This is a genomic window from Stenotrophomonas maltophilia, assembly GCF_006970445.1.
Classification (GTDB): Bacteria; Pseudomonadota; Gammaproteobacteria; order Xanthomonadales; family Xanthomonadaceae; genus Stenotrophomonas; species Stenotrophomonas maltophilia_AU.
Window position 1 is genome coordinate 1,334,554 of record NZ_CP033877.1, and the last position, 114,032, is coordinate 1,448,585.

At 67.1% G+C, this 114,032-nt stretch carries 100 protein-coding genes (2 of these 100 only partly in view); 35 read left to right on the plus strand and 65 right to left on the minus strand.

Going from position 1 to position 114,032, the window contains the following annotated elements:
- Window positions 1-1,148, minus strand: partial view of a TolC family protein gene (locus EGM71_RS06090; RefSeq protein WP_188488463.1) — the 5' portion only. It extends 259 nt beyond the left edge of the window; only the first 1,148 of its 1,407 coding nucleotides appear in the window; the start codon lies at window positions 1,146-1,148; its stop codon lies beyond the left edge, outside the window.
- Window positions 1,149-1,226: 78 nt separating this feature from the next.
- Complete coding sequence (locus tag EGM71_RS06095; RefSeq protein WP_188488465.1) at window positions 1,227-2,120, minus strand: LysR family transcriptional regulator ArgP; 894 nt, start codon at window positions 2,118-2,120, stop codon at window positions 1,227-1,229.
- 106 nt (window positions 2,121-2,226) lie between these two features.
- On the opposite strand from EGM71_RS06095, the gene EGM71_RS06100 reads away from it, so the two are divergent.
- On the plus strand, window positions 2,227-2,841 hold the full coding sequence (locus tag EGM71_RS06100) for a LysE/ArgO family amino acid transporter (RefSeq protein WP_188488467.1): 615 nt from the start codon (window positions 2,227-2,229) through the stop codon (window positions 2,839-2,841).
- On the opposite strand, the gene map is transcribed toward EGM71_RS06100, so the two are convergent.
- From map to EGM71_RS06175, 15 genes are all read right to left on the minus strand, one after another.
- Window positions 2,838-3,620, minus strand: a complete 783-nt coding sequence (gene map / locus EGM71_RS06105) for a type I methionyl aminopeptidase (RefSeq protein WP_188489761.1) — start codon at window positions 3,618-3,620, stop codon at window positions 2,838-2,840. The genes EGM71_RS06100 and map overlap by 4 nt on opposite strands.
- Before the next feature lie 10 nt (window positions 3,621-3,630).
- On the minus strand, window positions 3,631-3,843 hold the full coding sequence (locus tag EGM71_RS06110; RefSeq protein ID WP_106467454.1) for a ParD-like family protein: 213 nt from the start codon (window positions 3,841-3,843) through the stop codon (window positions 3,631-3,633).
- Window positions 3,844-3,911: 68 nt separating this feature from the next.
- Complete coding sequence (locus EGM71_RS06115) at window positions 3,912-4,271, minus strand: bleomycin resistance protein (protein WP_188488469.1); 360 nt, start codon at window positions 4,269-4,271, stop codon at window positions 3,912-3,914.
- A gap of 113 nt (window positions 4,272-4,384) precedes the next feature.
- Entirely contained in the window at window positions 4,385-5,269 is an 885-nt protein-coding gene (locus tag EGM71_RS06120; RefSeq protein ID WP_188488471.1) for a hypothetical protein, read from the minus strand.
- Window positions 5,270-5,272: 3 nt separating this feature from the next.
- The gene (locus tag EGM71_RS06125) at window positions 5,273-6,337 is read right to left on the minus strand and encodes a GNAT family N-acetyltransferase (RefSeq protein WP_188488472.1); all 1,065 of its coding nucleotides are present in this window, start codon (window positions 6,335-6,337) and stop codon (window positions 5,273-5,275) included.
- A 28-nt stretch (window positions 6,338-6,365) separates the two neighbouring features.
- Window positions 6,366-7,766, minus strand: a complete 1,401-nt coding sequence (locus EGM71_RS06130) for an aspartate aminotransferase family protein (RefSeq protein WP_014036434.1) — start codon at window positions 7,764-7,766, stop codon at window positions 6,366-6,368.
- Window positions 7,767-7,830: 64 nt separating this feature from the next.
- Window positions 7,831-8,547 carry an MtnX-like HAD-IB family phosphatase gene (locus tag EGM71_RS06135; RefSeq protein WP_188488474.1) on the minus strand — a complete coding sequence of 239 codons (717 nt, stop codon included), beginning with the start codon at window positions 8,545-8,547 and terminating at the stop codon, window positions 7,831-7,833.
- 168 nt (window positions 8,548-8,715) lie between these two features.
- Entirely contained in the window at window positions 8,716-9,924 is a 1,209-nt protein-coding gene (locus tag EGM71_RS06140) for a DegT/DnrJ/EryC1/StrS family aminotransferase (protein WP_188488476.1), read from the minus strand.
- Between the two features lie 10 nt (window positions 9,925-9,934).
- On the minus strand, window positions 9,935-10,333 hold the full coding sequence (locus EGM71_RS06145) for a DMT family transporter (RefSeq protein ID WP_100439214.1): 399 nt from the start codon (window positions 10,331-10,333) through the stop codon (window positions 9,935-9,937).
- Window positions 10,330-10,689 (minus strand): EamA family transporter, encoded by a 360-nt coding sequence (locus tag EGM71_RS06150; RefSeq protein WP_006425769.1) that lies wholly within the window; start codon window positions 10,687-10,689, stop codon window positions 10,330-10,332. The genes EGM71_RS06145 and EGM71_RS06150 overlap by 4 nt, the downstream gene beginning before the upstream one ends.
- Window position 10,690: 1 nt before the next feature.
- Window positions 10,691-11,527, minus strand: a complete 837-nt coding sequence (locus EGM71_RS06155; RefSeq protein ID WP_100471695.1) for an alpha/beta hydrolase — start codon at window positions 11,525-11,527, stop codon at window positions 10,691-10,693.
- A gap of 80 nt (window positions 11,528-11,607) precedes the next feature.
- Window positions 11,608-12,987, minus strand: a complete 1,380-nt coding sequence (locus tag EGM71_RS06160) for a sensor histidine kinase (RefSeq protein ID WP_188488478.1) — start codon at window positions 12,985-12,987, stop codon at window positions 11,608-11,610.
- Window positions 12,984-13,667, minus strand: a complete 684-nt coding sequence (locus EGM71_RS06165) for a response regulator (protein WP_008265770.1) — start codon at window positions 13,665-13,667, stop codon at window positions 12,984-12,986. Before EGM71_RS06165 ends, EGM71_RS06160 begins: the two co-directional genes overlap by 4 nt.
- A 131-nt stretch (window positions 13,668-13,798) precedes the next feature.
- Window positions 13,799-14,926: a metallophosphoesterase gene (locus tag EGM71_RS06170; RefSeq protein WP_188488480.1), complete on the minus strand. Its 1,128-nt coding sequence runs from the start codon at window positions 14,924-14,926 to the stop codon at window positions 13,799-13,801.
- 73 nt (window positions 14,927-14,999) lie between these two features.
- Window positions 15,000-15,449, minus strand: a complete 450-nt coding sequence (locus EGM71_RS06175) for a winged helix-turn-helix transcriptional regulator (RefSeq protein WP_188488482.1) — start codon at window positions 15,447-15,449, stop codon at window positions 15,000-15,002.
- Window positions 15,450-15,526: 77 nt separating this feature from the next.
- Here EGM71_RS06175 and EGM71_RS06180 point away from each other — a divergent pair, with 77 nt between their 5' ends.
- On the plus strand, window positions 15,527-16,744 hold the full coding sequence (locus EGM71_RS06180) for an MFS transporter (RefSeq protein WP_188488484.1): 1,218 nt from the start codon (window positions 15,527-15,529) through the stop codon (window positions 16,742-16,744).
- A 95-nt stretch (window positions 16,745-16,839) separates the two neighbouring features.
- On the opposite strand, the gene EGM71_RS06185 is transcribed toward EGM71_RS06180, so the two are convergent.
- Entirely contained in the window at window positions 16,840-18,255 is a 1,416-nt protein-coding gene (locus EGM71_RS06185; RefSeq protein WP_188488485.1) for a GGDEF domain-containing protein, read from the minus strand.
- 286 nt (window positions 18,256-18,541) lie between these two features.
- Between EGM71_RS06185 and EGM71_RS06190 the strand changes: the two genes are divergently transcribed.
- Together EGM71_RS06190 and EGM71_RS06195 are read left to right on the plus strand one after the other, a co-directional pair.
- Window positions 18,542-20,791 (plus strand): TonB-dependent siderophore receptor, encoded by a 2,250-nt coding sequence (locus EGM71_RS06190; protein ID WP_188488488.1) that lies wholly within the window; start codon window positions 18,542-18,544, stop codon window positions 20,789-20,791.
- A 180-nt stretch (window positions 20,792-20,971) separates the two neighbouring features.
- Window positions 20,972-21,952 (plus strand): cation diffusion facilitator family transporter, encoded by a 981-nt coding sequence (locus tag EGM71_RS06195; RefSeq protein WP_188488490.1) that lies wholly within the window; start codon window positions 20,972-20,974, stop codon window positions 21,950-21,952.
- A 38-nt stretch (window positions 21,953-21,990) separates the two neighbouring features.
- Here EGM71_RS06195 and nfi read toward each other — a convergent pair whose 3' ends face one another.
- Entirely contained in the window at window positions 21,991-22,665 is a 675-nt protein-coding gene (gene nfi / locus EGM71_RS06200; RefSeq protein WP_188488492.1) for a deoxyribonuclease V, read from the minus strand.
- 94 nt (window positions 22,666-22,759) lie between these two features.
- On the opposite strand from nfi, the gene gpmA reads away from it, so the two are divergent.
- Window positions 22,760-23,509, plus strand: a complete 750-nt coding sequence (gene gpmA, locus EGM71_RS06205; RefSeq protein WP_019337589.1) for a 2,3-diphosphoglycerate-dependent phosphoglycerate mutase — start codon at window positions 22,760-22,762, stop codon at window positions 23,507-23,509.
- Window positions 23,510-23,604: 95 nt separating this feature from the next.
- Here gpmA and EGM71_RS06210 read toward each other — a convergent pair whose 3' ends face one another.
- The gene (locus EGM71_RS06210; protein ID WP_188488494.1) at window positions 23,605-25,062 is read right to left on the minus strand and encodes an ATP-dependent nuclease; all 1,458 of its coding nucleotides are present in this window, start codon (window positions 25,060-25,062) and stop codon (window positions 23,605-23,607) included.
- A gap of 176 nt (window positions 25,063-25,238) precedes the next feature.
- On the opposite strand from EGM71_RS06210, the gene EGM71_RS06215 reads away from it, so the two are divergent.
- On the plus strand, window positions 25,239-27,332 hold the full coding sequence (locus EGM71_RS06215) for a M13 family metallopeptidase (RefSeq protein WP_188488495.1): 2,094 nt from the start codon (window positions 25,239-25,241) through the stop codon (window positions 27,330-27,332).
- 95 nt (window positions 27,333-27,427) lie between these two features.
- Here the strand turns inward: EGM71_RS06215 and EGM71_RS06220 are convergent, their stop codons facing one another.
- The 4 genes from EGM71_RS06220 to EGM71_RS06235 all read right to left on the minus strand — a co-directional run bounded on the left by EGM71_RS06220 (window position 27,428) and on the right by EGM71_RS06235 (window position 33,203).
- On the minus strand, window positions 27,428-28,045 hold the full coding sequence (locus EGM71_RS06220) for an HD-GYP domain-containing protein (protein WP_126928349.1): 618 nt from the start codon (window positions 28,043-28,045) through the stop codon (window positions 27,428-27,430).
- A 45-nt stretch (window positions 28,046-28,090) separates the two neighbouring features.
- On the minus strand, window positions 28,091-31,555 hold the full coding sequence (mfd, locus tag EGM71_RS06225; RefSeq protein WP_188488497.1) for a transcription-repair coupling factor: 3,465 nt from the start codon (window positions 31,553-31,555) through the stop codon (window positions 28,091-28,093).
- Window positions 31,556-31,704: 149 nt separating this feature from the next.
- Entirely contained in the window at window positions 31,705-32,250 is a 546-nt protein-coding gene (locus EGM71_RS06230; protein ID WP_004150340.1) for a GNAT family N-acetyltransferase, read from the minus strand.
- Between the two features lie 95 nt (window positions 32,251-32,345).
- Window positions 32,346-33,203: a 23S rRNA (adenine(2030)-N(6))-methyltransferase RlmJ gene (locus tag EGM71_RS06235; RefSeq protein WP_188488499.1), complete on the minus strand. Its 858-nt coding sequence runs from the start codon at window positions 33,201-33,203 to the stop codon at window positions 32,346-32,348.
- A 35-nt stretch (window positions 33,204-33,238) separates the two neighbouring features.
- On the opposite strand from EGM71_RS06235, the gene creB reads away from it, so the two are divergent.
- The 7 genes from creB to EGM71_RS06270 all read left to right on the plus strand — a co-directional run bounded on the left by creB (window position 33,239) and on the right by EGM71_RS06270 (window position 41,054).
- Window positions 33,239-33,964 carry a two-component system response regulator CreB gene (gene creB, locus EGM71_RS06240; RefSeq protein WP_135967690.1) on the plus strand — a complete coding sequence of 242 codons (726 nt, stop codon included), beginning with the start codon at window positions 33,239-33,241 and terminating at the stop codon, window positions 33,962-33,964.
- Between the two features lie 3 nt (window positions 33,965-33,967).
- Complete coding sequence (gene creC, locus EGM71_RS06245) at window positions 33,968-35,428, plus strand: two-component system sensor histidine kinase CreC (protein WP_188488501.1); 1,461 nt, start codon at window positions 33,968-33,970, stop codon at window positions 35,426-35,428.
- An 81-nt stretch (window positions 35,429-35,509) separates the two neighbouring features.
- Entirely contained in the window at window positions 35,510-36,829 is a 1,320-nt protein-coding gene (gene creD, locus EGM71_RS06250) for a cell envelope integrity protein CreD (RefSeq protein ID WP_049446333.1), read from the plus strand.
- A 10-nt stretch (window positions 36,830-36,839) separates the two neighbouring features.
- Window positions 36,840-37,250, plus strand: a complete 411-nt coding sequence (locus EGM71_RS06255) for a hypothetical protein (RefSeq protein ID WP_188488504.1) — start codon at window positions 36,840-36,842, stop codon at window positions 37,248-37,250.
- A gap of 127 nt (window positions 37,251-37,377) precedes the next feature.
- A complete protein-coding gene (locus EGM71_RS06260) occupies window positions 37,378-38,970 on the plus strand; it encodes a M20/M25/M40 family metallo-hydrolase (protein ID WP_188488506.1) in 1,593 nt (530 codons plus the stop codon).
- 154 nt (window positions 38,971-39,124) lie between these two features.
- The gene (gene gltX / locus EGM71_RS06265) at window positions 39,125-40,528 is read left to right on the plus strand and encodes a glutamate--tRNA ligase (protein ID WP_188488508.1); all 1,404 of its coding nucleotides are present in this window, start codon (window positions 39,125-39,127) and stop codon (window positions 40,526-40,528) included.
- Between the two features lie 34 nt (window positions 40,529-40,562).
- Complete coding sequence (locus EGM71_RS06270) at window positions 40,563-41,054, plus strand: Fur family transcriptional regulator (RefSeq protein WP_188488510.1); 492 nt, start codon at window positions 40,563-40,565, stop codon at window positions 41,052-41,054.
- Window positions 41,055-41,165: 111 nt separating this feature from the next.
- Here EGM71_RS06270 and EGM71_RS06275 read toward each other — a convergent pair whose 3' ends face one another.
- From EGM71_RS06275 to EGM71_RS06290, 4 genes are all read right to left on the minus strand, one after another.
- Window positions 41,166-42,320 carry an HlyD family secretion protein gene (locus EGM71_RS06275; protein WP_188488511.1) on the minus strand — a complete coding sequence of 385 codons (1,155 nt, stop codon included), beginning with the start codon at window positions 42,318-42,320 and terminating at the stop codon, window positions 41,166-41,168.
- 8 nt (window positions 42,321-42,328) lie between these two features.
- On the minus strand, window positions 42,329-44,002 hold the full coding sequence (locus EGM71_RS06280; RefSeq protein ID WP_188488513.1) for an MFS transporter: 1,674 nt from the start codon (window positions 44,000-44,002) through the stop codon (window positions 42,329-42,331).
- On the minus strand, window positions 44,002-44,568 hold the full coding sequence (locus EGM71_RS06285; RefSeq protein ID WP_188488515.1) for a TetR/AcrR family transcriptional regulator: 567 nt from the start codon (window positions 44,566-44,568) through the stop codon (window positions 44,002-44,004). Before EGM71_RS06285 ends, EGM71_RS06280 begins: the two co-directional genes overlap by 1 nt.
- Window positions 44,569-44,826: 258 nt before the next feature.
- On the minus strand, window positions 44,827-47,034 hold the full coding sequence (locus EGM71_RS06290) for a TonB-dependent receptor (protein ID WP_188488517.1): 2,208 nt from the start codon (window positions 47,032-47,034) through the stop codon (window positions 44,827-44,829).
- A 135-nt stretch (window positions 47,035-47,169) separates the two neighbouring features.
- On the opposite strand from EGM71_RS06290, the gene EGM71_RS06295 reads away from it, so the two are divergent.
- Together EGM71_RS06295 and EGM71_RS06300 are read left to right on the plus strand one after the other, a co-directional pair.
- On the plus strand, window positions 47,170-47,583 hold the full coding sequence (locus tag EGM71_RS06295) for a MerC domain-containing protein (protein WP_008264835.1): 414 nt from the start codon (window positions 47,170-47,172) through the stop codon (window positions 47,581-47,583).
- A 110-nt stretch (window positions 47,584-47,693) separates the two neighbouring features.
- Window positions 47,694-47,873 carry a 30S ribosomal protein THX gene (locus tag EGM71_RS06300; protein ID WP_004150462.1) on the plus strand — a complete coding sequence of 60 codons (180 nt, stop codon included), beginning with the start codon at window positions 47,694-47,696 and terminating at the stop codon, window positions 47,871-47,873.
- Window positions 47,874-47,992: 119 nt separating this feature from the next.
- Here EGM71_RS06300 and EGM71_RS06305 read toward each other — a convergent pair whose 3' ends face one another.
- From EGM71_RS06305 to EGM71_RS06315, 3 genes are all read right to left on the minus strand, one after another.
- Window positions 47,993-49,243 carry an ectonucleotide pyrophosphatase/phosphodiesterase gene (locus EGM71_RS06305; protein WP_188488519.1) on the minus strand — a complete coding sequence of 417 codons (1,251 nt, stop codon included), beginning with the start codon at window positions 49,241-49,243 and terminating at the stop codon, window positions 47,993-47,995.
- A gap of 450 nt (window positions 49,244-49,693) precedes the next feature.
- Window positions 49,694-50,185, minus strand: a complete 492-nt coding sequence (locus EGM71_RS06310; RefSeq protein WP_188488521.1) for a methylated-DNA--[protein]-cysteine S-methyltransferase — start codon at window positions 50,183-50,185, stop codon at window positions 49,694-49,696.
- Window positions 50,182-51,660, minus strand: a complete 1,479-nt coding sequence (locus EGM71_RS06315) for a DNA-3-methyladenine glycosylase 2 family protein (RefSeq protein WP_188488523.1) — start codon at window positions 51,658-51,660, stop codon at window positions 50,182-50,184. Before EGM71_RS06315 ends, EGM71_RS06310 begins: the two co-directional genes overlap by 4 nt.
- Before the next feature lie 448 nt (window positions 51,661-52,108).
- Between EGM71_RS06315 and EGM71_RS06320 the strand changes: the two genes are divergently transcribed.
- The 4 genes from EGM71_RS06320 to ubiM all read left to right on the plus strand — a co-directional run bounded on the left by EGM71_RS06320 (window position 52,109) and on the right by ubiM (window position 55,536).
- On the plus strand, window positions 52,109-53,272 hold the full coding sequence (locus tag EGM71_RS06320) for a hypothetical protein (RefSeq protein ID WP_188488525.1): 1,164 nt from the start codon (window positions 52,109-52,111) through the stop codon (window positions 53,270-53,272).
- A gap of 58 nt (window positions 53,273-53,330) precedes the next feature.
- On the plus strand, window positions 53,331-53,876 hold the full coding sequence (locus tag EGM71_RS06325) for a DUF4019 domain-containing protein (protein WP_188488527.1): 546 nt from the start codon (window positions 53,331-53,333) through the stop codon (window positions 53,874-53,876).
- Between the two features lie 11 nt (window positions 53,877-53,887).
- Complete coding sequence (locus EGM71_RS06330; protein WP_188488529.1) at window positions 53,888-54,277, plus strand: MAPEG family protein; 390 nt, start codon at window positions 53,888-53,890, stop codon at window positions 54,275-54,277.
- An 80-nt stretch (window positions 54,278-54,357) separates the two neighbouring features.
- Window positions 54,358-55,536 carry a 5-demethoxyubiquinol-8 5-hydroxylase UbiM gene (ubiM, locus tag EGM71_RS06335; RefSeq protein WP_188488531.1) on the plus strand — a complete coding sequence of 393 codons (1,179 nt, stop codon included), beginning with the start codon at window positions 54,358-54,360 and terminating at the stop codon, window positions 55,534-55,536.
- Between the two features lie 11 nt (window positions 55,537-55,547).
- Here the strand turns inward: ubiM and EGM71_RS06340 are convergent, their stop codons facing one another.
- A complete protein-coding gene (locus EGM71_RS06340; protein WP_012479588.1) occupies window positions 55,548-55,769 on the minus strand; it encodes an RNA-binding S4 domain-containing protein in 222 nt (73 codons plus the stop codon).
- Between the two features lie 266 nt (window positions 55,770-56,035).
- Between EGM71_RS06340 and EGM71_RS06345 the strand changes: the two genes are divergently transcribed.
- From EGM71_RS06345 to EGM71_RS06370, 6 genes are all read left to right on the plus strand, one after another.
- Window positions 56,036-57,982, plus strand: a complete 1,947-nt coding sequence (locus EGM71_RS06345; RefSeq protein ID WP_188488533.1) for a DEAD/DEAH box helicase — start codon at window positions 56,036-56,038, stop codon at window positions 57,980-57,982.
- Window positions 57,983-58,200: 218 nt separating this feature from the next.
- Window positions 58,201-60,624 carry a putative bifunctional diguanylate cyclase/phosphodiesterase gene (locus EGM71_RS06350; protein ID WP_188488535.1) on the plus strand — a complete coding sequence of 808 codons (2,424 nt, stop codon included), beginning with the start codon at window positions 58,201-58,203 and terminating at the stop codon, window positions 60,622-60,624.
- Window positions 60,625-60,733: 109 nt separating this feature from the next.
- Window positions 60,734-62,398: a sensor domain-containing diguanylate cyclase gene (locus EGM71_RS06355; protein WP_188488537.1), complete on the plus strand. Its 1,665-nt coding sequence runs from the start codon at window positions 60,734-60,736 to the stop codon at window positions 62,396-62,398.
- Between the two features lie 34 nt (window positions 62,399-62,432).
- The gene (locus EGM71_RS06360) at window positions 62,433-63,155 is read left to right on the plus strand and encodes a pseudouridine synthase (protein ID WP_005408708.1); all 723 of its coding nucleotides are present in this window, start codon (window positions 62,433-62,435) and stop codon (window positions 63,153-63,155) included.
- Window positions 63,156-63,299: 144 nt separating this feature from the next.
- Entirely contained in the window at window positions 63,300-64,370 is a 1,071-nt protein-coding gene (locus tag EGM71_RS06365) for a sensor domain-containing diguanylate cyclase (protein WP_188488539.1), read from the plus strand.
- Between the two features lie 116 nt (window positions 64,371-64,486).
- Window positions 64,487-65,647 carry an AAA family ATPase gene (locus EGM71_RS06370; RefSeq protein ID WP_188489763.1) on the plus strand — a complete coding sequence of 387 codons (1,161 nt, stop codon included), beginning with the start codon at window positions 64,487-64,489 and terminating at the stop codon, window positions 65,645-65,647.
- 45 nt (window positions 65,648-65,692) lie between these two features.
- On the opposite strand, the gene EGM71_RS06375 is transcribed toward EGM71_RS06370, so the two are convergent.
- From EGM71_RS06375 to EGM71_RS06385, 3 genes are read right to left on the minus strand one after another with little or no spacing between them, the layout of a single operon-like run.
- Window positions 65,693-66,640 (minus strand): DMT family transporter, encoded by a 948-nt coding sequence (locus tag EGM71_RS06375; RefSeq protein ID WP_188488541.1) that lies wholly within the window; start codon window positions 66,638-66,640, stop codon window positions 65,693-65,695.
- 34 nt (window positions 66,641-66,674) lie between these two features.
- A complete protein-coding gene (locus EGM71_RS06380) occupies window positions 66,675-67,505 on the minus strand; it encodes a DUF72 domain-containing protein (protein WP_188488543.1) in 831 nt (276 codons plus the stop codon).
- Window positions 67,502-67,945, minus strand: coding sequence for a VOC family protein (locus EGM71_RS06385; protein WP_188488544.1), 444 nt, complete (start codon window positions 67,943-67,945; stop codon window positions 67,502-67,504). Before EGM71_RS06385 ends, EGM71_RS06380 begins: the two co-directional genes overlap by 4 nt.
- A 110-nt stretch (window positions 67,946-68,055) precedes the next feature.
- Here EGM71_RS06385 and EGM71_RS06390 point away from each other — a divergent pair, with 110 nt between their 5' ends.
- From EGM71_RS06390 to agp, 3 genes are all read left to right on the plus strand, one after another.
- On the plus strand, window positions 68,056-69,615 hold the full coding sequence (locus tag EGM71_RS06390; protein WP_188488546.1) for a serine hydrolase: 1,560 nt from the start codon (window positions 68,056-68,058) through the stop codon (window positions 69,613-69,615).
- Window positions 69,616-69,814: 199 nt separating this feature from the next.
- Window positions 69,815-71,647, plus strand: coding sequence for a multidrug efflux ABC transporter SmrA (smrA, locus tag EGM71_RS06395; RefSeq protein ID WP_188488548.1), 1,833 nt, complete (start codon window positions 69,815-69,817; stop codon window positions 71,645-71,647).
- Window positions 71,644-72,855 carry a bifunctional glucose-1-phosphatase/inositol phosphatase gene (gene agp, locus EGM71_RS06400; RefSeq protein ID WP_188488550.1) on the plus strand — a complete coding sequence of 404 codons (1,212 nt, stop codon included), beginning with the start codon at window positions 71,644-71,646 and terminating at the stop codon, window positions 72,853-72,855. Before smrA ends, agp begins: the two co-directional genes overlap by 4 nt.
- 9 nt (window positions 72,856-72,864) lie before the next feature.
- Here the strand turns inward: agp and EGM71_RS06405 are convergent, their stop codons facing one another.
- Together EGM71_RS06405 and EGM71_RS06410 are read right to left on the minus strand one after the other, a co-directional pair.
- Complete coding sequence (locus EGM71_RS06405; protein WP_188488552.1) at window positions 72,865-73,863, minus strand: polysaccharide lyase; 999 nt, start codon at window positions 73,861-73,863, stop codon at window positions 72,865-72,867.
- 144 nt (window positions 73,864-74,007) lie between these two features.
- Window positions 74,008-75,816 carry a DUF885 domain-containing protein gene (locus tag EGM71_RS06410; RefSeq protein ID WP_188488554.1) on the minus strand — a complete coding sequence of 603 codons (1,809 nt, stop codon included), beginning with the start codon at window positions 75,814-75,816 and terminating at the stop codon, window positions 74,008-74,010.
- 112 nt (window positions 75,817-75,928) lie between these two features.
- On the opposite strand from EGM71_RS06410, the gene EGM71_RS06415 reads away from it, so the two are divergent.
- Together EGM71_RS06415 and EGM71_RS06420 are read left to right on the plus strand one after the other, a co-directional pair.
- Complete coding sequence (locus EGM71_RS06415; RefSeq protein ID WP_188488556.1) at window positions 75,929-76,285, plus strand: GFA family protein; 357 nt, start codon at window positions 75,929-75,931, stop codon at window positions 76,283-76,285.
- Window positions 76,286-76,317: 32 nt separating this feature from the next.
- The gene (locus EGM71_RS06420) at window positions 76,318-77,097 is read left to right on the plus strand and encodes a DUF4349 domain-containing protein (protein WP_188489765.1); all 780 of its coding nucleotides are present in this window, start codon (window positions 76,318-76,320) and stop codon (window positions 77,095-77,097) included.
- A gap of 31 nt (window positions 77,098-77,128) precedes the next feature.
- On the opposite strand, the gene EGM71_RS06425 is transcribed toward EGM71_RS06420, so the two are convergent.
- Together EGM71_RS06425 and EGM71_RS06430 are read right to left on the minus strand one after the other, a co-directional pair.
- Complete coding sequence (locus EGM71_RS06425) at window positions 77,129-77,422, minus strand: hypothetical protein (RefSeq protein WP_005415831.1); 294 nt, start codon at window positions 77,420-77,422, stop codon at window positions 77,129-77,131.
- Between the two features lie 68 nt (window positions 77,423-77,490).
- Entirely contained in the window at window positions 77,491-78,435 is a 945-nt protein-coding gene (locus EGM71_RS06430; RefSeq protein ID WP_188488558.1) for a LysR substrate-binding domain-containing protein, read from the minus strand.
- Between the two features lie 115 nt (window positions 78,436-78,550).
- Here EGM71_RS06430 and EGM71_RS06435 point away from each other — a divergent pair, with 115 nt between their 5' ends.
- Window positions 78,551-79,423, plus strand: coding sequence for a DMT family transporter (locus EGM71_RS06435; protein ID WP_188488560.1), 873 nt, complete (start codon window positions 78,551-78,553; stop codon window positions 79,421-79,423).
- Window positions 79,424-80,065: 642 nt separating this feature from the next.
- Here EGM71_RS06435 and EGM71_RS06440 read toward each other — a convergent pair.
- Window positions 80,066-80,968, minus strand: a complete 903-nt coding sequence (locus tag EGM71_RS06440; RefSeq protein ID WP_188488562.1) for a peptidylprolyl isomerase — start codon at window positions 80,966-80,968, stop codon at window positions 80,066-80,068.
- 136 nt (window positions 80,969-81,104) lie between these two features.
- Here EGM71_RS06440 and EGM71_RS06445 point away from each other — a divergent pair, with 136 nt between their 5' ends.
- Together EGM71_RS06445 and EGM71_RS06450 are read left to right on the plus strand one after the other, a co-directional pair.
- A complete protein-coding gene (locus tag EGM71_RS06445; RefSeq protein WP_010486360.1) occupies window positions 81,105-81,470 on the plus strand; it encodes a PadR family transcriptional regulator in 366 nt (121 codons plus the stop codon).
- Window positions 81,467-82,456: a sensor domain-containing protein gene (locus EGM71_RS06450; protein ID WP_188488564.1), complete on the plus strand. Its 990-nt coding sequence runs from the start codon at window positions 81,467-81,469 to the stop codon at window positions 82,454-82,456. The genes EGM71_RS06445 and EGM71_RS06450 overlap by 4 nt, the downstream gene beginning before the upstream one ends.
- 199 nt (window positions 82,457-82,655) lie before the next feature.
- Here the strand turns inward: EGM71_RS06450 and EGM71_RS06455 are convergent, their stop codons facing one another.
- Together EGM71_RS06455 and EGM71_RS06460 are read right to left on the minus strand one after the other, a co-directional pair.
- On the minus strand, window positions 82,656-83,963 hold the full coding sequence (locus tag EGM71_RS06455; RefSeq protein ID WP_188488565.1) for a polyhydroxyalkanoate depolymerase: 1,308 nt from the start codon (window positions 83,961-83,963) through the stop codon (window positions 82,656-82,658).
- 93 nt (window positions 83,964-84,056) lie between these two features.
- Window positions 84,057-84,647: a class I SAM-dependent DNA methyltransferase gene (locus tag EGM71_RS06460; protein ID WP_188488567.1), complete on the minus strand. Its 591-nt coding sequence runs from the start codon at window positions 84,645-84,647 to the stop codon at window positions 84,057-84,059.
- Window positions 84,648-84,796: 149 nt separating this feature from the next.
- On the opposite strand from EGM71_RS06460, the gene EGM71_RS06465 reads away from it, so the two are divergent.
- Complete coding sequence (locus EGM71_RS06465) at window positions 84,797-85,252, plus strand: CopD family protein (RefSeq protein ID WP_188488569.1); 456 nt, start codon at window positions 84,797-84,799, stop codon at window positions 85,250-85,252.
- Between the two features lie 325 nt (window positions 85,253-85,577).
- On the opposite strand, the gene EGM71_RS06470 is transcribed toward EGM71_RS06465, so the two are convergent.
- The 8 genes from EGM71_RS06470 to lpxD form a co-directional block, all read right to left on the minus strand.
- Entirely contained in the window at window positions 85,578-86,537 is a 960-nt protein-coding gene (locus EGM71_RS06470; RefSeq protein WP_188488571.1) for an acetyl-CoA carboxylase carboxyltransferase subunit alpha, read from the minus strand.
- Window positions 86,538-86,650: 113 nt separating this feature from the next.
- Window positions 86,651-87,517, minus strand: coding sequence for a hypothetical protein (locus EGM71_RS06475; protein WP_188488573.1), 867 nt, complete (start codon window positions 87,515-87,517; stop codon window positions 86,651-86,653).
- Between the two features lie 57 nt (window positions 87,518-87,574).
- Complete coding sequence (gene dnaE, locus EGM71_RS06480; protein WP_188488575.1) at window positions 87,575-91,165, minus strand: DNA polymerase III subunit alpha; 3,591 nt, start codon at window positions 91,163-91,165, stop codon at window positions 87,575-87,577.
- Window positions 91,166-91,402: 237 nt separating this feature from the next.
- Window positions 91,403-92,062: a ribonuclease HII gene (locus tag EGM71_RS06485; protein WP_188488577.1), complete on the minus strand. Its 660-nt coding sequence runs from the start codon at window positions 92,060-92,062 to the stop codon at window positions 91,403-91,405.
- On the minus strand, window positions 92,059-93,261 hold the full coding sequence (gene lpxB / locus EGM71_RS06490) for a lipid-A-disaccharide synthase (protein WP_223224575.1): 1,203 nt from the start codon (window positions 93,259-93,261) through the stop codon (window positions 92,059-92,061). The genes EGM71_RS06485 and lpxB overlap by 4 nt, the downstream gene beginning before the upstream one ends.
- Before the next feature lie 53 nt (window positions 93,262-93,314).
- The gene (gene lpxA, locus EGM71_RS06495; protein WP_188488581.1) at window positions 93,315-94,106 is read right to left on the minus strand and encodes an acyl-ACP--UDP-N-acetylglucosamine O-acyltransferase; all 792 of its coding nucleotides are present in this window, start codon (window positions 94,104-94,106) and stop codon (window positions 93,315-93,317) included.
- Window positions 94,107-94,122: 16 nt separating this feature from the next.
- Window positions 94,123-94,581, minus strand: a complete 459-nt coding sequence (gene fabZ, locus EGM71_RS06500) for a 3-hydroxyacyl-ACP dehydratase FabZ (protein ID WP_049399547.1) — start codon at window positions 94,579-94,581, stop codon at window positions 94,123-94,125.
- Window positions 94,578-95,600: a UDP-3-O-(3-hydroxymyristoyl)glucosamine N-acyltransferase gene (gene lpxD, locus EGM71_RS06505; RefSeq protein WP_188488583.1), complete on the minus strand. Its 1,023-nt coding sequence runs from the start codon at window positions 95,598-95,600 to the stop codon at window positions 94,578-94,580. Before lpxD ends, fabZ begins: the two co-directional genes overlap by 4 nt.
- Window positions 95,601-96,140: 540 nt before the next feature.
- Here lpxD and EGM71_RS06510 point away from each other — a divergent pair.
- Window positions 96,141-96,686, plus strand: coding sequence for a hypothetical protein (locus EGM71_RS06510; protein ID WP_188488584.1), 546 nt, complete (start codon window positions 96,141-96,143; stop codon window positions 96,684-96,686).
- Window positions 96,687-96,910: 224 nt separating this feature from the next.
- On the opposite strand, the gene bamA is transcribed toward EGM71_RS06510, so the two are convergent.
- The 15 genes from bamA to EGM71_RS06585 form a co-directional block, all read right to left on the minus strand.
- The gene (bamA, locus tag EGM71_RS06515; protein ID WP_049446256.1) at window positions 96,911-99,274 is read right to left on the minus strand and encodes an outer membrane protein assembly factor BamA; all 2,364 of its coding nucleotides are present in this window, start codon (window positions 99,272-99,274) and stop codon (window positions 96,911-96,913) included.
- A 74-nt stretch (window positions 99,275-99,348) separates the two neighbouring features.
- Window positions 99,349-100,707, minus strand: coding sequence for an RIP metalloprotease RseP (gene rseP / locus EGM71_RS06520; RefSeq protein ID WP_049446253.1), 1,359 nt, complete (start codon window positions 100,705-100,707; stop codon window positions 99,349-99,351).
- Between the two features lie 55 nt (window positions 100,708-100,762).
- Window positions 100,763-101,953: a 1-deoxy-D-xylulose-5-phosphate reductoisomerase gene (locus EGM71_RS06525; protein ID WP_188488587.1), complete on the minus strand. Its 1,191-nt coding sequence runs from the start codon at window positions 101,951-101,953 to the stop codon at window positions 100,763-100,765.
- Window positions 101,954-101,955: 2 nt separating this feature from the next.
- Complete coding sequence (locus EGM71_RS06530; RefSeq protein WP_188488589.1) at window positions 101,956-102,792, minus strand: phosphatidate cytidylyltransferase; 837 nt, start codon at window positions 102,790-102,792, stop codon at window positions 101,956-101,958.
- Entirely contained in the window at window positions 102,789-103,556 is a 768-nt protein-coding gene (gene uppS / locus EGM71_RS06535) for a polyprenyl diphosphate synthase (RefSeq protein WP_188488591.1), read from the minus strand. Before uppS ends, EGM71_RS06530 begins: the two co-directional genes overlap by 4 nt.
- A 5-nt stretch (window positions 103,557-103,561) precedes the next feature.
- Window positions 103,562-104,116 carry a ribosome recycling factor gene (gene frr / locus EGM71_RS06540; protein ID WP_004151064.1) on the minus strand — a complete coding sequence of 185 codons (555 nt, stop codon included), beginning with the start codon at window positions 104,114-104,116 and terminating at the stop codon, window positions 103,562-103,564.
- A gap of 96 nt (window positions 104,117-104,212) precedes the next feature.
- Window positions 104,213-104,941, minus strand: coding sequence for a UMP kinase (pyrH, locus tag EGM71_RS06545; RefSeq protein WP_005415854.1), 729 nt, complete (start codon window positions 104,939-104,941; stop codon window positions 104,213-104,215).
- Window positions 104,942-105,062: 121 nt separating this feature from the next.
- Window positions 105,063-106,601, minus strand: coding sequence for a GGDEF domain-containing protein (locus EGM71_RS06550; protein ID WP_188488593.1), 1,539 nt, complete (start codon window positions 106,599-106,601; stop codon window positions 105,063-105,065).
- A gap of 259 nt (window positions 106,602-106,860) precedes the next feature.
- A complete protein-coding gene (gene tsf / locus EGM71_RS06555; protein ID WP_049446244.1) occupies window positions 106,861-107,736 on the minus strand; it encodes a translation elongation factor Ts in 876 nt (291 codons plus the stop codon).
- 126 nt (window positions 107,737-107,862) lie between these two features.
- A complete protein-coding gene (gene rpsB / locus EGM71_RS06560) occupies window positions 107,863-108,669 on the minus strand; it encodes a 30S ribosomal protein S2 (protein ID WP_005408748.1) in 807 nt (268 codons plus the stop codon).
- Window positions 108,670-108,889: 220 nt separating this feature from the next.
- Entirely contained in the window at window positions 108,890-109,588 is a 699-nt protein-coding gene (locus EGM71_RS06565) for a fimbrial biogenesis chaperone (protein WP_188488595.1), read from the minus strand.
- The gene (locus EGM71_RS06570; RefSeq protein ID WP_188489767.1) at window positions 109,588-109,806 is read right to left on the minus strand and encodes a hypothetical protein; all 219 of its coding nucleotides are present in this window, start codon (window positions 109,804-109,806) and stop codon (window positions 109,588-109,590) included. Before EGM71_RS06570 ends, EGM71_RS06565 begins: the two co-directional genes overlap by 1 nt.
- A gap of 188 nt (window positions 109,807-109,994) precedes the next feature.
- On the minus strand, window positions 109,995-111,032 hold the full coding sequence (locus EGM71_RS06575) for a Csu type fimbrial protein (RefSeq protein WP_188488597.1): 1,038 nt from the start codon (window positions 111,030-111,032) through the stop codon (window positions 109,995-109,997).
- Window positions 111,029-113,398 (minus strand): fimbria/pilus outer membrane usher protein, encoded by a 2,370-nt coding sequence (locus tag EGM71_RS06580; RefSeq protein WP_188488599.1) that lies wholly within the window; start codon window positions 113,396-113,398, stop codon window positions 111,029-111,031. The genes EGM71_RS06575 and EGM71_RS06580 overlap by 4 nt, the downstream gene beginning before the upstream one ends.
- A 7-nt stretch (window positions 113,399-113,405) precedes the next feature.
- A protein-coding gene (locus tag EGM71_RS06585) for a fimbrial biogenesis chaperone (RefSeq protein WP_188488601.1) crosses the window boundary here: on the minus strand, window positions 113,406-114,032 show its 3' portion. It continues 123 nt past the right edge of the window; only the last 627 of its 750 coding nucleotides appear in the window; its start codon lies off the right edge, out of view; its stop codon occupies window positions 113,406-113,408.

Here is a 114,032-nt window from a genome sequence, read left to right on the forward strand (position 1 = left end):
TGGCGCGCGGTTTCCAGCTCATTCCAGGCCTTGCGCACGCCCAGTGCGACCTGGTTCTCGGCCTCGCGCAGGCCGGCTTCGGCCTGGTCCTGCTGCGCACGCGCGGCGCTGATCTGCGCCGGCCGTGAGTTCGGCGACAGGAAGGTGTACTTCAGGCCGATGCCGAACGCCCAGTCCGGATCGGTCAGCATCTCGTCGCGGCGGCGGAAGTCGTACTGGCCGAAGGCGAAGATCTGTGGCTTCAGCTTGGCTTGCTGCACGCGCACGCCCTGTTCGGCCTGCGCCACCATCGCCCGCAGGCGTGCGATCTGCGGCTGGCGCGCCTGCGCCGTGCGCTCGAAGCTGGCCACCGGTTCCAGCGGCACGCGCTGCACGAACAGCGGCGACACCGGCTGCACCTCGCCACCACTGCGCAGCAACGTGGCCAGTGCGGCTTTCAGCGTAGCCAGGTCGTTCACTGTCTTCTGGTATTCGCGCTCGGCCTTGTCGCGGGCCACGGTGGCCTGCAGGCGCTGCGCGCGGGTGGCGAAGCCCTCGCGTTCCAGCTTCTCTGCGTCGGACAGGTGGCGGTTGAGGCCATCGCGCACATCGCGGCGCACGTCCACCGCCTGCTCGGCCAGGCGCTGGCCAAAATAGGCCTGGGCCAGCTGCACGGTCAGCGATTGGCGCTGTGCTTCGCGCTCGGCACTGGCCTGTTCGTGGGCGGCGCTGGCGGCACGTTGCGCGGCAGGAATCACGCCGCCGGTGTAGAGCGGCAGCACCGTAGTCACCACCGGGCGGGTACGCCAGTCGCGTTCGGTGAACGACAACGGCGAGTCGATGCCATAGGCCTCGGCCACCGGTGCCAGCGAACCCAGTGGCAGGGTGAGGGTCTTCTGGAACTGCAGGCGGCGCACTTCGCCGGTGATCTCCGGCAGGCGCAGCAGGCGGGTGGCGTCCTGCAGGTCCTGCTTGTTGCGCACCGCTGCATCCGCGGCGGCCAGTGCATCGGAGACCTGCTCCAGCCGCTGCCGTGCCTGTTCCCAGTCCAATGCGGGTGCATCGGTGAGGGTCTGCGCCTGCGCAGCCAGTGGCAGGCAGGTCGTCAGCGCCAGCGCCAGCGCGGCCTTCGCGCAGTGCATCCTTGTACGTCGGCCGATCACGCCCATGCCGTCCCAATGGTGAAGAAGTGCGCAAACGGTAGTGCGCGCGGCGTGAAGCCGGGGTCTGCGGTCATCGGTTTGTCCTCAACGAAGGGTGCCGCTGGCCGCCGTGCGCAGCGCCTGGGTGATGTGCTGCAGCGTGCTTGAGCGCACGGCGGCATGCTGCCAGTACAGCGGCACGTCGAGCCAGCGGCGGGGTTCCAGTACCACCACGCGGCCGGCGTGCACGGCGGGCGCGACCAGGGTTTCCGGGGCCATGCCCCAGCCGAGTCCGCACGCGGCGGCTTCGACGAAACCGGTGGAGGAGGGCAGGTAGTGTAGCGGCGGCTGCAGCCGCGCGCGGGTCAGGCGCCGCACGAAGCGCCATTGCAGTTCATCTTTGCGGTTGAACACCAGCATCGGCGCGCGCGCCAGGGCCGCGGCCTGCATGCCATCGCTGAAGTACTGGCGGGCGAAGCCGGGCGAAGCGATGGCGTGGTAGCGCATCGCGCCGAGCGGGTGCACGTTGCAGCCCTTCACCGGTTGGCTTTCGGCGGTGACCGCGCCGAGCACGCTGCCATCGCGCAGCAGCTGCAGGGTGTGGTCCTGGTCGTCCATGCGCAGGTCGAACAGATAGCCATGGCGCTGGTGCAGGTCGGCGATGGCCGGCACGAACCAGGTATCAAGCGAGTCGTCGTTGACCGCCAGGGGGATCGGTGTGCGCGCAGCGTCGCTGCCACGCTCGGGTAGCAGCTCGGCCAATGCCTCGGCCTCCAGTGCCTGCATCGGTCGTACCCGGCGCAGCAGCGCTTCACCCGCGGCGGTCGGTCGGCACGGTGCCTGGCGCACCACCAGGACCTGCCCGAGCCTGTCCTCCAGGGCCTTGATCCGCTGCGACAGTGCTGATGGGCTGATCGACAGGCGGCGTGCCGCAGCCTCGAAGCTGCCTTCCTCCAGCACCGCGGCAAACGCGGCCAGTTGCGGGTGTACCAGGTCCATGCCGGTGCCTCTTCAGTTTTCCTGCACAGGATAAAGAAAAATCAGTTTGTCTAAACATGGCCGTTGGCCGCACCCTGCGCGTCCCCCCGCTGCCTGGCCTGTCCTGATGTGGATTGCCGCTACCGCCGCCGGCCTGTTCGCAGGTGCGGGCCTGATCATCGCCATCGGCGCGCAGAATGCCTTCGTGCTGCGCCAGGGCCTGCAGCAGCGTCATGTGGGGAAGGTCGTGCTGGCCTGCGCCGGTGCGGACATCGCGCTGATACTGGCCGGTGTCGGCGGCATGGGCGCGCTGGTGCTGCAGTGGCCGTTGCTGCTGCAGGTGCTGCGCTTCGGTGGAGCGGCCTTCCTGCTCTGGTATGGCCTGCTGGCGGGACTGCGCGCGTGGCGCGGTGGCAGTGCGCTGGCCGCCGCCGAGGCGCAGGGCGGCAGTGGGCGCCAGGTACTGCTGACCTGCCTGGCGTTCACCTTGCTCAACCCGCACGTCTATCTGGATACGGTGGTGCTGCTGGGCAGCCTGTCCACGCGCTACCCGGGCGATCTGCGCTGGGCCTTCGCCGCCGGTGCCTGCGTTGCCAGCGTGGCCTGGTTCTGCACGCTGGGCTATGGCGCGCGCCTGTTGCAGCCGGTGTTCCGCAGGCAGAGCGCCTGGCGGATGCTGGACGCCGGCGTGGCGATCTTCATGTCCTGCCTCGCCATACTGCTGCTGTTGCGCCCGCTCTAGGCCGCGTCCACCGCGCACTGCGGCGTCTCGCCGGGGCGCAGGGTCAGTACGCGCACGCCATTGCGGGTAACTGCCACGGTGTGTTCGAACTGCGCCGACAGCTTGCCATCGCGCGTGTAGACCGGCCATTCGTCCGGCTGCTGGCGGATGGCCGGCTTGCCCTGGTTGAGCATCGGCTCGATGGTGAACACCATGCCTTCCTCCAGCACCATGCCGGTGTTGGGATGGCCGTAGTGCAGGATCTGCGGTTCCTCGTGCATTTCCTGGCCGATGCCATGGCCGCAGTATTCCTTCACCACGCTGTAGCCGTGGCTGCGCGCGTGGCGGGCGATGGCGTGGCCGATATCGCCCAGGCGTGCGCCGGGGCGCACCGCGGCGATGCCTTTCCACATCGCCTGGTAGGTGGTCTGCACCAGCCTGCGCGCGGCGTAGTCGACCTCGCCCACCAGGTAGGTGGTGCTGGAGTCGGCGATGTAGCCGTTCTTCTCCAGGGTGATGTCGAGGTTGACGATCTGACCGTCGTGCAGCACGTCGGTGGTGCTGGGCACGCCGTGGCAGATGACGCTGTCGACCGAGGTGTTGAGCACATACGGGAAGCCGTACTGGCCCTTGCTGGCCGGCCGCGCCTGCAGCTCGTCAACGATCATGCGTTCGACGAAATCGTTGATCTCCATGGTGCTGCGGCCCTGCAGCGGCAGCCGGTCGAGCGCGGCGAACACCTGCGCCAGCAGGCGGCCCGATTCGGCCATCAGCGCGATCTCGTCAGGGCGCTTGATGATCGCCATCTGCTCAGACCTGTCCCGGTGCCAGCAGCGGCGGCTGCACGCCGGCCGCCCGCAGTTCGCTGGCAACGATGTCCTGGAAGCTCAGCGTGGGGTTCAGCTCGCACAGCATGCCGACCCGGATCCAGAAGTTGGCCTGGGCGTTGATCGAGCGGCTGGAGACGGTGCAGGCACGGCGCAGCTGGTCGTGCAGGGTGTCATCGATGTTGACGATGCCCATGGGCGGTCCTGGCAGAGTGGATATACGAAGCATATATGTTCCGTATATCCGCCTCAAGTCCGCATTGTTCAGTCCACGTGGGTGGCGAAGCGCAGCCGGTTGCCGTCGGGGTCGCGCAGCAGCATCTCGCGGCTGCCCCATTCGGTGTCATGCGGGGGCTGCTCGATGGGCACGTTGGCCGCACTGAAGGCGCGGTGCAGGGCGTCGACGTCCTCGACGATGAAGTACACCGCGCCGCCGACCTCACAATCGCCGCTGTGTTCGGTGAGAAAGATCGTCTGGCCGTCGCGGGTGAGCTGGACGAACAGCGGAAAGCCGGGTTCGAAGCGGTGTTCCCAGTCGACCACGAATCCCAACCCCTGCACGTAGAACGGCAGGGTGGTGTCGGCGTGACGCATGCGCAGTTGCGGGATGACGGTCTGGGGCATGGCGAGGGCTCCGGGCGGGAGTCCAGTGTAGTGCCGGCCGCTGGCCGGCATTGGTCTGGTAGATGCCAACGTTGGTTGGCATTGCCGGCCAGCGGCCGGCACGACCGACGTGGTCAGCAGGCCGTCGGTACGGCGGCAATCGCGGCCAGCAGTTCGCGGTTCACCTGCTGGTGCCGTGCCTGCCAGACGGGAAGGTCCTCGGCGCTGATGTCGGGCTGGCCATCCAGCGACGACAACCAGCGCTTGAAGCGGCTCTGGTAGTTGGCCAGCGACACTTCGCCGGTGATGTCACTGCCGACCAGGCCACCGGCGCGCAGTGCTTCGATCACCACCAGTGCGTGTTCCAGCTGGAAGCGGCCCTGGTCCCAGTTGCTGCGGGCGACGTCCTCGGCGAACACATCCTTGTCGATCGACAGGTAGGTCGGTTGCGGCGACTTGGCCTGCTCGGCGGCGAACGCGGCGACCAGTGCCTCCGGGTGCTCGAACCGTCGGAATGCACGGCCCATGCCGAGGCGGTGGCCCCAGCCCACGTCCACATCCATGCACCAGTAGGTCAACCGCCCGCCCATCAGCGGGCGCCAATGGTTTTCCCAGGCGTGGCCCAGGCCGATATCGCTCGAGGTGATGCCCAGCACGTGGATGTGCGAGATCTGTGGCAGCTTGCTGGCGGCGTTCACCCACGAACCGCAGTGCATGCCGAACGGGAAACGCATGTTGTCCGGATGGTTGTCCAGCACCACCAGCTGGAAGGGCCGCTGCGGGCGCATGCGACGCAGCAGAGGCAGGCTGAGATGATGGAAATCACCGCTGCCGAGCATCACCGTGCCGAGCTGGGCCGGCAGCGGTGCCAGCACTTCAGCGGCGAAACGGTCGAGGGTGGCATTGCTGCAGGCGAAGCGCAGTGGATCGTGCCATTGCGGCAGGGCCAGGGTCTGCGCCTGGGGCAGCGGCAGCACGCCCCCGTCCAGGTCCAGGATCAGCGGGGAACGCAGCGGCATCGTTCAACCGCCTCCATCAGGCTCGCCCTGCAGATGCGGGGCCAGCCTGCGCAGGGCGGCGCGCAGCAGCGGGGAGCGTGCGTGGATCGCGTGCCGGGTGGAGGTGAAGCGGGCGCCCAGCTCGGCCTTGATCCGCGAGTCGGTCCAGCCGGCCACATAGTGGCTCAGGCCGTGCTGCAGCGCGTACTCAAGGTTGTGCATCCAGCTGACCGCGTACAGGTTGTGCTCGCGCGACTGCGGGTAAGCCAGGCCGATGTACTTGTCCACCAGCTTGCCGGCATGCACGTAGCACAGGTTCCAGCCGATCAGCTGGCCCTGGTGGCGGTACAGGAACATCCGTCCCTGGCCCTGGCTGTCGGCCAGCAGGTACTGGAAATAGGGCAGGTCGAGCTGGTCGAAATGCACCGCGCTCTGCGCGAACACGCCCAGGTACAGCGCGTACAGTTCGGCCTGCAGCTGCGGGTCGGCCAGGGCCGGATCACCGGTGGCGATGCAGTCGATCTGCAGGTCATCACGCGAGCGCAGCTTGCGCCGGATGTTCTTGCGGCGCGAGGACGACAGGCGGCCGAGATAGCCGTCGAGCGAATCGAAATCGATCGCCACCCAGGCCAGCGGCATGCCTTCCAGTTCGACGAAGCCGCGTGCCAGCAGCGCCTGCAGGAAGGCGCCGCTGTGTGCGTTGGCGGCGTCGTCCAGCAACGGTGAATCGATCGCCAGGTCCTTGACCACCAGCAGGCGCGTATCGCCGATCGCGTGACGCGTCACGTCCTCGGCCAAAGCCTCCGGCGCCACGTGCGCCGGCAACGGGGTGTACTCGGTGCTGGTGGCACCGACGAAGCGGGTCTTCCAGGTGATCCATGGCCGCCACAGGCGCGACAGCGGCAGGCCGAGCAGCTTGCCGCGCAGCCCGTCATCCATCGTCGTGGTCAGGTCCAGTGGCGCACGGAAGGTCGGCAGGCCGCTGGGAAGGCGGCCAGCCTCGAATCCGAGCGGCGGGTGGGCCAGGAAGCCCTCCAGCAGCGCAGCCGGTTCCAGCGCGGTGCTGGATGCGCGTGACGTCATCTCCATCGGCACGGGAACCGGCAGCGCATCGACCTCAGCCCTTGGCCTTGGTCAGCGCCTGGTCGAGCAGGGTGATCGCCAGGTCGATCTCTTCGTAGCTGATGTCCAGCGACGGCGCGAAGGTGATCACGTTCTTGTACCAGCCACCCACGTCGAGCACGAGGCCCATGCGCTTGCCGTCGTGCAGGAGGTCACCGGCCAGGCCGATGTCGACCATGCGGTCCAGCAGTTCCTTGTTCGGGGTGTAGCCGTCGGTCTGGCAGATCTCGGCGCGCAGGGCCAGGCCCAGGCCGTCGACGTCGCCGATTTCCGGGTGACGCTTCTGCAGGCCACGCAGGCCGTCGAGGAAGTACGCGCCCTTCTCCGGCACGGTGCGCTCGTAGTCCATTTCCTTGCCCAGCTTCAGCACTTCCAGGCCCAGGCGGGTGCCCAGCGGGTTGGAGTTGAAGGTGGAGTGGGTGGAGCCCGGCGGGAACACGGTCGGGTTGATCAGTTCTTCGCGCGCCCACAGGCCCGACAGCGGGTTCAGGCCGTTGGTCAGCGCCTTGCCGAACACCAGCACGTCCGGGGTCACGCCGAAGTGCTCGATCGACCACAGCTTGCCGGTGCGCCAGAAGCCCATCTGGATTTCATCGACGACCATCAGGATGCCGTACTTGTCCAGCACGCGCTTGAGGCCGGTGAAGAAGTTGCGCGGCGGGATGACGTAGCCGCCGGTGCCCTGGATCGGTTCGACGTAGAACGCGGCGTACTCGGCCTGGCCGACCTTGGGATCCCACACGCCGTTGTATTCGCTTTCGAACAGGCGCTCGAACTGCCACACGCAGTGGTCGGAGTACTCATCCGGGGTCATGCCCTTCGGGCGACGGAAGGGGTACGGGAACGGGATGAACATCGCGCGCTCGCCGAAGTGGCCGTAGCGGCGGCGGTAGCGGTAGCTGGAGGTGATCGACGATGCACCCAGGGTACGCCCGTGGTAGCCGCCCTCGAAGGCGAACATCAGGCTCTTGCCGCCGCGCGCGTTGCGCACGATCTTCAGCGAGTCTTCAATGGCCTGCGCACCGCCGACGTTGAAGTGCACGCGGCCATCGAGGCCGAACTTCTCGTGCATGTCCACGGCAATGGTCTTGGCCAGCTGCACGCGGGTCGGGTGTAGGTACTGGCTGGCGACCTGCGGCAGGGTGTCGATCTGGTCCTTCAGCGCGTCGTTCAGGCGCTTGTTGCTGTAGCCGAAGTTGCAGGCCGAGTACCACATCTGCAGATCGAGGTAGGGCACGCCCGCGCCGTCGAACATGTAGCTGCCTTCGCCGCGCTGGAAGATCTTCGGCGGGTCGACGTAGTGGACGGTGTCGCCGAAGGAGCTGTAGCGGGCTTCGTCGGCCAGCAGCTGCGCGTCGGAGGCAGCCGAATCGGCGTTCTTGTCAAAAATGTTCATGCAGTTCGGTTCCGTGAAGGACGTTCGAAAGGGGCAACGGGGGAGCGTGCTTGGAGGGGAGTGCTCAGGCGGTGGCCAGCAGCAGGGGCAGTGCGGCAGGCTGCGGGCTGGCGTCGAGGCGACGTGGCTGCAGCAGGCTGCCATCGAGCAAGCGCGGCAACAGTGCGATTGCATCGTGGAAGGTATCGATGGCGGCATGCTCGATGCCGGCCTTGGCGCAATGGGTGATCAGGCGCCGTTTGGCGAACACGAAGTCGGCATCTTCGGAGACGCAGAAGTCCGAACTGCCGTCGCCGATCATCAGCACGCGTGGTGCTTCGTTGGCACGCGCCTGCGCGGCGCAGGTGCACTTGCAGGTGCCGCTGCGGCAGCCTTCGGCCTGGTAGGGCGATTCCAGTTCCCAATGGTCTTCGCACCAGCGCAGGTGGTTGGCCACCACCGGCAGTCGCGACAGGCCGTGGTTGGCGAGGATGCGGTGGATCGCATAGTCCAGGCCGTCGCTGACGATGCGCAGCGGCACGCCCAGCTGTTCGGCGCGGCTGACAAAGGCGGCGAAGCCCGGATCAATCTGCACCTGGTCCAGGTGCGCGTCGAGCGTGGCCGGGTCCAGCTTCAGCAGCCGTACCTGGCCCTGCATGCATTCACGCGAGCCGATCTTTCCCGCCTTCCACTGGTCTTCCAGTTCCTGCCAGCCCGGCTGGCCGTACTTCTCCAGCAGCGAGTCGATGACATCTTCGAGGCTGATGGTGCCGTCGAAGTCACACAGGATGCTCCAGTGCATGGGCAGGTCCGTCGATGAGAAAGGCGTCCGGCACGGTGCCGGGGCAGGCTCAATGTAGGCAGGCAGCCTTTCTCGTTCCTTTCCTGTTGAAAGCCTGCACCGCAGGCTGGGGAAAGTGTTCAGGAAACGAGCTTCCTGAATGGGTTAAATGGCCCGAAAACCGCGGTTTCAGGGCTGCGCGGCGGCCAGTGTCCGCAGGATCTGCGCGGTCTCTTCACGGGTCTGCCAGGCGCTGTTGCCGAGGGTGAGCATGCGTGCCGCGAAGTCGCGCGCATTGGGCATGTCGTCCTGCGGCACGATGCCACGCAGGTAGGCGTAGTCGGGCAGGGCATGGATGAACATGCGGCTGGCGCCGAGGCCGCGCGGCCACAGTTCGTCCAGTGCGGCATCGCGGGCGCGCTGGCTGGGCAGCAGCAGCATCAGCATCGGCCAGGTGCCGCCGGTGCCGGCCAGGCCATCGACCACCTCCACTGCCGGCAGCTGTGCCAGCTGCACACGCAGCTGCAACGCGCGCAGGCGCCCGGCCTGCAGGAATGCGGGCAGCCGCCGTGCGGCATGGGCGCCGATGTTCTGCCGCCACTGGCTGACCCGGTGCTGCGGTATGTCCAGCGGGAAAATGTCACCGACCGCGTCTTCCAGATCACCGCGCTGCAGTGCGCTGCGCAGCGGATTGCCGTACACCAGCGACAGCAGCGAGGGGCGATAGCAGGCGGCGAGGCCCAGCAGCTGCACACTGCGAAGCAGCTCCCAGCGCAGGCTGAAACGCACCTGTTCGGCGGCATGTTCGGACAGCGCGGCGCGCAGTTCGTCATTGCGGCTGACCAGCAGGCCGCCTTCGTGCAGGCTCAGCCCCTTGCCGGCGGCCAGGCTGAAGAATCCGATGTCGCCACGCAGGCCGACACTGCTGTTGCCGACCCGTGCGCCCAGCGCCTGTGCGGCATCTTCGATGACCCACGCGCCGGCGTTGCGGGCGACCTCGCAGGCCAGTTCGACATCGGCGATGCGCCCACCGAGGTGGGTCGGCAGGATGGCCAACGTGCGCGCATCGGCCAGGCGCCTGAGCTGGGTCGGGTCGAAGTCGAAATGGCCACGCCGGGTATCGCACAGCTGCACGCGCAGGCCGAGGCTGTGCACCGCGATCGGCACCAGCGGACAGGTGTAGGCCGGCATGATCACGGTATCGCGCTTGGGCGCGCGCTTGCGCAGGGTGCGCAGCGCGATCAGCAGCGCGTGGGTGCCGGAACAGGTCAGCTGCAGCGGTGGCGTACCCAGTTGGTTGGCCAGGATTTCGCGCAGGTCGCCGCCACCGGGAAGGAAGTCGCTGGCCTGCATCGGCAGGCCAGCCGTCGGCGGCAGTTCGCGCGCGAACAGGCTCATCGCAGTCCGCTCACGAGGTGCTTTCGGCGGGGCTGTGCGGGTCGTCCGCTTCAGCGCGGCCAAGGCACACGATGCCGGCCACGATCAGTACCGCACCGACAAGGTGGTGCAGGGTGAGCGGCTCTTTCAGCAGCCAGGCCGACAGCAGCAGCACACTGATCACTTCCAGGTGCGAGGCCGCGAACGCCGGGCCGATCGGCGCATGGCGCAGCAGGCTCATCCAGGTGAAGAACGCACCGACGTAGCCGAGGATCGCGCCGTACACCCACGGCTGTGACAGCACGCGCAGCAGCCACGCGGTGTTGGCCTCGACCGGCAGTGCTGCATCGCCAGCGTACTTGAAGCACAGCTGGGCCAGCGTATCGAAGGCCATCAGCAGGGGGAAGCCGATCACATACAGGCGCCTCATGAGCCAGCCCCCACCACCGCCACGCCCGCCGTGACCAGCAGCATGCCGGTCACCCGCAATGGCGTGAGCTTTTCGCGGAACAGGAAGCGGCCGGCGATCATCAACGCAACGATGTTGATCGAGCCCAGCAGCACGCCCTTGGACAGCGGCACCAGTGACAGGAACGCGATCCAGGCGACGAACTCAAGCACGTAACAGGCGATGCCGATCCACAGCCAGGGGCGGCTGAGCATGTGTTTCCAGCGTTGCAGTCCTTCGCCATCCTGCGGGTCGCTGGCGGCGGCCTTGAAGGCGAGCTGGCCACCGGTATCGAGCACGACATTGGCCAGCCACAGCAGCGTGGCGAGTGCCCCCATCTCAGGCCACCGCCTTGAGGACGCCGCTGCGTTCACCGATCTCGGTGAAGAAGCGCGCGCTGCGGCGGATCACGTCGCGGCGTTCGCGGTCGATGGTGATCATGTGGTAGCTGTCTTCCAGCACCACCAGTTCCTTCGGGCCGCTGACCCGCGACATCACCAGTTCGGCATTGCCCATGCTCGCCACGTCGTCTTCGCGGGCGTGCATCACCAGGCACGGCGCGGTGACCTGGTGCAGGTGGCGGCGGGTCCAGTTGCTCAGGGCGCGCATCTCGGCCAGCGCGTGCCAGGGGTTGCCCGGAAGGCCGGCAGCCGCGCTGTCGCCGGACAGCATGGCGGCGCTGACCTGCGCGCGCAGGCGCTCGTCACGCAGGCCGTACGGCGGTTCTTCCATGAACATGCGGTCGCGGCCGATGTTGAAGCGCTTGAACCACGGCAGCAGGAACGAGAAGCGGGCCACGGCGGGAATGTTCCAGCCGTCGTAGCGGAAGGTGGCGCCATACACGCCGACGCCGGACACCCACTCGGGGCGGCGTGCGGCCAGGGCCAGCGACAGCACCGCGCCCATCGACAGGCCACCGACGAACAGCTGGTCGACCTTGCCGCGCAGGCTTGCCGCCGCATCCTCCACGCCTTGGTACCACTGTTCCCAGGTGGTCGCCAGCAGGTCATCCACGGTGCCGCAATGGCCGGGCAACTGCACGCCGTGTACGGTGAAACCGGCGTTGTTCAGGCCCTTGCCCAGCATGCGCATTTCCGCCGGGGTGCCGGTCAGGCCGTGGACCAGCAGCACGCCCTGCGGGCCACCGGGGAGGAAGAAGTCGTGCGATTCGGTCACCTGGCGGCTCCGGGACGGCAGTGGGGATGGTCAGGATCGCAAGCGCGATTTTCGCCAGCCTTTCAGCACCCCGGTCCGGGTCAGGGGGCCTTCAGCAGCGGCAGCGTGATGGCGACCTTCAGACCCCCGCCGGCGCGGTTGAGGAAGGTCAGGCGGCCGCCAGAATGCTCCACCGCTTCGTGGGCGATGGCCAGGCCCAGGCCGGTGCCACTGGCGGTGGTGCCGGGGGCGCGGAAGAAGCGCTCGCCCAGCCGCGGCATCACATCCTCGGGTACGCCGGGTCCGTTGTCCTCCACGTACAGTTCGACGTCATTGTCATCCAGCGCGTGCACGCCGACCGTGACGGTCGCATCGCGGCCGGCATAGCGCAGCGCATTGTCGATCAGGTTGTCCAGCGCTTCCTGCAGCTGGGCGCTGTTGCCGAGCACGCGCAGCGGATGGGGGCTGCCGCGGTAGCCCAGATCGATGCCATCGCGGATCGCTTCGGGCACGCGCATGCCCACCCATTGCGGTACCAGTCCGCACAGATCCAGCGCTTCCACGGTATCGGGCACGGTCTGGGCCCGGCTCAGCGCCAGCAGCTGGGTGCTGACCCGCGCGGTGCGCTGGTTGAGCCGGCGGATGTGCTGCAGCGCCTCGCGTACCGTGTCCGGGTCACCATGGGCCAGTGCCTGGTCCACGTGCAGGGCCATGCCGGCCAATGGTGAGCGCAGCTGGTGCGCGGCATCGGCGATGAAGCGGTTCTGCAGCGTGATCATTTCCGCCTGGCGCGCAAACAGATCGTCGATGGTGCTGATCAGTGGCTGGATCTCCTCCGGCACGTCGGCGTCGGAGATCGGCGCCAGTTCGCCACGGCGCTGCGCCAGGCGGGTCCTCAGCGGCGTGAGGATGCGCAGGCCGTAGGTCACGCCGAACCAGACCAGCGCAGCGGTGCCCAGCGCCAGCATGGTCATCAGCGGGATGATGATCATCAGGATCTCGCGCGCACGCTGGCGGCGGTCGGCCATGCTTTCGGCCACGGTCACCGCCAGCTGGTCCTGCGGGTCGTTCATCGCCTGCGTGCAGACGGTGGCCATGCGCACCTGCTGGCCGTTGAGGTTGCCGTCGTACAGCGCCGGATGCACGCCGGTGCAGTCCTGCGAAGGGGCATACGGGCTGAAGTCCGCGTTGCCGCTGAGGGTGCCCTTGCGGCTGCTGTCGACGTTGAAATAGCGATGGCCGTCGGGGTCGTACTCGATCAGGAAACGCGCCTGCGGAGACAGATCACTGGTCACCGGCATGGTGCTCAGCATCTGCGCGAACGAGTGCGTGTCGTCGATCAGGTTGCGGTCGTGGATGCGGTTGGAATAGTCCAGCGCAACGTAATAGGCCAGGATCGTATTGAAGGTGAGCAGGCCCAGCATCGGCAACGCCAGGAAGGCGAGCAGGCGCCGGCGCAGGCTGGGAGGACCACTGATCACGGGGCGCTGTCGTCCTGCGCGTCTTCCAGCATGTAGCCCAGCCCGCGCACGGTGCGGATGCCCATGCCGCCGGGTTGCAGCTTGCGGCGCAGGCGGTGCAGGGCGATGTCCAGGCCGTTGTCGGTCAGGTCCTGGCCCCAGTCGCACAGCGCTTCCACCAGCTGCGCGCGTGACACGATGCGCTCGGCGCGTACCGCCAGCGCCGACAGCAGGCCGAACTCGCGCGCGGTCAGTTCCAGCGACTGGTCGTCGATCCACACTCGGTGCCCGGCCAGGTCCAGGCGCAGGCGGCCGATGCGCAGGTCCGGGTTGCCATTGCTGGTGACCCGGCGCAGCTGTGCACGCACGCGGGCTTCGAATTCGTCCAGTGCGAACGGCTTGACCAGGTAGTCGTCGGCGCCGAGGTCGAGCACGCGCACGCGCTCGGCCAGGCCGTCGCGGGCGGTCACCACCAGCACCGCCAGGCCATCGCCACGCTGGCGCAGGCGCTGCAGCACGTCGCGGCCATCCAGTTGCGGCAGCCCCAGATCCAGCACCAGCAATGCGTACTGGGTCGAGCCCAGTGCTGCATCGGCGTGCGCACCGTTGTCGACGTGGTCGACCACGTGCCCCTGCCGGCGCAGCGAGGCGCACAGGCCGGAGGCAATGTCCGGGTCGTCTTCAGCAATCAGAACGCGCATGCGCGGGGCTCCTGTAACGGTCAGGCCCACCGGATGGACGGGGTGGGCCTCTCGGCTGCCGAGGGTAGCCGCAAACCGGGTGAAGGTGGAGCGCGCCGGCACCTCCCGGCACCGCCGCGCTGTCCCGCCATTCAGTCCTGCAGGCCCGGCTCACCCAGCGCCAGCGGCACCCGCGAGCCATCCAGCAGGCCACGGCTGAGCTTGCCATCCTCGATGAACAGCAGTTCGCCGTTCTCGCCGTTCTTGATGCTGCTGTCGATGGCGATCACGCGGTCGCCGTGGAAGCTGCTGACGTGTGGCATCGAGGTATGGCCGACCACGATGCGCTTGAGCTGCAGGCGGTCGAGCACGGTCTGCACACCCGCGGTGTCGAGGCGGCCATCGAAGTAGCCGCGGTACCAGATCGGGCTGGTCTTGCCGTCATACAGCGGTGCGGTGGCCGGGTCGGCCTTCACTTCGGCCTTGGGCAGGCCCAGCGAGGCCTGGTAGGCCGCGTTGGTGCGTGCCGGGTCCAGCGCCAGCTGCACCGCCTCGGGCGAGATGCCACCGTGCAGGAACAGGGTATCGCCGATCTTCAGCAGCACCGGGCGGGTGCGCAGCCACTGCCCGATCACCGAGTCGGCGCCATACAGTTGCGGGTAGCTGCGGCCCAGCAACTGGGCGCTGCGCAGGTACTTCGGGTTGACGTAGCGCAGGTCGTCGTACAGCACCATGGTTTCGTGGTTGCCGAGCACGAAGTGCACTGCGCCACCGGCGGCGGCCGCTTGCTGCTGCAGGCCGTACAGCAGCCAGAACGCCTCGGTCACCTGCGGGCCGCGGTCGAATACATCGCCAGCGATGACCAGCGTGTCCTTGCCCAGTGCCCAGCGATCCTGGGCATCGATGACCTGATGGGCACGCAGCAGGCGCACCAGCAGCCCGTACTGGCCATGGATGTCGGACAGCGCGACGATGCGCGGTGTGGCCGGCAGCACGGAGACCGAGGCCGCATTCGGCGCGGCCACGTGCACGGTGTGTTCGTAGCCGCAGCGCGGTGCGACATCGGTCCCTGCTGCCCCGGTGACAAGCGTGTGCGATTCGACCTTGTCGGCGCAGATCCACTTGGCCTGCAACTGCGTGCCCTCGCGGAACACATACGGGCCATCGGCCTGCACGTGCCCGGCGGGCGCGGCAACCTCGCGGGCCTGCGCGGGCAGGGCGGCACAGGCCAGCAGCGGCAGCAGCAGGGCGGTCATCAGGGAAGGGCGATAGCGCGACATCGGCGGTGTCCGGCGGCGGAAACATCCGATGCTAACCGGCGCGACCGGGTCGCGGTGTGCGCGAATGGGCGGGTCAGGCGCCGTGCCCGTCGTCCCTGAGCTTGCGCACACGTGTCGCGGCGGCCTGCAGGGGCCGACCTTCGCGCCCGCGCGGCTGCATGTACGGCAGCGGTCGCCGCGTGCTGGATTCGATCAGCTGCGAATGGGCCTCGCCCGCGTCGAAGCGATGGCGTTCTCCCCACTGGCGCAGCGCGACCAGCAGCGGGAACAGTTCCTGGCCGGCATGGGTGAGCACGTATTCCTGGTAGGCCGAGCCATCGGAGGCCGGTTGCAGCTGCAGGATGCCGGCCTCGACCAGCCTGCGCAGGCGATCACTGAGGATGTTGCGGGCGGCGCCCAGGCTGCGCTGGAAGTCGCCAAAGCGGGTGATGCCATCGAAGGCATCGCGGATGACCAGCAACGCCCAGCGGTCGCCGAGCAGATCGGCGCTGCGGGCGACGGGGCAGGGACTGTTGGCGTGCATGTTGGGGACTCCGGATGTGGTTGCAGTTTAAAACCAATGGCGATAGCCTGCATCAAGTTTCAAATTGAAACCACATCATGAGTGCTCCATTGATTTCCCGCCCATTGCTGATCCTGCTCGCGATCGCGGCCGGCACCAGCGTTGCCAACGTCTATTACGCGCAACCGCTGCTGGATCGGCTGGCACAGGCCTTCGCACTGGACCGTGCGGTGGCGGGCGCAGTGTTGGCGGCAACCCAGGCCGGCAGCGTGCTGGCCTTGCTTGGCCTGCTGCCGTTGGCCGATCGCGGTGACCGGCGACGTCTGCTGCGGCTGCAGTTGGCGGCACTGGTGGTGGCCCTGCTGTGGCTGGCGGCAGCACGCACGGCCAGTTGGCTGTTGTCGGGCATGCTGCTGGCCGGGCTGTTGGGCACCGCGCTGACCCAGGGCTTGATCGCCTACACGGCAGCGATGGCTCCGGCCGCGCAGCGCGGGCGCGTGGTAGGGGTGGTGCAGGGCGGGGTGTTCATCGGGCTGCTGCTGGCGCGGGTGCTGTCCGGCGCTGTGGCGGCCATCGCTGGCTGGCAAGCGGTCTATCTGCTGTCGGCAGCGGTGATGGCGGCCCTGGCCGTACTGCTGTGGCGGCGCCTGCCGGCCGTGCCGGTACCGGCGGTGCCGCCCCGGTGGGGGGGACTGCTGGGGTCGATGCTGGGCATGCTGCGCGAGGATCGAACGCTGCGCGAGCGCGGGCCGCTGGCGTTGCTGCTGTTTGCCGGGCTCAACGTGTTCTGGGCGGCGGCACCCTTGCCGCTGTCGGCCCCGCCGCTGCACTGGTCCACAGCGGGCATCGGCGCGCTGGGCCTGGCGGGGGTGGCGGGTGCATTGATGGCGGCGCGGGTCGGGCACTGGATGGACCGCGGTTTCGCCGATCGGGTCAGTCTTGGCGCGTTGCTGCTGATGCTGGTCGCGTGGTGGCCGCTGCTGGGCCTGCCGCAGTCGCTGTCGTTGCTGCTGCTGGGTGTGATCGTGCTCGATCTGGGTGGGCAGGCGCTGCATGTATCGAACCAGGCGCTGCTGCTGCGCGCGCCGGGTGAGCAGCATGGACGCCTGGTGGCCCTGTACATGCTGTTCTATGCCGTGGGGAGTGGTGCCGGTGCGACGGCCGGACCCTGGGTGCAGGCCCGGCATGGCTGGCCTGCCGTGTGCCTGCTGGGCGCCGGCATCGCGGTGCTCGCGCTGCTGTGGTGGGCGGCGTGGCGGAGGGCGGCGGTGAAAGCAGCAGCTGGGCGTCGTATCGGTCGAGCCGGCTGTCGGTAGAGTCGACTGTCAGTCGACCGCTCTTCGCCCAGTGTGCGAAAAATCCCGCGCTGCGCGCGACAGTCGACCAGCGGTCGACTCTACCTGTCCTGCCGTCATCGCTGCAGTGCACGCCGCCCCGGGGCTTCCTGCAGGTCCGCGCTGGCCACCACCACGCGGTTGCGGCCGCTGCGCTTGGCCTCGTACATCGCCGCGTCGGCACGTGCCATCAGCCGCTCGTAGTCCGGGTGGCCGTCATGGCCGGCCACGCCGATGCTGGCGGTGAGTGACAGCACCTGGCCATTGGCCAGTGCCACCGGCGAGTGTGCGATCTGCCGGCGCAGGCTTTCGGCGATCACCGCGGCCTGTGATTCGCTGGCCGCCACCAGCACCACCACGAACTCCTCGCCGCCATAGCGGAACAGGTAGTCACTGCCGCGGGTCAGCTGGCCGAGCAGGCCGGCGACGTGCTGCAACGCGCGGTCGCCGGCATCGTGGCCGTGGCCGTCGTTGATCGCCTTGAAGTGATCCAGGTCGAGCAGCAGCAGCGAGAACGGCGTGCGGTTGCGCGTGGCCAGCTCGATCTCCCGGCGCAGCACGGTAGGCAGGAAGCGGCGATTGAGCAGGTTGGTCAGGGCATCGCTACCGGCATCCAGCTCACCAATGCGCTCGAACAGCAGCGTCATCAGGGTGCGGATGGCGGCCAGGTCCTCGCGGATGGCCGGCAGCACCGCCAGTCGCTGTGCAGGGGCATCGTGGCTTGCCTGTTGCAGGCTACTGTCGATGCGGGCCATCAGCTGGCCGACCTGCTGGGTCTCGCTGCTCTCGCCGAAGCTCGGGATGCCCTTGTGGGTGAACCACAGGCCGAACTCCGATGTCGCCAGGCTGGCGCTGTCGCTGGCCTGCACATGACCGGCCAACGCGTAGAGCAGGGCGTTCTCCCAGTCCAGCAGCAGTGCGCGCTGGCGCTCGCGTTCGGTGCCGACGTTCTGCACCAGCGAGAACAGCCGGTACGCAGCATCGGCACGGGTGGAGCGCTCGCGGGCATGGGTGTAGGCCAGGGTCATGCCTTCCATTGCGATGTCCATGATCGCGCTGAGGCAGTCGATGGCGGCGAACGCGGTTGCACTGTCGGGCGCGTCGTCGCGCAGGCGCACGAACAGTTCGTGCTTGAGCACGCGCGCGCCGCGGGTGACCAGGTCGACCGGAATGCCGACCCGGGCATGCACATCGCCGATCACCCGCTGCGAGGCAACGGTGCCGGCAATACCGTCGGCATCGGTGGTCAGCAGCTGCACCAGCCAGCGCTGCATGGCCGGCTGCAGGCGCTGCTTGACCTGGTCATGGGACAGGAAGCGGCGTGCACGCCCGTCCTGCAGCAGTACTTCGTAGAAGCGTTGGGCCAGCGCCGGCGGAGCATCGGCGGCGGCGGCGTGCAGCAGCGCGGTGGCGGCAGGGCCGGCCTGTTGCAGGCAGTGCTGCCAGGCCTCGGCCAGCGGCTGGCTGGCATCGTCCAGTTGGGGTGGTTCCACGTCGATCTCTGACTGCGTACGGCAAACCACGGGTATCGGCCGCGGTGGCGTACGGTTGATGGCGGGTAAGCCGGCCAGTTTAAGCGCGATGCAGGGTTGCACGGTGCGCAAAGCACATCGGCGCCACTGCGGCAATGAGTGAACGCATTTGAGAATCACTCGCATTGATGGGAGAATGCGCGCACGGATCGGGCCGCAGGCGACTGCAGCGACGCTCCGCCTCCCCCTCGTCGTTGCCTCAAGCCCTTTGCCAGAGGCCCCGTTGCCCTGCCAGAAGGTCCAGATCATGTCTCCTGCCGTTGTCCTTTCGCCGCGCCCGCTGGCGCTTGCCGTTGCCGCCCTGCTGGCGGGCAGCGCCCTGACCGCCCAGGCTGAAACCGACGCCACCGATATCGACACGGTGCATGTCACCGCCTCGCAGATTGCGCGCCAGGCGTTGGGTACCTCGACCATCACCGCCGAGGACATCGCCAAGCGCCCGCCGGCCAACGACATCGCCGAACTGCTGCGCACCATGCCGGGCGTCAACCTCACCGGCAACAGCGCCTCGGGCCAGTACGGCAACAACCGCCAGATCGACCTGCGTGGCATGGGCCCGGAAAACACCCTGATCCTGGTCGACGGCAAGCGCATCGGTGCGCGTGATGCAGTGCGCATGGGCCGCAGCGGTGAGCGCAATACCCGCGGTGACACCAACTGGGTGCCAGCGGAAATGATCGAGCGCATCGAAGTGCTGCGCGGCCCGGCGGCGGCGCGCTATGGCTCCGGTGCGTCCGGCGGCGTGGTCAACATCATCACCAAGCGCCCGACCGGCGACCTGACCGGTGCGGTCGACCTGTATGGCCTGGTGCCCGAGCACAGCGCCGAAGGTGGCAGCGAGCGTGTCGGCCTGCAGCTGAGTGGGCCGATGACCGACACCCTGTCGTTCCGCCTGTACGGCAACCTCAACAAGACCGACGCCGACTCACTGGACCTCAACCGCCAGTACGCGACCAACCCGAACGCGGTGCCGCCGGCTGGCCGCGAGGGCGTCAAGAACCGCGACGTCAACGCGCTGCTGCGCTGGGACGTGACCGCCAACCAGGTGGTGGAGTTCGAAGCCGGCACCAGCCGCCAGGGCAACATCTACGCCGGTGATCGCGCGGTCAGCACCACCGGTACCTCGACCGGTGTCGACCTGGCGGCACTGGCCGAAGGCGAAGCAGAAACCAACCGCATGTACCGCAACACCGGCGCGATCACCCATCGCGGCCGTTGGGGCGACGTGACCTCGCGGGTGACCGCCGCAGTGGAAGCGGTGAACAACTCGCGCATCAACGAAGGCCTGGCCGGTGGCCCGGAAGGCAGCTTCAACGGCACCGACTGGTCGACCTCGCGCCTGCGCAACTACCAGCTGGATGGCGAAGTGAGTTTCCCGACCACGCTGGGCGGCGCCGAGAACATCTGGACGCTGGGCTTTGAATACCTCGACAGCCGCCTGACCGACCCGTACTCGATGAGCCAGTCCAGCAGCAGCGGCGGTGGCATCCCGGGGCTGTCGGCCGATCGCGGGCGCGGCAAGGCCGATGCGCAGACCACCGCCGTATTCGTGGAAGACAACATCTACCTGGGTGAGCGCTGGATTGTCACCCCGGGCCTGCGTTTCGACCATCACAGCCAGTTCGGCAACAACACCAGCCCCAGCCTCAATGCGCAGTTCCGGATCAACAGCGACTGGGTGGTGAAGGGCGGCATCGCGCGTGCGTTCAAGGCGCCGAACCTGTACCAGTCGAACCCGGACTATCTGTACTACACCCGTGGCAATGGTTGCCCGAATGCACTGCCGAGCCTGGGCGCTGGTTGCTACATGCGTGGCAACGCAGACCTGAAGGCGGAAACCAGCCTGAACAAGGAACTGGGCATCGAGTGGGCACCGCAGAGCGGCTGGCAGGCGTCGTTGACCTACTTCCACAACGACTACAAGGACAAGATCCAGGCTGGCTACACCCAGATCGGGCTGACCGCCGACACCAAGGGCCGCATCTTCCGCTGGGAGAACGCGCCGAAGGCGATCGTGCAGGGGCTTGAGGGCAACCTGGTGATTCCGCTGCTGGGCGAGCAGGGCAACCGCCTGAAGTGGAGCAACAACTTCACCTACATGGTGGAGAACGAGAACAAGAGCACCGGCCAGCCGCTGTCGGTGATCCCGAAGTACACGATCAACACGATGCTGGACTGGCAGGCCACCGACAAGCTGTCGGTGCTGCTGACCGGCACCTTCTATGGCAAGCAGAAGCCGGCCACTGCCAACATCAACAACGATCCGCGCTGCACCGGCAGCTGCGATGCGTCGATCGCACTGCAGGACCGCGGTGCCTACAACATCTGGGGCGTGAGCGCGGGCTACAAGGTGACCGAGACGGTCAGCTTCGGCTTCGGCGTGAACAACCTGGCCGACAAGCGCCTGTTCCGCGAGGCCAACAGCAGCGATGCCGGTGCAGCGACCTACAACGAACCGGGTCGCGCCTACTGGGCCAGCCTGCGTTTCGGGTTCTGACCGCACGCGGACGTCGGTCCGCTGCGTTCGTCAGGCATGGCCTGGCGCTACCGGCCACGCTCCGGTAGCGCCGGGCCATGCCCGGTGAGGGACCGCGTGGCCTGCAATGTTATAAACACCGTAATAGTCTCCCCCGCCAGCACGGCGTAGCCTGCACCGCATCGCAAAGGAGCTGTTGCCATGGGCCACGACCACGATCACCTGCCATCCGAGATCCGCCACGAGAAACCCCTGTGGTGGGCGCTCGGCCTGACCTCCACCTTCCTCGTTGTCGAGGTGGTGGGCGCGTTCTGGACCAACAGCCTGGCGCTGCTGTCAGACGCCGCGCACATGGCCACCGATGCACTGGCATTGATGATCGCGCTGGTCGCGGTGCGGCTGAGCCGGCGCCCGCCGGACGCGCGCCGTACCTACGGCTATGCACGCCTGGAAGCGTTGGGCGCGATGATCAACGGCGCCATGCTGTTCGTGGTTGCCGCCTACATCCTGTGGGAGGCGATCGGGCGCTTCCGCGAGCCGCAGGAGATCGCCTCCTCCGGCATGCTGGTGATCGCCGCCGCGGGCCTGGTCATCAACCTGATCTCGATGCGCCTGCTGCAGGCGGGCAGCGGCGAGAGCCTCAACGTGAAGGGCGCCTACCTGGAAGTGTGGGCGGACATGCTCGGCTCGGTGGCGGTGATCGCCGGTGCGTTGCTGATCCAGTTCACCGGCTGGAAGCCGATCGATCCGATCCTGGCCGTGTTGATCGGCCTGTGGGTGCTGCCGCGCACCTATGTGCTGATGCGTGAGGCGATCAACGTGCTGCTGGAAGGCGTGCCCAAGGGCATGGACGTGGCCAAGGTACGCGACAGCCTGTCCGGGCACGCTGCGGTGCTGGACGTGCATGACCTGCATGTGTGGGCGCTGGCCTCCAGTACCCCGGCGCTGACCGCGCACATCGTGATGCGCGACGGCACCGACGCCGATGCGCTGCGCCGCGAACTGGGCGGGCGCCTGCACGATGACTTCGGCATCGAGCACGTGACGCTGCAGATCGAAGCCGACCACTGCGGCGAAGCCTGTGGTGAACCGACGCCGGTGAAGAGCGGCGAGCACGAGGGCCATGAAGGCCACGACCATGGCGAGGACGCGCAGGGCCATCGCGGTCACGTGCATCGTTGATTGAAATTGAGGGCCGTGCCGGGTGGTGCCCGGCGTGGCTATTCGTCCCGCCGCGAGGCCAGCCGATCCGCCAGCCGGGTCGGTTCCGGCAGCCGGTAGCCGCGCAGGGTGCGCTGCACCCAGTCCAGCGCGGTATCGGCACTGACCCGATGGCCGCCGGCCACGAACAGTGGCTTGCAGCGCACCTTGCTGCGCAGCACCCAACCCAATTGCTCATCGCCATCCAGCAGTGGCGTATGTGCACCGGCTTCGGCGCCCGGTTCGACGAACCGGCCCACCAGTTTCGACTTGGCGACACCGATGCTCGGCAGGTCGGTGACCACGCCGAGATGCGCGGCCACGCCCAGCCGGCGCGGGTGGCTGATGCCATGGCCATCGACGAACACCAGGTCCGGCGTGCGTGGCAGCAGTGCCAGCGCGGCCAGCAATGCCGGCAGTTCGCGGAAGCTGAGCAGGCCGGGGATGTAGGGCATCACCGTGGAGATGCGCGCGATCTCCTGCGCCACGGGCTGCAGCGTCTCTGCGTCCAGCAGTACCGCCGCGGCGCGGGTGATGGCGCCGTTGTCCTCGAAGCCGACATCCAGCCCGGCCAGCCAGCGCACGTTGCGTGGCAGGCGGTCCTGGCGCTCCACGCGGCCGGCCAGCTGCAGCTGCTGCGCGCGTGCCGCAGCGACGCTGCCTTCCCAGCGCCCGGGGTCGATCACCGTATTCATTGGTCACAGCATCGCATGCGCGGTGCCACGGCCCGGTGAGCGGCCCCCGGGGCTACAATGGCAGCCTGCCTTTCCTCGCGTTGGAGACCCTGCAGTGACCCGTAAACTCGTACTGTTGCGCCATGGCCAGAGCCAGTGGAACCTGGACAACCGCTTCACCGGCTGGGTCGATGTCGACCTGACCGAGCAGGGGCGCCGGGAAGCGGCCGCCGCCGGTCGCCTGATGCGCGAGGAAGGCCTGCAGTTCGACGTCGCCCACACCTCCGTGCTCAAGCGTGCCATCCACACCCTGCAGGGTGCGCTGGCCGAGCTGGAGCAGGACTGGCTGCCGGTGAACAAGTCCTGGCGCCTCAACGAGCGCCACTACGGCGGCCTGCAGGGCCTGGACAAGGCCGAGACCGCTGCCAAGCACGGCGAGGACCAGGTCAAGGTGTGGCGCCGTTCGTACGACATCCCGCCGCCGGCCATGGACCTGGAGGATCCGGGCCACCCGATCCATGACCGCCGCTACGCTGGCCTGGACCGCAACGCGCTGCCGGGCACCGAATCGCTGGCCACCACGCTGGACCGCGTGCTGCCGTACTGGCACGACGCCATCGCGCCGCAGCTGAAGGACGGCAAGACCGTGCTGGTCACCGCCCACGGCAATTCGCTGCGCGCGCTGTACAAGTACCTCAACAACGTCTCGCGCGAGGAAATCCTCGAGCTGAACATCCCGACCGGCATCCCGCTGCTGTTCGAGCTGAACGATGATCTGACCGTGCAGTCGTTCCGCTACCTGGGCGACCCGGAAGCGGCGCGCAAGGCCGCTGAAGCCGTGGCCAACCAGGGCAAGGCGAAGTAAAGAAGCAGAAGGCCGGCGCAAGCCGGCCTTTCTATAGGTTATGTTCTTTTGCTTGCGTGCCTATGGTTGGTTGTAATATCGGCCTGCAATTCGAGTTATTGATTTACAATTTTTTCAATATTATCGCCGAACTTGTCGAATGATACTGATTGCATCAAGTCGTCCGATAATTTTTGCACGAACATAAGTTCTTCAATGCCTCTTTGTTCGAGATTCTTTCTTAGTCTGAAATAGAATTTTTTGTCAGGCTGTTCTACTTTTTTTCCGCTATAGTGCGTGTTGTGCTCCGCAATTAGCGAATCCAATGATTCGAGTTGGAAGTATTTGTCGTTTACCGTCCTCTTGAGAATTGGATCCTTTCCTTCGTATATGGCGCTATACAAGAGCTTTTCAATACTTTTGATTGGGAGGAAGAGCTTTCGTAGGTCAGGATGATTTTTGGATGCTTCATTCTCTACATCGCCATCCAATATGCTGAATACCTGTCTGCCGACTCCTAGTACATTCCCCCGCAGTAGGTCTTGCTGCAAGGTTAGAACATTTTTCCATCCGCCAGCAGGGACTACGTGAATCAGCTTGCTGGCAGAAAGGCCGCGATTCTCAATTACTTTTTCGACCAGAGTCTTTGCGAGAATGTCTTCAACCAATAGGAGGAAGTCAAATCCATCATGCCTGTAGACGTCGCGAATCACGTAGCTCGGAAAACCTGGATTCACTACGTCAACTATGCCGAGATTGTTTTCGATCTTGTAGATGTTCTTTGGCTTTATTTTTCTTATCACTTCGGGCGAGTGGGACGTCAGAATGACAGTAAGATTGGCCGACGTGTGGACCAGCTCCTCCATTAGGTCAATAAAGCGGCTTACTGCGATTGGATGTAGAGCAACCTCAATTTCGTCGATGAGCACAAGGATTGGTTTGTCTGGTGTAAGTGATCGTCTTACGATCGCGTTGTATACGAAGTGGAGGAGCGAAATTAGCAGGCACTCGCCTGAGCTCATTCTATATTGACTAATCAATTTTCCGTTTACGGAATTGAAATACGGTGTGCTTGCGAATCCGAGCTTCGCCGAAATGTTTTTGTTCTTTATTCTCTTTAAGTTCGGGTACTTGTCTTTTGATCCACTTAAAATGAAGCTAAGCTTTTCTTTGATGTAGTCGTCTGCGTCAACTATTTCCTCATCCTTGATGTTGCCGTCACGAAGGTGCGAGTCAACGGTTCGAGAGTCGTTGAATCTGGTGCCGTAGAAGAGGCTCCCCTCGTACATTCCATTTACGGATACATTTTTCTTGGGGACTTGCCATTTCGCCGATCCTAGCCAATTATCAGTCTCGTTATCTAGTGAAATTTGAACTCGGGACGATTGATCATAATCCTCATCTCCGAGTGATTCGAGCGATCGTTTGATGGATTGTGATAGCGCAAGGAGGATTGTGCTTTTTCCTGATCCGTTGCTTCCAACGATCAGGTTAAGGCTTTTCTCAAGAGGGAGTTCGAGTTTCGCGTATTTTATGTTTTTTACATTTTCGATAGTGATTGAAAGTTCTTTCACTTGTGCATTCCTTGCGCTCTCGGTTGGTATGTTCGGCAGGAACTGAGACTATCCGGAATTCCTTCCGTAAGGAAGTTGCAAAATCTAGGGTGCTTTTCAGCCCCTGTGACCTTTGGCCGGTCCCCCGCACCGCCGCGTCCGCTACGCTAGACGATTCGCCGTCGGAGAGAGACTCCATGAACGTCCGCAACCTGGTCCCGCTGGGCCTGACCATCGCCATCGCTGCCTCGCTGGCCGCCTGTGGCAAGAATGAAACCGCGCCGGCGGCCAGTGCCGACGCCAAGCCGGCCTTCGACCTGTCGCAGATCAAGACGCCGCTGATCTCGCTCAACAGCGCCGATCTGGATCCGGCCATTTCGGCCTGTACCGACCTCAATGGCTTCGTCAACAGCAAGTGGCTGAAGGCCAACCCGGTGCCGGGCGACCAGACCACCTGGGGCAGCTTCGAGATCCTGCGCGAGCGCTCGCTGGAAGTGCAGCACACGCTGGTGCAGCAGGCCGCGGCCAGCCAGGCCAAGGCCGGCTCGGTGGAAGCCAAGATCGGTGACATCTGGAAGACCGGCAACGATGAAGCAAAGATCGAAGCCGCAGGCCTCGCTCCGCTGCAGCCGCAGCTGGACAAGATCACCGCGCTGAACGACACCGCCGCCATCACCCAGTACCTGCGCGACAGCCAGGCCGAGGGCAAGGGCGTGCTGTTCTCGCTGTTCGCCAATGCCGACTACAAGGATTCGGCCAACGTCATCGCCTATGTCGGCCAGGGCGGTCTCGGCCTGCCGGAGAAGGGCTACTACTTCGACGACGCGCAGGCCAAGATCCGCGACGCCTACGTGGCCTACATCGCACAGGTGCTGACCCTGTCCGGCGTGGACGCGGCGCAGGCCGCCGAGCAGGCCAAGGCCGTGATGGCCTTCGAAACCCGCCTGGCCAAGGCGTCGATGTCGCGCATCGAGATGCGTGACCCGGCCAAGCGCTACAACCCGCTCAGCGCGGCTGACGCCGACAAGCTGACCCCGAACTTCAGCTGGAGCGCGCTGTTCGACACCCTGAAGGTGCCGGCCGCGCAGAAGTTCTCGCTGGCCCAGCCGGGCTTCTTCAGTGAAATGGACAAGATGCTGGCCGATACCATGCCCAGCACCTGGCAGGCCTACCTGCGCTTCCACACCATCGACGACGCCTCGCCGTACCTGAGCAGCCAGTTCGAGAAGGCCAACTTCGATTTCTACGGCACCACCCTGCGTGGCCAGAAGGAAATGCAGCCGCGCTGGAAGCGTGTGCTGGAATCGGTAAACGGCGGCATGGGCGAAGCGCTGGGCCAGCTGTACGTCGACGCCGTGTTCCCGGCTGAGTCGAAGGTGGCCATGCAGCACCTGGTGGAAAACCTGTCGCAGGCGCTGAAGGCGCGCCTGGAGCAGCTGCCGTGGATGGGCGAAGAAACCAAGAAGAAGGCCCTGGAGAAGTGGGCCAGCTTCACCCCGAAAATCGGTTACCCGGACAAGTGGCGTGACTGGGCGGGCCTGCAGACCAACGGCGACAGCTACCTGGGCAACATGCAGGCGGCGCGTGCGTTCAACTACCGCTACATGCTGGACAAGATCGGCAAGCCGGTGGACAAGACCGAGTGGGGCATGACCCCGCAGACCGTCAACGCGTACTACAACGCGACCAAGAACGAGATCGTGTTCCCGGCGGCGATCCTGCAGGCGCCGTTCTTCGACGCCAAGGCCGATCCTGCGCTGAACTACGGCGGTATCGGTGCGGTCATCGGCCACGAGATGATGCACGGCTACGACGACTCGGGCAGCCAGTTCGCCGCCAACGGCAACTTCGACAACTGGTGGACCGACGGCGACCGCAAGGCCTTCACCGAACGCACCGACAAGCTGGTCGCGCAGTTCGACGGCTACGAGTCGGTGCCGGGCGTGTTCGTGAAGGGCAAGCTGACCCTGGGCGAGAACATCGGTGACCTGGGCGGCCTGACCGTGGCTTACGACGCGCTGCAGATGGCGCTGAAGGAAGACCCGAAGGCCAATGTCGAGGTGGATGGCCACAGCCAGGACCAGCGCTTCTTCATGAACTGGGCCACGGTGTGGCGCCGCAACTTCACCGACGGCGAGCTGCGCGTGCGCCTGAACACCGACCCGCACGCCCCGGCGAACTTCCGTGCCAACGGCGCGCCGTCGAACATGCCCTCGTTCGCGGCCGCGTTCCAGTGCAAGGCCGGCGACGCGATGGTGCGTGCCGACGACAAGCGCGTGGTGATCTGGTAATCGATCATCCGTGATGCGTGATGCGAAAGGCCCGGCGAAAGCCGGGCCTTTTGTTTTGCGCGGCCGGTAGTACCGGGCCATGCCTGGTGGACATCTCAGGCCAGCTCGGGCTCCCGCGCCAGCATGCGATGGAAGCGTTGCAGCACGTAGGGATCCACCAGCCCGCCGGACTGCGCTTCGATGATCCGCAATGCGGTTTCATGCTCCATCGCGTCGCGATACGGGCGCACGCTGGTCATCGCGTCGTAGGCATCGGCGATGGTGACGATGCGCGCGCCCAGCGGGATGGATTCGCCGCGCAGCCCATCGGGATAGCCGCTGCCATCGAAGGCTTCATGATGGGCGCGGATCAGTCGCGCCACGGGCGCGGCGTCGCTGCGGCCGGTGGCAAGGAAGATGTGCTCACCGCGGACCGGATGCTCGCGCATGATCGCGCGCTCCTCATCGGTATGCCGGCGCGGCGCCAGCAGCACATCGTCGGGAATACCGATCTTGCCGATGTCGTGGAAGCGCGCGGCCAGGCCGATCTGCGCACAGGCCTCGTGATCGAGATCGCAGTGCGCGGCCAGGCGCTGCGCGAACAGGCCGACGCGGTCGCAGTGGTGGCGGGTGTAGGCGTCGCGCATCTGCAGCGACATCGAGAGGGCATCGATCAGGCAGGCCTGCGCGTGCAGCAGGTCGGGGGCGGGTACGGCGTCAGGAAACATGGTCATCCGCCCGCACCGGGTGGGGACCGGTGCGGGGTGTTCGGGGGGCGATCAACCCGGGGCGAGGGTGGTCAGAAGGGCGCGGGCCGCGTTGAAGCGGTCTTCCGGCAACGGCAGCGGGTGCTTGATGCGCAGCTTGTCGGGCCCTTCCATGGCGTACAGGTTCGGTTGCTTCTGGATCAACTGGATCACCGCCATCGGGTCGATGTTCGGCTTGGACTCGAACACGATGCGGCCACCGTTCTCGCCCAGGTCGAGCTTGCGGATGCCCAGCGTGTTGGCTTTCAGCTTCAGCTCGGCAATGGCGAACAGGTGCTTGGCCGCGTCCGGCAGCAGGCCGAAGCGGTCGATCATCTCCACCTGCAGTTCGCGCAGTGCATCGCTGTCGCGCGCGCTGGAAATGCGCTTGTACAGGGTCAGGCGGGTGTGCACGTCCGGCAGGTAGTCTTCCGGAATCAGCGCCGGCACATGCAGCTCGACTTCGGCACCACGCACTTCCTCGCCGGCATCCAGGTCGGGCAGCTTGCCCTGCTTGATGCTGCGCACCGCGCGCTCCAGTAGCTCGGTGTACAGGCTGAAGCCGACCTCGGCCATCTGTCCGCTCTGGTCCTCGCCGAGCAGTTCACCGGCACCGCGGATCTCCAGGTCGTGCGTGGCCAGGGTGAAGCCGGCGCCCAGTTCGTCCATCGAGGCGATCGCTTCCAGGCGCTTTTCCGCATCCGGAGTGATCGAGCGGCGGTCGGGGGCCACCAGGTACGCGTAGGCGCGGTGGTGCGAGCGGCCGACGCGGCCGCGCAGCTGGTGCAGCTGGGCCAGGCCGAAGCGGTCGGCGCGGTTGATGATGATGGTGTTGGCGTTGGGGATGTCGATGCCCGACTCGATGATCGTGGTCGACAGCAGTACGTTGAAGCGCTGCTTCTGGAAATCCAGCATCACCTTTTCCAGCTCGCGCTCGGGCATCTGCCCGTGGGCGACGCCGATGCGTGCCTCGGGCACCAGCTCGGACAGCTCGCGCTGCATGCGGCCGATGCTTTCCACGTCGTTGTGCAGGAAGTACAGCTGGCCACCACGCGCCAGCTCGCGCTGGAAGGCTTCGCGCAGCAGCGCGTTGTCCCACTGGGTGATGAAGGTCTGCACCGCCAGCCGGTTCGGCGGCGGCGTGGCGATGATCGACAGGTCGCGCAGGCCGGCCATGGCCATGTTGAGCGTGCGCGGAATCGGCGTGGCGGTCAGCGTCAGCAGGTGCACGTTGGCGCGCAGTGCCTTCAGGGCCTCCTTCTGGCGCACGCCGAAACGCTGCTCCTCGTCGACGATGACCATGCCCAGGTCCTTGAACTTCACGTCCGGCTGCAGCAGGCGATGGGTGCCGACGATGACGTCGATGGTACCGGCGGCCACCTTCTCCAGTTCGGCCTTGATTTCCTTGGCGGTCTTGAAGCGCGACAGCACTTCGACCTTCATCGGATAGTCGGCGAAGCGGTCGCGGAAGTTGCGGTAATGCTGCTCGGCCAACAGCGTGGTCGGCACCAGCACGGCCACCTGCTTGCCGGCACTGGCAGCGGCGAATGCCGCACGTACGGCGACCTCGGTCTTGCCGAAGCCGACGTCGCCGCAGACCACGCGGTCCATCGGCTGGCTGCTGGCCAGGTCGCGCAGGGTGGCATCGATCGCGGCCAACTGGTCCGGGGTTTCCTCGAACGGGAAGCCGGCCGCGAACGGCTCGTACATCGCGCGGTCGACCTGCAGTGCCAGGCCGGCACGTGCCTGGCGGCGGGCCTGGATCTCCAGCAGTTCGGCAGCCACGTCGCGCACCTTCTCCGCGGCCTTGCGCTTGGCCTTGCTCCACTGCTCGCCACCGAGCGAATGCAGCGGCGCGGTTTCCGCCGAAGCACCGGAGTAGCGGCTGATCAGGTGCAGCTGGGCGACCGGCACATACAGGCGGTCGCCCTTGGCGTACTCGATTTCCAGGAATTCGCCGGGCATGCCGCCGACGTCCATCGCGATCAGGCCACGGTAGCGGCCGACGCCATGGTCCTCGTGCACGATCGGCGCGCCCTCGGTCAGCTCGCCAAGGTCGCGGATGATCGCTTCCGGTTCGCGGCCGGCACGGCGCGTGCGGCGGGTGCTGCCGGCGCGTTCGGGGAACAGCTGGCGCTCGGTCAGCACCGCGATGCGCGGGTCGTCCAGTGCGAAGCCATCTTCCAGCGGCGCCACCGCGATCGCGAAGCGCGCATCGCCGGCGAGGAAGCTGGGCAGGTCGGCCACTACCGGTGGCTTCAGCTCGGCGGCCTGCAGCACTTCCAGCAGGGCCTCGCGACGCCCAGGCGAATCGGCGGCAATCAGTACCCGGCCCGGATAGTGGCCGAGGAAGGATTTCAGCGCGTCGCCAGCGGGGGCCTCGCGTGCGGCCACCGGCAGCGGCGGCAGCGGCTGGTCACCCAACGCATGGGCATCGGCGATGCGCGCGTGGTCAGCCGACCACACCTCGATGCGCGGGGCATCGTTCAGGCGCTCGCGCAGCAGCTCCGGCGACAGGTACAGCGCCGACGGCGGCAGCAGCGGCCGTTCCACGTCGTGGCGGCGCTGTTCATAGCGCTCGCCGGTCTGCGCCCAGAACGCCTCGGCGGCTTCGCCGGCACCGGCACAGACCACCGGCAGGCTGCCGTCGGGCAGGTAGTCGAACAGGGTTGCGGTGCGTTCGAAGAACAGCGGCAGGTAGTACTCGACGCCGGCCGGGGCCAGCCCGGACTTCAGGTCCTGGTACAGCGAACTGCGCCGGGTATCGACATCGAATCGCTCGCGCAGCGTGGCCAGCACGCGGGCGATGCTGGCTTCATCCATCGGCACTTCGCGACCGGGCAGCATGTGCACCGCCTCGACCTTGTCCAGCGAGCGCTGGCTTTCCGGGTCGAAGGCACGGATCGAGTCGATGTCCTCGTCCAGCAGCTCCACCCGCAGCGGCTCGTCGGCACCCATCGGGTACACGTCCAGCAGGCCGCCGCGCACGGCGAAGTCACCCGGGTCCATCACCTGCGGCACGTTGCGGTAGCCGGCGCTTTCCAGGCGGCGCTTCTCGGCTTCCAGGTCCAGGCGCTGCCCGACCTTCAGGTCGAAGCTGCCACCGATCACATAGCTGCGCGGGGCCAGCTGCTGCAGCAGGGTCTGCACCGGCACGATCACCAGGCCACGCTTCAGCGCGGGCAGGCGGTGCAGGGCGGCCAGGCGCTGCGAGATGATGTCCGGATGCGGGCTGAAGCGGTCGTAGGGCAGGGTTTCCCAGTCCGGGAAGGCGACCACCGGCAGTGACGGGTCGCTGCCCAGCAGGGTCTGCAGGTCGGCTTCGAGCTGGTTGGCGCCGTGGTTGTCACGGGCGATCACCAGCAGGGGCGCGTCATGCGCACGCGCGGCCTGGGCCAGGTACCAGGCCAGGGCGGTCGGCGAGGCGGGGGCGCGCCACCAGGCGCGGAGCTGGCCGGCGCGCGGCAGCGGCGGGGCGGGGTATGAGGTACGCGACATGGACCCCGGATTTTAGCAGAAGCCCGATCGAAGCCCGGTGGGTCTTGAACGCCGCTGGCCGGCGGCCTCATGCGCCGTTGGGGTAACGCAATGCCGGCCCGCGGCCGGCACTACCGGAAGGCGTCGCCGGGCGGGGCCCGGCGCATCCGTCAGTTGTCCAGTTCCAGCACCATCCGCACCAGGCCTTCGGCGCCGGTCGGGTGCGGCACCGGCTTGAAGCCCAGCGAGGCGGCCAGCTGCTTCATCGGCTCGTTCTCGGCGGCAACGTCGCCGTACAGGCGGTCCAGGTACTTGCCGCGTCCCCACTTCACCAGCTTGCGCATCAGCTGCCGGCCCAGGCCCTGGCCAATGAGGAAGCGGCTGATCAGGATCGCGTACTCGGCTTCACGGGTGCCGGGGATGATCGAGGCCCGGGCGACCGCGCCGACCACCGCTTCGCCAGCGGGCAGGGATTCGGCTGCGACCAGGGTAATCTCGGTCTTCGGATTCGGGTGGGTCAGGCGCTGGGTGGTTTCCGGCGACAGCTCGGTCACCGCCTGCAGGAAACGATCACGGATTTCTTCCGGCCCGAACAGGCTGAACGCTGCTTGCAGCGGCGCGCCATCTTCCGGGCGGATGGGGCGGATCAGCAGCTCGTGGCCGCTGGGAGCCTTGAAGATCTCATGCCAGGGCGGCATGCGGTTGCGAGTGGCCATACCGGGTGATTCCTTGGTGGTCCATCGATTGTGGCATCACCGGGGCTGCATTCCGTGAACGAAAGGCTCACGGCGGTACAGCCTCGTGAAGGCCGTTATTCGGGCGCTTTGAGCCAATCCAGGCGGGTGCTGGCGCCGGGTTCGCCCAGGTGCTGGCGCAGCGCCGGCAGGGCCGGGCCGACCACCCGGTCGAACTGCCAGGGCGGGTTGAGCAGCAGCATGCCGCTGCCATTAAGGCGCAGCGGCGAGTCGTCCGGGCGCACCAGGAACTCGATCGTCATCGCCGATTTCACCGGCAGGGCAGTGGCCTTGCGCAGGAAATGCAGGATGGTGCGGCGCTGCTTGATCGGGAACCAGACGGCACAGGTGGCCTGCGGCCAGCGTGCCAGGGTCTCGGCCAGGGCGGCCAGTACGGCCTGGTACTCGGCGTCCTGCGCCTCGTACGGCGGGTCGATCAGCACCAGGCCACGACCGATCTTGCTACCGTTGAACTTCGGCGGCAGCAGCGAACGCAGCAGGGCATAGCCATCGCCGGGGCGCACATCGACGCGGCTGTCATTGGCGAACAGGGCCTTCAGCGTGGCCGTTTCGGCTTCCTGCAGCTCACAGACCGCCATGCGGTCCTGCGCGCGCATCGCCTGTGCGCTCAGCAGCGGCGAGCCCGGGTAGTTGGTCATCGCGCCGACCGGGTTGTCGGCCTGTACCGCCTTCAGGTAGCGCTCGACCACCTCCGGCAGCTTGGGCTGGGCCATCAGCCGCATGATCCCGGATTCGGCCTCCAGGGTCTTGCGGCTCTCTTCGCTGGCCAGCAGGTAGCGGCCAGCGCCGCCGTGGGTATCGAGCACGAAGAACGGGCTGTCCTTGCGCTTGAAGCTGTCGATCAGGGCCAGCTGCACGATGTGTTTGAGCACGTCGGCGTGGTTGCCGGCATGGAAGGCGTGGCGATAGTTCATGGGCGGCAGTGTACGGGGCGGCGGCCGCAGCGGCTATGCTGCGCGCCATGACAGCTCCCGTTGCCCATGTCCTGGTGGTCGAGGACGAAGCCGCCATCGCCGAAACCGTGCTCTATGCGCTGCGCAGCGAAGGCTATGCCGCCAGCCACTGCCTGCTGGGCGGCGAGGCCCTGCAGCGGCTGCAGGCCGGGGATATCGACGTGGTGGTGCTGGACGTGGGCCTGCCCGACCTGGGCGGTTTCGAGGTCTGCCGGCGGCTGCGCGCGCAGCCCGGGCCGGCGGCGCAGCTGCCGGTGATCTTCCTGACCGCCCGCAACGATGAAGTGGACCGCGTGCTGGGCCTGGAACTGGGCGCCGACGATTACATGACCAAGCCGTTCTCGCCGCGCGAGCTGGTGGCGCGGGTGCGTGCGCGCCTGCGCCGTGCGGCACCGGCCGTGGCCGCACCCCGCGCGGACGCAGGCTGGCAGGAACATGGCGCCTTCGCCATCGACCGCGAAGGCCGGCGCATCCGCTTCCGCGGCCACGCGCTGGACCTGACCCGCTACGAGTACGCGTTGCTGGAAGCATTGCTGCAGCGGCCGGGGGCCATTCTCAGCCGCGCCCAGCTGATGGATCGCGGCTGGGACAGCAGCGCCGACAGTGCCGACCGCACCGTCGACACCCATGTAAAGACGTTGCGCGCCAAGCTGCGCGCGGCCGGTGCCAGCGACGACCCGATCCGCACCCACCGTGGCCTTGGCTACGCGCTGGAGGTCTAGCCGATGCGCCTGGTACTGAAGCTGTTCCTCGGCTTCTTCCTGATCACCGGTATCGCCGCGTTCTTCGTGATGCGCGTGTTCGTCAACGAGGTGAAGCCCGGTGTGCGCCAGGCGATGGAATCGACCCTGGTCGACGCCGCCAACGTGCTGGCCGAGATGGCGGCCGCCGACGTCAAGGACGGCACCATCCGCAGCGGCAGCTTCACCCGCAACCTGGCCAAGGCGCGGCAGCGCGACCTGAAGGCCATGGTCTGGCGTTTTCCCAAGCGCTCGCTCGATTACCGGGTGACCATCACCGATGCCAGGGGCATCGTCATCTACGACTCGCTGGGTCGCGACCTGGGGCGTGACAACTCGCGCTGGAATGATGTCTACCGCACCCTGCGCGGCGAGTACGGCGCGCGCTCCAGCCCCGAGACTGGCGGCGAAGAGGGCGACACGGTGATGCATGTGGCGGCCCCGGTATACGACCCGGCCGACGGGCGCACCCTGATCGGCGTGCTCAGCCTGGCCCAGCCCAACCGCAGCATCGATCCGTTCATTGCTGCCAGCCAGCGCGCCATCATCGAGCGCGGCGCGTGGTTGATCGGGTTGTCGGCGCTGGTCGGCGTGCTGGTGACGATGTGGCTCACCACCGGCCTCGGCCAGCTCAGCCGCTATGCACGCGCGGTCACCGCCGGCGAACCGGTGCCACCGCCTCGGCGGCGACGCGACGAGATCGGCGATCTCGGCCAGGCACTGGAAACGATGCGCCGCAAACTGGAGGGCAAGGCCTACGTCGAGCAGTACGTGCAGTCGCTGACGCATGAGATGAAAAGCCCGCTGGCGGCGATCCGCGGTGCTGCCGAGCTGCTGCAGGAGCCGCTGCCCGAGGCAGACCGCGTGCATTTCGCGCGCAGCATCGTCGACCAGCAGGAGCGGCTGACCGAGACCATCGACAAGCTGCTGGCGCTGGCCGAAGTGGAACAGCACGGCTGGCTGCAGACCCGCGATCCGATCGCGCTGCCAACGTTGCTGGCCGATGCGGCGGCGGCCGCGCAGGTGCGCGCGCAGGCGGCCGGTGTGCAGGTCCGCATCGGCAACGTGACCGACCTGCGCGTGCAGGGGGATGCCTATCTGCTGCGGCAGGCGCTGCACAACCTGATCGACAACGCCATTGCCTTCTCACCGGCCGGCGCGGACATCGCGCTGCAGGCCGAGGTGGACGGGCAGGGCGTGCGCCTGCAGGTGGCCGACCGCGGTACCGGTATTCCCGACTATGCGCGCGAACGGGTGTTCGAACGCTTCTATTCGCTGGCCCGCCCCGGCAGCGGGCGGCGCAGTTCCGGCCTGGGCCTGCCGTTCGTGCAGGAAGTGGCACGCCTGCATGACGGCCGCGCCAGTCTCGACCCCCGCGACGGCGGTGGCACCGTGGCCAGCCTGTGGTTGCCATTGGGTGTAGTGGGCCAGCGCCCGCGCCGCTGACTTCACACTCACTTCAAATTCGCCACAAACCCTGCTCACCGCAGCGGTCCATCCTGCAGCCCTCTCCAACGAGGATGGACCATGAAATCCCTGAAGATGCTGCTGAGGTTCGCCATTGTCGGCGGGCTGATCCTGTTGTTGCTGGTGCCGCTGATGATGATCCGCGGGGTCATCACCGAGCGCAGCCAGTACCGCGACGAGGCCTTTGCGCGAGTGGCCGACAGCCGTGCCGGCACGCAGCAGCTGGTGGGCCCGGTGCGGGTGGTGCCGTGGGTGGAACGCAAGCAGGTCGAGGTGGTTGACGCCCAGGGCAGCAAGAAGATCGAGGAGCAGGTCACCGAGGGCCACTGGCTGCAGATGCCGGCGTCGCTGGAGGTGGGCGGCGAGATGCTGCCGAGCCAGCGCGAAGTCGGCCTGTTCAAGGTGCCGGTGTACAGCTGGAACGGCCAGCTGAAGGCCACCTTCGCAGCAGACGACTATCCATCGAAGAGCGGCCGCAGCTACGGCGAGCCCTATGTAGCGCTGGGTGTTTCCGATGTGCGTGGCCTGGTCGGCACGCCGAACCTGCGCGTGGACGGCAAGCAGCTGCGGTTGCTGCCTGGCGTTGGTGCGGCCAGCGAAATCGGCCGTGGCCTGCATGCGCCGGTGAGCGGTCTTGCCTCGGATCAGGGCCTCTCCCTGGCTGCCAGCACCATCGAACTGGAGCTGCGCCTGGACGGCAGCCGCATGCTGTCGGTGGTGCCAGTGGGCGATGACACCCGCATCGCGCTGCGTTCGAGCTGGCCGCACCCGTCGTTCAGCGGCGCCTTCCTGCCCAACGAGCGGCGCGTCGATGCACAGGGCTTCGATGCACGCTGGGCCGTGTCCTCGCTGGCCTCCGACGCACAGCGCCAGCTGCGCAACGAGGGGCCGATCGATTCGCAGGCGGTGACGGTGTCGCTGGTCGATCCGGTCGATACCTATACCCAGGCCGACCGCGCCTCGAAGTATGGCGTGCTGTTCGTGCTGCTGACCTTCGTCGGCTTCATTTTGTTCGAGCTGATCAAGTCGCTGCGCATCCACCCGCTGCAGTACCTGATGGTCGGCCTGGCGCTGGCGATCTTCTTCCTGCTGCTGATCAGCCTGTCCGAGCACATCGCGTTCTGGAAGGCCTACCTGGTCTCGGCCGTGGCCTGCATCGGCCTGCAGGCGGTGTACCTGGCCAACGTGCTGGGCCATTGGAAGCGCGGCCTCGGCTTCGCCGCGCTGCTGACCGTGCTGTACGGCGCGCTGTATGGCCTGCTGGTGTCGGAGAACAACGCGCTGCTGATGGGGTCGCTGCTGCTGTTCGTGATCCTGGCGCTGGCGATGTGGGTGACCCGCCGGGTCGACTGGTACGCGCTCGGCGCGGACCTGAAGTAAGGAGCACGCCATGGGCTGGCGCCAGGGATTGCGGCAACGGGCACGGCAGGGCATTCCGGCCCTGCTGGAAGTGGATGCACTGCTGCAGGCACATGGCGTGCTGGCGGCCCTGCCGGGGGCACGGATCGCCCCCGGCCTGGTCCGCTTCCAGCTGGCGGCGGTGACCTGCGAGGGACTGCGGGGCAAGGGCCTGGCCTGGTTGCAGGGCGCGCGGCAGGGACGCGGCGCGGTGGCTGGGCGGGTGCCGCGCTACCGGCCATGGAAGGCCGGGGCGGACGCACTGACCGAAATCGGCATCGGCGGACTGCCCGATGACTGGCCCGCGCATGCGGCAGTGTACGGCTGCAGCAGTATCGACCGGCGGCACTGGTTGCTGCTGCTGCCGGAACGGGCGCAGCTGTGGCTGGGATGGAGCGGGTGATTCGGCTGTTCATCCACGCATGGCGTGGATCTACTGTCGCTGTCCATGACCGATGGGACGGTATCGGCGCGCTCCTGCTGGCTAGACTCGATGGGTTGATGAGCAGGCCGGAAGGCAGGGGTGCGATGTGTTGAAGTGGGGCGTGCTGGCCGTAGCGCTGGCGATGGGTGGCAATGCAGCGGCGCAGCAGCGCGAAACGGTGGACCTGGACATGGTCAGCCGCATCCGCCAGGAGGCGTTCCACCGTTCGCAGGTGATGGACACCTTCAGCTATCTCACCGAGCGCATCGGCCCGCGCCTGACCAACTCGCCCGCGATGGGCCGCGCCAATGCGTGGACGCGTGGCAAGTTCAACGAATGGAAGCTGGACAACGTCCACGACGAAGCCTTTGATGATTTCGGGCGTGGCTGGGAGTTCACTTCGGCCAGCGTGGAAATGCTGGGTGACCGCATCCAGCCGCTGCACGCGCTGCCGAAGGCCTGGACGCCGGGTACCCAGGGTCCGGTCGAAGGCGAGCTGGTGCAGGTCGAGATCAAGAAGCCTGAAGACATCGAGAAGTACCGCGGCAAGCTGCGCGGCAAGATCCTGCTGCTGGGCGAGGCGCGCGAGTACAAGCGCGGCACCGAGGCGGATTCGCATCGCCACGACGCCACCTCGCTGGAAGGCCTGCAGGAATTCCCCCTGCCGAAGGACAAGGACGTCACCGCCGAGCGCGCCAAGCGGGTCAAGGAGTACCAGGAACGCCAGCAGCTGGGGGCCAAGGTCAATGCGTTCTTCGTCGAAGAGGGCGCGCTGGCCTCGATCAGCATCAGCAGCTGGGACAACGGCATCATCCGGGTTGCCGGTGGTGGTTCGCGCAAGGCCGGTGAGTCGGTGGGCATCCCCGAGCTGGCGATGATCAGCGAACACTTCAATCCGCTGGTGCGCGCGCTGGAGGCCAAGCAGACCGTGCGCCTGCGCGTGGATGTAGCCGCGCGCTTCACCGACGAGGCCGACCAGCCTGGCTACACCACGCTGGCCGAGATCCGTGGCAGCAGCAGGCCCGATGAAGTGGTGATGATCGGTGCGCACCTGGATTCCTGGCACAGCGGTACCGGTGCGGCCGACAACGCCGCCGGCGTGGCGGTGATGATGGAGGCGATGCGCATCCTCAAGGCCACTGGCGCCAAGCCGAAGCGGACCATCCGCGTGGCGCTGTGGAGCGGCGAGGAGCAGGGCCTGATCGGCTCGCAGTCCTATGTGGCCAAGCATTTCGGTCGTTTCCCGGAACCCACCGACGCGGCGCAGAAGGCGCTGCCGGCGTCGCTGCGCGAGCCCACCGGCGCGCTGCAGAAGACCCGCGATTACAGCAGGTTCCAGGTCTACTTCAACATGGACAACGGCTCGGGCCGCTTCCGGGGCATCTACGCGCAGGAAAACCTGGCGGCGATGCCGATCTTCGAAGCCTGGCTGGCCCCGTTCCATGACGTGGGCGCCACCACCGTGGCCACCCGCAACACCGGCAGCACCGACCACATCAGCTTCGACCGCATCGGCCTGCCGGGCTTCCAGTTCATCCAGGACCGGCTGGACTACTTCACCAACGTCCACCACAGCCACCTGGACACCTGGGACCACGCCGAGCCGGAAGACCTGAAGCAGGCCGCGGCCATCGTCGCCTCGTTCGCCTACAACGCCGCAATGCGCGAGCAGCCCTTCCCGCGCAAGGTAGAACCGTAAAAGGGGACGGAGGGGAGTAAGTCGTTTCTCCCCTCCGTTTCCCGGTTGCAGCGCCCTGGGGCTGGGCAATCGCGACTTAATCCCCTCCGTCCCCTTTTTCCGTCGGGGGCGGAGGGCTGGTAAAATCGGGGGATTCCCGTTCCTCGAGCCGTCCATGACCTGCCGCACCCGCTTCGCCCCCAGTCCCACCGGCTACCTGCACATCGGTGGTGCCCGCACCGCGCTGTACTGCTGGCTGGAGGCCCGCCACCGTGGCGGCGAGTTCGTGCTGCGCATCGAGGACACCGACCGTGAACGCAGCACCCAGGGCGCGATCGACGCCATCCTGGAGGCGATGGAGTGGCTGGGCCTGGATTATGACGAGGGCCCGATCTACCAGACCGACCGCGTCGCCCGTTACCTGGAAGTGGCCGAGCAGCTGATCGCCGACGGCAAGGCGTACTACGCCTACGAGACCCGCGAAGAGCTGGACGCGATGCGCGAGGCCGCCATGGCCAGGCAGGAGAAACCGCGCTACAACGGCGCTGCGCGCGAGCTGGGCCTGCCGCGCAAGGATGACCCGAACCGCGTCATCCGCTTCAAGAACCCGCTGGAAGGCACGGTGGTGTTCGACGACCTGATCAAGGGCCGCATCGAGATCGCCAACAGCGAGCTGGATGACATGGTCATCTTCCGCCCGGACGGCTACCCCACCTACAACTTCGCGGTGGTGGTGGACGACTGGGACATGGGCATCACCGAGGTCATCCGCGGCGACGACCACATCAACAACACCCCGCGCCAGATCAACCTGTACGAAGGCATCGGTGCGCCGGTGCCGAAGTTCGGCCACATGCCGATGATCCTGGACGAGCAGGGTGCCAAGCTGTCCAAGCGCACCGGCGCGGCCGACGTGATGCAGTACAAGGACGCCGGCTACCTGCCCGACGCGCTGCTGAGCTACCTGGCCCGCCTGGGCTGGTCGCACGGTGACCAGGAGCTGTTCAGCCGCCAGGAACTGATCGACCTGTTCGACGTGAAGGACTGCAACTCCAAGGCCTCGCGCCTGGACATGGCCAAGCTGGGTTGGGTCAACCAGCACTTCCTGAAGACCGAGGACGTGGCCGCCATCGTGCCGCACCTGGTCTACCAGCTGCAGAAGCTGGGCCTGGACGTGGCCGCCGGCCCCGCCCCGGAGGACGTGGTGATCGCCCTGCGTGAACGCGTGCAGACCCTGAAGGAAATGGCCGAGAAGGCCGTGGTCTGGTACCAGCCGCTGACCGAGTACGACGAAGCGGCGGTGGCCAAGCACTTCAAGGCCGGTGCCGAGGTGGCGCTGGGCAAGGCCCGCGAGCTGCTGGCAGCGTTGCCGGAGTGGACCGCCGAGTCGGTGGGCGTCGCCCTGCACGACGCGGCCGCCGCGCTGGAGATCGGCATGGGCAAGGTCGCCCAGCCGCTGCGCGTGGCCATCACCGGCACCCAGGTCAGTCCTGACATTTCCCATACCGTATACCTGGCCGGCCGCGAGCAGGCCTTGAAACGCATTGATGTGGCCATCACCAAGGTAGCAACGGCCTGAGGCATCCTTGCCAGGCCCGAACCGGAGAACACGCATGCCCGCCAAGTCCGCCACTGCCTGTACCGCCCCGCACCACCACGTCCACGATGCAACGGATTTCGTGGCGGTGGTCGAGCGCGTCTCGCGCGAACGCGGGCTGCGCCTGACCCCAATCCGCGCCAACGTGCTGAAGCTGATCGCCGAGGCCGGCAAGCCGGTCAAGGCCTACGAGCTGCTGGAATGGGTGCGCAACGGCAAGGGCGTGGGCGCTGACGCCCCGCCCACCGTCTACCGCGCGCTCGACTTCCTGATGGCCAATGGCTTCGTGCACAAGCTGGAGTCGGTGAATGCCTTCGTGGCCTGCCATCACCCCAGCAGTGCCGCGCACTCGGTGCCGTTCCTGATCTGCAACAGCTGCCACAGCGCGGTGGAACTGGAAGACCGCGAGATCGTCACCCAGCTGGAGAAGCGGGCCAAGGAGCTGGGCTTCCAGCCGCAGGCACAGACCCTGGAAGTGCACGGCCTCTGCGCGCGCTGCGCCGGGTAACGCAACGGTAGTGCCGGCCGCTGGCCGGCATTTGGGAACTGGGGTCAGATCCCGTTGCCATTGGCAAAGGGATCTGACCCCGTTTCATATCGGCGCGACAGGGTCTGCGCCCTAGTCCATCGGCTTGGACCGCGGATCCACCCGCACGATCACTGACATGCCGGGCCGCAGCTGCGCGGCCAGCTTCTGGCCTTCATCGATCGATATCCGCACCGGCAGCCGCTGCACCACCTTGGTGAAGTTGCCGCTGGCATTGTCCGGGCGCAGCACGCTGAACTCCGACCCGGTGGCGGGCGCGATCTCCTGCACGCGGCCCCGCAGCACCTGGCCGTGGAATGCGTCCACCGAGAACGTGGCCGGCTGGCCGACGGCCATGCCCCAGGTCTGGCCTTCCTTGTAGTTGGCCACTACCCACAGCGTGTCAGGCACCAGGAACAGCAGCTGTGAACCGGCCGCGACGTACTGGCCCACGCGTACGCTGGCTTCGCTGATCTGGCCGTCGCGTGGTGCGTGGATCACCGTGTTGGCCAGATCAATGCGCGCCAGTTCGAGCTGCGCCTGCGCGCTTTCCACCTGGGCCTCCAGGCTCTTGCGCGCCACCTGGGTCGAGACCAGCGTTTCCTCGGCGATGCGGATCTGCGCCTGCGACTGCTGCACGCTGGCCTGCGCCGAGGCCTGGGTGGTGCGGAACTTGTCGCGGTCGTTGATCGATACCAGTTGTTGCGCGGCCAGCTCCTCGTAACGCTTGGTCTCGTTGCGCGAGCGCTGCAGTTCGGCCTGGCCGGCCGACAGCGTGGCCTGTGCGGAGGCGATCTGTGCACGGTTCTGCGCCTGCGACTGGTCCGAGTTGGCCAGTGCCGCGTGCGCACTGTCCAGTGTCGCCTGCGCCTGGGCGACACGCTGGGCATAGATGCGGTCATCGATGCGCAGCAGTGGCTCGCCCTGCGTCACATGCTGGAAATCCTTCACCAGCACTTCGGTCACGTAGCCGTTCACCTGCGGCGCCATCACCGTGATCTGGCCGCGCACGTAGGCGTTGTCGGTCACCATCACGCTGCTGGTGAACGGCCACAGGTGCCAGGCGCGCAGGATCAGCGCGATGCCCAGCAAGGCCACCACCACCATCACCACCACGCTGCGCGCGCTGGGCTTGAGGTACTTCGGCGCGACCGCGGGTTCTACCGGCGTGGGCGCGGGCGCCGCGTCGGTCGGCGGCGGTGGGGTGACGTTGTCGGTGTCGTCGGGTCGGGGCGGGACGGGAGGCATGGGGGGACTCAACGGGGCGCGGCCGGCGTGGCCGCTGCGGATAGGGTGGGCTGGCGCTTGCGCCATTGCTTGAGCACGGCGGTGCGCAGCGAGAGCAGCAGCAACCAGCACAGGAAGCCGATGGCCAACCAGCCGCTCAGCGTGAACACATCATTGAAGCCGCGTACATTGGCTTCGCGGCGCGCGGTCTGCGCCAGCTGCGCGCTGCCCTGCGCGCTGCGCAGCACCGGGTCGGTGATCTGCGCGCTGTACAGCTGCTGCTGGAGGCGCAGGCGTTGTGCCACCACCGGATCGGCCGGGTCGAGCTGGCTGGTCAGCGCGCTGGAATACAGCTGCTCGCGATGCAGCTGGAAGGTCCCCAGCACCGCCGAACCTGCCAGGCCGCCCAGGGTCTGCGTGATCGACAGCGTCACCAGGAAGGTGATCATGTGGTCCACGCCCTGTTTCAATGCGGCAGAGATGCCGAGCATGATCAGTGGACCCATGAACATGCCGGCACCGATCGAGGCCAGGAACTGGCTGGCGTAGAAGTCGTGCGGCCGGTCCAGGCTGGTGCGGTGCTGGTCGAAGAACGCGGCGGCGCCCAGCAGCAGGATCGCCATCAGCAGCTGGGCGATCAGCCGTTTCGGGCCGAAGGTCAGCGAAGCGCCGGCGATGCCGACGATCACCCCGGCCAGGATCACCACGAACAGCGGCCGCATCTGGTCAGGTCCCATGCCCAGCGTGCGCATCAGGTTGACCACGCCGTAGGACTGCTCGGTGGTGAGGAAGCGGATCAGGAACGCGCCGACGATGAAGTGCAGGACCGGCAGTGTCGACAGCCAACGGATCTGCAGCAGCGGATTGCGCCGGTAGTGTTCGATGATCAGTGCGACGGTGGTCAGCGCGATGGAGGCGATCAGCGCCCAGCCCAGCCACGGGGTGTTGAGCCACCAGCGCGTATAGCCCTGCGCCAGCACGATCACCAGCAGCGCGACCGCCGGCGCAAGCAGGGCGAAGGTGAGGAAGTCCAATGGCTCGAAGGCCTTCACCTGGATACCCGGCGGCAGCTTCAGCAGCACCACCGCCGCGAACGCGCACAGGGCCAGGCCGGCTTCGAACGAGTACAGCTGGTGCCACTGGCCGGTATCGACCAGGCCCGGCGATACGATCCAGGCAATCGGCACCGCCAGCTGCGAGAGGCCGACACCGATCACCAGCAGGTTGCCGGTGAACCGCCGTGGCAGCGCCTGCAGCATGTACAGCGTGCCCAGCGTCGAACAGGCCGCGCCAGCGAAGCCGCTGGCAGCACGGGTCAGCATCGTGGTCTCGAAGCTGCCGACGAACAGGTGCAGCACCGCCAGCGCTGCGTACAGGCCCAGTCCGATCTCCGCGAACAGGCGGATGCCGTACTGCTGGCGGAACTTGAAGGCCAGCAGGTTGGCGGTGACATTCACCATCGCATAGGCGGCCACCAGCCAGCTGCCCTGGGTCGGAGTAAGTGCCAGCTGGCCCTGCAGGAACGGCAGGTTGGCGGTGACCAGCGCATTGCCGAGGCCGCCGGTGATCGCCACCAGCAGCGACACCAGGGCATAGGCCACGCGTCGATAGGGCGGATGCCAGGGCATCGATGCCGAACCGGGCATGGTCGGCTTTTCGTGCTCCTCCCAATCCGGAACCGGCTTCAGATACGGCTGGACCATCAGCGCGCCTCGCTGGTTGCTCCCTGGAGACCCCCGCGCAGCAGCTGCAGGGCGCGCCCGGCCAGGTGGGCGCGCTCGTCGCGGGTCTTGCCGCGCAGGGCCGCGCCCAGCATGCCCGAGATCAGTGAAATATCCGTCTTCTCCAGGTCGGCACGGCACAGGCCGGCGGCCTTGGCGCGCTCGATCGGTGCTTCCAGCAGATCGCGTACGGTCTCGCGCGCGGTGCGCATGGCCGGAACATCGGAGTCGACCGCACGCCAGTAGTCGGCCAGCGCCGGCGAATCGATGATGCGCTGGGCCATGCCGTCGAACACCTCGAACAGGGCGTCGTCGCGGTCGCCGAGCTGTTCGACCTGGCGCCGGATGCGGTCGACCGTACGCTGCAGCAGCGCCTGGATCAGCGCGGTGCGGTCGGGGAAGTTGCGGTACAGGGTGGCGCGGCCCACCTGGGCGCGTTCGACCACCAGGTCCAGCGGGGCGGTGACGCCATGTTGGCCGAAGACATGATCGGCGGCGTCGAGGATGAGGGCACGGCGGGCAGCAGCATCGGCACGTTGGGCAGTCATGGAATTATTTTCGGACAAAAGTGTCCGTTTGGCGAGACATTGAGTGACGGGATTGTCCGCTTGTTGTCGTACGCACATCTTTGTGACGGGTGTGTGAGCGAGGGTGCTGCGACTTGTCCCACGCACAAAAGAACGGGGGGCCAGATGGCCCCCCGGGAGAGAGAACGGTGTTCATGCTGCGACCCCGCCACGTGTGGAAGGGCGGGGGTCACAGAGCCCTTTCCTGCGGAAAGGGATCCGCCCCCCCGTTACAGCCGATCAGAAGAACGCGCGGATGCCGAATGCGACGCCGCGGCCCGGCAGCGGCGAGTAGTCGCGCAGCAGCGAGGTATGCGGGCGCACTTCGCGGTTGGTCAGGTTGCTGCCATCCAGGAACACCTCGTAGCTGTTGCTGGCGTTGCGATCCCAGCGGTAGGCCAGGTGCGCGTCGACCAGGGTGTAGCCGTCGCTCGGTGCTTCGTTCTGGGCGACGTCCTTCTGGCGGCTGTAACGCACCGCACCGACCGAGGCGCGCCAGCCGTCCTTCGACCAGCGCAGGTCGGCGCCGACGCGGGCCGGAGCGATGCGCGGCAGGTAGCCGGTGTTGGCCAATTCCACCGAGTAGTTGTGGTTGTGGTCGCCATGCGGCACGGCGATGTCCAGGTTGCGGCTGCCGCTGCCATCCAGCTTGGCCTTCACGTAGTCGCCGAACAGGCGCAGATCCCAGTCACCGGCGCCGCCCTCGAACAGGTGCACCAGCGCTTCGGCCTCGGCACCGCGGAACACCGCGTCCTGCTGGGTCCAGGCGCGCACCGGCAGCCCCTCGGTAACGCCGGTGTCGGCCAGGTAGATGAAGTCCTTGAACTTCGTCTGGTAGACCGACGCCGAGAAGTCCAGGCGTTCGCTGTGGGTGTGGATGCCGAGCTCGATGCGCTGGCCGCGCTCGGTCTTCAGGTTGGCGTCGCCGATTTCCAGCGAGCGGGTGGCGATGTGCGCGCCGGCGGCATACAGCTCTTCGTTGGTCGGTGCACGCTCGGAGCTGTCCACGCCGATGCGTAGGTCAACGGCATCGTTGAGCTTCCAGATGCCGGCCGCAGACAGGTTGGTGGCACCGAACGTGCGGCGGCGGTAGTCACCGGTCGGGTCCAGCTTGACCTGGTCGTGGCGGCCGCCCAGTTCCAGCTTGAACGGGCCGAACTGCTTTTCCTGCAGCACGAACAAGCCGATGTTCTTCGTGCCGGTATCCGGTACGAACGCCTCCTCGCCCTTGGCGCCGAAATCACTGTTGCCGAACTGCAGGCCGAAGGCGCCGTCCCAGCCGCCGATCTGCTGCTGCACGGCTTCCAGGCGCGCTTCGATGCCGCGGTTGGTGAAGCGGGTCGACGGCGTGCCGGCCTCCAGCTCCACGTGCTCGTAGTCGGTGTAGGCCACGCGTGCGTTGATGTTCTTCAGGAACGAGACCGGGTTGTAGATGCCGGCCTTGGTCTCGAAGCGGTTCTGCACCATGTCGATGCGCACGTCATGCTCGTCGCCGCCTTCCTCTTCATCACCATGGTCGTGACCGTGGTCATGGCCATGATCATCACCGTCAGCGTGCACGTGCGCGCCATTGGGAATGCCATAGTTGGTGCGGTAGGTGCTGGCCGACACACCGAAGTAGCCGCCGTCGCCCAGCCACGTTGCGCCGACGCCACCGGCGCGGGTGCGGATCGAACTGTTGTCGAGGCGGCCGCGGCGCGGCTCTTCGCCTTCCTCGCCCGCGTGGTCATGGTCGTGGTCGTCGTGATGGTCTTCAAGGCTGTCGATCACCGCGTAACCGGGAATGCGGTAGTCGTCGCCGTTGCGGACCAGGCCATCCACATGCAGCACGACGTTGCCGCTGACGCCGTCGAGGCGGAACATGCCGCTGCGTTCATTGTTCACCGAATTGCCACGCAGCTCGGCGCGGCCGCTGAGCGGGCGCTCCGGCAGTTCGCGCGCGATGCGGCCGTCGACCACGTTGACCGCACCACCGATGGCGCCGCTGCCGAACAGCAGCGTCGCCGGCCCCTTCAGCACTTCGATCTGGTCGGCCAGGAACGGCTCGATGCTGGTGGCGTGGTCGGCACTGACCGTGGAGGCGTCCATGTTGCCCATGCCGTTGGACAGCACGGCCACGCGCGGGCCTTCCTGGCCGCGGATGATCGGGCGGCCGACGCCGGGGCCGAAGAAGGTGCTCTGCACGCCGGGCAGCTTGGCCACCGTATCGCCGAGGGTGCCGGCCTTCTGCTCGTCCAGGCGCTCACCGGCCAGCACGTCCACCGGGCGCGCCAGGGATTCGGCATCGCCCTGCAGCGGCGACGCGGTGACCTGCACCGACGACAGTTCGGTCAGGTGGCGGTCACGATGGGAGGTGTCCTGGCCGGCTGCAAAGGCGACGGACGGCAACAGGGCGGCGAGGGCCAGGGCCAGGGAATGCGGCTTGAGCCGTGGGGTGTGGGCGGGCATGGACGGGTCCTTTGTTACAATGTATCAATCACGGGGCGCACGAATCCCGTCGATGGGACAGGGGGAGGGAAACCGTGCGGGTCGGAGAGGGATGTTATATTATTCCATAACGATTCGCCGACCCTGCTGGAAGTCATGTCCCTGTCCTCACGCCTGCGCCACCTGCTCGACCGTTTCGGTGCCACTGGTTCGATGCTGTGCGCGGTGCATTGCGCGGTGATTCCCGTGCTGCTGGCGGCGGCGCCGTCGTTGGGGCTGTCGTTCTGGCTGAGCGACGGGGTTGAACAGGCGCTGGTGGTGTTCGTGACCCTGCTCGGGCTGTTCAGCCTGGTCTGGGGCTATCGCCGCCACGGTGCGCTGCGCGCGCTGGGCTTCCTGATTCCCGGCCTGGTCGCGCTGTGGGCAGGCGTGCTGTACGACCCGCTGCACCACAATGCAGTGCCGCACGCGGTGGTGATGACCATCGGCGGCCTGCTGGTGGGTGTTGCGCACCTGGTCAACCTGCGCCTCAACCACGGCCACGTGCACGACGCCAGCTGCGCGCACTAGGCGCTCCGTGATAGGCTTTCCGATCGTGCGCGGGGGCGTCCAGCAAGGCGGCCCCGCCGAACCCGTGTCAGTACGGGGTAACCAGATTTCACACTTGAGGAGTTGAAGACATGGGTAAGGGTGACCGCAAGACCGCCAAGGGCAAGCGCTACAACGCCAGCTACGGCAACGCCCGTTCGCACACCGCGAGCAAGGTCGCCGTAGGCGCCGCCGCCCCGGTTGCCAAGAAGACCGTGGCCAAGGCTCCGGCGAAGAAGGCTGTGGCGAAGAAGGCCGTCGCCAAGGCCTGATCCGGCCGACCGACCGGTCCAAAGAAAACGCGGCGCCTGGCGCCGCGTTTTTTTATGCCTGTCCGCAGGCCGGCGTACGCTGTTGTAGAGCCGAGCCCGTGCCCGGCTCTACAACCCGATCAGCGCAGCGCCTTCTGCAACGTCTCCGCATTGCCGTCGTTCGGCGCGGCCGGCACCTGAAGCAGCTGGGCCAGCAATGGGTAGACATCCACGTTGTCGAAACCATCGATCACCAGGCCCTGGCGGAACGACGGGCCACTGGCCACGAACACCGCGCGCATGGAGGGCAGGGCGTTGTCGTAGCCATGCGAACCACGGTCCTGCTTTGAGCGCTTGGCGATCTTCTCGCGATGCAGCGCGTCCCAGCCTTCATCCATCGCGCAGACGATGGCCGGAACCCGCGGATGCGTACCGTAGTGCCAACGCGCCGGCAGGTTCTCCTTCTTCCAGCACTCGTAGTGCGCATGGCGGCCGAGCAGTGCACGCTCGGCCTCGGCTTCGCGGCCCGCGACCGGCGCGAAGCCCACCGACTGGCCCTGGCTGACATTGCGCGCGATGGCCGGATCGGCCATCGATTCGGTGGCGATCACGTGGCCGTCGGCGACGCTGGCCATGCCATGGTCGGACACCACGATCACATTGGTGGTGGCGGCCAGGCCGCGCTGCTGCAGGCCGTCGAGCACCTGGCCGACGATCAGGTCGGCGCGCGCGATGGCGTCGGCGTACTGCTTCGATCCGGGGCCGTAGTGGTGGCCGGCCTTGTCCACGTGCTCCATGTACAGCGTGGTCAGGCGAGGTGCATCGGCGTCGGTCTGGGCCAGCCAATCGAGCACGATGCCGGCGCGCTGCTCCAGAGGTTCCTTGCCGTCGTAGACGCGCCACTGGCTTGGGCGCACACCGCGGATTTCCGATTCACTGCCCGGCCATGACGTGGTGGCCGTGCGCACGCCGGCGTTCTCGGCGCCGACCCAGATCGGTTCGCCGCCCCACCATGCACTGGTGGTGACTGCCTCGCGATTGCCCAGCTCAAAACGGCCAAGTACTTCATCGTCCATGCTGTTGTTGACGATGCCGTGGTGGTCCGGGCGCAGGCCGGTGACGATGGTGTAGTGGTTGGGGAAGGTCAGCGAAGGGTAGGACGGTGTCATCCAGCGGGCGCGCACGCCGCCGTCGATCATCCGCTGCAGGTTCGGGGTGAGCCCGCGGTCCAGCGCATCGGCGCGCAGGCCATCGATGGAGATCAGCAACAGCTTCGGCGGTGCAGCCGCAGCGACGGACGTGGGAACGGAGGCGGAAGGGGCGGGCGCGGTGGTGCAGGCAGCCAATGGCAGCAGCAGCGCCAGCGAACAGGTCAGGCGTACGGAAGTCATCCGTGCATGATAAGCCGGTGCAATGACGTACCAAAGACACGCTGCGGCGAAGGGCACAGCGTGTCCGCGCACTTTTCCTTATCCCCCCGCCATCGGCGCGCCCCCTTGAACAACAAGGGAGCCTTTCTCCAGACATATTCCTGATGCCTCCATCCACGCATGGCGTGGATCTACCGTGTTGACCAAGGTCGACACCTACCAGCGGCCGCGCAGTACGCCGTCCCGGCAGATGGCAGGAGCCTGTCGAAGGCGGGGTGGGTCCGGTTGCGGGGGTGTCCGCGGCATGGATGCCGCGGCCAAGCCCCCAACGACGGGTTTACGGCGTCCCCCGCAACCGGACCCACCACGCCATCCCACGGAATGCTGCTGTTGTTTCGGCTGTTGTTTCGGCTGTTGCTTCGGCTGTTGCCGTTGCCTCTGCGGGGGCCGGGCGCAGCCCGGCCAGCCCTCTCAGGCGAACAGCGGGGCCTGGCGTTGTTCCAGCCGCAGCAGCGCGGCCTTGGTTTCCAGGCCGCCGCCAAAGCCGGTCAGCGCGCCGTTGCTGCCGATCACGCGATGGCAGGGCAGGATGATCGGCAGCGGATTGCGGCCATTGGCCGCGCCCACCGCACGGGTCGCGCTGGGCTGGCCCAGGTGTTGCGCCAACTGCAGATAGCTCCAGGTCTGGCCGAACGGAATCAACGCCAGCGCCTGCCACACGCGTAGCTGGAACGGCGTGCCACGCGGCGCCAGTTCAAGGTCGAAGCTGTTGCGCTCGCCGTGCAGGAACTGCAGCAGCTGTTCGCGTGCCTCCGGCAGTGCATCCGGGGCGTAATGCCAGTCATCGCGCCCGCGTGCGGGGTGACGGTTCTCCGGGAACAGCACATGCGAAAGACCGCGCTCGTCACCGGCGATGGTCAATACGCCGATCGGGCTGTCGAAACGATCGAACAACAGGGTCATGTCGGTTCTCCAACGAAGGTGCCGGACAGGTGCCACAGGTGCAGCACGGCATAGGCGCGCCACGGGCGCCAGGGTTGCGAGCGCGCTTCGGTCGCACGTTCGCTCAGGCGCTGGCCCTGTGCGTGGCCGAGGACCTGCTGCAGCACCAGGTCGCCGGCCGGGAAGGCATCGGGCTGGCCGAGTCCGCGCAGAGCGATGTACTGCGCGGTCCACGGACCGATGCCGGGCAGTGCCACGCAGCGGGTAACGAACTCCTCCAGTGCCTGGCCGGGTCCGAAGTCGAGCTGGCCGCTGGCGCAGGCGGCGGCCAGTGCGCGCACGGTGGCTGCGCGGCTGCGCGGCAGGCCGATTGATTCCAGCGGCGCCTCGGCCAGTACCTCGGGCGCCGGAAACTGGCGATCAAAGTCGGACGGCATGCCTGGCAGGTGCGCGCCATAGGCATCGACCAGGCGCCGTGCGAAGGTGGTGGCCGCGGCCACGCTGACCTGCTGCCCGAGCACGGCACGCACGCCCACTTCGAAGCCATCCCAGCCGCCGGGAACGCGCAACCCGGGGCGTTCGGCAATGCCGCGTGCCAGCAGGGGCTCTTCACCCAGCGCGGCATGCACCTGCTGCAGATCGGCATCCAGATCGAACACGCGACGTACGCGGCGCACGATGTCGGGGATCAGACGCGGATCCACCGCTCCCAGCTGCAGGCGCAGCTCCGGGCGCTTCGGGTCGGCAGTGACGCGCAGCAGGGTGGGGCGCTCGGCTGTGCCGAGTACGCGCTGGTAGCTGTCCTCATCGATCAGTTCGATGCCGGGCAGGCTGCGTTTGCGCAGGAAGGCCAGCATGCGCGGGAAATCCAGTGGCGGCCGGTAGGCCAGGCGCAGCACCAGGCAGCCATCGTCAGCGGCCAACGGCTGGTGCTGGCGACGCAGTGCGGTGGGTGCCATGCCGCAGCCCTGCAGGAAGGCAGTATTGAAGCGACGCAGGCTGTTGTAGCCGGCGGCCAGCGCGACGTCGGTCACCGCCAGCGTGGTCTCGGTCAGCAGCTGCTTGGCCAGCAGCAGGCGATGGGTGGCATGGATCTGCCCCGGCGTTGCGCCCAGATGTTCGACGAACAGGCGCTGCAGCTGCCGCGCGCTGAGGCCGAGCTTCGTTGCAAGATCGGCCACCGGCTGCTCCTGCAGGAAGCCCCCCTGGATCAGCGCCAGTGCGCGCTGCACGGTCTGCCCAGCGAGTGCCTGCTGCGCCTGCGGCGCCAGTTCGGGACGGCAGCGCAGGCAGGGTCGGTAACCGGCGGCCGCGGCCGCGGCGGCGGTCGGGAAGTAGGTGATGTTGCGCGGCTTCGGTGGTGGTGCCGGGCACACCGGACGGCAATAGATGCCGGTGCTGCGCACGGCGGTGAAGAACACGCCGTCGAAGCGGGCGTCGCGGGCCAGGCGGGCGCGGTCGCAGGCGGCGGTGTCGAGGGCGAGGGCGGTGTCCATGGCGCCAGTCTAGGCGGGTGCGGGTGGGGATACTCGCCACATTCGGACATGGATGCTGGAGAGGGTACTGGCAGGGCTTGCAGCCCTGCACCCGCAACGTCACCGTCAACGTCTCAATCAAAAGCTGGCAGTCCGTAGGATGGTGGGGCGGTGTGGGCTGGCAGGACACGCCGTAAACCCGTCCATGGGGGCTCGATGGCGCCATCCATGGCGCCAACGGTCCTGCCAGCCCACATCGCCCCACCTCTGACAGTTGGTCGCTGCAGTTGGTGGGTGCCGACCGTTGGTCGGCACGCTTTGCCGTTGGTAGGTGCCGACCGTTGGTAGGTGTCGACCTTGGTCGACACGCTTTTTCCCCATGGGTCAGAAGGGGTTCAGTGCCACGCGCTGAATGCGCGGCCTGGACGGGTAGACTGTGGCTCTTGCTCAGATGAAGACTGGTTGCCCGATGTCCGCCAAACTCCGCTGGTTGCCCCTGTTGTGCCTGGCCCTGGCGGGCTGCAGTCAGCTGGAGAATCCGGGCAATGTGACCGCTGCCGACAAGGCGGCGCGGGCGCCAGCCAGCGATGGCGAAAACATGGTGTCGATCAATGCGGCCGACGCGCCACCCCCGCCAGCGCCGCCGCGCAGCCGGGCGGATCGGCCATGGCCGCAGGCGCAGCTGGAGAATGGCCGCGCCTGGGTCAGCTGCAGCACGGAATATGCTGGCGATGCCGGCGACGGCGTCGAGCTGGAAGGCCTGCAGCGCGAGCAGATCACCCAGGCCCTGGCGCCGTGCGCCGAGCGTGGCCTGATGCGCGTGCGTTACGCCGGCAAGATCAACCCGGGCTTCGCCGAGATGATGTGGCGACTGGCCGTGGTCGCCGACGATCAGAAGATCCACAAGCGCATCCTCGATCTGGATTCCAGCGGCGGCCAGGTGGAATCGGCGATCGTCGCCGGTGACAGCATCGGTGAATCGGGCTGGACCATCTGGGTCCGCGAGGGCTCGATCTGCCACAGCGCCTGCGTGTTCGTGCTGGCCGCTGGTGACAACCGCCTGCTGTCGGGCAAGGTCGGCATCCACCGCATGATGCGCATCAGCTCCAAGGCCACCTCGCGCGCGGAACTCAACCGCGAGCTGCACGAGGTCTACGACAACGTGAAGGACTACCTGCAACGCAACGGCGTGGCGGTAGGTGTGGCCGACCTGATGATGACCGTGCCCAACCGCAGCCTGCGCCTGCTGACGCCGGACGAGCTGCGCCAGTACGGCCTGGATGGCACCAACGCAGTGCAGGACGATCTGGAGCGGATCAAGCAGATGCGCGCCTGCGGCGATGATTTCGTGCAGCGCAAGGACGCGTTCCTGATTGCCTTCGACCAGCAGTGCAAGCGCGAAGGCGCCGACATGGAATCGATCAACAGCTGCGGCCAGGCACTGAAGCAGCGCTTCGGTTTCCCGGATGCGGTATGCCCGGAAGAAAGCCCGCTGTCGGAGATCGATGTGGCAACGTTGCCGCCGGCACCGTCGGAGCCGCCGCCGGTGGCCGAACAGGCGCCGGCAGACGCCGGCACGCCTGCCGCGCAGGCCGATGCCGCAGCGGTGGAAGGCAGCGCCCACGCGCGCTGACGAACAGCTCACTGCGCTGGCGTAGACTGCGGTTCTTTCCCGAGAACCGGCGGTGTCCATGAAGCGCGTGCTCCTGCTGCTGTCCCTGCTGCCCCTGACTGCATTGGCGCAGGTACCTGCGCCGGCCACGCCTGCGCCGGCCCCGGCACGCCCGGCCCCTGCATCGCCGGCGGCTGCGAAACCAGCCACGGCCGGCGCACCGGCGTTGACTGCCGCGCAGCAGGCGCAGGTGCAGAAACAGGACGCGGAAATGGGCGCGGCCGCAGTGAAGGCGGCGCAGCTGGTTGATGCCAACCGAGCCGGTGAATTGTGGGATGGCGCTTCGGCCGTCGCGCGCCGTGCAGTACCGAAGGCCGCCTTCGTCAGCCAGTTGACCACCGAGCGCACGCGCCTGGGTGCGCTGGCCGGGCGTGGCCAGCCGACCATTACCCGGGTCAAGTACAGTGCTGGCGCCGCGGTGCCGGAAGGTCTGTACATCAACGTCAGCTTCCCGACCCGATTCGCCAACAGCGCGCAGCCGGTGCGCGAGCTGGTCTCGTTCCGTTTCGACGAGGACCAGGTGTGGCGCCTGGCCGGCTACAGCCTGCGTGCGTCGGCACCCTGAGGAGATGAACGATGGCAACTGAACTGACAATGCTGGCCTGGTCGATCGTGCTCGGCTTCGTCTACATCTTCGCCACCTCCACCGTGGTCACCCGCGAACGCGGGATGAAGTGGAATGCTTCGGCACGCGATGGCGACGCAAAGCCGGTCAGCCCGCTGGCCGGGCGCCTGCAGCGTGCGCAGGCCAACTTCCTGGAAACCTTCCCGTTCTTCGCCGCCGCGGCAATTGCGGTGGTGCTGGCCGGGCGCGGCAACGACACCACGGCGTTGGCCGCGCAGGCCTACTTCTGGGCGCGCGTGGCCTACCTGCCGCTGTATGCCGCAGGCGTGCCCTATGTGCGCAGCCTGGTCTGGGCGGTGTCGCTGCTGTCGATCCTGGCGCTGGTGTTCGCGTTGTTGTGATCCCGACCTGATCCAGATCAAGGCTGGTCAGGCGCGCGGCGCTATGCTGGCCCGGACTGAATCAACGGCAGGAGGCGCGCATGCGCAGGATGGACGTGGTGGTGGTCGGCGCCGGACCGGCGGGTCTGTGTTTCGCGCGTGCGCTGGCCGGTAGCGGCCTGCAGGTCGGGCTGGTCGAAGTGCAGCCGCGCCAGGCGCTGGCCGAGGCAGCCTTCGATGGCCGCGAGATCGCGCTGACCCATGCCTCGCGGCAGAGCATGGAGCAGCTGGGGCTGTGGCAGCGCCTGCCGCAGGCCGAAGTCGCTGAACTGCGCGATGCCAAGGTGATGAACGGCGGCTCGCCGTTCGCGCTGACCTTTGCCAGCAGCCAGGTCGACGGCCAGCCGCTGGGCTGGCTGGTGCCCAACCATCTGATCCGCCGCGCTGCATGGGATGCCGTGCAGGGCCAGGACGGCCTGGAACTGTTCGATGGGCGCAAGGTGCAGGGCGTACAGGCCGATGCACAGGGGCATATGGTCAAACTCGATGACGGCAGCCAACTTCATGCGCGGCTGCTGGTGGCCGCTGACAGCCGCTTCTCCGCCACCCGCCGCATGCTTGGCATCGGTGCGCAGATGCGCGACTTCGGCAAGTCGATGCTGGTGTGCCGCATGCAGGTCGAGCGCGACCATCACCACACCGCCTGGGAGTGGTTCGGCTACGGCCGCACGATGGCGCTGCTGCCGCTGAACGAGGGCCAGGCGTCGGCTGTCATCACGCTGCCGCCGCGGCAGATCGAGGAGCTGCTGGCAATGGACGAGGTGGCCTTCGGTGAGGCCATCAGCGGTTGCTTCGAACACCGCCTGGGCCGCATGCAGCCGGTGGCCACGCCGCAGGCGTATCCGCTGGTGGGTGTGTACGCGCACCGTTTTGTCGGCGAGCGTTCGGCGCTGATCGGCGATGCCGCAGTCGGCATGCACCCGGTCACCGCACATGGCTTCAACCTGGGACTGGCCAGCGCGCAGCGGTTGGCGCAGGGCATCGTCGAGCAGCAGCGTCGCGGTGCCGACATTGCCGCCGCCGGCATGCTGGCCAGCTACCAGCGGGGTCATCGACTGGCGTCGCGGCCGCTGTACGAGGCCACCAATGCGATCGCCAGCCTGTACACCGACGATCGCCGTCCGGCGCGCCTGCTGCGGGCGGCCGGCCTTCGCCTGGCGCAGGGCGTGGCACCGTTCAGGCAGCTGATTGCCTCGCACCTGACCCAGCGCGTGGCCTGAACTGCTTCAGATCAGCCGGCGGCCAGCACCCGGATCTGGCTGTCGGCGAACTCGACCACCTGGCCTGCGCGGATCTTGCAGGCCTTGCGCAGTTCGACTTCGCCGTCGACCCGCACCTGGCCGTCGCTGATGACCATCTTGGCCTCGCCGCCACTGGTGACCAGGTCGGCCAGCTTGAGCAGCTGCTTGAGTTCGACGTAGTCGCCGTCGAGGTCGAATTCGAGAATCTGCATGGAGCGGGGTTCCTGGAAAGAGGGCGCGGGCCAGCGGCCGGGCCGGGAAGAGGGCGCGTATTGTGCGCCAGCGCGGGGCATGACGGCACGCGCACGGAAAGCTGTACGCCTCGTTCAGGATCAATGCGGTATCATTCCGCTCTGAGCGAGTGAAATCTCCTCCGACCGAGCAGCGCCAGGGCACGCGATAAGAAGGGCGCCCAAAGCGCGGACCATCCCTTTTTTATCGCACTGCCAGGAAGACGGCAGTGCCTTCGGAGTTCCCCATGTCCCAAGATTCCCAAGCGCCGCTGCAGTTTGCGCAGCTCGGCCTGTCCGAGCCCGTGATGCAGGCGGTCACCGCCATCGGCTACGAAACCCCGTCGCCGATCCAGGCCGCCACCATCCCGGCGATGCTGGAAGGCCGCGACGTACTCGGCCAGGCCCAGACCGGTACCGGCAAGACCGCAGCCTTTGCACTGCCGGTACTGTCCAACATCGACCTGCAGCAGATCAAGCCCCAGGCCCTGATCCTGGCGCCGACCCGTGAGCTGGCCATCCAGGTTGCCGAGGCATTCCAGTCCTACTCGTCGAAGATCCCCGGTTTCCGCGTGCTGCCGGTGTACGGCGGCCAGCCCTACGGCCAGCAGCTGTCGGCCCTGCGCCGCGGCGTGCACATCGTGGTCGGTACCCCCGGCCGCGTGATCGATCACCTGGACCGCAGCACCCTGGACCTGTCCGAGCTGAAGACCCTGGTGCTGGACGAAGCCGATGAAATGCTGCGCATGGGCTTCATCGACGACGTCGAAGCCGTGCTGAAGAAGCTGCCGGAGCAGCGCCAGGTGGCCCTGTTCTCGGCCACCATGCCGCCGCAGATCCGCCGCATTGCGCAGACGTACCTGCAGGACCCGGTCGAAGTCACCATCCAGGCCAAGACCACCACCTCGGCCAACATCCGCCAGCGTTACTGGTGGGTGAGCGGCATGCACAAGCTGGACGCGCTGACCCGCATCCTGGAAGTCGAGCCGTTCGACGCGATGATCATCTTCGCGCGCACCAAGGCCGGCACCGAAGAACTGGCCAGCAAGCTGCAGGCCCGTGGCCTGGCCGCTGCCGCCATCAACGGTGACATGCAGCAGGCCCAGCGTGAGCGCACCATCGCCATGCTGAAGGAAGGCAAGCTGGACATCCTGGTCGCCACCGATGTGGCTGCCCGCGGCCTGGACGTGGAGCGCATCAGCCACGTGCTGAACTACGACATCCCGTACGACACCGAAAGCTACGTGCACCGCATCGGCCGTACCGGTCGTGCCGGCCGCAGCGGCGAGGCGATCCTGTTCGCTACCCCGCGCGAGAAGGGCATGCTGCGCCAGATCGAGCGCGCCACCCGCCAGCCGATCGAAGAGATGCAGCTGCCGAGCGTGGAAGCAGTCAACGACACCCGCATCAACAAGTTCACCTCGCGCATCAGCGAAACCCTCGGCGCCGGTGGCCTGGACTTCTACCGCCAGCTGCTGGAGCGTTTCGAGAACGAGCAGAACGTGCCGGCCATCGAAGTGGCTGCCGCGCTGGCCAAGATGCTGCAGGGTGACACCCCGTTCCTGCTGCAGCCGCCGGTGCGTGCCCCGCGTGAAGAGCGCGCGCCGCGCGAGCGTTTCGACCGCGGCGACCGTCCGGAACGTGGTGATCGCTTCGACCGCAACGAGCGTGGTCCGCGCTTCGAGCGTGGCCCGCGTCGCGACGACGCCGAAGGTGGTTTCGAGCAGCGTCCGCGCCGTGAGGTCCCGCCGCGTGGTGCACCGGAGCAGGGCATGGAGACCTACCGTATTTCGGTCGGTCACCAGCATGGCGTGAAGCCGGCCAACATCGTCGGCGCCATTGCCAACGAAGCCGGCCTGGAAAGCCGCTTCATCGGTCGCATCGACATCCACGACGACTTCTCGCTGCTGGACCTGCCGGCGCAGATGCCGTCGGACGTGCTGTCGCACCTGCAGAAGGTCTGGGTGTCCGGCCAGCAGCTGCAGATGCGTGCGCTTGCTCCGGGTGAAGACACCAACCCGGCCCCGCGCCCGTTCAAGCCGCGCTTCGACAAGCGCGGTCCGGGTGGCCCGGGCGGCCCGCGTCGTAGCGGCCCGGGTGGTCCGGGTGGCCATGGTGGCGACCGCGGCGGTGACCGCGACAGCCGCCCGCCGCGTCGTGACGGCTTCAAGCCGCGCGGCCCGCGCAGCTTCTAAGCCGCGCCCGCAGCCGTCCTGAACAACGCCAGCTCCCGGGCTGGCGTACAGAAAAAGGGGACGGAGGGGATTAAGTCGTATATGGCTGGCCATGCGCCTATGCCGAAAACGACTTAATCCCCTCCGTCCCCTTTTTCGCATGGTCAACACATTGCCGGTCCTAGGCTGAGCCAGTTCCAAAGGAGGTTGTCACCGCAGCACATTCGGGGGGATCCGGGATGGGTAGGAGTGGCACGGACCAACAGAGCCGGCGGGTGCCGATGACCCGTGGCCTGGGACTGCGATTTGCGTTGTTGACGGGCATGGCGATCGGACTGGTCGCACTGTCCGCCTTGATCCAGGAACTGCAGGCGGCCTCCACCGCCTGGATCGCCGGCCAGGGGTACTGGTCGCGTGGTCAGCAGGATGCGACCGCCGCACTCAGCCGCTATCTGGCGCGCGGTGATGCCCAGGACCTGGACGACGCACGCCAGGCCCTGCAGGTGCCGTTGGGCGATCTGCAGGCACGGCTGGCGCTGGAACAGGCAGAGCCGGACGAGGAGAAAGCCCGACAGGGCTTCCTGCAGGGTGGCAACGCGCGCGCCGACATCCCGCGCCTGGTGTTTTCGTTCCGCTACGCACGCGACATCGGCGCCTTCCGCGAAGCGACCGCGTTGTGGCGGAAGACCGATGGCGATCTGATGGCGCTGCAGCGCCTGATCGATGAGTTGCAGCTGCGGCACGAGGGGGGGCCGGTGCTGGCAGCCACGCGTGACCACTACCTGCAGCAGCTGCGTGATCTGGACCGGCGGATGCAGGTGCAGAGCCAGGCGTTCTCGCAGGCGCTGCTGCGGATGGCGACGCTGGTGAGGCTGGCCACGTTGATGGTCGCAGGCCTGTCGGTGCTGGCGATCAGCCTGATGGCAGTTGCCCTGGCGCGCCGTGTCGGCAAGGACCTGACCGAACACGAGAGCCGTTTCCGCGCGGCGTTCTACCAGGCCAACGTCGGCATGCTCAAGCTCGATACCGAAGGCAAGGTAATCGAGGCCAACCAGGCGATGGCCGACATCCTCGACCATCGTCGTGACATGCTGCTGCAGCTGTCGCTGGGCGACCTGCTGATGGACGGCGAGCTGGTCATCGATGGGGTGGGGCGCATCGATTGGGACCGCCAGCTGCGCCCGAGCGAACTGCGCTTCCGCCGTCGCGATGGCAGCCTGGTCTGGGGCCGCTGGAGCGGCACCGGTGTGCGCAGCGCCGGCGGTGGCCTGTCGGTGTTCGCGATCATCGAAGACGTCAGCCAGAACCATGCATTGGCACGCGAGATCGAGCACCACGCCAGCCATGACCCGCTGACCGGGCTGATCAACCGCCGCGAGATCGAACGGCTGCTGGAACGCGCGCTGTTGCAGGTGCGCAGTGACGGTGGCACGCACGCGCTGTGCTACATCAACCTGGACCATTTCAAGCTGGTCAACGACAGCTTCGGCCACGCCGCGGGCGACCAGATGCTGCGCAGTTTCGCCGACTACCTGGTGGCGGCGGTACGCGATGGCGACTGGGTGGGGCGGCTGGGTGCCGACGAGTTCGCCGTGTTCCTCGCCCATGCCGGGCAGGACGAGGCAAAGCGCGTGCTGCAGCGGGTGATCCGCAACCTGGGGCAGGCGACGTTCCCGGTCAGCGAGGGCAGCCCGCAGTTGAGCTGCAGCATCGGCGTGGTCGAGGTCAGCGCCGACGCGCCGGATGTGAACTGGCTGATGAGCGCCGCCGACAGCGCGTGCTACGCGGCCAAGCAGGCCGGCCGCAACCGCGTGCACTGCTTCAACGAGAACCGCATGGCGCTGGAGGAACGGCGCCTGGAAGCCGAACGCCTGCAGGGCGTCAGCCTGGCCATGGCCGAGAACCGCATGGTGCTGTATGCGCAGCGCATCGCCCGCGTCGGTGATCCCGCGTACCTGCACTATGAGGTGCTGGTGCGCATGCGTGGCAGTGATGGCAGCCTGCACCTGCCGGGCCAGTTCATGCCGGCGGTGGAGCGCTACGGCATGGCCGTGGCGCTGGACCGGCACGTGCTTGGCCTGCTGTTCCGGCACCTGCAGGTGTGCCCGGCACACGTCCGGCAGCTGGGCCTGTGCAACGTCAACGTCTCGGCGCAGTCGATCGCCGAGCCCGGCTTCCTCGCCTTCGTCTGCGATCTGCTGGAGCGCAACCGCGCGCTGGCCTCCAAGCTGTGCTTCGAGATCACCGAAACCGCTGCGATCAGCAATCTCAGCCAGGCGCGTGCCTTCATCGATGCGGTGAAGGCACGAGGTTGCCGGATGGCCTTGGACGATTTCGGTTCCGGCCTGTCCTCGTTCGGCTACCTGCGCCAGCTGCCGGCCGACATCCTGAAGATCGACGGGGCCTTCGTGCGCGACATGGATACCGATCCGGTCAGCCACGCCACCGTGCGCGCGATCAGTGAACTGGGGCGCGAGCTGCAGATGGAGGTGGTGGCCGAATGGGTGGAGACCGCCGAGGTCGCCGCCGCGCTGACCCGGCTCGGGGTGCAGGGCCTGCAGGGCTATGCGGTCGAGCGGCCGCAGCCGCTGGAGCGGATGACCCTGGCCGACCTGCGGCCGGTGCGCCTGGTGGCGGTAAAAGGCCCGCCCGCCGCAGGCTGAACGCCCGTCGGCGACTTTGGTCTACACGTGCGCTGCAGCCGCGGCTGCGATAATGCCCGCCAGGGGCGACGCGCAGTGGGCGCGGGCGTAAGCAGGAACAGGACGTGGCGTGGGCGGCAGGCAGTGGCAGTACGGAACAGGAGCGGTGCTGGTCGTGCTGCTGATGTGGTTGGCAACGCCGTGGCCATTGTGGGCCGCTGCGGCCGAGGCCGGGCGCGATTACCTGCTGGTCGGTGCAGCCACCGATGAACCCACCCCGCATCGCGCATGCACACCGGGGATGCTGGCCGGTTCCCGGCAGCAGGTGCAGGTACCTGCGCCGCCGGACGGCTGGTCGGGCCAGCCGCAGGCACTGGACGTGTTCAATGTGTTCGCGGGCGAAGTCCGCGTGCAGCATGGCGATCGCGAAATCTGCGGCAACATGCACGATGCCCGTACCCGTGATTCACGGTTCCGCGCAGGCATCGGCCTGGTCGCGGTGCCGCCGGCGGGCAGCCACGAACCGTTCCTGGTGTCGTGGCAGACGCCGTTGAAGGCGCGCTGGGTACCGACCCTGCGGCTGGGAGCGCCCAGCCCCGTGCAACAGAACGATACCGCCCGCCTGCTGGTGCGCGCGGCCTGCATTGCCGTGGCGATCGCACTGGCGTTGTCGGCACTGATGGCCTTCCTCACCACCCGCGACCGCAGTTTCCTGGTCTACATCGCCGGTACCACCGTGCTGGTGCTGTGGCAGGCCATCCTCGGTGGCCTCAGTGGCTATCCGGAACCCTGGCTGCCGGTAGGCGAACGCGGTGCCTGGTGGCTGCTGGCCTTGACCGCAGCCACCCAGGCATTGGTGCTGCCGGCACTGTGGCGCCTGAATGGTGGCGATCGCCTGTTGCCGCGTTCGCGTCCGTTCCAGCTGCTGGTGCTGTGGGGATTGCTGGTGCTGGCCGCATGGGTGCCCTGGCTGGCGTGGGACAGCCTGCCCTGGGTGGCGCAGGGCCTGCAGGTGTCCTATCTGCTGGGCTGTGGCCTGGCGTTGATGGTCGGGGTGTGGGCACGGCTGCGCGGTGACCGCTGGGCGCAGGCGGGGCTGGCGGCGCTGGCGCCGATGCTGGTGTTGATCCTGGCCGACGCCTGTCGCGCTGCGTGGTTGCTGGAATACCGCGTGGAGGCCCTGCAGCTGGCGGTGACCTGGCTGCTGATGATGGCGGCCTATGCGCTGAACCAGCGGCTGGGCCGCCTGCGCCAGCAGCGCGATGAACTGCGCCACCTGGCCGAGACCGATGGCCTGACCGGCCTTCCCAACCGCCGTGCCGGCTTGCAGCAGCTGGCCCGTCACCTGGAACGGGTCGACCGGGAACGCGGCCCGCTGGTGATCGGCTTCCTCGATATCGACCTGTTCAAGGACATCAACGACCGCCATGGCCACGCCGTGGGTGACCAGGTGCTGGTGGCGGTGGCGCGTGCATTGCGCGCTGCGGTACGCAGCCAGGACCAGGTGGTGCGGATGGGCGGCGAAGAGTTCCTGCTGCTGATGCCGGGCATGCCGCGGGAGGCGGCGTCGGCGCGCCTGGATCGCCTGCGCCAGCACATCACCGAGGCGGCCCGGGCGCTGCAGGTGCCCGGCCTGGAGGTCACCGCCAGCATCGGCCTGGCGCAGTGGCGACCGGGTGAGGACGATCTCGCCGCGCTGCTGCGACGGGCCGACCATGCCATGTACGTGGCAAAGCGTGCCGGCCGCAACCGGGTGTTCGACGGCGAAGAACTCGATCCACCTGGCCTGGCATGAAGCGCTGCGGGCGGCGATGCCGGATAATAGGGCGATGACCACCCGACTCAACAAACATATCGCCGACACCGGCTTCTGCTCCCGCCGCGAGGCCGATCGCCTGATCGCCGCCCGCCGGGTCACCGTCAACGGCCATCCGGCCGGCACCGGCGCGGTGGTGGGCGAGGAAGACCAGGTGCTGGTCGACGGCCAGCCGCTGCGCGCGCGCGTGGCCCGCAAGCCCGGCGCCCGCCGCCACGTCTACATCGCGCTGAACAAGCCGGTCGGCGTCACCTGCACGACCGAGACGTCGGTCAAGGGCAACATCGTCGACTTCGTCGGCCATGAACAGCGCATTTTCCCGATCGGCCGCCTCGACAAGGAGTCGGAAGGGCTGATCCTGATGACCAGCAACGGCGACATCGTCAACCAGATCCTGCGTGCCGAGAACGGCCACCAGAAGGAGTACCTGGTGGCGGTCAACAAGCCGGTCACCGATGAGTTCCTGCGCGGCATGGCCCGTGGCGTTCGCATCCACGACCAGATGACGCTGCCGTGCAAGACCTCGCGCATCGCCAAGTTCGGTTTCCGCATCACCCTGCAGCAGGGCCTGAACCGGCAGATCCGACTGATGGCCGCCGAGTTCGGCTATCGGGTGACCCAGCTGCGCCGCGTGCGCATCGACAACATCAAGATCGGTGCGCTGAAGCCGGGCCAGTGGCGCAACCTGACCGAGCAGGAACTGCAGGGCCTGCTGCCGAAGCAGCTGGACTGGTAGCGCGCGGTAGTGCCGGCGGCCGGCCGGCTGCACCAGGCATCGAATGAACTCGGGATGCCGGCCAGCGGCCGGCACTACCCGTTGTGCGGATTACGCACCGGCATCGGCTAGACTTCGCGGTGACCTGCCGGAACGTGACGCTGCATGATCAAGCCCGACAAGCCTGCCAATGAAGCCCTTCGGCTCGAGGCGCTGTACCGCTACCGCATCCTCGATTCGGAGCGTGAAAAATCCTTCGACGACCTGGTGGTGATCGCCAAGGCGGTCTGCGGAACCTCGATGGCGGCAGTAACCCTGATCGATGTCGAGCGGCAATGGTTCAAGTCGATCCAGGGCATCGATGCGGCAGAAAACCTGCGCAGCGAATCGATGTGCGGCCACGCGATCCTGCAACCGCAGCAGATCATGGTGGTCGAGGATGCGCTGCAGGATGTCCGCTTCCACGACAACCCGGTGGTGGTCGGGGATCCCCACATCCGCTTCTATGCCGGCGCGCCGCTGATCAGCTCCGACGGCCTGCCGCTGGGCACGCTGTGCGTGTTCGACGCGCAGCCGCAGCACCTGGCCAGCGACAAGGCCGAGGCCCTGGCCGCACTGTCGCGGCAGGTGATGCTGGTGATGGAGCTGCGGCGTTTCGCGCTCGATATCCAGAACCACATGCTGGAGCGCGATGATTACGAGCGCCTGCTGTCGGAGTACCAGGACGTGCTGCTGGCACAGAATGCCGACCTGGCCGAGCAGAGCCGCACCGATGCGCTGACCGGCCTGCCGAACCGCCGCGCGATGGCGGCGGCGCTGGAAGAGGCGGTGGCGGGGAACGGAGACCAGCCCGGGGTGGCCTGCGTCGCACTGCTGGACATCGACCATTTCAAGCACATCAACGACTTCCAGGGCCACGCCACCGGCGACCGCGTGCTGGCCGAACTGGGCGTGCTGCTGCGTTCCCATTTCGCCGGTCGCGGCATGGCCGCGCGCTATGGCGGCGAGGAATTCGTGGCGGTGATGCCGGCGACCGACCTGCGCACTGCCGAACTGCAGTGCGAGTTCCTGCGCCTGGCGGTGGCTGACCTGCCGCTGGGATTCCCGGTCACGATCAGTATTGGTGTGGCCCAGCACCAGCCCGGTGAAAGCGTGGACGACACGCTGGCACGTGCCGACAAGGCGCTGTACCGGGCCAAGGGCAATGGCCGCAACCGGGTGGAACGGGCGGCCTGAACCATCCCCAGGTAGATCCACGCCATGCGTGGATGCTGTTTCCGATTCACATCGCGTCGCAGCACCTGCGATCAGAACCGGGCAGCATGACCTCCCTGTTTCCCCGGACGCCGACCATGCTGCAGACCCTGGCCATCGCCCACTATCGCTCGCTGCACGGGTTGGTATTGCCGCTGCAGCAGTTGAATGTGGTGACCGGCGACAATGGCAGTGGCAAGTCCAGCCTGTACCGCGCGCTGCGCCTGCTGGCCGAGACCGCGCAGGGCGGCGTCGCGGCGGTGCTGGCCCGCGAAGGTGGGCTGGGCTCGGCGCTGTGGGCGGGCCCGGAAAAAATAGACCGTCGGGTTGGTGCCGGCGAAATCCCCTTGCAGGGCGGCCCACGCCAGGAATCGGTGGGATTGAAGCTGGGCTTCACCACCGACGAATTCGGCTATGCCATCGACCTGGGCTATCCGCCGCCCAGCCGTTCGGCGTTTGCGCTGGATCCGCAGATCAAGGCGGAGGCGATCTGGGCCGGGCCGTTCCTGCGCAGCGCCAACCTGCTGGTCGACCGACGCGGGGCGTTGGTGCGGCAGCGCCATGCGCGCGGCTGGGATCTGGTCGATGACCGGTTGTCACTGTTCGACAGCCTGTTCACCCAGGTCGGCGATCCGCAGCGCATGCCGGAAACGATCACCTTGCGTGAGTACATCCGTTGCTGGCGCTTCTACGACCATTTCCGCAGCGATGCCGAGGCACCCGCGCGGCAGCCGGCGATGGCGACGCGGACGCCCGTGCTGCACCACGATGGCCGGGACCTGGCGGCAGCGTGGGTGACCATCCTCGAGATCGGTGACCCGGTTGCGTTGGCACGCAGTGTCGACGATGCCTTCCCGGGCGCCACGGTCAGCTTCGAGGAACTGGATGGCCGCTTGGCGCTGCGCTTCCACCAGCCTGGGCTGTTGCGGCCCTTGTCGATGGCCGAACTCTCCGACGGCACGTTGCGCTTCCTGCTGCTGGCGGCGGCGCTGCACACGCCACGCCCGCCGCCGCTGCTGGTGCTCAATGAGCCGGAGACCAGCCTGCACCCGGACCTGCTGCCGGCGCTGGCGCGGCTGATCATCGCAGCCAGTGCGCGCAGCCAGGTATGGGTGGTGTCGCACGCCAGCCGCCTGATCGCGGCGCTGGAACAGGCGCCCGGGTGCCATTCGCTGCATCTGTACAAGGAGCAGGGCCGCACGCTGTTGAGCGGGCAGGGCCTGCTGGATGCGCCGGCCTGGCACTGGCCGCAGCGTTGATACGGCCATCCACGCCCGGTAGATCCACGCCATGCGTGGATGCACTCAATCGGCGATGTTGCGCGCCTCGGCCGTGCCGAGGATCTCCGGATGCTGCACCGGCTTGCGGCGGTTCAGCAGCGGATGCAGGAACACGGCGCCGACGATGATCGCCACGCCCAGGTAGAACCACGGGGTGACTTCGTGCTGCTCGCGCAGCAGTACCACCGCCAGCAGCACCGCATAGACCGGTTCCAGGTTGGTCACCAGCTGCACCGTATAGGCGCTCAGGTGGCGCAGTGCGACCAGTGCCAGGGCGAACGGCAGCAGCGTGCAGAATCCGGCCAGCACCAGCAGCAGGATGCCGTCGTGCAGATTCGGGACCACCCACAGTGGGCTGGCCAGCGCTGGCAGCAGGTAGGGCATCAGCGGCGCCAGCAGCGTCAGGGTGAGGGTGCCGGCACCCAGCTCCAGCGCGGTGACCGTGAGCGGATCGGCGTGGCTGACCATGCGCTTGTTGAGCGAGCCGAACACCGCCACCAGCAGCGCTGAGATCGCGCCGATCAAGACACCCAGGCGCATGCCATCGGGCACGCCACCGACCACCAGCGCGACACCCGGCAGCACCGCCAGGCCGAACGCCAGCTCACGTAGCTGGAACGGCCGCTTGGCCACCCAGGGTTCGATGATCGAGGTGAACACCGGCGCCAGCGCGATGCAGGTGGCGGCCACCGAGGCATTGGCCAGCTTCACCGCGCCGTAGAACGTCAGCCAGTGCATGGCGACCAGCGCGCCGATGCCGGCGTAGCCCGCCACCAGCCGCAGCGGCAGCGTGCGCAACCCACGCCAGACCCGCGGCAGCAGGGCCAGCATCGCCGTCACCAGCAGCATGCGCCACCACACCAGCGGCAGCGCGGGCAGGGTGATCAGCTTGCCGAGGATGGCGGTGACGCCCCACAGCAGGACACAGAAATGGATCTGCCACAGCGCTTTGCGGGTGTCGGGTGTGCTCATCCGCCTATTGTGAGGCAAGGCGATGACCGCAGCGCTATCCGCGTGAGGAATTGCGGGGGGCGCCCACCCGCCGCTGCAGGGCCATCGCCGCCGCCGGGTTGCGGGCCTTGCCCGCGCCGATGCACAGCAGGTAGACCTCACGCGGGGTTTCCGCGGCAGGCCCGGCCAGGCAGGGCAGGTCGTCCACCGGCTCGCCGCGTGACCAGCACTGCGCACGTTCCGCCCAGCGCTGCTGCACGGGCGCCGGCAGGCCCTCGTTCAAGCGCGCCTGGCTGCGCTTGATCCGCGCGTAGACAAAGCCAGCACTGACATCGCCCTGCAACGGCGCCTCGTCGCTGTCCTCGATCACCAGTGCCACGCCGTGGCGGCGTGCGGCGGCGACCAGCGCCGGGCCATGTGCCTCGGCGTTGCGTACCTCCAGTGCGTGTTGCAGCGGGACCCCCTCCAGCTGCTTCGGCAGCTGCGCCATCAGCGCGTCCAATGCATCCGCGTCGGCCGGATGGCGCGGATCGAACTGCCACAGCAACGGGCCGAGCCGGTCACCGAGCGCGAGTGCCGCCTGCAGGAACGGCGTGGCAGCGTCCACGGTGCTGGACAGTTCGCGGCGCTGCACCAGGTAGCGTGGCGCCTTCATCGAGAAACGGAAGCCTTCCGGTGTCTGCGCGGCCCACTGTGCGCACTGAGCGGCAGTCGGCGTGCGGTAGAAGGTGCCGTTGATCTCGATGCAGCGCAGGGCACGGCTGGCGTGGGCCAGTTCTTCACGCTGCGGCAGGCCCACGGGGTAGAAAACGCCGCCGCGCCATTCGGGAAACACCCAGCCGCCGATACCGCAGCGGATCGCTGCCTGGCGGGTCGCCGCGATCACTGTCCGTGGTCCGCCCGCCACGGGTCGTAGCTGCCGAACCACCACAGGTAGCCTTCCGGATCGGCGCAGGCGTAGCCACGACCACCGTAGTCCTGGTCGGCGATGTCGATGACGATGCGTGCACCGGCGGCCTTGGCCCGCGTGTAGTGGGCGTCGGCATCGGTGACGATCACGCAGGCGCTCTGGGTCTGGCGGCCGCCGACTTCGTCGGGCAGGGCCGCGTGTTCGCTCCACGCGCTCTGGTTGCTGGCCGAGCCCAGCATGATCATGCCGGTGCCGAAGGTCAGCTGCGCATGGAACACCGTATCGCCATCGGCGTAGACGGCCTGGGCATGGAAGCCGAAGGCGCGTTGCAGCCAGTCGATGGCGGCCTGCGCGTCGCGATAGCGCAGGCACGGAATGATGGTGGAGCCGCTGCTCGGTTGGCCGTTCCCGCCCATGACACCCCTCCTATGGCACAGGGCAGGGTGCGCCGCAGACCGTTACCATCCCGCGAAACCCCGGTGACGGCCTGCACATGGCCGCCACCCCTGTTCGGAGATCGTGCTGGATGAAACCCTGGATTGGAGGAGCCGTGCTGCTGGCGTGCACGACCATGGCGAGCGCTGCCACCCCGGCGCAGCTGCAGGACCTGGATGCGACCGTCGAGCGCGTGCGCGCGCAGTTCGACGTGCCCGGCATCGCCGTGGCCGTGGTCAAGGATGGCCAGGTGGTGCTGGAACGTGGCTGGGGCCTGCGTGAGCAGGGCAAGCCGGATCCGGTGCAGGCCGACACGCTGTTTGCCATCGCCTCCAACACCAAGGCGTTCACGGCCACCTCGCTGAACCTGCTCGCAGAAGAGGGCAAGCTGAAGATGGACGACAAGGTGATCGACCACCTGCCGTCGTTCCGCATGTCCGATCCATTCGTCACCGGGCAGATGACGATCCGCGACCTGCTGTCGCATCGCAGCGGCCTGAGCCTGGGCGCCGGTGACCTGCTGTTCTGGCCGACCACTTCCTACAGCAACGCCGAAGTGGTGCAGCGGCTGGGCAAGGTGCCGCTGAAGGGCGGCTTCCGCGAGAACTATGCCTACGACAACATCCTGTACGCGGTCGCCCAGCAGGTGATCGAGCACGTTTCCGGCATGAGCTACCAACAGTTCCTGCAGACCCGCATCTTCGACAAGGTGGGCATGGCCGGCACGCGCTACAACGCCGACCACCTGAAGCCGGGTGACAAGGCGGCGGTCGGCCACGCCAAGTACGATTTCAAGGACCTGCGCACCGTCGCACCGCTGACCTGGTCGAACAATGCCGGCGCTGGTGGCATCTATTCCAGTGCGCACGACATGGCGCGCTGGATGCAGGTGCAGCTGGCCGAAGGCAAGCTGGCCGACGGCACCGCGCTGTTCAGTGAAAAGAGCCAGCAGCAGATGTGGCGGATGATCACTCCGCAGTCGATCCCGGCGCCGAGCGTGCCGGAGCTGGCACCGGCGCGGGCCAACTTCGCCGGCTACGGCGAAGGCTGGAGCCTGAGCGACTACCGTGGGCAGAAGCTTGTCTGGCACACCGGTGGCTGGCCGGGCATGGTCTCGCGCTTGACCCTGGTGCCGGGCGAAAAGCTGGGCGTGGTGGTGCTGACCAACCAGGAAGTGGGCGCGGCGTTCAACGCGATCACCCTGAGCGTGCTTGACGCCTATCTGGGCGGCGAGAAGCACGACTGGGTGGACGCCTATGCCAAGGCGGTGGCCAAGGGCCAGGACAAGGCCGACGAGGCCTGGGCCAAGCACCAGAGTGCGCGCGACAAGGGCAGCACGCCGTCGCTGCCGCTGGCGGGCTACACCGGCACGTTCCGCGACCGCTGGTATGGCGACATGCAGATTCGTGCCGAGGGCAAGGGCCTGCGCCTGCGCTTCATGAAGACCGCGCAGCTGAGCGGGCGCCTGGAGCACTGGCAGCACGACACCTTCATCGTTCGCTGGGACGACCGTTCGCTCAACGCCGACGCATTCGTGAATTTCAACCTGGACCCGGATGGCAAGGTGAGCGACGTGCGCATGCAGTCGATCTCCGACCTGACCGATTTCAGCTTCGATTTCCAGGACCTGCTGTTCACCCCGGTGAAATGACGCCGCCGGGCGTGGCCCGGCGCTACCGTTTGACGAATCCGAAGGGTAGTGCCGGCCGCTGGCCGGCAACCTCATTATCCCCGGATGCGTCGCAAGGGTGCCGGCCAGCGGCCGGCACTACCGGAGCCGCGGCGATCATCGGCTGGCGTACACATCCGGCGTGGGATACTTCGCCGCTTGCAAGAGGCGAGGGAGTGCGATGTTCCGTTGGTTTGAATCCCTGATCCCGGTGTTCCCGCCCGTGGATGGGCGCATGCCACCGCGCAAGGTGCTGCCGTTCTACCTGCACTACCTGCGCCCGGTGTGGCCGGTGCTGCTGGCGACCCTGATCGCCGGTCTGCTGCTGGCGCTGGTGGAAGTGGCAATGTTCGATTACCTGGGCCGCATCGTCGACATGGTCGCCGAGCAGCCGGGGGCCGATTTCTTCAAGCGCCATGCCAATGAACTGGGCTGGATGCTGTTCATCACGGTCATCGCGCGGCCGATCCTGGTCGGCCTGCACAACCTGCTGGTCAACCAGGCCATCGTGCCCGGCCTGAGCAACCGCTCGCGCTGGCTGATGCATAACTACGTGGTGCGGCAGAGCCTGAGCTTCTTCCAGAACGACTTCGCCGGCAGCGTCGCCAACCGGGTGATGCAGACCGGTACCTCGCTGCGCGAGTCGGCGGTGCAGATGGTCGACTCGCTCTGGTACATCGTGGTCTACACCGGCACGGCGCTGTACCTGTTCGCGCAGGCGGACTGGCGGCTGATGGTGCCGCTGATCCTGTGGCTGCTGGCCTATGCGGTGATCATGGTCTACTTCGTGCCGCGCGCGAAGGAACGGGCCTGGATTGCCTCCGAAGCGCGCTCCAAGGCGATGGGCCGGATCGTTGATGGCTACACCAACATTCCCACGTTGAAGCTGTTCGCCCATGGCGGGCGCGAGCAGGCCTACGTGGCCGAGTCGATCCAGGAACTGGCGGTCAAGCACCGCGCGCAGACCCGGGGGACCACGGGCATGGACCTGACCATCGCCATCGTCAACGGTTTCCTGATCGCCGGTACCTGCGGGCTCGCACTGTGGCTGTGGAATGGCGGCCACATCACCGTTGGCGCGATCACGTTGGCGACCGGCCTGGTGATCCGCATCCACAACATGTCCGGCTGGATCATGTGGACCATCAACGGCATCTTCGAGGACATCGGCACGGTGCAGGACGGCATCACCACCATCGCCCAGCCGCTGACCGTGCAGGACCGCGAGGATGCGGTGCCGTTGCAGGTGACTCGTGGCGGCGTGCATTTCCAGGACATCCACTTCCATTACGGCAAGAAGGGCGGCGTGATCGCCGGCCTCGACCTGGTGGTGAAGCCGGGCGAGAAGATCGGCCTGGTCGGTCCTTCCGGCGCCGGCAAGTCGACCCTGGTCAACGTGCTGCTGCGCCTGTACGACCTGGAAAGCGGCCGCATCGTGATCGACGACCAGGACATTGCCTACGTCACCCAGGAAAGCCTGCGCCAGCAGATCGGCGTGGTCACCCAGGACACGTCGCTGCTGCATCGCTCGATCCGCGACAACCTGCTGTACGGTCGCCCCGACGCGACCGATGAGCAGTTGCGCGCTGCGGTGGCCAAGGCACGTGCCGAAGCCTTCATCGATACGCTGGTGGACGGGCAGGGCCGTCGTGGCTACGACGCACATGTCGGCGAGCGTGGCGTGAAGCTGTCAGGTGGCCAGCGCCAGCGCATCGCCATTGCCCGTGTGCTGCTGAAGGACGCACCGATCCTGGTGCTGGACGAAGCGACCTCGGCGCTGGACTCGGAAGTGGAAGCGGCGATCCAGGACAGCCTGGACCAGCTGATGGGCGGCAAGACGGTGATCGCGATCGCGCACCGGCTGTCGACCATCGCGCGCATGGACCGGCTGGTGGTGATGGACCAGGGCCGCATCGTCGAGACCGGCACCCACGCCGAACTGATTGCGACCGGTGGCCTGTACGCGCGGTTGTGGGCGCGGCAGACCGGTGGTTTCGTGGCCGCCGATCAATGATTGCGCTGCTGTTGGCACTCAGCCTGGCGACTACGGCCGCAACTGCGGCGCCGGCCCCCATGCAAGGCAACCAGCTCGAGCAGGTGGTCCTGCTCAGCCGCCACAACCTGCGTGCGCCGGTGGTGGCATCGGGCGCTTTGGCCAATGCGACGCCGGAGCGCTGGCCAAGCTGGGACGTAAGCCCCGGCGAGCTGACCACCAAGGGCGGCGTGCTGGAGGTCTACATGGGCCGCTACATCGGCCAGTGGCTGCGCCAGGCGCAGCTGCTGCCGGCGTCGGGTTGCCCGCAGCCGGCTGACTTCCACGCCCATGCCAACAGCCTGCAGCGTACCCAGGCCACCGCGCAGTTCTTCATTGCCGGTGCGTTTCCGGGCTGCCATGTCACGGTCGAACAGCGCATGGCGCTGGGGACGATGGATCCGCTGTTCGACCCGGTGATCCACAACGATGACGCGGCCTTCCGCACGCGCGCGCTGGAGTCAATGCAGCGAGCGCTGGCCTCATCCGATCTGGCTCCGGCGCTGTCCGTGGTGGAGGCGATCACCCGCTATCCGCAGTTGGCGGCATGCAAGGGGTGCAGCGACTGCCATCTGATGCTGGCCGACACGACCTTCAATGCGGAACCGGGCAAGGAGCCACGCGTCTCCGGTTCGCTGGCCCTGGCCAGTGGACTGGTCGATGCCCTGTTGATGGAGCACTACCAGGGAAGCAGTACTTCGCGCGAAGGTTGGGGCCGCTTGAACACGGAAGGCCAATGGCAGGCGTTGGCGCAGATCCGCAACCGCTACCAGGACATCCTGTTCGGAACACCCGAGGTGGCGCGGGATGTGGCCGGACCGTTGCTGGCACGGGTGGATGCGTTGTTGGAAGATCCCGCATCACCGAAAGTGAGCCTGCTGGTCGGTCACGATTCCAATATCGGTTCGGTGCTGGCGGCGTTGGGCATCAGCGACTACAGCCTGCCGGGCCAGTACGAGAAGACGCCGATCGGCGGCCTGCTGCAGTTCGAGCGCTGGCGTGACCGCCACAGCGGCGAGGAACGGATCCGCCTGGCCTACGTCTACCCGACCACCGCGCAGCTGCGCGATGCAGTGCCGCTGACCGAGGCGCAGCCGCCCAGGCGCGTTGCACTGCCTTTGCCGGGCTGCGACCGGCAGGGCTGCAGCCGTGCGCAGTTCCAGCAGCAGCTGCAGCGGGCCCGTCACTGAAACAGAGTGCTATCGCAGCGGCGTGCGCACGATGCCCTGCGTAGACATCAACGTAAGGTCGCCGCCCAGCCGCGGGGAACGGAACGGTCCGCGTGCATGGGCGGCATCGAACAGGCCGCCATCGGGTGAGCGCAAGCGGTAGAACTCGACCCAGCCGCTGGCCTGCAGTGGCAGCTGTGCCACACCGGTGTGTTGGTTGAACCACGCGGGGTCGTTGCTGCCTTCGATGACCCGGCGCGCCAGGCGGTCGATCGCATGGCCCTTGCTGGCATACCAGTCCTGGCCGCGCAGCCGCGCCAGCTCGGCCATCATCACCAGCGGCGCCAATGCGTAGTCGTGGTAGTGCAGGGCACGTTGCCCGCGGGTCATTTCCAGCGGCAGGCTGCCATCGTCCTGGATATCATCGATGCCTTGCTGGAACGCGGCGTGGCCGGCCTGCCACAGGGCGTCGTCGTCGGTGGCCAGGCCGGTTGCCAGCACGCCCAGGCCTCCCCAGTAGTAGTGGTTGTTGCGGCGTCGTTTCGGGTCGTCCCAGTACGCCAGGTTGGCCCGGGCCAGCTTCCGCAGCCACGGGTCGATGCGCGCGCGCTGCTGCGTATCGGCCTGGTCGCGCACCTTCAGGTAAGCCATCGCTACCGCATCGAGCATCCACTGCCGCATGTAGAACGACTGGTTGTTGTTGACCCGGATCATCTGCCCGAGCATGGCGCCATCGTCGGCCCACGCACCCAGCCATTCCAGCGTGCACTGCGCCGCCGCCCGGTTACTGGTGCGCAGGTAGTCATCGCTCATGCGCGCCACATCGGCGGCATAGCGGTCCAGCGGCGCGGTGGCGTCCTTGTTCTGCTGGTGCAGTACCGGGTCGATCACCGAACCGGCCTTGTCGGTGTAGTAGCCCAGGGCGCGGATGTCGGGCTGTCCCGCCGGTGGCGGCGGGCAGGCAGCGTAGGCCCCTGTACTGGCCAGCAGCGCTGGCAGCAGGGCGAGGCGAAGCAAGGGGAGTGACATGGAATCCGTCGGAAGGGGACGCCCGGCGAACGATGCGCCCGGCCATGTTGCCGGCATGTGATGCGGAGATGGCGCGTTGATTCTGCACAAGCAGAACGGCCCGGGTTTCCCCGGGCCGATTCCGTGCAGCTCACACCTGCGCGATCACTCGATCGGCTGGTCCAGCATCAGCTGGCGTGCGAAACGCACCGGCGGTGCACCGTAGGACAGTACCTGGTCGTGGTACGCCTTCAGGTTGAACTTGTCGCCCAGCTTTTCCTGCACCGCCTTGCGGGTGTCGAAGTGTTCCTGCGCACCGACGAAGTAGGTCGGCAGCTGCGCCGAGGTCAGCTGCGCGCGCACCCACTTGCCCGAGGCTTCGCTTTCCTGCTGGAACGCGTCGTGGGTCATCAGGTGCATCGCCTTCTCGCGATCCCAGTTGTCCACGTGCACGCCCTGGTCGAGGATCGCGTTGGAGATCGTGCGCAGGTAGAACTTCAGCTGCACCAGGTGGAACAGCGGGTCGTTGTTGAGGTAGCCCTGTTCCTGCATCATGCGCTCGGTGTAGACCGCCCAGCCCTCGGCGAACAGGCCCGAACGCAGCACCGCACGCAGGGTGGAGGGGAACTTGGCCGAGTGCCAGCCCTCCAGGTAGTGGCCCGGGGTGCCTTCGTGGATGCTCAGCAGGCGGATCATGCGCGAGTTGTATTCACGCAGGAACGAGTCGACCTGCTTCTCGTTCCAGTCGTCCGGAATCGGCGACACGGCGTAGAAGGTCTTCAGGTTCTTGTCCAGCGGGCCCGGCGAATCGCAGTAGGCCACGGCCACGCCACGCTGGAATTCCGGCATCAGGATGATGTCCACCGGCGCATCGGGCAAGGTCACCAGGTCGTGCTCGCGCACGAACGCGGTGGACTGCTCCAGCGCGGCCTTGGCATCGTCGACCACCTTGTCGCGTGCCGGCTTGTCGGCGTAGGCCAGTTCCAGTGCCGCCTCGATCGCCTTCTGCTGCTGCTCGTCGGTCGGCTGGGCCGGCATCTCCGGTGCACCCGGCTTGTCCTTCAGCACGGTCTGCGCGATGCCGTACATGTCTTCGCGCACGCGCTTGAGTTCGGCGCGTGCACGCTCACCGATCTCCTGGCGCGACAGCGAAGAGCTCAGCGCGAACTTCAGCTTCTGGTCGTACTTTTCCGCACCGATGCGGAAGTCGCCCTTGGCATTCGGCACCAGGGTCTTGTCCAGCCAGGTCTGCTGTTCGTCCACCGCCTTCTTCAGGCCGTCGATGGCGGCCTGCAGGCGCTGCTGGTCGGCTTGCGGCAGTTCGCCGATGTGCGGGGTGATGAAGGTATCGACGATGCTGAGGATGCCCTTGTTCTGCTTGGCCACCGTCTCTGCATGGATCTTCGGCACGCGGGCCGGATCCAGGTTCTCGCGAGCTTGGGCGAAGATCGCCGGCAGCTTTTCCATGCGCGCGGTGGCCGACTTCAAGCGCTCCGGCAGCGGCGCGAACTCGCGCGCCATCAGGCCGTAGATCGCGCTGCCGGCGATGCCGTTGTACAGCTGCGGGTCCCATTTGCCGGACTGCAGCACTTCGGCGTTCCAGATTTCCGACTGCAACTGGTTGCGCAGGATCGCCGCGTCCACCTGGTTCTCGCGACCCAGCTTGGCCACCTCGATCTTGTCCAGCTCGCCCAGCAGCGCCTTGTAGGCGGCCACGGTCTTCTGCTGGCCGGCGGCACTCAGGTCGTCCAGCTCGCTGTCGTAGCGATGGTCACCAATCTGGGTGGCGCTGACTGGCGACAGCTGCATCCAGGTATCCAGCGCACGCTTGGACAGATCTGCGAAGGCGGCATCGACCGCCGCGTCACCGGCCTGCTGGCTGGCGGCCGGGGTGGAACCGTTGGTCGGGGCGTCGGCCGGCTGGCAACCGGCGAGGGCGGCGACCAGGGCGAGGGCAAGAAGATGCGGGCGCATCGGCGTTCCTGTACGGGGTCAAACCCCGAGCATAGGGCCCCGTGGCCGCTTTGTCCCCGTGCCATAGGATTACCATGGGGGCAGACAAGGACCCTCCAACGGAGCACAGGACATGGAATACCAGGGAAGCTGCCATTGCGGCAGGATCGCATTCACCGTACAGGCCGAGGCGCCGATCAGCGACGTCATCGACTGTAACTGCTCGATGTGCCGCCGTCGCGGCAGCCTGCTGTGGTTCGCCCCGCGCGAAGCGTTCCAGCTGGGCACCGATCCGGCGGACGTGGCCACCTATCATTTCAACAAGGCCCATATCGACCATCACCATTGCCGTGAGTGCGGCGTCGCTCCCTACAGCGAAGCGGTCGACCCGCGCACCGGCACACCGATGGTGGCGGTGAACGTGCGCTGCGTGCCGCAGGTGGATCTGGCCGGTCTTTCGGTGACCTCCTACAACGGAGCCGCACTGTGAGGCCGCTGCGCGCGTGGACGCGTGTGGTGGCAATGCCGGTGCTGCTGCTGGCGCTGGCGGCCTGTGCCAAGAACGGCGAGAGGGCGCAGGAGGCGGGTGCGGCCGCTGCCGATGCTGCTGTCGCTTCGCCGGAAGGTGCGTTCCTGGCCTACGAGCATGACGTGCAGATCCAGCTGGAAGCGGCGCAGATCGCTGTGCGCATCCAGCAGGTGGCGCAGGCCTGCCAGAGCGCGAAGTTCGGTGACTGCGCGGTGCTGCAGGTCGACCAGCGCAGTGGCGAGCAGCCCAGCGGCGAGGTCAAGGTACGCATCGCCCCGAAGGGTGCCGAGCCGTTGATCGCGATGGCCGGTGAGGGTGGCACGCTGCAGTCGCGCAACACGCGCGCCGAGGACCTCGCACAGGCCGTGGCCGACACCGCGCTGACCAAGGCGCGGCTGGAGAAGGAACACGCGCGGCTGTTGTCCTACCAGGACCGCAAGGACCTGAAGATCGAAGACCTGATGGCGATCACCACGCGCCTGTCGGAGATCGAAGCGGGTGTCGAGCAGGCCAACAAGGATGCCGCCCAGCAGCGCCGGCGCATCGATACGCAGCTGGTGACGATCCACTTCGACACCACCTCCGGCCAGCGCAGCCGCAGCGAGATCGGCGAGGCGCTGAGCGAGTCGGGCAGCATTCTCAGCGGCAGCATTGCGTTCCTGATCCGCGCCGTCGCCGCGTTGCTGCCGGTGGGCGTGCTTGCCCTGGTCGTGGCCTGGGGTGTGCGGGCGTGGTGGCGTCGCCGCCGCCGCAAGCTGCCGCCCAACCTCTGAGGTGAAGGCTGATGCCGGCAGCCAGCCGGCATCAGCCCTCGTCGGTCTCGTACTCGACGAACACATCCAGTTCCAGTGCCAGTTCCTGCACCGCATCGCGCACCTTCTGCGCGGTGCTTTCATTGCCGACTTCCACTTCCAGTTCGTGGATGCCCGGGCCGATGTCATCGGAGAGCCCGGCCGAACTGGAATCGTCGTCGTCCATGTGCGGCATCAAATCGTCGGTTTCCTCGACATGCTCGATGCCGTCCAGGCCGAGCAGCAGATCGCTGATCGCACGGGCGTCGTCTTCGGTTCCGGTGATGCGCAGTCGCAGCATGGCCATGGCATAGGTACGTTGTGGGTTCGCCAGCAGCCTAGCCAGCGTGAAGCAAAGAACGGGTGAGGGCGCAGTCAGCCGTGCGTGGCCGGGCGCCCGAGCAGGCTTTCCGGCAACGCGGGAATCGGCGTGCGTTCGTCCTGCGCCTGCTCCAGCAACCAATCGATGAACAGGCGCGCGGCGTGGCTCGGCGGTTGCCCCTCCGCATGCACCACGTGATACGCGTAGCGCGCCTTCAGCGCCGGGCCGGGCAGACGCACCACCTCGTAGCGTTGCAGGTAGGGCTGCGCGATGTGGGTGCGTGCCAGCACCGCGCCCATGCCGTACACCGCGGCACGCATCGCATCGGTACTGTCGGCGAAGGTATGCATCGGCGGCAGCGGCGAGGGCGGGCGCACACCGGCATGACGGAACCAGTCGCGCCAGCCCTGCGGCGACAGATCGGTCAGCAGCGGCAGGTCGGCGATGCGCGCCGGATCGACCAGCGTTTCGACCCCGGCCAGCGCCGGTGAGGCGACCGGGAACAGGTAGTCATCCATCAGGTGCTGTGCACGCAGGCCCGGCCACTGGCCCAGGCCATAGCGGATGCCGACCTCCGGACCGTTGTCGTCGTAGCGGTCCAGACCGCTGCCCGTGTGCAGTTCGATGCGGATGTGCGGATGGGCCTGGGTGAAGCGTGGCAGCCGTGGCAGCAGCCAGCAGTAGGACAGCGAGCGCAGCGTGGTGATCCGCAGCGGCACGCTGTCGGCATCCGGCTGCAGGTGATGGGCGACGGCCGCGACATCGGAGAAGGCGGCGCTGGCGGCGTCGGCCAGCTGCCGGCCCTCGGCAGTCAGGCGCACGCCGCGGGCATGGCGCAGGAACAGCCGGGTCTCCAGCACCTCCTCCAGGCGGCGCACGTGATGGCTGACCGCGCTGGCGGTCAGGTGCAGCTCCTGCGCGGCCTGGGCGAAGTTCTGGTGGCGCGCTGCAACCGCGAACACGGCCAGTGCGGGGAGCAGGGAAGGGCGTAGCTGCATGTCGAGCCTCAAACCATATTTGTGGCTGGCAGCGATACTACGCGCTTGTGCGGCGGGCGTCTGCGCCCGATCCTGTCTGCCTTGGCGAGGAACAGACGATGGACGGAGGCAGGGCATGAATGCGGTCCCACAGGCGGCCGAGCGCGACTGGCGCACGCCGCTGGAATTGACCCTGCTGGGCGCCATCTGGGGCTGCTCGTTCCTGTTCATGCGGGTGGCGGTGCCGTCGTTCGGCCCGTTCGCGCTGGTCGAGGTGCGGCTGGTGCTGGGCGCGCTGGTGCTGCTGCCGTTCCTGTGGCGCGCCCGCGCGCAGTTCCCGCCGCGGCGCTGGTTGTGGCTGGCACCGATCGGCCTGATCAACTCGGCGCTGCCGTTCGTGCTGTTCGCCTATGCCGCCGAGCAGGCGCCGGCCGCGATCGGTGCGATCTGCAATGCGATGACGGTGCTGTTCGCCGCGCTGATCGCGTTCCTGTTCTTCGGTGAAAAGATCGGCATGCGCCGTGCCGGTGCGCTGCTGGTCGGCTTCGCCGGCGTGGTGGTGCTGGCCACGGCCAAGGTCTCTGGCCTGAGCATCGGTACCGCGGTGCTGGCCGGTGCGGCGGCATCGTTGCTGTACGGCCTGGGCGTGAACCTGGTGAAGCGGCACATGACCGGCCTGCCCTCGGCGGCCGCGGCGGCTGCGACGCTTTCGTGTGCCTCGCTGTGGATGCTGCCGATGGCGGTGACCCACTGGCCGCAGGCGGCAATTCCGCTGAAGGCGTGGGGCGCGGCGATCGCACTGGGCGTGGCCTGCACCGGGCTGGCATTCCTGATGTTCTATCGTCTGATCGGCCGTATCGGTCCGTCACGCGCGTCGACGGTGACCTACCTGATTCCGCTGTTCGGTGCGGCCTTCGCGTGGTTGTTCCTGGGTGAGCCGGTGACGCTGCAGATGCTGATTGCCGGTGCGTTGATTCTGGGTAGCGTGGCGGTGAGTCAGAAGGGCTGATGCGTTGGCGTTTTGCGCGTGGCGTGTGCTGAAGGTGCTTCATCGTTCATGGGCGTCACTTTTCTTTTCGCGCGAAAAGAAAAGTAACCAAAAGAAACGCGCCGCCAGGTCGCGAGCCGCCGTGCTTCGCACGCCGGTCCCCTGCGCTTCTCGGTGAATCAGGGGGACGGCGCCGAACTCGCTGCGCTCAGACATCGGCACCTCTTCGCCCCTGATTCCCCTGCGATGCTCGGCTCGCTCAAGGCGGACCCAAGATCAAAGGCCGCAGCTGCACCCAGTAGATCCACGCCATGCGTGGATGCCTTTGCCGTTGATCTTGACCTTCCAGTCCGCCTTGAGCGAGCAGAGCACCGCAGGTCCGGCGAGGGCGAAGAGGCGCGGGTGTCTGAGCGTAGCGAGTTCCCGCGCCGTCCCTCGACGGGCCGAGGAGCGCAGGGTACCGGTGCGCAGCACCGGCTCGCGGCTGGCGGAACGTTTCTTTTGGTTACTTTTCTTGATGGCGCACGTCCTTGTGCGCCACCCTCCGGGCCGGCTGCGCCGTTCCGCGCTGCTCCTGCAGCGCGGCGCGCGTACAAAGAAAAGCAACGCCCATGAACGATGAAGCACCTTCAGCACGCGCCACGCGCAGAACCCGCGACGGCGTTACTTCACCGGCACCGGAATATTGCAAAGATCGATATGCCCCGCCGGGCGCTTGTAGAAATCATCCACGCGATTGCGGCGTGCCTCCACCGTATCGGCGAAGGTCTTGGAGTCGGTACGCAGCACCTGGATCGGCGTGCGCTCGGCCGCCGGCACGTCGCTGGCACGGCGGATCGACACGATCGGCGTGCGCAGCTTCGGGTCGGCGTAGAAGCCCATCGGTGCCGGTCCGCGCGGCGTTGCGCTGAGCAGTTCCATGCCCTTCAGCACGCGACCCACCAGGGTGATGTTGCGGTCCAGCTGACGCGGCGACTGCCCGGTCACCACGTACAGTTCGGCCCCGATGCTGCTGTCTTCCTCGTTGCTGCGGCCCGCGCCCAGCATGCCGTAGCAATGCGCCAGCCAGGCCTTGCCGGCCTGCGGGTCCTGGCCGACCGGGAAGCCGTCGACGAATCCGGTCTGCGCGGCCCAGCCATCGCGGTCCGGCAGCACGCTGACCTTCAGGCCGGCGCTGGCGCGCTCGAACTCGGCCGGCAGCTTGCGCGCGGCACTGCCGAACGGCTTGGCCTTGGCTGCGTCATCGGCGTCGGCATCGCCGAACTGCACCACGAAGTTGTCCTGCGAACGGTAGATGCTGGTGCCGTCCCAGAAGTGCTCGTGGGCGAAGGTCTGGATGTTGGCGACATGGCGCGGGGCGAACTGCGGCGCCAGCTCGATGATCACCCGTCCGGCGGGCAGGTCCATGTACAGCAGGCTGGCCGGGTCCGGGGTGCGCCAGTCGCTGGCCGCCGAAGCATCGAGGATCTGCTGCGGACTGCGGTAGGGCGTGGCCGAACTGGCCAGGACGGGCAGCAGGCAGGACAAGGCGAGGGCGGTCAGGGCAAGGCGACGGCGGTGCGGCATGGGAACCCCGGAACATGAACGAGGCTTCGATTCTGCGCGAGCAGCCTGGTCTCGCCAACCGGCACGATGACTAACGACACATTCGCTATACCGAACTTCGCACTACTGTGGACTTCAACGTAGTGGAGGGCCGGTCATGTCCGAGGACGATGTCCACCTGAAGAAGTTCCAGAAGGAGCTCAGCGCCGGAACGGTGTCGCTGGCCCTGCTGGCGGTGCTGGCCCGGGCCGGAGAGCCACTGTACGGCTACCTGATCGCCAAGGAGCTGGAGCGCGTGGGCGAGGGCGTACTGAGCGGCAAGCAGAGCGCACTGTACCCGGTGCTGCGCAACCTGGAGGGCGCCGGGCTGCTGGAAAGCCATGTGGAGCCGTCCAGCAGCGGACCACCGCGGCGCTACTACCGCATCAATGAACGTGGCCGTGACGTGCTGGCGCAGTGGCGCCAAGCCTGGCAGGCCACCCGCGATTCCGTCGATTCCGTGTTGGAGGGGGTACCGCAATGAACGACCCGAGCCTGGCAGGCCGAGCCCTGCCGACCACCATTCCGCAGTACCTGGCGCAGCTGCGCGCGGCGCTGGAAGGCGCCGATCCGGCGATGGTGCAGGACGCGCTGTACGACGCCGAGGAGTACCTGCGTTCGGAGCTGGCCGCGCAGCCGGGCCGCAGCGAGGCCGAGGTGATCGCCGATGTTGCCGGCAGCTATGGCGCGCCGGACGAAGTGGCCGACATCTACCGCGAGACCGAAGTGACGGTGAACCGCGCGCTGCGTACGCCGCGTGCGGATACCGCGCTGGTGCTGCGTGCGGCGGCGGAAGCCAGTGGCGTCGAGCCGGCCGCACCGCCGCCGGCGCCGGTGCCGCGCTCGCTGCTGGCGCGCTTCTTCGGCGTGGTGACCGATCCGCATACCTACGGCGCGCTGTTCTACATGCTGCTGTCGCTGGCCACCGGCATCTTCTTCTTCACCTGGGTGGTGACCGGCCTGTCATTGTCGCTGGGCCTGCTGATCCTGATCATCGGCATTCCGCTGACCGTGCTGTTCTTCGGCTCGGTGCGCGGGCTGGCGCTGCTGGAAGGGCGGCTGGTGGAAGCACTGCTGGGCGAGCGCATGCCGCGCCGCCCGCGTTACACCGACCGCAGTCGCACGTGGCTGCAGCGCATCGGCGACATGTTCACCGACGGCCGCACCTGGCTGACCCTGCTGTACTTCGTGCTGATGCTGCCGCTGGGCGTCATCTACTTCACCATCGCGGTGACGTTGCTGTCGCTGTCGCTGAGCCTGATCTGGGCGCCGGTCGCGGCGATCTTCAGTGGCGACATCCCCGGTGTGTACATCAACGACGTAAATGTATTGCCGATGGCGGCCTCGCCGCTGGTGGCGATCGCGGTTGCTGCGGCGGGCGCGCTGCTGCTGGTGCTGACGATGCACCTGGCACGCGGCATCGGCAAGCTGCACGGGCTGATCGCCAAGAACCTGCTCGTACGGCTGTAAGCGGGTGCGGACGCTCCGGTAGGTGCCAACCTTGGTTGGCACGATCCATCAGTGCAGGGGCGCTTGGTGGAATTCGCTTTGGTAGGTGCCAACCTTGGTTGGCACAATCCTTCAGATACCGGGATTCAGGGTAGAGCGCCAACCAAGGTTGGCATCTACCAGGGCATACCGACCAAGGTCGGCACCCACCCTGGGCGAATTACCCCGCCTTTCGCCGCAACGGAGTGACGTTGCTCTTCTTCTTCGTAGCCTTCGCCGCAGGTGCTTCGGCATGCGCGGCGAAGAAGTCGCGGACCTTCGGGTACACCACCTCGCGCCAGCGACGGCCGCTGAAGATGCCGTAGTGGCCGGCACCTTCGACGATGAAATGCTCGCGGCGGTCTGCAGTGATGCCGGTGCACAGCGCCTGCGCGGCTTCGGTCTGGCCGAGGCCGGCGATGTCGTCCAGCTCGCCTTCGATGCTCAGCAGCGCGGTATCGCGGATCGCCGACGGATCGACCTTCTCGCCATTGACCACCCACTCGCCACGCGGCAGCAGGAAGTCCTGGAACACCACGCGGATGGTATCGAGGTAGTACTTGGCCGGCATGTCCAGCACCGCGTTGTACTCGTCGTAGAAACGGCGGTGCGCGTCGGCGTCTTCCAGATCGCCCTTGACCAGGTCGGTGTAGAAATCCCAGTGCGAACTGAAGTGGCGACTCGGATTCATCGACAGGAAGCCGGCATGCTGCAGGAAGCCCGGGTACACGCGACGGCCGGCGCCGGGATAGCTGGCTGGCACGGTGTGGATGACGTTGTTCTCGAACCACGACAGCGGGTTCTGCGTGGCCAGGTTGTTCACTGCGGTCGGGCTGCAGCGCGCATCGATCGGGCCACCCATCATCACCAGCGTGCGCGGCGTCGGCTCGCCACGGCTGGCCATCAGCGAAACCGCGGCCAGCACCGGTACGGTCGGCTGGCACACGCTCACCACGTGCAGACGCTCGACGCCGAGGTGGCGGATGAATTCCTGGATGTAGGCGATGTAATCGTCCAGGCTGAACTCGCCTTCGCTGGCCGGCACCATGCGCGCGTCGACCCAGTCGGTCACGTACACGCGGTGGTCGCGCAGCAGCGTGCGTACGGTATCGCGCAGCAGCGTGGCGTGGTGGCCGGACAGCGGTGCCACCACCAGCACGAACGGCTGGTTGAGCATCGTGTGCAGCTGGTCGGCCTCATTGCTGTGGCGCTTGAAGCGCAGCAGCTTGCAGAACGGCTTGCTCACTTCCTCGTGCACGACGATCGGCACGCGTTCGCCATCGACGTCGATTTCGTTGATGCCCCACTCGGGCTTCTCGTAATCCTTGCCGATGCGATGGAACAGCTCATTGACCGCCGCCAGGCGATCAGCGCCGGGCATCTGCGACCACCAGTGGCCCTGGTTGGCGAAGAACTTGGCGTTGGCCTGGGCCTGGTGCACCCAGGGGGCGAGCAGGTTGCGGGTCAGTTCGTGCAGTTGATAGAGCATGACGACCGAATATGTATGGTCATATGTTGCCGCGCAGCATATCCCATCCGGGTGTCCCGCAGGTTAAGTCGGCTGAAAATAATGAATCCGGATTCACATCCGTTCCAGCGCGGCCGCATCGCCTGCCAGGGCGGGGCCGAGCCAGCAGTGCGACCCTACCGGCTGCAGGCCGTGCCGGGCCATCGCCCGGCGGTACCAGCGTGCCGGGCGGGCCTGGAAGCTGTCGTGGTCGCCCTCGAACGCGTCCTCGGCGGCGAAGGTCTCCAGGAAGGCCACGCCGCCGGTCAGCTCGGCCACGCCGGCCAGTCCTGCACGCAGCTCGCGGTCGGGCACGTAGTGCATCACGTCCGAGCAGATCAGCAGGTCGACCGGGGCACAGGGCCGCAGCCAGGCGAAATCGCCGAAGCGGGCCAGGTGCAGGTTTCGGGTCCTGCCGTAGCGGCGCACAGCGTACTCGCTGCTGTCGAAGCCAAGGTATTCGACCTTCGGACGCAGCTTCAGCAGCGGCGCGCGCCAGGCGCCTTCACCGCAGCCGATATCCAGCACACTGCGGATCGGCCGCTCCAGGTAGTACTCGGCGCTGGCCACGGCCAACGCGACCTTGCGCGCCAGGCGGGCGCTGCCGCCGATGTCGGCACGGCGGTACCAGCGTTGGAAGTAGGCGGCGTCGTAGGTCTTGTCCATGGGGCGGGGCGCGATCGGGGAAAACGGCGCCTATCGTACGGTGTTGCGGCGCGCCATGCGTCGATGTGTCGCGGCGTGCGTGCCTGCGGCGGCCTCGCCACGGCATGCGAGAATGGCCGCCAACCTACGCCAGCCGCCGGAGCGAGCGCATGCAGAGCTACTACTGGGTCAAGACCTTCCACATCGTGTTCGTGGTGGCGTGGATGGCCACGGTGTTCTACCTGCCGCGCATCCTGGTGAACCTGGCCGAGACCGCAGGCCAGCAGGCCGTGACCGAGCGCCTGCAGCTGATGGGCCTGCGCCTGTACCGCTTCGGCCACTCGATGTTCGGCCTGGCGTTCCTGCTCGGCCTGGTGCTGTGGCTGGGTTACAAGGTCATCCCCGATTTCCCGACCATGGTCGCGCCCGGCGGCGCCGGCTGGCTGCATGCCAAGCTGGGGCTGGTGGTACTGCTGCTGGTGTACTTCAGCTGGATCGGCCGCCTGTTGAAGGGCGTGGCCAAGGGCCGGGCACTGCCGTCGTCGCGCGCGCTGCGCTGGATCAACGAGATCCCGCTGCTGGCCTTCATTCCGATCGTGTGGCTGGTGCTGGCCAAGCCGTTCTGAGATCCCGGGCGTTCGAACATGTCACTTTCTTGCTCGTGCAAGAAAGTAACCAAAGAACACGCCGCCGAACGCGAGCCGGTGCTGCGCACCGGTTCCCTGTGCTTCTCGGTGAATCAGGGGACGGCGCCGAACTCGCTGCGCTCAGACACCGGCGCCTCTTCGCCCCTGATTCCCCTGCGATGCTCGGCTCGCTCATGGCGGGCCCGAACGTCAACGGCCGCAGCTGCACCCGGTGAATTCACGCTATGCGTAGATACTGTGCGAGGTACAGACAAAAAAGCCGGGCATCTGCCCGGCTCTTTTTTTGTCCGACGTCAGGTAGCGATCACGCCGCTTCGTACGTGCCGTAGCTGCGCAGGCGGGTGTAGCGCTGCTCCAGCAGCTGTTCGGTGGACAGCGCGTCCAGCGCGTCCAGTTCGTTCAGCAGCACCGCCTTCAGGCGTTTGGCCATCTGCGTCGGGTTGCGGTGGGCGCCACCGGTCGGCTCGCGCACGACCTTGTCGACCAGGCCCAGGCTCTTCAGGCGCGGCGCGGTCAGGCCCAGCTGTTCGGCGGCATCCTTGGCCTTGCCGGCATCCTTCCACAGGATCGAGGCGCAGCCTTCCGGGGTGATGGTCGAGTACACCGAGTACTCCAGCATCACGGTGCGGTCGCCCACGCCCAGCGCCAGCGCGCCGCCGGAGCCGCCTTCACCGATCACGGTGCAGATGATCGGCACCTTCAGCTCGGCCATCTCGATCAGGTTGCGCGCGATCGCTTCGGACTGGCCGCGCGATTCGGCATCGATGCCCGGCCAGGCGCCGGCGGTGTCGATCAGGGTCAGCACCGGCAGGCCGAAGCGCTCAGCCATCTTCATCAGGCGCAGCGCCTTGCGGTAGCCCTCCGGCTTGGGCATGCCGAAGTTGCGCTTGATCTTTTCCTTGGTGTCACGACCCTTCTGGTGGCCGATCACCATCACCGCGCGGCCATTGATGCGGGCCAGGCCGCCCATGATGGCCTTGTCGTCGGCGAAGGCACGGTCACCGGCCAGTTCCTGGAATTCATCGAAGATGATGCGCAGGTAATCGGCGGTGTACGGACGCGACGGATGGCGGGCCAGCTGCAGCACCTGCCACGAGGTCAGGTTGCGGAAGATCTGCGCGGTGCGCACGCGCAGCTTGTCCTGCAGCGCATGCACTTCCGCCTCGACATTGACCGCCGGCCCGGCACTGGCGTTGCGCAGTTCCTGGATCTTGGCTTCCAGGTCGGCGATGGGTTGCTCGAAGTCGAGGTAGTTCGGATTCATCGGAAGCCGTCGTGTAAAGAAGGGGGGAATTCTAGCCGAATGCGTGCAAACCACCCGTACGCCTTCGTCTGGAAGGCGACGGTAGCGCAGCCGGGCAGGGCGCGCCAGTCAGCTCAGGGCAGGACCACGGCGCTGCGGGCCATTTCGGTGCTGCGCACGGTGACGAAGTCGTTGTAGGCCTCGTTGGCTGCCACCGGCAGCTTCGAGCCCAGCGTTGCGGTGGCGTGGGTGAACGCCATGCTGGCCTCGAAGTCTTCCTTGCGCAGCGCCTTCTGCTCGGCGGCGGTGGTGGCCTTCAGCCAACGGGTGTAGATGTCCCGCATCGGGCCAGCGTGGGCCTCGAAAGCCGGATCGAGGGCGGGCAGGGTGGCCGGGGCCGGTTCCAGGGTGTAGACCGGCGCAACGTAGCCGGCCGGCTGCTCGCGCTTGTACGCGCCTGGTTCGCCCATGCCTTCCTCGACATAACGGATGAACTCGGGGGCGGTGAAGATCTTGGTACTGATCTTGCCGCCGGTGGAATCGACGTGGGCCACGACCTGTTCCTGCGGGAACGGTTCGCGCACGCCGAAATTCCAGGTCTTGTCGATGAACAGGCCGTGGAACTTGTCGAACGGACCCTTGAACTCCACCCCGCCCACGTCGATGCCGAGGCCGCTTGCACCAAAGTTTTTCAGCTTGTCTTCACTGGTGACGTAGATCTCGCGCGCGGTGACGTACTCGCTGAGGGTCGGGTTGATCAGGCCGCCGCGGCTGCCGGCGTAGACGTTGAAGCGCACATCACCCAGGCGCTCGGTATGCAGGCGATGTTCGCCCGGGGCCAGGCTGATCGGGCGCGATGCATTGGCCGCCACCGGCAGGTCCTTGCCATCGACGCTGATGGCCAGCGGCGCGTCGGTCGGGTTGTCGATCTCAAAATCGACCTTTGACGAGCAGGCGGCCAGCGCCAGGGTGGCAAGCAGGGGGAACAGCAGGGTTTTCATGACGGTCTATCGTCCTTGACGGCAACAACGGAAAAAAGGAGTGCGTGGGAGCCAGCCTCAGCTGGCCCACGGCGGGCTGTAGCGCACCTTCAGCGTGCGTACGGCCGGGTCGGCGCGCAGCGCCTCCATCAGCTTGGAATCGATGCGCACCGCGCTCTGCCCGGACACATCGAGCATGCCGGCGACGCCGCCCTGCGGGCCCTTCAGCAACAGGTCCAGGCGCAGTGGCGTTCGACCCGGGCGATGGCGGTCGAGCAGGGCATCGATGCGCTCCCAGACCGGGCGCTGCTGGCGCAGGTCCAGGCGCAGCGACAGCCGCGTTGCATAGTTGGCGCAGACTTCGTCGAAGTCCCAGCACTGGCGGATGCGCAGTGCGAAGCCACCATTGAACTCGTCCTCGCGCAGGCCACCCTTGACCACCAGGATGCGGTCCTTGGTCATCAGGTGGCCGAACTCGGCCATCGCGTCGGAGAACGCGCTGCACTCGACGCGGCCGCGGCCATCCTCCAGCTGGATGAAGATCTGGCTCTCGCCCTTGCGGCGCACACCGACCACCTGGCCGGCCAGCACGGTCTGCACTTCCGGGCGCCAGCGCTTCTCGCCACCGCCACCGCCGCCACTGTTGGCGCTCCAGATCTTCTCCACCGAGCCCAGGTCGTTGCCGACCAGGTCGCGCACATCGTCGCGCCAGGGATCGAACGGGTGGCCGCTGAGATAGAAGCCCAGCGTGTCGCGCTCGCCGTTCAGGCGCTGCAGCAGCGGCCATTCCTCGGTTTCGGGCAGGTCCAGCTGGATCGACACGGTGCTCGGATCGGGCCCACCGAACAGCGAGTTCTGCCCGGACGCACGTTCGCGCGCCATCTGGTCGGTCGCCTTGATCACTTCCGGCAGTTGCAGCATCAGCGACGCGCGGTTGTGGCCGAGCTCGTCCAGTGCGCCGCAGTTGATCATCGCTTCCAGCGTGCGCCGGTTGAGCTTGGCGGAGCCGACGCGGGTGCAGAAGTCGAGCAGGTCCTTGTAGTCGCCACCCTTCAGGCGTTCGTCCACGACGGCCTCGCAGGCACCCTGGCCGACGCCCTTGATCGCGCCAAGCCCGTACTGGATGGTGTCCGGGGTCACGGCTTCGAACATGAAGGCGGAGTGGTTCACCTTCGGCGGCAGCACGGTCAGGCCGAGGTTGCGTACCTCGTCGAGGAAGCCGACCACCTTCTCGGTGTTGTCCAGGTCCGAGGACAGCGTGGCCGCCATGAACTCGGCCGGGTAATGGCGCTTCAGCCATGCGGTCTGGTAGCTGACCAGCGCGTAGGCAGCGGCGTGCGACTTGTTGAAGCCGTAGCCGGCGAACTTCTCCATCAGGTCGAAGATCGCATCGGCCTTGGCCTCGTCCACGCCGTCCTTGGCCGCGCCTTCGCGGAAGATCTCGCGGTGCTTGGCCATTTCCGCCGGCACCTTCTTGCCCATCGCGCGGCGCAGCAGGTCGGCGCCGCCCAGCGAGTAGCCGCCGACGATCTGCGCCATCTGCATCACCTGCTCCTGGTACACCATGATGCCGTAGGTGTCCTTCAGGATCGCTTCGGTGCGCGGATCGGGATAGATGATTTCTTCCTGGCCGTGCTTACGCGCGTTGAAGGAGGGAATCAGGTCCATCGGGCCGGGGCGGTACAGCGACACCAGCGCGATCAGGTCTTCGAAACGGTCGGGGCGCGCGTCCTTCAGCAGGCGGCGCATGCCCGAGGATTCGAACTGGAACACCGCGCCGGTATTGCCGTTGGCGAAGATGTCCTTGTAGGTGGGCGTGTCGTCCAGCGGGATCGCGGCGATGTCCACCGGCGGGATGCCGGCGCGCTCATGGCGCTTGTTGATCGCCTTCACCGCCCAGTCGATGATGGTCAGCGTGCGCAGGCCCAGGAAGTCGAACTTCACCCGGCCGACTTCTTCCACGTCGTTCTTGTCGAACTGGGTGACCGGGTTCTTGCCGAGGCCGTTCTCGTCGTGTTCGGCGTACAGCGGGCAGAACTCGCTCAGCGGCTCGGGCCCGATCACCACGCCACCGGCATGCTTGCCGGCGTTGCGGGTCAGGTCTTCCAGCTGCAGCGCCAGGTCGATCAGGTCGCGGACATCGTCCTCGGTCTCGTAACGCTGGATCAGTTCGGCCGACGCCATTTCCGAGCTGGGGCCTTCCTTGCCCTTGCCCAGCGCATCCTTCAGGTGGATGCCCAGGATGTTCGGGATCAGCTTGGAGACACCGTCGACCAGGCCATACGGGAAACCGAGCACGCGGCCGGAGTCGCGCACCACCGCCTTGGCGGCCATGGTGCCGTAGGTGATGATCTGGCTGACGCGCTCGCGCCCGTACTTGCGCGCGACGTAGTCGATCACCTCGTCGCGGCGGTCCATGCAGAAGTCGATGTCGAAGTCGGGCATCGACACGCGTTCCGGATTGAGGAATCGCTCGAACAGCAGGTTGTACGGCAGCGGGTCCAGGTCGGTGATCTTCAGCGCCCACGCCACCAGCGAGCCGGCACCCGAACCACGGCCGGGACCGATCGGGATGCCCTGGTTCTTGCCCCATTGGATGAAGTCGGCCACGATCAGGAAGTAGCCCGGGAAGCCCATCTTGATGATGGTGTTGAGCTCGAATTCCAGGCGCTCGAAATACTCCTCGCGGGTCTTGCCCGGCGCCAGCGGATTCTTCTCCAGGCGCTCTTCCAGGCCGTCACGCGACATCTTCTGGATCCAGGTGTCCAGGGTCTCGTCGTCGGGCACCGGGTAGTTGGGCAGGAAGTAGGTGCCCAGCCGCATCTCGATGTTGCAGCGCTCGGCCAGCGCCAGCGTGTTGTCGATCGCATCGGGGATGTCGGCGAACAGCGCGCACATCTCCTCGGCCGACTTCAGGTACTGCTGGTCGCTGTACTCGCGCGGACGCTTGGGGTCGTCCAGCACGCGGCCGGTGGAAATGCACACGCGCGCTTCGTGCGCGCTGAAATCCGACGGCGACAGGAAGCGCACGTCATTGCTGGCCACCACCGGCAGGCCACGCTGGCCGGCGGCCATCAGCGCGAACTGGTTGAAGGTTTCCTCGCCCTCGCGGCCGGTGCGGGTCAGCTCCAGGTGCAGGCCATCGCCGAACACGCGCTGCCAGTCGGCCAGCTGCTGCTCGGCCAGCTCATGCTTGCCGTCCAGCGCGAGGCGCCCGGCCAGGCTCTGCCGGCCGGCCAGCGCGAACAGGTTGGCGTTGCCGGCCTTCAGCCAGTCCGGATGCACGGCCACGCCGCCCTCGGGGCGATGGCCTTCCATCCAGGCGCGGGTCAGCAGCCGCGACAGGCTCAGGTAGCCCTCGCGATCGCGGCACAGCAGGGTCATCCGCCACGGATCCTGGCCTTCCTCGGCGATCAGTACGTCGGCACCGGCGATCGGCTTGATACCCACGCCTTCGGCGGCCTTGTAGAACTTGACCAGGGCGAACAGGTTGTTGAGGTCGGTCACCGCCAGCGCGGGCAGGCCGAGCTCGACCGAGCGCGACAGCAGGTTGGCCTGCTTGGCCTTCTTCGGGTCCGCCTGGTCCGGCTTGGCCGGCACGCGGATGGTCGAGTCCGCCAGCGAGAACTCGGTGTGGACGTGGAGATGTACGAAGCGGGAGTTGGACATGCCGGACCAGGTTGGAGCGCGCGGGCCCCGGGTGCTGACGGAGGTTCGTCGCCGGGGTCGGGAAGCGCTGGAGTGCCCGGTCAGGGTAGCGAGGGCAGGGGGACGCGACAAGCTCTTGACATGCCTTCCAGGACGACCAGGTTCAGTCGTGCCGGAGGCCGCTTCCTGTAGAGCCGAGCCCATGCTCGGCTGCCGTGAACAGCCGAGCATGGGCTCGGCGCTACAGTTGCCGCAGGCTCAGGCGATGGCCGCCGCCTGCGTCAGGTCCAGGCACTCACGCACCGGGGCGAAGCTGCGCCGGTGCTCCACGCAGGGGCCGTGCTCGCGCAGGGCGGCCAGGTGGGCCGGGGTGCCATAGCCCTTGTGCTGCTCGAAACCGTACTGCGGGTGGCGGCTGTGCACGTCCAGCATGTAACGGTCGCGCGAGACCTTGGCCAGGATCGAGGCGGCCATGATCGCGCGGTCGATGCCGTCGCCGCCGACCAGCGCCTGCGCCGGCAGCACCAGGCCCTTGGGCACCACGTTGCCATCGATGCGGGCGAAGCCGGCCACGTGGGCGACCGCTGCAACGACGTCACGCATGCCCTGCAGGGTGGCCTGGTAGATGTTCAGGCGGTCGATGGTGTCCACGTCCACCAGCACCACGTGCCAGGCCAGGGCACGCTCGATGATGCGGTCATGCAACTGCTCGCGGCGCGCCGCAGTCAGCTGCTTGGAGTCATCCAGGCCGTTGATCCGTGGCCGGGACGGATCGAACACCACTGCGGCCACCGCGACCGGCCCGGCCAGTGGGCCACGGCCGGCCTCGTCCACGCCGACGACCAGACGCTCCGGCTCGACCACGGCCGTACCATCGAACAGGGCCAGGCTGGCTGCCGCGGCATGGCGGCGGCTCATGCCTTTGCCTGGTCGCGCATCAGCAGTTCGCCGACGGCATCGGCGGCACGCGCCGAGGCGTTGCGGCGCAGGCGCTCGTGCAGGCGCACGTAAGTGTCCTGCAGGTCGATCACCCGCTGTGGGTGGTCGAACCACTGCTGGATGGCTGCGGCCAGCCTGTCCGGCGTGCAGTCGTGCTGCATCAGCTCCGGCGCCAGGTCCTGGCCGGCCAGGATGTTGGGCAGGGCGAAGCGGTCGACCTTGATCAGGCCCAGCGCCTTGACCAGCCGGTAGGTCAGTTCATTGACGCGGTAACCGACCACCATCGGCCGCTTCACCAGCATGGCTTCCAGGGTCGCGGTGCCGGAGGCCAGCACCACCACGTCGGCGGCGATCATCGCGTTGCGCGCCTGGCCATCCAGCACGTGCGAATAGGCCACCGGCAACGCCGAGCGCGACAGCTGTTCTTCGATCAGCTGCCGGCAGGCCGGGTTGGCGGCCGGCACCACCACATGCAGGCCCGGAATGCGTTCGGAAACCTGCCAGGCGGCTTCGAAGAAGGGTTCGCCCAGGCGCGAGATCTCGCCCAGGCGGCTGCCCGGCAACACCGCCAGCACCTTGGCCGAGGTCGGAAGGCCGAGCGCGGCGCGTGCTTCCTCGCGGTTGCCCTGAAGCGGAATGTCATCGGCCATCGGGTGGCCGACGAAGCGCGCGTCGATGCCGTGCCTGGCATAGATCGGCGGTTCCATCGGGAACAGGCACAGCACCAGGTCCGCGCTGCTGCCGATCTTCTCGGCGCGCTTCTCGCGCCAGGCCCAGACCGAGGGACTGACGTAATGCACGGTGCGCACGCCGCGCTGCTTCAGCCAGCGCTCGATGCCCAGGTTGAAGTCGGGTGCGTCGATACCGATGAACACGTCCGGCTGCCATTCCAGGGCGCGCTGGCGGAACGCCGAGCGCAGCTTCAGCAGCCGCGGCAGGTGGCGCAGCACTTCGGTCAGGCCCATCACCGCCAGCTCGCTGGCATCGTGCCAGGTCTGGCAGCCGGCGCTGCGCATGGCATCGCCGCCAATGCCGGCGAACTCGGCGTTCGGGAAGCGCGCCTTCAGCTCACGCACCAGGCCCGCACCGAGCAGGTCGCCGGACGCTTCACCGGCAACCAGTGCGATCCGCAACGGGCGCTCGCTGAGCACCCGCTGTGCAGGCACGCTGCCGGCCATCGAGGCCAGCGGAATCACCGCGGCGCCGGCCGGCGCCTGGCCGGTCGTGCTGCTCATCGCAGCAAGGGCCTCTCGGCGTGCTCGATGAAGTCCAGCATGGCCTTCACGTCATCGCTGTCACGCGCCTGTTCGGTCAGCTGCACCTTGGCTTCGGCCAGCGGCAGGCCTGCCACGTACAGCGTGCGGTAGGCACGCTTGATGGCCGAGATGCGGTCGGCGTCGAAGCCGCGGCGCTTCAGGCCTTCGCTGTTGATGCCGCGCGGGCGGCCCAGCGAATCGGTACCGACCATGGTGAACGGCGGTACATCGCCATTGGTCAGCGCGCCCATGCCGAGGAAGGCATGCGCACCGATACGGCAGAACTGATGAGCACCAGCGAAGCCGCTGATGATCACGTAGTCGCCCACGGTGACGTGGCCGGCCAGCGTGGTGTTGTTGGAGAACACGCAGAAGTTGCCGACATGGCAGTCGTGTGCCACGTGCGTGTAGGCCAGCATCCAGTTGTCGTTGCCGATGGTGGTGATGCCGCCGCCGCCGCCGGTGCCACGGTTCAGCGTGACGAACTCGCGGAACACGTTGCGGTCGCCGATCACAAGCTCGGTGCGCTCACCGGCGAACTTCTTGTCCTGCGGCTCGCCACCGATCGCGGCATGGCCGACGAAGCGGTTGTCGCGGCCGATCCGGGTCGGGCCGTGGATGCTGCAATGGGGGCCCACCACCGTGCCGGCGCCGATTTCAACGTCGGGGCCGATCAGGGTGAAGGCGCCCACCTGGACATCGTCGGCCAGGCGCGCGGCCGGATCGATGACGGCGGTGGGGGGGATCCGCGGTGCGTTGTCAGTCATTGCTGCCTCCAGTGGATCAGCCCTTGGCGCCGGCGCACATGACCTCGGCCGACGCAACGACTTCGCCGTTGACCTTGGCTTCGCCGTAGTACCAGCCCATGTTGCGGATCAGGCGCTTCATCTGCACATCCAGCATCAGCACGTCGCCGGGGACGACCTGCTTGTTGAAGCGGGCGTTTTCCACCTTGACCATGTAGAACAGCTTGGACTGCGAGTCGCGGCCGAGCGTGAGCTGGGTCATCACGCCACCGGCCTGGGCCAGCGCTTCGATGATCAGCACGCCGGGCATGATCGGGCGGCCCGGAAAGTGGCCCTGGAAGAACGGCTCGTTGATGCTGACGTTCTTCTGCGCAAGGATGCGCTTGGCCTCGATGTCGAGCTCAAGCACCCGGTCCACCAGCAGGAACGGGTAGCGGTGCGGAAGCAGTTCCTGGATCTGGCAGACGTCGATCGGAAGCTGCAGCGAATCGTTCATTCTTTCTCCTTGCCAGCAGCCAGGACGCGGCGAGCCAATGCGTCCAGCTGCTTGAAGCGCGCGGCGTTCTTGCGCCACGTGCGGTTGTCGGTCAACGGGGTGCCGGACGAGTACTCGCCCGGCTCATGGATGGAGTTGCGGACCACCGACTTGCCGGTGATCACGACCTTGTCGCAGATTTCGAGGTGGCCGACCACGCCAACGTGGCCGCCGAGCAGGCAGTAGCGGCCGATCTTGGCGCTGCCGGCGATGCCGGTGCAGCCGGCGATGGCCGAGTGCGCGCCGATCTGCACGTTGTGCGCGATCTGCACCAGGTTGTCCAGGCGCACATCCTCGTCCAGCACGGTGTCTTCCAGCGCGCCGCGGTCGACGCAGGTATTGGCGCCGATCTCGCAATCGTCGCCGATGCGGACGCCGCCGAGCTGCGGCACCTTGATCCACTTGCCGGCGTCCATCGCCAGGCCGAAACCGTCGGCGCCAAGCACGGCACCGGGATGCACGCGCACGCGCTTGCCCAGCGTGACCCGGGTGACCAGGGTCACGCGGGCGATCAGTTCACAGCCGGTATCCAGGCTGCAGTCCTCGCCGATCACGCTGCCGGTGCCGATGATGCAGTTCTCGCCGACCACGCTGCGCGCACCGATCGAGACGAACGGGCCGATATGGGCGCTGGCGGCCACCTGGGCGCTGGGATCGATGACGGCGCTGGGGTGGATGCCTGGTGGGCGGGTCGGTGCGATGTCGAACAGCGCGGCGATCTTGGCGAACGCGGTGTACGGGTCCTTGGCCACGAGCGCGGCGCCGGGGGCAGCCTCGGCGTCGTCGGCACGCAGGACCACCAGCGAGGCCTGGCTGTCGGCCAGCTGGGCGCGGTAGCGCGGGTTGGCAAGGAAGGTCAGCTGGCCAGGACCGGCATGGGCGAGGGTGGCCACGCCATGGATGGCGGTGGCGGGGTCGCCATGGACCTGCAGGCCGAACTGCTCGGCGAGTTGCTGGGCGGTGTAGGTGGGAGTATTCACGGCGGGAGTTTAACGTGTGACGCCATTGCGGTCATGCGGGGGCAGAAGCGGCGCCTGCCTGATGTCCCGGGGTGATGGCGCAGGGAGCTGCCTGGGACACGTTTTGAACCACGTTTGCGGTCCGGCCCTGCCGTTGGCGGCCATGGGTTCGGGCGCTGTGAAATCCTGCCTCTCCAGCAGGGCGTCCTCATCACCAGGGGCTCGATGAGGTCATTCGAGGTTGTTGCGGAGCTAGTCTGCCCCCTTGCAAGTTCGTTGGATGGGGGGCGCAGCTGGTCTGCGGCAACGTCGATTGCTTTCTCTGAAGCCAAGCCCAAGCGACCGCGCACAAGCGGGAGCGTCCCCTGCAAACCCCGACGAAACAAAATTGCCTTGGTAAGCGGCTGAAGCGATAGCCATAGGAGATCAATGCTGCAGAGAGTAGTCGTGTTCGGCTTTGAGAAAAATGCGAAATCCACCGTGAATTCCGTGACAAATAGAATGCGTTGATAGCATCGCAATGGCAGGCAAGATGCCTGCGCCCATTGGATGGAATTCATAATGAATGCAAAGATCGTAGGTCTTGTTTCATTGCTGCTGTGCGGCGGAGGTGCATCGGCTGCCCCTTCATTTGAATCGACTGTGGCGAGGCCAGCCATTGCGCCCGAGGACTCGGGACTGTCGCTTCCCTCGGGCGTTGTCTTGCGAGAGATATTCAGGATCTATCGTCCTGCAACAAATACTCATGTCACGCACTTCTACTGGCCCGAAAATTGGGAGGGTATCGGGTACAAGTATGAAGGGACGTTAGGTTTTATTTCGGCGACACCCTTCGAGAACAGCGCCCTGATCCGAAATTGCGTGGGACCACATTCATGGAATTATTTCACTTCGCTGGACCCGGATTGCGAGGCGTCAACTGGGGGCGTAGTGCTGCCGGGAGACTGGAATCTTGGATATATCTCCACTGTTCAGATTCCTGGGTCAGTTCCCCTCTACCGTTGCGGCTTGGTATGGCAGGGCAAGATTCGCCATTTCGACAGCCGCGATTTCGCTTGTGAAGGAGTGGGTGGTACTGGCGCTGTTCTGGGCTACGTCTTTCTCTAGAATCATTTGAGGTCTTCTTTCAGTTCTCAAACTGTCGGTGGACTCAAATTACTTGGAGTGGCGAAGAATTGATGGAAACGAAAACGCCGGGCAATGCCCGGCGCTTCGCACCCCGTCTGGTGGAGGCCCCCCTTTGTTAAGGGGGGCGCGCCAACGGCGCGGGGGATAGGTGAAATGCGGGGGCAATTCACCGGAGGTGGATCAGTTCTGAGGAACAGAGTTCCTCAGAACTGGCCGCCGAACGTGAATTGCAGACGTTCGATCTTGTCATCGTCTTCCTTCTTCAGCGGGAAGGCGTAGCTGATCGAGATCGGGCCGACCGGGGCGCGCCACAGCAGGGCCACACCGGTGGACACGCGCAGCTCGTTGGCCTTGAAGTTCTTGGTGCCGTTGTAGACGTTGCCGAAGTCGACGAAGGCCGACACGCGCGCCGACGGGCTGTCGAACAGGCGCGGGAAGTAGGCTTCGACCGAACCGACGGTCTTCAGCGAACCACCCAGCGGCTGGCCTTCGGGGTAACCGCGGGTGACTTCGCGCGGGCCGAGGGTGTTGTCCTCGAAGCCGCGCACCGAGTTGGTACCACCGGCGTAGAAGTTCTCGAAGAACGGCAGGCCGCTGGCGGTGACCGTGCGGGTAGTGCCGTCGCCGTTGTCGATGACGCGGGTGTAGTCCTTGCCATAGGCATCGCCGTAGCCGATTTCCGCGCGGGTGTTGATCACCAGCGACGGCATGATCGGCCAGTACTTGCTGATCTGGTAGTTCAGCTTGTAGTACTCGATGGTCGAACCCGGCAGCGTGGTCTCCAGGCCGATGCGCTGGTAGGTGCCGCGGGTCGGCATGAAGTAGTCGTTGCGCGAGTCGCGTGCCCAGCCCAGCTCGGTGCGCCAGGCATGGAAGGTACGCTTTCCGACCGCATTGATGTAGTCGATGATCGACGGCGGGGTCGAGCCTTCGTAGGTGGTGATCTGGTTGCTGTCGATGCCGAACATCAGCGAGACGGTATCGGTCTCGGTCAGCGGCACGCCGAACACCACCTGCGCCGAACCATTGGTGCTGTTGTACTGCGCGGTGTTGAAGTCGGAGTAGTCCAGCTCACGCCAGGACAGGTTGTAGCCCAGCGACACGCCGTCATCGGTGAAGTACGGGTTGGTGTAGCTGAAGCCGTAGCGCTGCAGGTAGCTGCTGCGCGAGGCTTCGACCGACACGCGGTTGCCGCCGCCGAGGAAGTTGTTCTGCGACAGCTGCACCGAGGTGGTCATGCCGTAGGACTGCGAGTAGCCCAGGCCGAACACGAAGCTGCCCGAGGTGGTTTCCTTGACGTTGTAGACGACGTCGACCTGGTCGTTGCTGCCGCTGACGGCCGGGGTTTCCACTTCCACCGATTCGAAGTAGCCCAGGCGCTGCAGGCGGATCTTGGAGCGGTCGATCGCGGCCTGCGAGTACCAGCTGTTCTCGAACTGGCGCAGCTCGCGACGCATCACTTCGTCGGAGGTACGGGTATTGCCGCGGAACAGGATGCGGCGCACCGACACGCGCGGGCCGGGCACGACCTGCATGTTGATGGCGACGGTCTGCTCGGCGCGGTTGGTGGTCGGGATCGGGTTCACCTTGGCGAACGCGTAGCCGATGTTGGACAGCGAATTGGTGATGGTGTCCGAGCTGAATTCCAGCAGGGCGCGCGAGAACGTGTCGCCGGACTTCTGGATCACCATGCGCTCGACGTCCTCCTGCGGGAGGATGGTGTCGCCGCTGACCTTGATCTCGGAGATCTTGTACTGCGCGCCCTCGGTCACGCCCGCGGTCAGGAACATGTCGCGCTTGTCGGGGCTGATCGAGACCTGGGTGGAATCGATGCTGAAATCGACGTAGCCGCGGTCCAGGTACCAGGAGTTGAGCTTTTCCAGGTCGCCGGACAGCTTTTCCTTGGAGTACTGGTCGTCACGGCGGTACCACGACGCCCAGTTGTGCTCCTTGGACTCCCAGGTCTCCAGGATGTCCTTGCTCTCGTACTTCTCGGTGCCGACCAGGTTGACGTGACGGATCTTGGCCGCCTTGCCTTCCTTGATGGCGATGGCGATGTCCACGCGGTTGCGGTCCAGCGGGCTCACCGTCGGGGTGATGTCGACGTTGTACTTGCCGCGGTCGTTGTACTGGCGGCGCAGTTCCTGGGTCACGCGGTCCAGGCTCAGGCGATCGAAGGTGCCGCCCTCGGTCAGGCCGATGTCGGACAGGCCCTTGAGCAGCTGGTCGGACTTGATGTCCTTGTTGCCGGTCACGGTCAGCTTGTTGATCGCCGGGCGTTCCTTGACGGTCACCACCAGGATCGTGCCCTGGCGGTCGAGCTGCACGTCTTCGAAGAAGCCGGTCTTGTACAGGGCGCGGATCGTCTCGCCGACCTTGTTGTCGGTGACCGTCTCGCCACGTTCCACCGGCAGGTAGGTGAACACCGTGCCCGAGCTGATGCGCTGCAGGCCATCGACGCGGATGTCGCTGACAGTGAAGGGCTCGGCTGCCTGGGCCAGGGCGGGAGCGCCGGTGACGGCGGCGAGGGCGAGGGCCAGCAGGCGGCGATTGGGGAGTCGCGTCATGTCACGTCCGGTAGGAAGGTCGATTTCATTGGTGCGGGATGCCGACGCTGTAGACGGCAACAACGTGGAAAAGTTCATCGCGGGACCAGGCCGAGGATGTCGTTGTAGAACGCCAACCCCATCAGCCCGGCCAGCAACGCCAGGCCGATGTATTGGCCGGCGGCGATGGCACGCTCGCTCAGCGGGCTGCCCTTGACCAACTCGATAAGGTAATACAGCAGGTGGCCGCCGTCCAAGATCGGGATCGGCAGCAGGTTGATGATGCACAGGCTGAGGGACAGCAGGGCAAGGAACTGCAGGAACCAGTCGAGGCCGCGCTTGGCCGAGACATTGGCCACGCGGGCGATGGTGACCGGCCCGGAAACGTTCTGCAGCGAGGCCTTGCCGGTCACGATGCGGCCCATCATGCCCAGCGAGTCGGCCGCCAGGCGGCCGGTTTCACGCACCGCGACGGTGACCGAGTCCAGCGGGCCGTAGCGCAGCAGGGTGTCGTACGGCGGGCTGAACTTGGTCGGGAACTGAACGCCGATCTGCCAGGCGGGGTCGCCCTTGGCGTCCTGGCCCTTGCGCGGCGTGACTTCCAGCGCCAGGCGCTCGCCGCCACGCAGGACCTCGATCATGCCCGGGCCACCGGCACGCCCCAGCGCCTGGATCTCACCGATCACCTGGTCGGCGCCGTCGATGCGCTGGCCGTCGATGGCCACGATCAGGTCGCCCGGCTGCAGTTGCCCGCTGACGACCGAATCCGGGGTCAGCGACTCGACCAGCGCCGGCTGCAGCCACGACTGCCAGTACATGCCAGCCAGGATCGGCACCCGCCGTTCATCGAAACCCGCCGGCAGCTGCGACAGCGGCAGGGTGCGCGTGCGCACCTGGTCGGCCGTATCCAGCACTTCCAGCTTCACGTCGCGGCGGTCCATCGCGGCCGCTGTCAGCGCCATGCTGGCCTCGCCGAGGGTGACTACCTGGCGGTCGTCCACGCGCAGCACGCGGTCGCCGCTGGCCAGGCCGGCACTGGCGGCGATGCCGCTGACGCGGCCGATGGTGGGCGAGTAATCCTGCTTCCCGATCACGAACATCGCCCACAGCAGCAGGATGCACAGCAGCAGGTTGGCGATCGGGCCGGCGGCGACAATGGCGATGCGCTGCCAGACGGTCTTGTGGTTGAAGGCCTGGCCGCGTTCGTGCGGGTGGACTTCGACCTCGCGTTCGTCGAGGAACTTCACGTAGCCACCCAGCGGGATGGCGGCGATGGCGAACTCGGTACCGTGCCTGTCGCGGCGCGACCACAGCGGCCGGCCGAAGCCGACCGAGAAACGCAGGATCTTGACCCCGCACAGGCGCCCGACCCAGTAATGCCCGAACTCGTGGAACGTGACCAGCAGCCCGAGGCTGACAATCATCCACCAGACCGATCCGATGAAGTCAGTCATGCAGGCTCACAGTGGCGGGCAGGGGCGGCGGCGTCATGCTGGGCGAGGCGGTCGTTCAGGCGGCGTCGATGGCGTTCAGGGTGAGCTGGCGTGCCCGCTGGTCGGCGGACAACAGGACCTCCAGTGTATCGGCTGGCTGGGTCGGCAGTGTTGAAAGAGCGTTAGCAACCAGCTCCGGGATCGTCAGGAAACCGATCCGGCCCTGAAGAAACGCTGAAACCGCCTCTTCATTGGCGGCGTTCAGCACCGCCGGCGCGGTGCCGCCGGCCTGCATTGCCTGCCAGGCCAGGGCCAGGCAGGGGAAGGCGTTGGTGTCCGGGGCTTCGAAATCCAGCCGGCCCTGGGCCAGCAGGTCCAGCCCGGCCACGCCCGATTCGATGCGCTGCGGCCAGCCCAGGCCGACGGCCAGGGTGGTACGCATGTCCGGCAGGCCCATCTGCGCCAGGGTCGAACCGTCAACGAACTCGACCAGCGAATGGACCAGGCTCTGCGGGTGTACCAGCACCTCGATGCGTTCGCCGGGCACGCCGAACAGGTGGTGGGCCTCGATGACTTCCAGGCCCTTGTTCATCAACGTCGCCGAATCGACCGAGATCTTCGGCCCCATCGACCACTTCGGGTGGGCAACGGCCTGGGCCGGGGTGACCTGGGCCAGCTCGGCGCGGCTGCGGCCACGGAACGGGCCGCCGGAGGCGGTCAGCAGGATCCGGCGCACCCCGGCGCCGTCGACGCTGGCGTCGCGCGAGCGCAGGCACTGGAAGATCGCGCTGTGTTCGCTGTCGATCGGGATGATTTCGGCACCGGCACGTTCGGCGGTGCGGGTCAGCAGTTCGCCGGCCAGCACCAGCGATTCCTTGTTGGCCAGCAGGATGCGCTTGCCCGCGGCGGCCGCGGCCAGGGTCGAGGACAGGCCGGCAGCGCCGACAATGGCCGCGACCACGGTGTCGCAGGCGTCGCTGGCGGCCAGCTGGTCCAGCGCGGCATGGCCTGCATGGGCCTCGGTGGCCAGTCCGGCGTCGCGCAGGCCGTCACGCAGTTCGGCGAACAGCGACTCGTCGGCGATCACCGCGTGCGCGGGTTTGTGTTGGCGGCACAACGCCAACAGCGCCTGCACCTGGCGACCGGCGGCGAGCACCGTGGCCTGGTAGCGCTGCGGGTGGCGGGCGATCACGTCCAGCGTGGAGGCACCAATCGAGCCGGTGGCGCCGAATACGGCGACCCGGCGCAGGTCTGCAGCAGCATTCATGGTCAGAACCCGAAGATTTCCTTGCCCAGCGCGAACACCGGCACGGCGGCGAGGACGCCGTCGACACGGTCGAGCACGCCGCCATGGCCGGGGATCAGGTGGCCCGAGTCCTTGGCGCCCGCGTGGCGCTTGATCAGGCTCTCGAACAGGTCACCCAGCACCGAGGCGAACACGGCCACCACCGAGGTGATCAGCAGGCCCGGCAGGTGTGCGGCATCGATGCCGGCCAGCCAGCCCAGGCCGACGGCCACGGCGACACCGGCCAGCAGGCCGCCGAACAGGCCTTCCCAGGTCTTGTTGGGGCTGATCCGCGGGGCCAGCTTGTGCTTGCCGAAATGGCGGCCGGCGAAATAGGCGCCCGAGTCGGCCGCCCACACCAGCGCCAGCGCAGCCAGCAGCCACAGGTGGCCCTGCTTGCCCGGCGGATCGCCGCCGGCATGGATCAGCACCAGTGCGGCCCAGGCGGGCACGATGGCCAGGGTGCCGGCCAGCATCTTCAGGATCCGCGAGGGCGCCGACGGTTGTGCACCGAAGTTGAAGAAGCGCAGCCAGACCAGCGCGGCCAGCCACCAGGCGACGCCGGCCAGCGTGGTTATCTGGAACAGGACCAGCGTGCTGCCGTCGGCCCAGACCAGCAGCACCATCAGCAGCAGGTTCAGCACCAGCAGCACGGTGCGCGCCAGGGTGTCTTCGATTCCGGCCAGCTTCAGCCATTCCCACAGGCCGATCAGCAGCACTGCGGCGGCGGCGGCGGCCAGCCATTGCGTGGGCAGCAGCAGGATCGCCGCAATGGCAACCGGCGCCATGATCAGCGCGGCAAGGACTCGGGTCTTGGTCATGGGCTGGAAGTCTCGGTGGCCAGTGCGGCAATCTGGGCGCTGGTCAGGCCGAAACGACGCTCGCGGCCGGCATAGGCGTCAAGCGCCTGCTGCAGCTGCCCGGCATCGAAGTCCGGCCACAGGGCCTCGGTGAACCACAGCTCGGTATAGGCCAGCTGCCACAGCAGGAAGTTGCTGATGCGGGTGTCGCCGCCGGTGCGGATGAACAGATCCGGCGGCGGCAGGTCGGCCAGGGCCACCTGGCTGCCCAGCAGCGATTCGTCGATCTGCTCGGGCAACAGGCGACCGGCCGCCACTTCGACGGCCAGGGCGCGCGCGGCGCGGGCGATGTCCTGGCGGCCACCATAGCTGGCGGCGATCGACAGGGTCGGGGTGGTGTTGTCGGCGGTACGCTGCTCGGCCAGCTGCATGCGGCTGACCAGCCCGGCACCGAAACGCTCGCGTTCGCCGATGAAGCGCACGCGCACGCCACGCCGGTGCAGCTCGTCCACTTCGCGGTCGAGCGCGCCGAGGAACAGCTTCATCAACGCGTCCACTTCCTCCTGCGGCCGGCCCCAGTTCTCGCTGGAGAAGGCAAACAGGGTCAGCGCCGGAATGCCCAGTTCAAGGCAGCGCTCGATGGTGCGGTTGACCGCGCGCGCGCCGGCACGGTGGCCGATCACGCGGGGGCGACGGCGTTGCTGTGCCCAGCGCCCATTGCCATCCATGATGATGGCAATGTGGCGGGGCAGGGCAGCCGGCAACGGAGGCGGGGCTGAAGGCATCGACTTCAGACCGACAGCAGTTCTTTTTCCTTGTCGGCGACGACCTTGTCGACGTCCTTGATGTTGGCGTCGGTCAGCTTCTGGATGTCGTCTTCGCCGCGCTTCTTTTCGTCTTCGCTGATCGCCTTGTCCTTGTCCAGCTTGGCGATTTCCTTGTTCGCGTCCTGGCGGATGTTGCGGATCGCGATCTTGGCGCCTTCACCTTCCTTCTGCACCTGCTTGGCCAGCTCCTTGCGGCGCTCTTCGGTCGGCGGCGGCATGTTGATGCGGATCGCGGTGCCCAGGGTGTTCGGGGTGAACTCGGCGTTGTAGAGACCCTTCTCGATCTCCTTGATCATGCTCTTGTCGAACGGCGTGACCAGCAGCGAGTGGGCATCGGCGTTGGAGATCGATGCGACCTGGTTCAGCGGGGTGCTGGCGTTGCCGTAGGCATTGACCGTCACGCGGTCCAGCAGGGCCGGCGTGGCACGCCCGGTCCGGATGGAGGTGAGGGTGTGCTTCAGAGCGTCGATGCTCTTGGCCATGCGCGTCTGCGCGTTGTTCTTGATGTCGTTGAGCATCGCCCGGTCCTGGATGTATCTGGAATCGGGCGATTATAGGCGAATACGGGACGCTGCCGGGCCTGAATCGGCCCGGTCGTCGCTTTGCGCTCAGGCTCAGGCCGGGTCGCGGCCCTGGACCAGGGTGCCGATGTTCGCGCCGTTGAGGATCTTCAGCAGCTCGCCCGGCTGGCCCATGTCGAACACGCGCATCGGCAGGTCGCTGTCGCGGGCCAGAGCGAAGGCCGCAGTGTCCATCACTTCCAGGCCGCGGCGGATCACTTCGTCGTAGCTCAGGCTGTCGAAGCGGACCGCATCGCTGTGCTTGTTCGGGTCCTTGTCGTACACGCCATCGACCTTGGTGGCCTTCAGCAGCAGGTCGGCGCCGATCTCGATCGCGCGCAGGGCGGCGCCGGAATCGGTGGTGAAGAACGGGCTGCCGACGCCGGCCGCGAAGATCACCAGGCGGCCCTTTTCCAGGTGGCGGATGGCGCGACGGCGGATGTAGTCCTCGCACACGTCGTTGATCTTGATCGCGCTCATCACGCGGGCCTTGGCGCCCAGCTTCTCCAGGGCATCCTGCATGGCCAGGGCGTTGATGACGGTGGCCAGCATGCCCATCTGGTCGCCGGTGACCCGGTCCATGCCGCCAGCGGCCAGGCCGGCGCCGCGGAAGATGTTGCCGCCGCCGATCACCAGCGCCACTTCGGCACCGGCCTGCTGGGCTTCGATGACCTCACGGGCCAGGCGATTGATGATCTTCGGGTCGATGCCGTAGTCCTCATCTCCCATCAGCGCCTCCCCGGACAGTTTCAGAAGGATGCGGCGATAGGCGAGCTTGGACATGGGGACCTCGGGTGCGTGGAAATCGCGGGCGATTCTACGCGCATGCGGCGTCGTGCCAAAGTGTTTTGTGCACTGCGGCGCAGAATCCGGTGTTTCGCCCCGGTCAGCCGGGGCTTCCCGTTCAGCCCAGTTCGGCGCCGGCGGTGGCCGACAGCTCGTCGTGGCCGAGGGCGCCCGGCGAGCGGGCGATCACCCGGTTGCGGCCCAGGTTCTTGGAGCGGTACAGCACATCGTCGGCCGCGCGCAGCAGGTCCTGTACGTCGGCGAATCGCTCGTAGCCGCCCTGGGTGGCCACGCCGGCGGAGAAGGTGACGAACAGCGGTCCGCCCTCCAGCTCGGCCATCGGTGTGGCGACGATGTTGGCCAGCACCCGGCGGATCACGTCCAGGGCCACGCTTTCGCTGGTGTTGGGCAGCAGTGCGACGAATTCCTCGCCGCCGAAGCGGGCCACAGTATCGCTGTTGCGCAGCTGGCCCTGCAGTTTGCCCGCGAAGGCGCGCAGCACCTCGTCGCCGGTCAGGTGGCCGTGGGCGTCGTTGATCTTCTTGAAGTCGTCCAGGTCGATGAAGGCCACCGACAGTGGCCAACCCTGGCGGCCGGCGCGCAGGAATTCCTGCTCCAGCACCGCTTCCAGCTGGCGGCGGTTGAGCACGCCGGTCAACGCGTCGCGATGGGCCTGGTCGGCGAGGCGCTTGGCGCGCGCCTCGAACTCGTCGGCGCGGCGGCGGGCCTGGTCGGCATCCTGCAGTTCACGCAGGTTGCGCAGCGTGGCCAGTTCCTGCGCGTGATCGATCAGCTCGCGCACCCGCGACGGTGAATTGAGACCGGCATCGAACAGGCTGGCGATGTCGGGCAGGGCCTCGCTGATACGCGCCAGCACCTGGTCGAAGCGTGCGCTGTCCAGTTCCAGGCGGTCGTGCACCTGTTGCAGGGCGCGCTCGCGCGCGGCGTCGGCGTCGCTGTCCAGCCAGATGTCGGCCACCGCGCCGGACAGCTGCACGCAGGCCTGGAACGGCGATTCGGCGGTGTCCTCGTCCTCGCTGTGGCTGATGCTCTCCACCAGGTAGCGGGGCAGGCCCCATTGCTCGGCCACCCAGGCGCCGACCTCGGCGTGGCTGCAGCCCAGTTCGTCGCGCTCGCGGGCGACCAGGTCGATGTTGTCGCGTGCTTCGCGCAGCAGCGGCAGGTAGCGCTCCGACTCGGCCTGGGCCAGGCACAGCACGCCCAGGTCCTGCAGCAGGCCGGCCAGCATCAGCTCCTCCAGCCGGCGCAGGCCGCGCGCCTGGCCCAGCTGGCTGGCAGCCAGGGCACTGAGGATGCTGCGCTTCCACGCGCGCTGGCGCAGGTCATGGTCGGCGCCGGCCCCGCCGGTCAGGCCCTGGGTGACGGTGAAGCCGAGGGCGAGGCTGATCGTGGCGTTCAGGCCCAGCATGGTCAGCGCCTGGCCGAGGTTCTCGATGCGGCGGCGGCTGGCATACAGCGGCGAATTGGCGATGCGCAGCATGCGAGCGCTCAGCGCCATGTCGATGGCGATGATGTCGGCGGCGGTGGCGATGTCCGCTTCCGGGTCCTGGGCCAGTTCGATGATGCGCAGGGCAATACCGGGTGGCGAAGGCAGGTTGCGGCAGAGCGCCAGGGCAGCTGTCAGCTCGGGAGGCATGTCGGGTCGTTCAATTCCATTGGGACAAGAATACCTAGGAATGCATCACAGTCCGCGATTTTCGTTCCTGCTATGTGACTGTGGATTCCCTGCGCCTGAGTATCGGCTTGATTCGCGCGCAACGCAAAGGTGCCGGTTGTGTGCACCAGCGGTGCGCACCCACCGATGGGGCATGGGTTCACCCCTTGGCCCATGCATAAAAAAAGAGCCGCGGTTTCCCGCGGCTCCTTCTGGTCGCTTCACAGCCGGAAGGCTGGAATCAGACCTGCATTGCCTTGGCAACTTCGGCGGCGTAGTCTTCCACCACCTTCTCGATGCCTTCGCCGACGATCAGCAGCTTGAAGCCTGCCACGTCGGCGCCAGCGGCCTTGACCACCTGCTCGACGGTGGTGTCGCCCAGCACGTAGGTCTGGCCGTACAGGGTCACGTCGCTGACGATCTTGTTGATCTTGCCGCTGATGATCTTTTCCAGGATGTCGGCCGGCTTGGCCTTGTCCTTCTCGGACATCTTGGCCAGCTCGATTTCCTTTTCCTTCTCGACGAACTCGGCCGGGACGTCCGCAGCCTTGTTGTGCGGCGGCTTCAGCGCGGCCACGTGCATGGCCAGGCCACGGGCCAGCTCGACGTCGCCGCCGACCAGATCGACCAGAACGCCGACCTTGCCGTTGGTGTGGACGTAGGCGCCGATGGTGTTGTTGCCATCAACCTTCACCATGCGACGGATCTGGATGTTCTCACCCAGGGTCTGCACGGCGGTGGCGCGGGCTTCTTCAACGGTGCGGCCGTCGGCCAGCTTGGCAGCCTTCACGGCTTCGACGTCGGTGGCGCCCGATGCCAGGGCAGCGGCGGCGACGGCGTTGACGAAGGACTTGAAGTTGTCATCGTTGGCGACGAAGTCGGTTTCCGAGTTGACTTCGACCAGCACGGCCTTGCCGCCGTCCTGGGCCAGGCCCAGACGGCCTTCGGCGGCCACGCGGTCAGCCTTCTTGTCGGCCTTGGCAGCGCCGGACTTGCGCATGGCTTCAGCAGCAGCGTTGATGTCGCCGTTGGCTTCGGTAAGCGCCTTCTTGCATTCCATCATGCCGGCGCCGGTGCGCTCGCGCAGTTCCTTGACCAGGGAAGCAGTGATTTCCACGGGATTACCTCACGAAAGAAAGGGGTTGGGCCGGCATGGTGGCCGGCCCGTGTGACACGGTCCTGTCACGCGCCAAGGGCTGCGTGCAGGGAGGGTGGACGCCGGGCGTCCACCCCGGGGCCTGGATCAGGCCTGGGCGTCGTCGCCCTTCTTGGCAGCCTTCTTGGCCGGAGCGCGGCGGGCCGGCTTCTCTTCGCCTTCAGCAGCGGCTTCAGCGAACTCTTCCTCACGCACCGAAGCGGCGTGCGGAGCAGCAGCCTTGCCTTCCAGCACGGCGTCGGCAGCGGCGCGGGCGTACAGCTGCACAGCGCGGATGGCGTCGTCGTTGCCCGGGATGGCGTAATCAACCAGTTCCGGGTTGTAGTTGGTGTCAACCACGGCGATGACCGGGATGCCCAGCTTCTTGGCTTCCTTGATCGCGATGTCTTCGTGGCCGATGTCGATCACGAAGATGGCGTCCGGCAGACGGTTCATGTCCTTGATGCCGCCCAGCGAGGCTTCCAGCTTGTCGCGCTCGCGACGCAGGCCCAGCACTTCGTGCTTGACCAGCTTCTCGAAGGTGCCGTCGGTTTCACCGGCTTCCAGTTCCTTCAGGCGGGCAACCGACTGCTTGACGGTACGGAAGTTGGTCAGGGTGCCGCCCAGCCAACGCTGGTTCATGAACGGCATGCCGCAACGCTCGGCTTCTTCCTTGATGGTTTCGCGGGCGCTGCGCTTGGTGCCCAGGAACAGGACGGTGCCGCGCTTCTGGGCAACCGACGAGATGAAGTTCATCGCGTCGTTGAACAGCGGGACGGTCTTTTCCAGGTTGATGATGTGGATCTTGCCGCGGGCGCCGAAGATGTACGGAGCCATCTTCGGGTTCCAGTAGCGGGTCTGGTGGCCGAAGTGGACGCCGGCTTCCAGCATCTGACGCATGGTGACCTGGGGCATTGCAATACTCCTGATATGGAACCAGCGATTCCGCCCGCGGGGATAGGTATGCGGGACGCGTGGAAGCGCGATCGGTTCCGGGGTTGGGCTTCCCTGTTGCCTCCGTGGCCGAACTCCTTGCGGAGCACCCCGGCACGGATGGGGGCAGCAGGTGTGGATTCACCGGTGACGTCCGGTGTGGACGGGTTCTCGCGCACGCTGGCGGCAGGAATCCGGTCGATTATAGCCCGCTGGGGGCGCTTGCTGCAATTGCAGGCTCAGATGCGGCCAGATCGACCTCGCGGCCGTCCTGCAGGCGGGCCTGGAAGTGGCCACCTGCATAGCCATCGGCGCGGGCGGGCAGGAGCCAGCGGCGTTCATGGCCAGCGAGGACGTAGCCGGCCAGCCCGCCCAGCAGCAGCGACGATTTGCCGTCCGCCGTGATGAAACGCAGATCGTGCAGGCGGCTGTGGAGAGTACCGGAATTGCTGAGTCGCAGTGTGGCCTGAGACCCCTGGGTCTCGACGCGGCCCAGCAGCCGGGCCTGCAGGGCTGGCCCCACTGGGCCGCGGAACAGCGGCAGCGAGTAACGCGGCAACCCCGGCAACGCCGGCGCCAGTACGATCCGATAGGCCTGTTCACCGACCGCCGCTGCCGGATCGCCTGGCAACAGCCAGACGCGCTGTGTGCTGCCGGGGGCCAGGTCCAGCCGCGCCGGGCTGACCTGGACCAGGTCGCTGGGGCGCAGCTGTTCGGCGTCCAGCTGCTGTTCCCAGGCCAGCACCTGCACCTGGCCCTGCCAGCGGCCGGGCCCCGGATTGTGCAGCCACAGCTCGGCGCGGCCGCCTTCGGCCGGCAGCTGCAGGGTGGTCGGCAACAGCTCCAGCGCTGTGGCGGGCTGCGCCAGCAGCAGTGCAAGCAGGATCAGCAGCGCGCGCATCAGTAGATGAGGGTCACGGCGGGTGTCGCGTTCTCGTCCGTCGCCGGAGGGGCGAGATCGCGGACCTGGGCTGGTACCTGGGGGGCGTTACTGCGCTGGTGCGGGGCCGGGCAGCGGGGGCCGCCAGCATCGTCGCTGCAGGATTCGACCACGGTCAGCTGGATCTGCAGCGTGCTGCTGCTGGGTTCGGCCCATGCCGGCGTGCTGGCGACCAGCATCGCCCCGATCAGAAGTGCGCGAACCACCTGCCATCCACCATGCTGAAAGACTCGCTGCGCGGTATCGGCCGGCTGCGCTGGAACTGTAGCGTCGTGCTAGCCCGGCGCGTGACATGCCGGCATCCACGCATGGCGTGGATCTACCGAAACCCTCCCCGGTGGGTGCCGACCGTTGGTCGGCACGCAGGTCAATAAGTGATCGTCACCTGCACCAGGTCGTTGTAGGTGCCGGCCGGGGGCTGGCCGGTGACCGGCGGCACGCGGCCATAGATGGTCAGCTGCTGCGCGCTGCCGGTGCCGGTGCTGCTGGCCGTATCGACGGTCAACGTATTGCCCCAGCGCTGGCTCCGCGCCGGATCCCGGTACAGCTCGTAGGTAAGGTAGTAGGTGTTGCTGCCGATGATGGTGGCCATGCGCCGGGTGGTGGTGGCACTGGGATTGTTCTGGCCGTTGTTGAGGCCGACCTGGAAGGCGGTGTTCTTCAGGCAGGTCAGGGTCAGGGTTGCGGTCTGGTCGATGTTGGCCGGGATGCCGCCGGTGACGTTGCCGAAGTTCATGTTGGTGGTGACGTAGCTTCCGCATTGCGGCAGCACGTTGGCGGTGGCGGTGAAGCTGAAGGCGGCACTGGCGCTGTTGGTGCCGGTGGCGCCGCCGTTGCAGGTGGCGGGAATGGTGGCGGTGCCGAGCAGGACTTCGTTCCAGGCCCAGGTCAGCACCACGCTGGCACCGCTGAAGGTGCTGCTGTACGCGCCGGAAGCCAGGACCTGGTTGGCCGGGATCTGCCCGAACAGCTGCACGGTCTGCGCACCACTACCGCCGGTCAGCAGCGGTACGTTGTAGCTCATGGTCAGCTCCTGCGCCGGCGGCGTGCCGCGCGGGACCAGGCCGGTGGCCTGGCCGAAGCTGGCATTGTTGTAGAGCTGGAAATTCATGGTGTCGCTGGTGGAGGTGGCCATCGTGCGGAAGGTGGCGCTGCTGCCGCCGCCAGTGCCTGCGCCGATGCCCACGCAGACGCGCACGCCAGTGGTGGCCAGCAGGCTCAGCGCGGCGGTGGTGCAGGTCACCGTGATGTTGAGGTTGGCCGTGCTCGGGCCGGGCGCATTGCTGTTGATGTTGCCGAACGGCAGGGTCGGATTGGCGACCGCCGTGCAGACCGCGGTGGCACCGGCGGGCGCCGCTGCCAGCAGCCCGGCCCACAGCAGCAGGACGAGCAGCAGTACCCTCATGGCGCCACCTCCGGAACGCACTGCTGCGGTGCCGGTTTCGGGCGGGCGCCGGACGCCACCACCTTGGGCAGGTCCGGTACTTTCACCCGGCAGGGGCCGCGGCTGGTGGTGACGTACAGCACGCTGCCGGCGGCGACATCTTCCAGATAGAGCAGGCCGTCGTAGCCGACCGTGGCCTGGCGGCCATCAGGCAGCTGTACCTCGCTGCCCACCTCCAATGGCTGCCCGTCCATCGCCAGCAGGGTCAGGCTCAGTGATGGTCGCGAGCGCAGCTGGAAGGTCACGCGGGTGCCGGCGCGCTGGCGCGGCGTGACCCAGTCCTCGATGCGGTCGGCGCGCATGTCTTCGGGCAGGTCCAGGGTGTCGATCGAGACCCGGTTGCGTTGCCAGGACAACAACGGACTGACCAGCAGCAGACCGCGATCATCGGTGACGCCGATCAGGCGGTTCTCCAGCCGCACCGGGACGCCGCCGACGCCATTGGTGCTGATCACCGCGAACGCATCGGATACCTCGCGCGTGGCGAAGGCGTGCCCGCCCATCCACACCAGGCTGCCGCTGGCGCTGGCGTAGGCATAGTTGAGTCCACCCTGGCGCGACGCACCGAACGAATAGCGGCCGACATCGTTGAGGATGCCGACCTCGGCCAGGCCGCCGTTGCCGTCCTCGCCGTGGCGCAGCTGCGCGCGCCAGCCGACGCCGCCGGCACTGCCATCGCCCGGCACCGGCTGGGTCACGTCGGCCACCCAGCTCTGGCTATCGCCGTTGCGCTGGCTCGAAAGGCTGGCCTGGCGGTTGTTGCCCAGGCTGGCCGTCACCGACAGGTAGATGCTGCGGTCGTCGCTGCGGTCCAGGTTCTGGTTCACCGACAGGTAGGCTGACCAGCGCTGGCTCCACGTACGCGACCAGAACAGGCTCGCGTAGCGGTTGTCGTCGCCGTCGGGATAGCGCAGGCGCAGATAGCTGGCGCTGAGCGTGCCCAGCCGCAGCAGGTCCAGGCCGAGCGTGGCCTGTTCGCTGATGCTTGGTGGCAGGTTGCCCTGCAGCGCGCCCAGGTCACGGTAGTCGCCGTGGCTGCGCACGCTGCGCAGATTGACGTTGAAGCGACGGTTGTTCCAGCTGTAGCCCAACGCCCATTGCCCACCCTGCAGGCCGTGGTAGTCACTGTGCGCATAGGCGGCATTGAACACACCGGCGGCGCCGAGCAGCCACCAGCCACCGATGCCGGCCTGGGCCAGGCCACCGCCGCCTTCGGCATGCGCCTCGCCGGTGAACCTGTCGGTGACACCGCCGCGCCAGCTGGCACTGGCCACCGTGCGATCGTCATAGGCGAAGGAGCGCTCGCCGAAATCCCGGCGCAGGTGGCCGACGCCGACCGACCAGTCCGACAGGCCCTTGGCCAGCAGCTGCTGGGTGCCGTAGAAACTGAAATCCAGCGTCTGCATGCGGCCGAACGCGTCGGTCACCACCACCTGGGCGTTGCCGGTGCCGCTGATGCCGGGCTGTGCTGCCAGCTGGAAGGGGCCGACCGGCACCTGGCCGCTGTACTGGCGCAGGCCATCGACATACAGCTCGACCGTGGAGGGCACCACGGCCTGGCCGAGGAAGCTCGGCGTGGGCGTGAGCACGCGATAGGGCTGCAGGCCGTAATTGCGGCCGATCTGCAGGCCGCCCAGGCGCACCGGGCGGGTCCAGTCGACGAAGCCACTGTAGAAGTCGCCGACCTCCAGCGTGGTTGCGCTGTCGGGGAAATCCAGGCTCCAGCGCGTGTCCAGGCGCACGCTCTCGCTGCGCCAGTGGCGGTCGCCGGGTTGCTGGTAGCGGCGGCTGATGGCGGTGTTTTCGAAAGTGCCGTTGCCGATACCGAACACGCGCAGCTCCGAGCTCAGGCTGAGGTTGCCGAGCGTGTCCACCCGGCTGCCGTAGACGTCGTAGTTGAGCAGCACGCCGGGCGAGGCGTTGCCCGTGGGTGCGCGCGTCTGCGGCCGGCTGAGCACGGTGGTGGGCAGGGTCAGCTGGTCCAAGGGCACGTCCAGTGCCAAGGTCTGCATGTGTGCGTCATAGCGCACCACCGCGCCGCTGATCTGGTCCAGGTAGACCGGCGCATCGCCGCTGGCGTTGAAGCCGAGCTGGCGCAGCACTTCGGGGCTGGCCTGCAGCCGGCCGCGGTTCTCGGTGAACGGCAGCAGGCCGCGCGGCGTGCTGTTGAGCGACACATCCAGGTACAGCGTCTGGCTGGCGGTCAGCGGGGTCGGGGGCGGCAGGATGGCATCTGCCGATACGCCGGAGACATCAGCCGCCGCCATGCCGGACACATCGGCGGCCTCGGTCGCCGCGGGAGCCAGGGCAGCCAGCAGCGCGCCCATCAACGCCTCAGCGAGCCGGTGGGGGCGACAGTGGCGTCTGTTCCGACTCGCCATTGAGCTTGGCCGTGATCTGGTCGTTGTCGCGGTCGATCGCCGTGCGTTCGATCGGCCAGCGCATCACCTGGCCGGGCAACACGTAGCCCAGCAGCCCGGGATGGACGATGCGCGGGCGCGTGGTGCTGCCCAGCGCGAGATCGGCGATCTGTGCGTAGCCGTTGCCCGAATTGGCCACCTCGACGCCGTTGCGGCCGTCCGCCAACCGCACCAGGCGGGCCTGCAGCCGCGGTGCCAGCGTGGCGGCCGAGGGCTGCACGAACACCGGAATCGAATAGCGCAGCACGAACTGCATGCCACCTGTGCGGGTGGCCAGGTCGGGCACCTCGTCGACGATCAGGCGGTAATACTGCTGTGCCGGTGGCGGCTCCCTGTCCGGACGCATGACCCGCACCAGCTGCTGCTGGCCGGCGGCCAGTTCCTGCATCGGTGGAGTGGCCATCAATTCGTCGGTGGGCAGCAGCTGTTCCTGGCCGTCCTGCTGCACCCAGCGGAACACGCGCACCTGCAGCTTCACCGGCGAAGTGCCGCTGTTGGTCAGCCACAGCTCGCCGGCACGCTGGCGGGCTTCCAGCTGCAG

Coding starts and splice junctions, on each gene's coding strand:
- EGM71_RS06420 (WP_188489765.1), top strand. CDS start 76,318: ATGCCGGTGCTGCTGCTGGCGCTGGCGGCCTGTGCCAAGAACGGCGAG.
- EGM71_RS06235 (WP_188488499.1), bottom strand. CDS start 33,203: ATGAACTATCGCCACGCCTTCCATGCCGGCAACCACGCCGACGTGCTC.
- lpxB (WP_223224575.1), bottom strand. CDS start 93,261: ATGGCCGGCAGCGTGCCTGCACAGCGGGTGCTCAGCGAGCGCCCGTTG.
- EGM71_RS06580 (WP_188488599.1), bottom strand. CDS start 113,398: ATGGGCGCGCTGCTGGCTGCCCTGGCTCCCGCGGCGACCGAGGCCGCC.
- EGM71_RS06220 (WP_126928349.1), bottom strand. CDS start 28,045: ATGACCATGTTTCCTGACGCCGTACCCGCCCCCGACCTGCTGCACGCG.
- EGM71_RS06215 (WP_188488495.1), top strand. CDS start 25,239: ATGAACGTCCGCAACCTGGTCCCGCTGGGCCTGACCATCGCCATCGCT.
- gltX (WP_188488508.1), top strand. CDS start 39,125: ATGACCTGCCGCACCCGCTTCGCCCCCAGTCCCACCGGCTACCTGCAC.
- EGM71_RS06115 (WP_188488469.1), bottom strand. CDS start 4,271: ATGCCCCAGACCGTCATCCCGCAACTGCGCATGCGTCACGCCGACACC.
- rseP (WP_049446253.1), bottom strand. CDS start 100,707: ATGACTGACTTCATCGGATCGGTCTGGTGGATGATTGTCAGCCTCGGG.
- EGM71_RS06455 (WP_188488565.1), bottom strand. CDS start 83,963: ATGCTCTATCAACTGCACGAACTGACCCGCAACCTGCTCGCCCCCTGG.
- EGM71_RS06310 (WP_188488521.1), bottom strand. CDS start 50,185: ATGACCCTGTTGTTCGATCGTTTCGACAGCCCGATCGGCGTATTGACC.
- pyrH (WP_005415854.1), bottom strand. CDS start 104,941: ATGTCCAAGCTCGCCTATCGCCGCATCCTTCTGAAACTGTCCGGGGAG.
- EGM71_RS06280 (WP_188488513.1), bottom strand. CDS start 44,002: ATGGTCCAGCCGTATCTGAAGCCGGTTCCGGATTGGGAGGAGCACGAA.
- EGM71_RS06295 (WP_008264835.1), top strand. CDS start 47,170: ATGTCCCTGTCCTCACGCCTGCGCCACCTGCTCGACCGTTTCGGTGCC.
- EGM71_RS06325 (WP_188488527.1), top strand. CDS start 53,331: ATGAAGCGCGTGCTCCTGCTGCTGTCCCTGCTGCCCCTGACTGCATTG.
- EGM71_RS06195 (WP_188488490.1), top strand. CDS start 20,972: ATGGGCCACGACCACGATCACCTGCCATCCGAGATCCGCCACGAGAAA.
- EGM71_RS06285 (WP_188488515.1), bottom strand. CDS start 44,568: ATGACTGCCCAACGTGCCGATGCTGCTGCCCGCCGTGCCCTCATCCTC.
- EGM71_RS06510 (WP_188488584.1), top strand. CDS start 96,141: ATGAATGCAAAGATCGTAGGTCTTGTTTCATTGCTGCTGTGCGGCGGA.
- EGM71_RS06440 (WP_188488562.1), bottom strand. CDS start 80,968: ATGCCGCACCGCCGTCGCCTTGCCCTGACCGCCCTCGCCTTGTCCTGC.
- EGM71_RS06530 (WP_188488589.1), bottom strand. CDS start 102,792: ATGACCAAGACCCGAGTCCTTGCCGCGCTGATCATGGCGCCGGTTGCC.
- EGM71_RS06435 (WP_188488560.1), top strand. CDS start 78,551: ATGAATGCGGTCCCACAGGCGGCCGAGCGCGACTGGCGCACGCCGCTG.
- EGM71_RS06575 (WP_188488597.1), bottom strand. CDS start 111,032: ATGAGGGTACTGCTGCTCGTCCTGCTGCTGTGGGCCGGGCTGCTGGCA.
- EGM71_RS06345 (WP_188488533.1), top strand. CDS start 56,036: ATGTCCCAAGATTCCCAAGCGCCGCTGCAGTTTGCGCAGCTCGGCCTG.
- nfi (WP_188488492.1), bottom strand. CDS start 22,665: ATGAATACGGTGATCGACCCCGGGCGCTGGGAAGGCAGCGTCGCTGCG.
- EGM71_RS06445 (WP_010486360.1), top strand. CDS start 81,105: ATGTCCGAGGACGATGTCCACCTGAAGAAGTTCCAGAAGGAGCTCAGC.
- EGM71_RS06525 (WP_188488587.1), bottom strand. CDS start 101,953: ATGAATGCTGCTGCAGACCTGCGCCGGGTCGCCGTATTCGGCGCCACC.
- EGM71_RS06570 (WP_188489767.1), bottom strand. CDS start 109,806: ATGCTGGTCGCCAGCACGCCGGCATGGGCCGAACCCAGCAGCAGCACG.
- mfd (WP_188488497.1), bottom strand. CDS start 31,555: ATGTCGCGTACCTCATACCCCGCCCCGCCGCTGCCGCGCGCCGGCCAG.
- rpsB (WP_005408748.1), bottom strand. CDS start 108,669: ATGCCCCAGGTCACCATGCGTCAGATGCTGGAAGCCGGCGTCCACTTC.
- creC (WP_188488501.1), top strand. CDS start 33,968: ATGCGCCTGGTACTGAAGCTGTTCCTCGGCTTCTTCCTGATCACCGGT.
- EGM71_RS06460 (WP_188488567.1), bottom strand. CDS start 84,647: ATGGACAAGACCTACGACGCCGCCTACTTCCAACGCTGGTACCGCCGT.
- creD (WP_049446333.1), top strand. CDS start 35,510: ATGAAATCCCTGAAGATGCTGCTGAGGTTCGCCATTGTCGGCGGGCTG.
- EGM71_RS06175 (WP_188488482.1), bottom strand. CDS start 15,449: ATGCACGCCAACAGTCCCTGCCCCGTCGCCCGCAGCGCCGATCTGCTC.
- EGM71_RS06275 (WP_188488511.1), bottom strand. CDS start 42,320: ATGCCTCCCGTCCCGCCCCGACCCGACGACACCGACAACGTCACCCCA.
- EGM71_RS06190 (WP_188488488.1), top strand. CDS start 18,542: ATGTCTCCTGCCGTTGTCCTTTCGCCGCGCCCGCTGGCGCTTGCCGTT.
- EGM71_RS06405 (WP_188488552.1), bottom strand. CDS start 73,863: ATGTCACTCCCCTTGCTTCGCCTCGCCCTGCTGCCAGCGCTGCTGGCC.
- bamA (WP_049446256.1), bottom strand. CDS start 99,274: ATGACGCGACTCCCCAATCGCCGCCTGCTGGCCCTCGCCCTCGCCGCC.
- EGM71_RS06550 (WP_188488593.1), bottom strand. CDS start 106,601: ATGCCTCCCGAGCTGACAGCTGCCCTGGCGCTCTGCCGCAACCTGCCT.
- EGM71_RS06470 (WP_188488571.1), bottom strand. CDS start 86,537: ATGAATCCGAACTACCTCGACTTCGAGCAACCCATCGCCGACCTGGAA.
- EGM71_RS06430 (WP_188488558.1), bottom strand. CDS start 78,435: ATGCAGCTACGCCCTTCCCTGCTCCCCGCACTGGCCGTGTTCGCGGTT.
- EGM71_RS06385 (WP_188488544.1), bottom strand. CDS start 67,945: ATGGGCGGGAACGGCCAACCGAGCAGCGGCTCCACCATCATTCCGTGC.
- uppS (WP_188488591.1), bottom strand. CDS start 103,556: ATGCCTTCAGCCCCGCCTCCGTTGCCGGCTGCCCTGCCCCGCCACATT.
- EGM71_RS06165 (WP_008265770.1), bottom strand. CDS start 13,667: ATGCGCGTTCTGATTGCTGAAGACGACCCGGACATTGCCTCCGGCCTG.
- EGM71_RS06100 (WP_188488467.1), top strand. CDS start 2,227: ATGTGGATTGCCGCTACCGCCGCCGGCCTGTTCGCAGGTGCGGGCCTG.
- EGM71_RS06370 (WP_188489763.1), top strand. CDS start 64,487: ATGCTGCAGACCCTGGCCATCGCCCACTATCGCTCGCTGCACGGGTTG.
- EGM71_RS06135 (WP_188488474.1), bottom strand. CDS start 8,547: ATGCACTGGAGCATCCTGTGTGACTTCGACGGCACCATCAGCCTCGAA.
- EGM71_RS06255 (WP_188488504.1), top strand. CDS start 36,840: ATGGGCTGGCGCCAGGGATTGCGGCAACGGGCACGGCAGGGCATTCCG.
- EGM71_RS06125 (WP_188488472.1), bottom strand. CDS start 6,337: ATGGAGATGACGTCACGCGCATCCAGCACCGCGCTGGAACCGGCTGCG.
- EGM71_RS06475 (WP_188488573.1), bottom strand. CDS start 87,517: ATGAAAACCCTGCTGTTCCCCCTGCTTGCCACCCTGGCGCTGGCCGCC.
- EGM71_RS06095 (WP_188488465.1), bottom strand. CDS start 2,120: ATGGACCTGGTACACCCGCAACTGGCCGCGTTTGCCGCGGTGCTGGAG.
- EGM71_RS06565 (WP_188488595.1), bottom strand. CDS start 109,588: ATGCGCGCGCTGCTGATCCTGCTTGCACTGCTGCTGGCGCAGCCCGCC.
- EGM71_RS06330 (WP_188488529.1), top strand. CDS start 53,888: ATGGCAACTGAACTGACAATGCTGGCCTGGTCGATCGTGCTCGGCTTC.
- EGM71_RS06340 (WP_012479588.1), bottom strand. CDS start 55,769: ATGCAGATTCTCGAATTCGACCTCGACGGCGACTACGTCGAACTCAAG.
- fabZ (WP_049399547.1), bottom strand. CDS start 94,581: ATGAACGATTCGCTGCAGCTTCCGATCGACGTCTGCCAGATCCAGGAA.
- EGM71_RS06425 (WP_005415831.1), bottom strand. CDS start 77,422: ATGGCCATGCTGCGACTGCGCATCACCGGAACCGAAGACGACGCCCGT.
- EGM71_RS06390 (WP_188488546.1), top strand. CDS start 68,056: ATGAAACCCTGGATTGGAGGAGCCGTGCTGCTGGCGTGCACGACCATG.
- EGM71_RS06150 (WP_006425769.1), bottom strand. CDS start 10,689: ATGGGGGCACTCGCCACGCTGCTGTGGCTGGCCAATGTCGTGCTCGAT.
- EGM71_RS06485 (WP_188488577.1), bottom strand. CDS start 92,062: ATGAGCCGCCGCCATGCCGCGGCAGCCAGCCTGGCCCTGTTCGATGGT.
- EGM71_RS06315 (WP_188488523.1), bottom strand. CDS start 51,660: ATGGACACCGCCCTCGCCCTCGACACCGCCGCCTGCGACCGCGCCCGC.
- EGM71_RS06410 (WP_188488554.1), bottom strand. CDS start 75,816: ATGCGCCCGCATCTTCTTGCCCTCGCCCTGGTCGCCGCCCTCGCCGGT.
- agp (WP_188488550.1), top strand. CDS start 71,644: ATGATTGCGCTGCTGTTGGCACTCAGCCTGGCGACTACGGCCGCAACT.
- EGM71_RS06300 (WP_004150462.1), top strand. CDS start 47,694: ATGGGTAAGGGTGACCGCAAGACCGCCAAGGGCAAGCGCTACAACGCC.
- EGM71_RS06130 (WP_014036434.1), bottom strand. CDS start 7,766: ATGAACATTTTTGACAAGAACGCCGATTCGGCTGCCTCCGACGCGCAG.
- creB (WP_135967690.1), top strand. CDS start 33,239: ATGCTGCGCGCCATGACAGCTCCCGTTGCCCATGTCCTGGTGGTCGAG.
- EGM71_RS06110 (WP_106467454.1), bottom strand. CDS start 3,843: ATGGGCATCGTCAACATCGATGACACCCTGCACGACCAGCTGCGCCGT.
- lpxA (WP_188488581.1), bottom strand. CDS start 94,106: ATGACTGACAACGCACCGCGGATCCCCCCCACCGCCGTCATCGATCCG.
- EGM71_RS06230 (WP_004150340.1), bottom strand. CDS start 32,250: ATGGCCACTCGCAACCGCATGCCGCCCTGGCATGAGATCTTCAAGGCT.
- EGM71_RS06465 (WP_188488569.1), top strand. CDS start 84,797: ATGCAGAGCTACTACTGGGTCAAGACCTTCCACATCGTGTTCGTGGTG.
- EGM71_RS06170 (WP_188488480.1), bottom strand. CDS start 14,926: ATGTCGCGCTATCGCCCTTCCCTGATGACCGCCCTGCTGCTGCCGCTG.
- EGM71_RS06140 (WP_188488476.1), bottom strand. CDS start 9,924: ATGAGCCTGTTCGCGCGCGAACTGCCGCCGACGGCTGGCCTGCCGATG.
- EGM71_RS06360 (WP_005408708.1), top strand. CDS start 62,433: ATGACCACCCGACTCAACAAACATATCGCCGACACCGGCTTCTGCTCC.
- EGM71_RS06120 (WP_188488471.1), bottom strand. CDS start 5,269: ATGCCGCTGCGTTCCCCGCTGATCCTGGACCTGGACGGGGGCGTGCTG.
- EGM71_RS06350 (WP_188488535.1), top strand. CDS start 58,201: ATGGGTAGGAGTGGCACGGACCAACAGAGCCGGCGGGTGCCGATGACC.
- EGM71_RS06415 (WP_188488556.1), top strand. CDS start 75,929: ATGGAATACCAGGGAAGCTGCCATTGCGGCAGGATCGCATTCACCGTA.
- frr (WP_004151064.1), bottom strand. CDS start 104,116: ATGCTCAACGACATCAAGAACAACGCGCAGACGCGCATGGCCAAGAGC.
- EGM71_RS06145 (WP_100439214.1), bottom strand. CDS start 10,333: ATGAGGCGCCTGTATGTGATCGGCTTCCCCCTGCTGATGGCCTTCGAT.
- EGM71_RS06180 (WP_188488484.1), top strand. CDS start 15,527: ATGAGTGCTCCATTGATTTCCCGCCCATTGCTGATCCTGCTCGCGATC.
- EGM71_RS06365 (WP_188488539.1), top strand. CDS start 63,300: ATGATCAAGCCCGACAAGCCTGCCAATGAAGCCCTTCGGCTCGAGGCG.
- EGM71_RS06305 (WP_188488519.1), bottom strand. CDS start 49,243: ATGACTTCCGTACGCCTGACCTGTTCGCTGGCGCTGCTGCTGCCATTG.
- EGM71_RS06450 (WP_188488564.1), top strand. CDS start 81,467: ATGAACGACCCGAGCCTGGCAGGCCGAGCCCTGCCGACCACCATTCCG.
- smrA (WP_188488548.1), top strand. CDS start 69,815: ATGTTCCGTTGGTTTGAATCCCTGATCCCGGTGTTCCCGCCCGTGGAT.
- EGM71_RS06290 (WP_188488517.1), bottom strand. CDS start 47,034: ATGCCCGCCCACACCCCACGGCTCAAGCCGCATTCCCTGGCCCTGGCC.
- EGM71_RS06270 (WP_188488510.1), top strand. CDS start 40,563: ATGCCCGCCAAGTCCGCCACTGCCTGTACCGCCCCGCACCACCACGTC.
- EGM71_RS06375 (WP_188488541.1), bottom strand. CDS start 66,640: ATGAGCACACCCGACACCCGCAAAGCGCTGTGGCAGATCCATTTCTGT.
- EGM71_RS06320 (WP_188488525.1), top strand. CDS start 52,109: ATGTCCGCCAAACTCCGCTGGTTGCCCCTGTTGTGCCTGGCCCTGGCG.
- dnaE (WP_188488575.1), bottom strand. CDS start 91,165: ATGTCCAACTCCCGCTTCGTACATCTCCACGTCCACACCGAGTTCTCG.
- ubiM (WP_188488531.1), top strand. CDS start 54,358: ATGCGCAGGATGGACGTGGTGGTGGTCGGCGCCGGACCGGCGGGTCTG.